The organism is Pontibacter arcticus (assembly GCF_003284895.1).
GTDB lineage: Bacteria > Bacteroidota > Bacteroidia > Cytophagales > Hymenobacteraceae > Pontibacter > Pontibacter arcticus.
Window position 1 is genome coordinate 1 of the sequence record NZ_QMDV01000001.1, and the last position, 115343, is coordinate 115343.

General features: G+C 44.6%; 96 protein-coding genes, 2 tRNA genes and 1 rRNA gene (1 of these 99 running past the window's edge). 41 read left to right on the plus strand and 58 right to left on the minus strand.

The features are described 5' to 3' along the window. The 5 genes from DP923_RS00005 to DP923_RS00030 form a co-directional block, all read right to left on the minus strand. Positions 1-600, minus strand: a 16S ribosomal RNA gene (locus tag DP923_RS00005); the annotation flags it as partial. 915 nt (positions 601-1515) lie between these two features. Beyond that, entirely contained in the window at positions 1516-2802 is a 1287-nt protein-coding gene (locus DP923_RS00015) for an adenylosuccinate synthase (RefSeq protein ID WP_112303514.1), read from the minus strand. A gap of 7 nt (positions 2803-2809) precedes the next feature. Beyond that, on the minus strand, positions 2810-3160 hold the full coding sequence (locus DP923_RS00020) for an STAS domain-containing protein (RefSeq protein ID WP_112303515.1): 351 nt from the start codon (positions 3158-3160) through the stop codon (positions 2810-2812). Continuing rightward, positions 3132-3629, minus strand: a complete 498-nt coding sequence (locus DP923_RS00025) for a Fur family transcriptional regulator (protein ID WP_112303516.1) — start codon at positions 3627-3629, stop codon at positions 3132-3134. The genes DP923_RS00020 and DP923_RS00025 overlap by 29 nt, the downstream gene beginning before the upstream one ends. Before the next feature lie 74 nt (positions 3630-3703). Beyond that, on the minus strand, positions 3704-5893 hold the full coding sequence (locus tag DP923_RS00030) for a RelA/SpoT family protein (protein WP_112303517.1): 2190 nt from the start codon (positions 5891-5893) through the stop codon (positions 3704-3706). Positions 5894-6199: 306 nt separating this feature from the next. Here DP923_RS00030 and DP923_RS00035 point away from each other — a divergent pair. The 4 genes from DP923_RS00035 to clpX all read left to right on the plus strand — a co-directional run bounded on the left by DP923_RS00035 (position 6200) and on the right by clpX (position 10036). Then, positions 6200-6281 (plus strand) — tRNA-Leu (locus DP923_RS00035). 73 nt (positions 6282-6354) lie between these two features. Further along, the gene (gene tig, locus DP923_RS00040) at positions 6355-7677 is read left to right on the plus strand and encodes a trigger factor (RefSeq protein ID WP_112303518.1); all 1323 of its coding nucleotides are present in this window, start codon (positions 6355-6357) and stop codon (positions 7675-7677) included. Positions 7678-7764: 87 nt separating this feature from the next. Next, on the plus strand, positions 7765-8463 hold the full coding sequence (locus DP923_RS00045; RefSeq protein WP_112303519.1) for a ClpP family protease: 699 nt from the start codon (positions 7765-7767) through the stop codon (positions 8461-8463). A 349-nt stretch (positions 8464-8812) separates the two neighbouring features. Then, positions 8813-10036, plus strand: coding sequence for an ATP-dependent Clp protease ATP-binding subunit ClpX (gene clpX / locus DP923_RS00050; protein ID WP_112303520.1), 1224 nt, complete (start codon positions 8813-8815; stop codon positions 10034-10036). Between the two features lie 110 nt (positions 10037-10146). Here clpX and lpxB read toward each other — a convergent pair whose 3' ends face one another. From lpxB to DP923_RS00070, 4 genes are all read right to left on the minus strand, one after another. Next, entirely contained in the window at positions 10147-11262 is a 1116-nt protein-coding gene (gene lpxB, locus DP923_RS00055; RefSeq protein ID WP_112304733.1) for a lipid-A-disaccharide synthase, read from the minus strand. 69 nt (positions 11263-11331) lie between these two features. Next, the gene (locus DP923_RS00060; RefSeq protein WP_112303521.1) at positions 11332-11748 is read right to left on the minus strand and encodes a 6-pyruvoyl trahydropterin synthase family protein; all 417 of its coding nucleotides are present in this window, start codon (positions 11746-11748) and stop codon (positions 11332-11334) included. Beyond that, positions 11749-12756 (minus strand): FecCD family ABC transporter permease, encoded by a 1008-nt coding sequence (locus tag DP923_RS00065; RefSeq protein ID WP_112303522.1) that lies wholly within the window; start codon positions 12754-12756, stop codon positions 11749-11751. After that, the gene (locus tag DP923_RS00070) at positions 12753-13667 is read right to left on the minus strand and encodes an ABC transporter substrate-binding protein (protein WP_239020884.1); all 915 of its coding nucleotides are present in this window, start codon (positions 13665-13667) and stop codon (positions 12753-12755) included. Before DP923_RS00070 ends, DP923_RS00065 begins: the two co-directional genes overlap by 4 nt. An 89-nt stretch (positions 13668-13756) precedes the next feature. Here DP923_RS00070 and rfaD point away from each other — a divergent pair, with 89 nt between their 5' ends. Next, the gene (rfaD, locus tag DP923_RS00075) at positions 13757-14725 is read left to right on the plus strand and encodes an ADP-glyceromanno-heptose 6-epimerase (protein WP_112303523.1); all 969 of its coding nucleotides are present in this window, start codon (positions 13757-13759) and stop codon (positions 14723-14725) included. 101 nt (positions 14726-14826) lie between these two features. On the opposite strand, the gene DP923_RS00080 is transcribed toward rfaD, so the two are convergent. From DP923_RS00080 to DP923_RS00180, 21 genes are all read right to left on the minus strand, one after another. Then, positions 14827-15456 (minus strand): TlpA family protein disulfide reductase, encoded by a 630-nt coding sequence (locus DP923_RS00080; protein WP_112303524.1) that lies wholly within the window; start codon positions 15454-15456, stop codon positions 14827-14829. An 82-nt stretch (positions 15457-15538) separates the two neighbouring features. Beyond that, positions 15539-16156 (minus strand): hypothetical protein, encoded by a 618-nt coding sequence (locus DP923_RS00085; protein WP_112303525.1) that lies wholly within the window; start codon positions 16154-16156, stop codon positions 15539-15541. A gap of 424 nt (positions 16157-16580) precedes the next feature. Next, positions 16581-20075, minus strand: a complete 3495-nt coding sequence (locus DP923_RS00090; RefSeq protein ID WP_112303526.1) for a hypothetical protein — start codon at positions 20073-20075, stop codon at positions 16581-16583. Continuing rightward, positions 20072-23776, minus strand: a complete 3705-nt coding sequence (locus DP923_RS00095; protein ID WP_239020885.1) for a sensor histidine kinase — start codon at positions 23774-23776, stop codon at positions 20072-20074. The genes DP923_RS00090 and DP923_RS00095 overlap by 4 nt, the downstream gene beginning before the upstream one ends. A gap of 65 nt (positions 23777-23841) precedes the next feature. Beyond that, positions 23842-24228 (minus strand): DUF983 domain-containing protein, encoded by a 387-nt coding sequence (locus tag DP923_RS00100; protein WP_239020886.1) that lies wholly within the window; start codon positions 24226-24228, stop codon positions 23842-23844. Then, a complete protein-coding gene (locus tag DP923_RS00105; protein ID WP_112303528.1) occupies positions 24225-24482 on the minus strand; it encodes a hypothetical protein in 258 nt (85 codons plus the stop codon). The genes DP923_RS00100 and DP923_RS00105 overlap by 4 nt, the downstream gene beginning before the upstream one ends. Before the next feature lie 31 nt (positions 24483-24513). Then, positions 24514-25071, minus strand: coding sequence for a DUF420 domain-containing protein (locus DP923_RS00110; protein WP_112303529.1), 558 nt, complete (start codon positions 25069-25071; stop codon positions 24514-24516). Beyond that, positions 25049-25714: an SCO family protein gene (locus DP923_RS00115; RefSeq protein ID WP_112303530.1), complete on the minus strand. Its 666-nt coding sequence runs from the start codon at positions 25712-25714 to the stop codon at positions 25049-25051. The genes DP923_RS00110 and DP923_RS00115 overlap by 23 nt, the downstream gene beginning before the upstream one ends. A gap of 11 nt (positions 25715-25725) precedes the next feature. Next, positions 25726-26073 carry a cytochrome C oxidase subunit IV family protein gene (locus tag DP923_RS00120; RefSeq protein WP_112303531.1) on the minus strand — a complete coding sequence of 116 codons (348 nt, stop codon included), beginning with the start codon at positions 26071-26073 and terminating at the stop codon, positions 25726-25728. A 71-nt stretch (positions 26074-26144) separates the two neighbouring features. Then, positions 26145-26891 (minus strand): cytochrome c oxidase subunit 3, encoded by a 747-nt coding sequence (locus DP923_RS00125; protein WP_112303532.1) that lies wholly within the window; start codon positions 26889-26891, stop codon positions 26145-26147. Positions 26892-26917: 26 nt separating this feature from the next. Next, positions 26918-27499: a cytochrome c oxidase subunit 3 gene (locus DP923_RS00130; protein WP_112303533.1), complete on the minus strand. Its 582-nt coding sequence runs from the start codon at positions 27497-27499 to the stop codon at positions 26918-26920. A gap of 6 nt (positions 27500-27505) precedes the next feature. Next, entirely contained in the window at positions 27506-28360 is an 855-nt protein-coding gene (gene cyoE, locus DP923_RS00135; RefSeq protein WP_239020887.1) for a heme o synthase, read from the minus strand. A gap of 43 nt (positions 28361-28403) precedes the next feature. Further along, on the minus strand, positions 28404-29474 hold the full coding sequence (locus DP923_RS00140; protein WP_112303535.1) for a COX15/CtaA family protein: 1071 nt from the start codon (positions 29472-29474) through the stop codon (positions 28404-28406). A gap of 6 nt (positions 29475-29480) precedes the next feature. Beyond that, positions 29481-31301, minus strand: coding sequence for a cytochrome c oxidase subunit I (locus DP923_RS00145; protein WP_112303536.1), 1821 nt, complete (start codon positions 31299-31301; stop codon positions 29481-29483). An 18-nt stretch (positions 31302-31319) separates the two neighbouring features. After that, the gene (locus tag DP923_RS00150; RefSeq protein WP_112303537.1) at positions 31320-32390 is read right to left on the minus strand and encodes a cytochrome c oxidase subunit II; all 1071 of its coding nucleotides are present in this window, start codon (positions 32388-32390) and stop codon (positions 31320-31322) included. Positions 32391-32414: 24 nt separating this feature from the next. After that, positions 32415-33683 carry a quinol:cytochrome C oxidoreductase gene (locus DP923_RS00155; protein WP_112303538.1) on the minus strand — a complete coding sequence of 423 codons (1269 nt, stop codon included), beginning with the start codon at positions 33681-33683 and terminating at the stop codon, positions 32415-32417. A gap of 25 nt (positions 33684-33708) precedes the next feature. Next, on the minus strand, positions 33709-34386 hold the full coding sequence (locus DP923_RS00160) for a c-type cytochrome (protein WP_112303540.1): 678 nt from the start codon (positions 34384-34386) through the stop codon (positions 33709-33711). Next, positions 34386-34910, minus strand: a complete 525-nt coding sequence (locus DP923_RS00165; protein WP_112303542.1) for a DUF3341 domain-containing protein — start codon at positions 34908-34910, stop codon at positions 34386-34388. Before DP923_RS00165 ends, DP923_RS00160 begins: the two co-directional genes overlap by 1 nt. Further along, the gene (gene nrfD / locus DP923_RS00170) at positions 34903-36330 is read right to left on the minus strand and encodes an NrfD/PsrC family molybdoenzyme membrane anchor subunit (protein ID WP_112303544.1); all 1428 of its coding nucleotides are present in this window, start codon (positions 36328-36330) and stop codon (positions 34903-34905) included. Before nrfD ends, DP923_RS00165 begins: the two co-directional genes overlap by 8 nt. Positions 36331-36349: 19 nt before the next feature. After that, positions 36350-39349, minus strand: coding sequence for a TAT-variant-translocated molybdopterin oxidoreductase (locus DP923_RS00175; RefSeq protein WP_112303546.1), 3000 nt, complete (start codon positions 39347-39349; stop codon positions 36350-36352). A 42-nt stretch (positions 39350-39391) separates the two neighbouring features. Further along, entirely contained in the window at positions 39392-40630 is a 1239-nt protein-coding gene (locus DP923_RS00180; RefSeq protein WP_239020888.1) for a c-type cytochrome, read from the minus strand. 600 nt (positions 40631-41230) lie between these two features. Here DP923_RS00180 and rpsF point away from each other — a divergent pair. The 5 genes from rpsF (at position 41231) to DP923_RS00205 (ending at position 46896) form a co-directional block, all read left to right on the plus strand. After that, entirely contained in the window at positions 41231-41596 is a 366-nt protein-coding gene (gene rpsF, locus DP923_RS00185) for a 30S ribosomal protein S6 (protein ID WP_112303550.1), read from the plus strand. Continuing rightward, a complete protein-coding gene (gene rpsR / locus DP923_RS00190; RefSeq protein ID WP_112303551.1) occupies positions 41596-41847 on the plus strand; it encodes a 30S ribosomal protein S18 in 252 nt (83 codons plus the stop codon). Before rpsF ends, rpsR begins: the two co-directional genes overlap by 1 nt. A gap of 15 nt (positions 41848-41862) precedes the next feature. Next, positions 41863-42306: a 50S ribosomal protein L9 gene (gene rplI / locus DP923_RS00195; protein ID WP_112303553.1), complete on the plus strand. Its 444-nt coding sequence runs from the start codon at positions 41863-41865 to the stop codon at positions 42304-42306. A 168-nt stretch (positions 42307-42474) separates the two neighbouring features. Beyond that, on the plus strand, positions 42475-43452 hold the full coding sequence (locus DP923_RS00200) for a GSCFA domain-containing protein (protein ID WP_112303555.1): 978 nt from the start codon (positions 42475-42477) through the stop codon (positions 43450-43452). A gap of 168 nt (positions 43453-43620) precedes the next feature. After that, a complete protein-coding gene (locus DP923_RS00205) occupies positions 43621-46896 on the plus strand; it encodes an amidohydrolase family protein (protein ID WP_112304736.1) in 3276 nt (1091 codons plus the stop codon). Positions 46897-46959: 63 nt separating this feature from the next. Here DP923_RS00205 and DP923_RS00210 read toward each other — a convergent pair whose 3' ends face one another. Continuing rightward, positions 46960-48147, minus strand: coding sequence for a serine hydrolase domain-containing protein (locus DP923_RS00210; protein WP_112303557.1), 1188 nt, complete (start codon positions 48145-48147; stop codon positions 46960-46962). A 177-nt stretch (positions 48148-48324) separates the two neighbouring features. Continuing rightward, on the minus strand, positions 48325-49134 hold the full coding sequence (locus DP923_RS00215) for a tellurite resistance TerB family protein (RefSeq protein ID WP_112303559.1): 810 nt from the start codon (positions 49132-49134) through the stop codon (positions 48325-48327). 179 nt (positions 49135-49313) lie between these two features. Between DP923_RS00215 and DP923_RS00220 the strand changes: the two genes are divergently transcribed. Beyond that, the gene (locus tag DP923_RS00220; protein WP_112303561.1) at positions 49314-51203 is read left to right on the plus strand and encodes a CocE/NonD family hydrolase; all 1890 of its coding nucleotides are present in this window, start codon (positions 49314-49316) and stop codon (positions 51201-51203) included. Between the two features lie 87 nt (positions 51204-51290). Here DP923_RS00220 and DP923_RS00225 read toward each other — a convergent pair whose 3' ends face one another. Further along, positions 51291-52844 carry a T9SS type A sorting domain-containing protein gene (locus DP923_RS00225; protein ID WP_165838120.1) on the minus strand — a complete coding sequence of 518 codons (1554 nt, stop codon included), beginning with the start codon at positions 52842-52844 and terminating at the stop codon, positions 51291-51293. Positions 52845-53469: 625 nt separating this feature from the next. Here DP923_RS00225 and DP923_RS00230 point away from each other — a divergent pair. The 5 genes from DP923_RS00230 to DP923_RS00250 all read left to right on the plus strand — a co-directional run bounded on the left by DP923_RS00230 (position 53470) and on the right by DP923_RS00250 (position 66113). After that, the gene (locus DP923_RS00230; protein WP_112304737.1) at positions 53470-56058 is read left to right on the plus strand and encodes a M14 metallopeptidase family protein; all 2589 of its coding nucleotides are present in this window, start codon (positions 53470-53472) and stop codon (positions 56056-56058) included. A 511-nt stretch (positions 56059-56569) separates the two neighbouring features. After that, a complete protein-coding gene (locus DP923_RS00235) occupies positions 56570-63082 on the plus strand; it encodes an Ig-like domain-containing protein (protein ID WP_112303564.1) in 6513 nt (2170 codons plus the stop codon). A 17-nt stretch (positions 63083-63099) separates the two neighbouring features. Then, positions 63100-64104, plus strand: a complete 1005-nt coding sequence (locus DP923_RS00240; protein ID WP_112303565.1) for a PorP/SprF family type IX secretion system membrane protein — start codon at positions 63100-63102, stop codon at positions 64102-64104. 164 nt (positions 64105-64268) lie between these two features. Next, complete coding sequence (locus tag DP923_RS00245; RefSeq protein ID WP_112303567.1) at positions 64269-64808, plus strand: hypothetical protein; 540 nt, start codon at positions 64269-64271, stop codon at positions 64806-64808. A 93-nt stretch (positions 64809-64901) separates the two neighbouring features. Continuing rightward, positions 64902-66113: an S-adenosylmethionine:tRNA ribosyltransferase-isomerase gene (locus tag DP923_RS00250; protein ID WP_112303568.1), complete on the plus strand. Its 1212-nt coding sequence runs from the start codon at positions 64902-64904 to the stop codon at positions 66111-66113. An 88-nt stretch (positions 66114-66201) separates the two neighbouring features. On the opposite strand, the gene DP923_RS00255 is transcribed toward DP923_RS00250, so the two are convergent. Then, complete coding sequence (locus DP923_RS00255; RefSeq protein WP_112303570.1) at positions 66202-67608, minus strand: M20/M25/M40 family metallo-hydrolase; 1407 nt, start codon at positions 67606-67608, stop codon at positions 66202-66204. 124 nt (positions 67609-67732) lie between these two features. Then, on the minus strand, positions 67733-68632 hold the full coding sequence (gene xerD / locus DP923_RS00260; RefSeq protein WP_112303572.1) for a site-specific tyrosine recombinase XerD: 900 nt from the start codon (positions 68630-68632) through the stop codon (positions 67733-67735). A gap of 329 nt (positions 68633-68961) precedes the next feature. Here xerD and aroQ point away from each other — a divergent pair, with 329 nt between their 5' ends. The 5 genes from aroQ to DP923_RS00285 all read left to right on the plus strand — a co-directional run bounded on the left by aroQ (position 68962) and on the right by DP923_RS00285 (position 72817). Beyond that, positions 68962-69417 (plus strand): type II 3-dehydroquinate dehydratase, encoded by a 456-nt coding sequence (gene aroQ / locus DP923_RS00265; protein WP_112304738.1) that lies wholly within the window; start codon positions 68962-68964, stop codon positions 69415-69417. Between the two features lie 74 nt (positions 69418-69491). Further along, positions 69492-70553 (plus strand): aminotransferase class V-fold PLP-dependent enzyme, encoded by a 1062-nt coding sequence (locus DP923_RS00270; protein WP_112303573.1) that lies wholly within the window; start codon positions 69492-69494, stop codon positions 70551-70553. Between the two features lie 238 nt (positions 70554-70791). Continuing rightward, positions 70792-71352 carry a MarC family protein gene (locus tag DP923_RS00275; RefSeq protein WP_112304739.1) on the plus strand — a complete coding sequence of 187 codons (561 nt, stop codon included), beginning with the start codon at positions 70792-70794 and terminating at the stop codon, positions 71350-71352. Positions 71353-71442: 90 nt separating this feature from the next. Continuing rightward, positions 71443-71907, plus strand: coding sequence for a ribonuclease HI (gene rnhA, locus DP923_RS00280; protein ID WP_112303575.1), 465 nt, complete (start codon positions 71443-71445; stop codon positions 71905-71907). A gap of 196 nt (positions 71908-72103) precedes the next feature. Then, the gene (locus tag DP923_RS00285) at positions 72104-72817 is read left to right on the plus strand and encodes a tRNA1(Val) (adenine(37)-N6)-methyltransferase (RefSeq protein WP_112303576.1); all 714 of its coding nucleotides are present in this window, start codon (positions 72104-72106) and stop codon (positions 72815-72817) included. A gap of 54 nt (positions 72818-72871) precedes the next feature. Here the strand turns inward: DP923_RS00285 and DP923_RS00290 are convergent, their stop codons facing one another. Further along, the gene (locus DP923_RS00290) at positions 72872-74206 is read right to left on the minus strand and encodes a saccharopine dehydrogenase family protein (protein ID WP_112303577.1); all 1335 of its coding nucleotides are present in this window, start codon (positions 74204-74206) and stop codon (positions 72872-72874) included. Positions 74207-74335: 129 nt separating this feature from the next. Between DP923_RS00290 and cdd the strand changes: the two genes are divergently transcribed. Together cdd and DP923_RS00300 are read left to right on the plus strand one after the other, a co-directional pair. After that, complete coding sequence (cdd, locus tag DP923_RS00295; protein WP_112303578.1) at positions 74336-74821, plus strand: cytidine deaminase; 486 nt, start codon at positions 74336-74338, stop codon at positions 74819-74821. A gap of 4 nt (positions 74822-74825) precedes the next feature. After that, the gene (locus DP923_RS00300; protein ID WP_112303579.1) at positions 74826-75470 is read left to right on the plus strand and encodes an alpha/beta hydrolase; all 645 of its coding nucleotides are present in this window, start codon (positions 74826-74828) and stop codon (positions 75468-75470) included. A gap of 12 nt (positions 75471-75482) precedes the next feature. On the opposite strand, the gene DP923_RS00305 is transcribed toward DP923_RS00300, so the two are convergent. Further along, positions 75483-75887, minus strand: a complete 405-nt coding sequence (locus DP923_RS00305) for a VOC family protein (RefSeq protein WP_112303580.1) — start codon at positions 75885-75887, stop codon at positions 75483-75485. 78 nt (positions 75888-75965) lie between these two features. Between DP923_RS00305 and DP923_RS00310 the strand changes: the two genes are divergently transcribed. Further along, on the plus strand, positions 75966-76835 hold the full coding sequence (locus DP923_RS00310; RefSeq protein ID WP_112303581.1) for an SdiA-regulated/phytase-like domain-containing protein: 870 nt from the start codon (positions 75966-75968) through the stop codon (positions 76833-76835). A gap of 74 nt (positions 76836-76909) precedes the next feature. Here DP923_RS00310 and lgt read toward each other — a convergent pair whose 3' ends face one another. From lgt to DP923_RS00335, 5 genes are all read right to left on the minus strand, one after another. Continuing rightward, the gene (gene lgt / locus DP923_RS00315) at positions 76910-77749 is read right to left on the minus strand and encodes a prolipoprotein diacylglyceryl transferase (protein ID WP_112303582.1); all 840 of its coding nucleotides are present in this window, start codon (positions 77747-77749) and stop codon (positions 76910-76912) included. 181 nt (positions 77750-77930) lie between these two features. Continuing rightward, on the minus strand, positions 77931-79832 hold the full coding sequence (nadE, locus tag DP923_RS00320; RefSeq protein WP_112303583.1) for an NAD(+) synthase: 1902 nt from the start codon (positions 79830-79832) through the stop codon (positions 77931-77933). Between the two features lie 226 nt (positions 79833-80058). Further along, positions 80059-80787 (minus strand): ribonuclease III, encoded by a 729-nt coding sequence (gene rnc, locus DP923_RS00325; RefSeq protein WP_112303584.1) that lies wholly within the window; start codon positions 80785-80787, stop codon positions 80059-80061. 13 nt (positions 80788-80800) lie between these two features. Continuing rightward, a complete protein-coding gene (gene fabF, locus DP923_RS00330) occupies positions 80801-82054 on the minus strand; it encodes a beta-ketoacyl-ACP synthase II (RefSeq protein ID WP_112303585.1) in 1254 nt (417 codons plus the stop codon). A 55-nt stretch (positions 82055-82109) separates the two neighbouring features. Further along, positions 82110-82346 (minus strand): acyl carrier protein, encoded by a 237-nt coding sequence (locus tag DP923_RS00335; protein WP_018477241.1) that lies wholly within the window; start codon positions 82344-82346, stop codon positions 82110-82112. 452 nt (positions 82347-82798) lie between these two features. On the opposite strand from DP923_RS00335, the gene pyk reads away from it, so the two are divergent. Then, positions 82799-84223, plus strand: coding sequence for a pyruvate kinase (pyk, locus tag DP923_RS00340; RefSeq protein ID WP_112303586.1), 1425 nt, complete (start codon positions 82799-82801; stop codon positions 84221-84223). Positions 84224-84394: 171 nt separating this feature from the next. Here the strand turns inward: pyk and rpsT are convergent, their stop codons facing one another. Both rpsT and DP923_RS00350 read right to left on the minus strand, forming a co-directional pair. Beyond that, a complete protein-coding gene (rpsT, locus tag DP923_RS00345) occupies positions 84395-84661 on the minus strand; it encodes a 30S ribosomal protein S20 (RefSeq protein ID WP_112303587.1) in 267 nt (88 codons plus the stop codon). 334 nt (positions 84662-84995) lie between these two features. Next, positions 84996-85403, minus strand: coding sequence for a hypothetical protein (locus tag DP923_RS00350; RefSeq protein ID WP_112303589.1), 408 nt, complete (start codon positions 85401-85403; stop codon positions 84996-84998). A gap of 115 nt (positions 85404-85518) precedes the next feature. Here DP923_RS00350 and DP923_RS00355 point away from each other — a divergent pair, with 115 nt between their 5' ends. Then, positions 85519-86472, plus strand: coding sequence for a YheT family hydrolase (locus DP923_RS00355; RefSeq protein ID WP_112303591.1), 954 nt, complete (start codon positions 85519-85521; stop codon positions 86470-86472). Between the two features lie 6 nt (positions 86473-86478). Here the strand turns inward: DP923_RS00355 and rsmG are convergent, their stop codons facing one another. The 4 genes from rsmG to DP923_RS00375 form a co-directional block, all read right to left on the minus strand. Further along, positions 86479-87117: a 16S rRNA (guanine(527)-N(7))-methyltransferase RsmG gene (rsmG, locus tag DP923_RS00360; RefSeq protein WP_112303593.1), complete on the minus strand. Its 639-nt coding sequence runs from the start codon at positions 87115-87117 to the stop codon at positions 86479-86481. Positions 87118-87167: 50 nt separating this feature from the next. Continuing rightward, positions 87168-87395 (minus strand): hypothetical protein, encoded by a 228-nt coding sequence (locus tag DP923_RS00365; RefSeq protein WP_112303595.1) that lies wholly within the window; start codon positions 87393-87395, stop codon positions 87168-87170. Between the two features lie 151 nt (positions 87396-87546). Further along, positions 87547-88155, minus strand: a complete 609-nt coding sequence (locus tag DP923_RS00370) for an RNA polymerase sigma factor (RefSeq protein WP_112303596.1) — start codon at positions 88153-88155, stop codon at positions 87547-87549. Continuing rightward, positions 88146-89249: a glycosyltransferase gene (locus DP923_RS00375; protein WP_112303598.1), complete on the minus strand. Its 1104-nt coding sequence runs from the start codon at positions 89247-89249 to the stop codon at positions 88146-88148. Before DP923_RS00375 ends, DP923_RS00370 begins: the two co-directional genes overlap by 10 nt. A 384-nt stretch (positions 89250-89633) precedes the next feature. On the opposite strand from DP923_RS00375, the gene tgt reads away from it, so the two are divergent. From tgt to DP923_RS00390, 3 genes are all read left to right on the plus strand, one after another. Continuing rightward, positions 89634-90764, plus strand: coding sequence for a tRNA guanosine(34) transglycosylase Tgt (gene tgt, locus DP923_RS00380; protein WP_112304740.1), 1131 nt, complete (start codon positions 89634-89636; stop codon positions 90762-90764). A 97-nt stretch (positions 90765-90861) separates the two neighbouring features. After that, complete coding sequence (locus tag DP923_RS00385; protein ID WP_112303600.1) at positions 90862-91938, plus strand: LptF/LptG family permease; 1077 nt, start codon at positions 90862-90864, stop codon at positions 91936-91938. Position 91939: 1 nt separating this feature from the next. Then, on the plus strand, positions 91940-92884 hold the full coding sequence (locus tag DP923_RS00390) for a DMT family transporter (protein ID WP_112303601.1): 945 nt from the start codon (positions 91940-91942) through the stop codon (positions 92882-92884). On the opposite strand, the gene ispE is transcribed toward DP923_RS00390, so the two are convergent. Beyond that, positions 92840-93742 carry a 4-(cytidine 5'-diphospho)-2-C-methyl-D-erythritol kinase gene (gene ispE / locus DP923_RS00395; RefSeq protein WP_317047263.1) on the minus strand — a complete coding sequence of 301 codons (903 nt, stop codon included), beginning with the start codon at positions 93740-93742 and terminating at the stop codon, positions 92840-92842. The genes DP923_RS00390 and ispE overlap by 45 nt on opposite strands. A gap of 230 nt (positions 93743-93972) precedes the next feature. Between ispE and DP923_RS00400 the strand changes: the two genes are divergently transcribed. Beyond that, positions 93973-95103 carry a DegT/DnrJ/EryC1/StrS family aminotransferase gene (locus DP923_RS00400; protein WP_112303602.1) on the plus strand — a complete coding sequence of 377 codons (1131 nt, stop codon included), beginning with the start codon at positions 93973-93975 and terminating at the stop codon, positions 95101-95103. A gap of 17 nt (positions 95104-95120) precedes the next feature. On the opposite strand, the gene DP923_RS00405 is transcribed toward DP923_RS00400, so the two are convergent. The 5 genes from DP923_RS00405 to DP923_RS00425 all read right to left on the minus strand — a co-directional run bounded on the left by DP923_RS00405 (position 95121) and on the right by DP923_RS00425 (position 99198). Continuing rightward, the gene (locus tag DP923_RS00405; protein WP_112303603.1) at positions 95121-96251 is read right to left on the minus strand and encodes a trans-sulfuration enzyme family protein; all 1131 of its coding nucleotides are present in this window, start codon (positions 96249-96251) and stop codon (positions 95121-95123) included. Positions 96252-96377: 126 nt separating this feature from the next. Next, complete coding sequence (gene atpC, locus DP923_RS00410) at positions 96378-96623, minus strand: ATP synthase F1 subunit epsilon (protein WP_112303604.1); 246 nt, start codon at positions 96621-96623, stop codon at positions 96378-96380. Between the two features lie 85 nt (positions 96624-96708). Continuing rightward, complete coding sequence (gene atpD, locus DP923_RS00415) at positions 96709-98214, minus strand: F0F1 ATP synthase subunit beta (protein ID WP_112303606.1); 1506 nt, start codon at positions 98212-98214, stop codon at positions 96709-96711. Between the two features lie 202 nt (positions 98215-98416). Next, the gene (locus DP923_RS00420) at positions 98417-98905 is read right to left on the minus strand and encodes a hypothetical protein (RefSeq protein WP_112303608.1); all 489 of its coding nucleotides are present in this window, start codon (positions 98903-98905) and stop codon (positions 98417-98419) included. A 71-nt stretch (positions 98906-98976) separates the two neighbouring features. Further along, positions 98977-99198 (minus strand): hypothetical protein, encoded by a 222-nt coding sequence (locus DP923_RS00425; protein WP_112303610.1) that lies wholly within the window; start codon positions 99196-99198, stop codon positions 98977-98979. A 242-nt stretch (positions 99199-99440) separates the two neighbouring features. On the opposite strand from DP923_RS00425, the gene purL reads away from it, so the two are divergent. The 6 genes from purL to DP923_RS00455 all read left to right on the plus strand — a co-directional run bounded on the left by purL (position 99441) and on the right by DP923_RS00455 (position 105924). Beyond that, complete coding sequence (gene purL, locus DP923_RS00430; protein WP_112303612.1) at positions 99441-101657, plus strand: phosphoribosylformylglycinamidine synthase subunit PurL; 2217 nt, start codon at positions 99441-99443, stop codon at positions 101655-101657. A 107-nt stretch (positions 101658-101764) separates the two neighbouring features. Continuing rightward, positions 101765-101837 (plus strand) — tRNA-Gln (locus tag DP923_RS00435). Between the two features lie 158 nt (positions 101838-101995). Next, entirely contained in the window at positions 101996-102925 is a 930-nt protein-coding gene (locus DP923_RS00440) for a ribose-phosphate pyrophosphokinase (RefSeq protein WP_112303614.1), read from the plus strand. Between the two features lie 340 nt (positions 102926-103265). Beyond that, positions 103266-103850, plus strand: a complete 585-nt coding sequence (locus DP923_RS00445) for a 50S ribosomal protein L25/general stress protein Ctc (RefSeq protein ID WP_112303615.1) — start codon at positions 103266-103268, stop codon at positions 103848-103850. Between the two features lie 228 nt (positions 103851-104078). After that, positions 104079-104642 carry an aminoacyl-tRNA hydrolase gene (gene pth / locus DP923_RS00450; protein WP_112304742.1) on the plus strand — a complete coding sequence of 188 codons (564 nt, stop codon included), beginning with the start codon at positions 104079-104081 and terminating at the stop codon, positions 104640-104642. A gap of 43 nt (positions 104643-104685) precedes the next feature. Then, positions 104686-105924 carry an MFS transporter gene (locus DP923_RS00455; protein WP_112303617.1) on the plus strand — a complete coding sequence of 413 codons (1239 nt, stop codon included), beginning with the start codon at positions 104686-104688 and terminating at the stop codon, positions 105922-105924. 80 nt (positions 105925-106004) lie between these two features. Here the strand turns inward: DP923_RS00455 and metG are convergent, their stop codons facing one another. Then, on the minus strand, positions 106005-108044 hold the full coding sequence (metG, locus tag DP923_RS00460) for a methionine--tRNA ligase (RefSeq protein ID WP_112303619.1): 2040 nt from the start codon (positions 108042-108044) through the stop codon (positions 106005-106007). 140 nt (positions 108045-108184) lie between these two features. Between metG and DP923_RS00465 the strand changes: the two genes are divergently transcribed. Further along, positions 108185-108406: a hypothetical protein gene (locus DP923_RS00465; RefSeq protein ID WP_112303621.1), complete on the plus strand. Its 222-nt coding sequence runs from the start codon at positions 108185-108187 to the stop codon at positions 108404-108406. Between the two features lie 93 nt (positions 108407-108499). Here the strand turns inward: DP923_RS00465 and DP923_RS00470 are convergent, their stop codons facing one another. The 3 genes from DP923_RS00470 to msrB all read right to left on the minus strand — a co-directional run bounded on the left by DP923_RS00470 (position 108500) and on the right by msrB (position 109904). Further along, positions 108500-108844: a hypothetical protein gene (locus DP923_RS00470; RefSeq protein ID WP_112303623.1), complete on the minus strand. Its 345-nt coding sequence runs from the start codon at positions 108842-108844 to the stop codon at positions 108500-108502. Between the two features lie 181 nt (positions 108845-109025). Beyond that, positions 109026-109286, minus strand: a complete 261-nt coding sequence (locus DP923_RS00475) for a hypothetical protein (RefSeq protein WP_239020890.1) — start codon at positions 109284-109286, stop codon at positions 109026-109028. Positions 109287-109355: 69 nt separating this feature from the next. Beyond that, entirely contained in the window at positions 109356-109904 is a 549-nt protein-coding gene (msrB, locus tag DP923_RS00480; RefSeq protein WP_112303625.1) for a peptide-methionine (R)-S-oxide reductase MsrB, read from the minus strand. 202 nt (positions 109905-110106) lie between these two features. On the opposite strand from msrB, the gene typA reads away from it, so the two are divergent. The 4 genes from typA to DP923_RS00500 form a co-directional block, all read left to right on the plus strand. Beyond that, positions 110107-111918 carry a translational GTPase TypA gene (typA, locus tag DP923_RS00485; RefSeq protein WP_112303627.1) on the plus strand — a complete coding sequence of 604 codons (1812 nt, stop codon included), beginning with the start codon at positions 110107-110109 and terminating at the stop codon, positions 111916-111918. 206 nt (positions 111919-112124) lie between these two features. Beyond that, positions 112125-113528 carry a hypothetical protein gene (locus DP923_RS00490; RefSeq protein WP_112303629.1) on the plus strand — a complete coding sequence of 468 codons (1404 nt, stop codon included), beginning with the start codon at positions 112125-112127 and terminating at the stop codon, positions 113526-113528. A gap of 448 nt (positions 113529-113976) precedes the next feature. Continuing rightward, complete coding sequence (locus tag DP923_RS00495) at positions 113977-114645, plus strand: hypothetical protein (RefSeq protein ID WP_112303630.1); 669 nt, start codon at positions 113977-113979, stop codon at positions 114643-114645. Positions 114646-114815: 170 nt separating this feature from the next. Continuing rightward, on the plus strand, positions 114816-115343 hold the 5' portion of the coding sequence (locus tag DP923_RS00500; RefSeq protein ID WP_112303631.1) for a dienelactone hydrolase family protein. It continues 360 nt past the right edge of the window; only the first 528 of its 888 coding nucleotides appear in the window; the start codon lies at positions 114816-114818; its stop codon lies off the right edge, out of view.

Genomic DNA, 115343 nt, shown 5'->3' on the forward strand with positions numbered 1-115343 from the left:
TTTCACCGCTGACTTAACGGGCCGCCTACGCACCCTTTAAACCCAATAAATCCGGACAACGCTTGCACCCTCCGTATTACCGCGGCTGCTGGCACGGAGTTAGCCGGTGCTTATTCATCAGGTACCGTCAGTTACTCTCGCAAGAGCGTTTTCTTCCCTGATAAAAGCAGTTTACAACCCAGAAGGCCTTCATCCTGCACGCGGCATGGCTGGGTCAGTCTCTCGACCATTGCCCAATATTCCCTACTGCTGCCTCCCGTAGGAGTCTGGTCCGTGTCTCAGTACCAGTGTGGGGGACCATCCTCTCAGAACCCCTAGCCATCGTCGCCTTGGTGGGCCGTTACCCCGCCAACTAGCTAATGGCACGCATGCCCATCTTCTATCGCCTCAGCTTTAACCATATCCCGATGCCAGGTCATGGTGTTATGCGGTATTAATCTTCCTTTCGGAAGGCTATCCCCCAATAGAAGGTAGGTTGCATACGCGTTACGCACCCGTGCGCCACTAAACCAAGAACCGAAGCTCTTGATCTCGTTCGACTTGCATGTATTAGGCCTGCCGCTAGCGTTCATCCTGAGCCAGGATCAAACTCTCCATTGTAAAAAAATTTTAAATGTGTCTGTCCGATCCCGGCCTTTTTCCTTTTCTCCGAAGAGAAACTAAGCAGGTGATCTTTTCAAATCAGCCTGCCCGGATTTACCTATTCTTTTTCTTTATTCTATCTTAAGCAATCACTCAAAGAACTTACCTAGAACCTGTTGTTCTAGCCTGTCATCTTTCGATGTTTTTCCGTTAGCACTCTCTGTGCCGTGGAACAAAGGTCGGTAGTTATTTTCTAACTTCCAAACTTTAATTGATTTATTTTTAAACTTTCTTTTTTCGCTTCCGTAGCCCTGTCAGCTACGTTTGCGGAGTGCAAAGGTACAAACTCTTTTCCCTTTTGCAATACCTTTTTAAAAAAGTTTTTTTTCTTTTTTCTCCCGGCCTGCCGCCTGAAGAAGTACTTGTTTCGCTCACTCTCAAGCGGGTTGCAAAGGTAAGCAGAAGTTTCAAACTTACAAGAACTAAAATTAAATTTCTGCTCTTTTTTCTAACCCTGTCAACCGGCCCGAAAACCAATCAGCAACTCTCGCTTAAAGCTTTTCTGCAGCTAAAACCCCTTCCTTATGAAGCGGAGTGCAAAGGTACAACCCTTTTTTAAAGTTGCAACACCTAACCCAAATTTTATTTTACAGCCTGTGTTAGCTTCTAGCCTACTCCCCAGCTCCTGCCGAACCGGGTTGCAAAAGTAAAAAAACTTGCTGAGTATGCAAGGAGCTTAGGAAAGGTTTTTGGGCAGAAATATCTCTCTTTTTACTAACTCCTTAATTTTCAATTAGATTAATTTCAAGGTTACTTCTCCCATACTTTACTCTTATACTTTTAGTCTCCTTTTAAGCTCTATTACTTCATTCTAAAAAGAGAAAGGCCTGGCTATAATAGCCAGGCCTTTCTCTTTTTAGAATTTATACTTTATTAATTAACTGTTATACCTTCTCGCTTTATCGTGCTTTTTCTGTCTGGGCCAACCGATACGATTGTGATCGGAACTTGTAAATGCTCTTCCAGGAAAGATAAGTAATTATTAAATGCTTCCGGAAGGTTTTCCAACTGCTCAATTTTATTCAGCTCTACTTTCCAACCTGGCATCTCTGTATATATTGGTTCTATACTTTCCCCATCCAAAGAATGAGGTAACCTGTCTGTTAGTTCGCCTGAAGCCAGTTTATAATGTGTACAAACCTTGATAGTATCAAAATCAGTCAATACATCTGCTTTCATCATGTTAAGCTGCGTTACGCCATTCAGCATGATAGAGTATTTCAGGGTCGGAAGATCTACCCAGCCGCAACGGCGTGGTCTGCCTGTTGTAGAACCGAACTCTCTTCCAGCCTGCCTGATTGCTTCTCCTTCTTCGTCTAAAAGCTCTGTAGGGAATGGGCCACTGCCTACACGCGTACAATACGCTTTAAAGATACCGTATACTTCTCCTATATGATGTGGCGATACACCTAAACCTGTGCAGGCTCCTGCCACTAGCGTGGTTGATGATGTTACAAATGGGTACGTACCAAAATCAACATCCAGTAAAGATCCTTGGGCACCTTCTGCTAAAATACGCTTGCCATTTTTCAGCGCATCGTTTAACAGATACTCGGTGTCTTCGAGCTTTAGTGTTTTAAGATAGGCTACAGCTTCGAAGAAGTCTTTTTCAATTGCTTCGATCTCGAGCTTCTGGCCATAGAACTCCACCATCTTGCGGTGGCGCGTTACCAGCCTGTCGTACCGGTCTTGGAAATCGTCTGCCAGAATATCGCCTACGCGTAAACCAACGCGGCCTACTTTATCCTGGTAGGTAGGACCAATCCCTTTAAGGGTAGATCCGATCTTGCCGCTGCCTAATGCTTCTTCCGATACTCTATCCAGCACTTTATGCGATGGAAGTATAAGCGATGCTTTTTTTGAGATGAACAGGTTATCGGCTGCATTTACGCCCCGGTCCGTTAACTTCTGCATCTCTGTTTTGAACACAATAGGATCCAGCACAACGCCGTTGCCAATCACATTCTGGATATGCGGGTGAAAGATACCGGAAGGAATCTGATGTAATACGTGCTTGGTTCCTTCGAACTCAAGTGTATGCCCTGCATTCGGACCACCCTGGAATCGGGCAACAATGTCATAGGTTGGAGCCAGTACGTCAACGATCTTACCTTTTCCTTCGTCGCCCCACTGGAGACCTAATAGTATATCAACTGCCATTTATACTTTAAAAATTTGATTCTTTAAGAAATTGCGCTGCGAAGTTATCGTTTTCTGCGATAGTAAAGATAGCATTTAGCTTTGTTACGATTAAAAGTTTCCGAATATGATCGGAAGGCTTGATCAAAACCAACTCTCCGCCCCTATTCCTGAACTTGGTAAGTAACGATACTAAAACGCCCATTCCGCTGCTATCCATAAACTTTACATCCGACAGATCGACAGCACAAAGCAGCACGGGCTCATTAATAAGCATGTCTACTTCTTCCATCATCTTCTGGGTTTCGGGGCCAGCTACAAGTTTGCCATGCAGCCGGATATAAAAAATATTATCCTTGGGCTCTATCTGAAACTTCATGCTGCTCTATTGTAGCTTTTTTGGCGCGGCAATCGCCGCAGATACCATATAAATTAAGGGAGTGGTGCAAGATATGAAAATTCAACAGCTCGCCTACCATCGTTTGGATATTGTGGATGCGCGGGTCGCAGAACTCAACTACCTTGTGGCACTCGGTACAAATAACGTGGTCGTGCTGCCTGAAACCATACGATTTCTCGTACTGCGCCAGGTTACGGCCAAACTGGTGCTTGCTTACCAGGTCGTTTTCTACGAGCAGGTCTAAGGTATTATATACTGTAGCCCGGCTCACCTGGTAATTTTTGTTTTTCATACTTATATAGAGTGATTCCACATCAAAGTGCCCGTCGCGGGAATAGATCTCCTCCAATATAGCGTAACGCTCCGGTGTTTTACGAAGCCCTTTGCTTTCTAAGTATGCGGTAAATATTTTTTTAACTTCTTCGAATCTTACTGGGTTTATTGCCATCTTTTATACTTCTAATAATTAGGCGAGGATACTCTGCCTCATTAAAGTTTTACCTCTATACTCTTAACAAGCATTTAGTCAAAACGTTCTACTGTTAACACACCATTTACCCGGGCCAGCCTTTGGATCATACTTTCGAGGTGGGCTGTATCATTCACAAACACCATTATATTCCCTTCAAACATCCCATCGTTCGAGTCTATGGTAATAGAACGCATGTTTACCTTTAAGCTTGTTGATATGATCTTGGTAATATCATTTACAATACCCATTCTGTCGGAACCTTTGATGCGGATACCTGCCAGAAAAGCCAACTCTTTCTGATCTGTCCATTTAGCCTTGATGATGCGGTTACCAAAGTTAGACATCAGCTCTATAGCATGCTTGCAATTGGTACGGTGTATCTCTATATCTTCGTCGCCGGTTTCGAAACCGAACACATCATCTCCCGGAATCGGGTTGCAGCAAGTCGATATCTTATAGTTCATGTTAGAAGTATGTTCCCCGATCAGGAGCATATCCGAATTTATACCTCTGCGCTTCTGTACTTCCTTGTCAAACGATTTTGGCTCCAGCATCGAGTGGGCTTTATCTGCCACAGAAGTAAAAATCACTTCTTTTATATTCTTAATATCGATAACACCGGATGCTATTTTAAAGTACAGGTCCTGCAGCGTGGGTACATTGAAGAAAGCCATCAGCTTATTAATGTTCACCTGGGTTTCGGCCATCTTAATTTGGGCCATGCGGCGCTCCAGCATTTCGCGGCCAAGCTCTGAAGTATGCTTACGCTCTTCGCGCAGCGCATCTTTTATCCTGGACCGGGCTTTGGAAGTCACTACATATTGCAGCCATTCTTCGTTTGGCTTTTGCTTATGCGATGTTAGTATCTCTACCTGGTCGCCGTTTTTAAGCTGATAACTAAGCGGCACCAGTTTCTGGTTTACTTTAGCGCCCAGGCATTGCATCCCGATCTGGGTATGAATCTCGAAAGCAAAATCCAGCGCAGTGGCTTTGTCTGGAAGTATGATCAGTTCGCCTTTTGGCGTAAATACGAACACTTCTTCTACAAACAGGTTCTTCCGGAACTCATCCATAAACTCCAGTGCGTTGGCCGTGTTGTTTTCCAGCATATCGCGCACTTTGTTTATCCATTGCTCCAAACCGGATTCTGAGGTTGTGCTGCCACTTTTATACTTCCAGTGTGCTGCGTAGCCCCGCTCCCCTATCTCATCCATGCGCTTGGTCCGGATCTGCACTTCTACCCACTGCCCAGATTTGCTCATGACTGTTGTGTGCAGCGATTCGTATCCGTTGGCTTTTGGCGTGTTCACCCAGTCGCGGAGGCGGTCAGGGTTTGGCTGGTAAAAGTCTGTTATAATAGAGTATACTTGCCAGCAAGCTGCTTTCTCATTCTCTACGGGTACATCCAGTATAATCCGGATGGCAAACAGATCATATACCTCATCAAAGGTAATGTTTTGCTTTTTCATCTTCTTCAGGATAGAATAGATGGACTTTGGCCGGCCTTTGATGGTAAATTTAAAGCCATGCCTGGTCAGTTCATCTTCTATCGGAGAAGTAAAGTCTTTGATAAACTTGGTACGGGCAATGCGCGTCTGCCTGATCTTATTGGAAATATCCTTGTACGTTTCGGTATCGGTATACTTTAAGTATAGATCTTCGAGTTCTGATTTGATCGCATACAAACCCAAACGGTGTGCAAGCGGCGCATACAGGTACATGGTTTCCGAAGCAATCTTAAGCTGCTTGTGGCGCGGCATCCCGTCCAGGGTACGCATGTTGTGCAGGCGGTCGGCCAGTTTTATAAGTATAACGCGCACATCATCCGAAAGCGTCAGCAGCATTTTGCGGAAGTTTTCGGCTTGTTGTGAGGTGCCGTAATCAAATACACCGGATATTTTTGTCAGACCCTCAATGATACGGGCCACACTTGTACCGAACTCACGCTCGATATCAGCCGTCTCCATTTCGGTATCTTCCACCACATCGTGCAGCAGAGCAGCTACAATAGAAGTGGTGCCTAAACCAATTTCCTCTACCGCAATCTGGGCAACCGCCAGCGGGTGAAGTATGTAAGGCTCCCCTGATTTACGACGCATGTCTTTGTGCGCCTCTAAAGATGTGTTAAAAGCTTTCTTAATTATTTTGGCATCGTTATCCTTCAGGAAAGGTTTGGCGTGCCTCAGAAGTCTTCGGTAATGTCTTAAGATCTCTTTGCGTTCTGCTTCCGGATCAATCATAGTACTAATAAGCGAATAAAGAAGTAGGCTATCTGCCTGTACAACATAAAAAAGACAGGCCAGCCAGTGGTTATACTTATAAGGAAAGCTGTTAGGTTATAAGTTTCAAATATAAGAGTTATTCACAAGCAAGCAACAGTCGTGTAGGGCTAAAACAAACAAGCTTTGACTCTCAATAAGTTAGCGCAATATTTATACTTTTATACTTGGGCAACGAAAAATAATTAACTTTTTTTTGCGAAAACTATTGCAATTCAGATTCGCGTTCTTAAATTTGCACCATCATAAAAAACCAGCACACATTATGCGGATGTGGCGAAATTGGTAGACGCACTAGACTTAGGATCTAGCGCTGCGAGGCATGGGGGTTCGAGTCCCTCCATCCGCACACAAACAGAACCCTCAACAGCCATGTTGGGGGTTTGTTTTTACAAGATGTTTCAACATAAATTTTTGCAGCCTTGAATATTACATTAAACCAAACCGACAGCACCAACGCGCAACTAAAGGTAGTATTAGAAGAATCTGATTACGCCTCTAAAGTTGACCAGCAGGTAAAAGAATATAGCAAGAAAGCCCAGATCAAAGGTTTCAGACCGGGCAAAGTGCCTGCCGGACTGGTAAAAAAGATGTATGGCAAAAGCATTCTGGTAGAGCAGATCAACAAAGTGCTTCAGGAAGAAATCTCCAAGTATATCCGTGAAAACGATGTAAAACTTTTAGGTGAGCCGCTTCCAGATCCAAACCAGTCTGACATTGATTGGGACAACCAGAAGGAATTCGAATTTAACTACCAGGTTGGCCTGTTACCGGAAATCAACCTTCCGTTAGATAAAAGCGTAGAGGGTTACACCGTAGAGCTTGACCAAACAACAATGGACGAGGCTTACGAAAACCTGAAGCGCCAGTTCGGCAAAACCACTAACCCGGAAGCTTCTGAAGCAGGCGACTTTATTGCTGGTGAACTGAAGCAGGTAGAAGGCGATTTCGTTTCTAAAACGCTTATCCCAACTACACGCATCGTGGATGGCCAGGATAAATTTACAGGTGTTAAAGAAGGTGATGTAATCCGCTTTGATCTTCGTAAAACATTTGGTGATGATAACGCTGCCCTTGCCCACGTAACCGGCCTGAGCAAAGATGTTGTTGCTGACCTGAATGGTGAATTCGAATTTACAGTAGATAAGATCAGCCGCACAGAAGCTGCAGAGTTAAACCAGGAGCTGTTTGATAAGCTTTTCGGTAAAGACGAAGTAACCACTGAAGAAGACTTTAATACCAAGATCCGTGAAACGATTGAGGAAAACTATAACAAAGAAGCTGACAACCTGCTAAACCGTAATATTATTGATACGTTAGTGGATAATGTTGATGTAGAAATCCCTGCTGAGTTCTTCAAGCGCTGGTTGCTTGTAACAAACGAAGGCAAATTGACTTCTGAGCAGATCGATGAGAACTTCGACCGTTATGTAAAAGAGCTGAAGTGGTCTATGATCAAGAATAAGGTTGTTGAGCAGCACGACCTGAAAGTAAGCAACGACGAAGTAATGGAAGCTACTATGGACAAGATGCTTGCTCAGTTTAACATGCCGGAAGTTCCTGAAGAACTGAAAGAAAGTATGAAAAACTATGCGCAGCAGCACCTGCAGCAGGATAACGGCCGTAACTACATTAACGAGTACGAGCAACTGTTAACCGAAAAAGTACTTGCTAAACTTAAAGAGGAGATGACTGTTGTAGATAAGAAAATAACAGCAGAGGACTTTAGAAATATGGCGTTTTAATAAAACGTTCTAAAACTTTATTACTAAAAAAGTCCTTTTTTAAAAGGACTTTTTTATTTTTGATAAAATCGTAAACCTAAACAAACTATGTTTAACAAAGACGAGTTCCGCAAATTTGCCGTGAAAGGCCAGGGCATGAGTGGCCTGGGCGTAGACCAATATATGAACCATGTAGAAGGCCGCTTGATGCATACTGTAGAAAGTATGACACGTTCCGTAATTGAGGAGCGCCCTACAAACTTCCGTGAGATCGATGTATTCTCCCGCCTGATTATGGACAGGATCATTTTCCTGGGCACACAGGTAGATGATTTTATTGCCAATATCATTACAGCGCAGCTGCTTTTCCTAGAGTCTGCTGATGCTAAAAAAGATATCCTGCTTTATATCAACAGCCCGGGTGGTTCTGTTTATGCCGGCTTAGGTATTTATGATACCATGCAGTATGTAAACCCGGATGTAGCAACGATCTGTACAGGCCTTGCAGCATCTATGGGTGCGGTATTGCTGGCAGGTGGCGCTAAAAACAAACGCTCTGCCCTACCCCACGCGCGTATCATGATTCACCAGCCAATGGGCGGCGCCCAGGGCCAGGCTTCTGATATTGAGATCACAGCACGTGAGATCCTGAAGCTGAAAAAAGAACTGTACGAAATCTTAGCAGACCATTCTGGCAAAAGCTATCAGGAAGTATATGATAACTCTGACCGCGATTACTGGATGAAAGCTGATGAAGCGAAAGAGTATGGTTTGATTGATGAAGTTTTGGTTCGTAAGAAAGCATAACACCATTTCAAAAATTGTATTAACTTTAAAACCCGCCTTTTACCAGAGGGCGGGTTTTTTATGCTGATAAGGTAAACGACGCCTCTTTCAGAATAGCATTTTACCCCTAAAGTGAAATCCTACGAATAATTTTTCCACAGTAATTCGCAGGAACAACTAAATTATAAATAACTGTATAACAGTTATTTATACAAAAATTAAAAAATTCAGATTCTGAAATCTTTAGTTAAGTTTTACTGCTTATGCAACATTTGTGTTAAAAATTTTGTGTACGTATAAGATTACAATTTAGTACCTTTGTTTTGTGTCTTTTCAAAAAAGCACTTTAACCTTTGGATCAACGTTAGCCATGGCTGAAATAACCTGCTCATTTTGCGGTAAAAATAAAAAAGATGTATCGGTGATGATTTCCGGTATAAATGCACATATCTGCGACCGCTGCATCGGACAGGCACAACAAATACTGAACGAGGAAAATAAGATTCGTGCTAACACGCGTACGCCTAAGTTCAACCTGATGAAACCGAAGCAGATGAAGGACTACCTTGATCAGTTTGTGGTTGGCCAGGATGAAGCGAAGAAAGTGATGTCGGTAGCTGTTTATAACCATTACAAGCGCTTAATGCAGCCTGCTGATGCAGAAGATGTCGTAATCGAGAAATCAAACATCATTATGGTAGGCGAAACAGGTACAGGCAAAACCTACCTGGCCCGCATGATGGCTGGTATCCTGCAGGTACCTTTCTGTATTGCGGATGCAACTGTATTAACAGAGGCCGGCTATGTAGGCGAAGACGTAGAAAGTATACTTACCCGCTTGTTGCAGGCTGCCGATTACAATGTAGAGTCAGCGGAGCGTGGCATTGTATACATTGATGAGATTGACAAAATTGCCCGCAAAAGCGATAACCCGTCTATTACACGCGATGTAAGCGGCGAAGGTGTACAGCAGGCGCTCCTTAAATTGCTGGAAGGTACGGTCGTAAATGTACCACCACAAGGCGGACGTAAGCATCCGGAACAGAAAATGATCACTGTTAATACGGAAAACATACTGTTTATCTGCGGTGGCGCTTTCGTTGGTATCGACAGACTGATCAAAACTCGTTTAAATACACGCCCTATCGGTTTCTCCAAATCAAAACTGGATGAAGCTGAAGAAGGCGAAAACTTCCTGAAGTACATGACGGCACAGGATCTGAAAGGCTTCGGTCTGATTCCTGAACTGATCGGGCGTTTACCAGTAGTTACGCACCTGAACCCACTCGACCACGAAACGCTCCGCCGCATCTTAACTGAGCCAAAAAACTCTATCCTGAAACAGTACAAGCGCCTGTTCGAGATGGAAGATATAACGCTGGATTTTGAAGACGAAGCGCTGACCTATATTGTGGAGCGTGCAGCAGAGTATAAACTAGGAGCACGTGGTTTACGCTCTATCTGCGAAGGCATTATGACGGATGCGATGTTTGAGCTTCCATCAGAAGAAGGCTCGAAGCACCTGACTATTACCGGCGACTACGCCCGCGAAAAATTTGACAAATCTCCGTTAAAGCAGCTGCGTGTTGCTTAACACAACTTATAAGTAAAAGAAAAGGCCCGGTAATTAATCACCGGGCCTTTTCTTTTAACTCACATTTTTAAATAGCTGCAAAGTATGATACAGCTTTATACTTTGTCCAGCTATTTTTCCTGTAAGTAGTTTACCATTAGTTCGGCTGCGCGCTCGGCTGTACGAAACTCACCAATCTTTTCGCGTACCAGTTTATAGCCATCTTTCTGTTTTTTCATGGCCACTTTATCGAATAGTATCTGCTTTAGTTCGGCAACTATTCGTTTGGCAGTAAAATCATCCTGGATCAGTTCTGTTACGACCGGTTTATCCGCAATCAGGTTAACCAAAGAAATATAAGGCACCTTTATTACCATCTTCCCAATAAAGTATGAAACAGGGCTGGTTTTGTAGCAAACTACCTGCGGCACATCAAACAAAGCCGTTTCTAAAGTAGCCGTGCCAGATGTAACAAGCGCTGCTGTTGCATGCGAAAGCAGATCATACGTTTGGTCGTAGATGATCTTGATGTTCTTATCCTTGTTATACTGCTCGTAATATTCCGGTGTAAAATTAGAAACCCCGGCCACTACAAACTGATAATCCCGGAAAGAAGGCAGCACACTCAGCATCACATCCAGCATGTTTTCAATTTCCTGGCTGCGGCTGCCGGGTAAAAGGGCAATAATAGGTTTGTTGTTGTAAAGCTTGTTTTTTGTTCTGAAATCGGGGTTAGCAACGTGGTCGGTTACAGAATCGTTTACCGGGTTGCCTACATAATCTACTTTATAATCAAACCGCTGATAGAAATCTTCCTCAAACGGCATAATCACGAACATGCGGTCAACGAGCTTCTTAATAGTATTGGCACGCCCCTGGTTCCAGGCCCATACTTTAGGAGAGATGTAGTAGAAAACTTTGATGCCGAGCTTTTTGGCGAACCTGGCAATACGCAGGTTAAAGCCCGCATAATCAACCAGAATCACTACATCAGGTTGGTATTGCTTTATATCAGCCTTACACTCTTTCAGGAAACCCAGTATTTTACGGAGATTACTGAAAACTTCGGCAAAACCCATAAACGCCATTTCCTGGTAATGATGCACCAGCTCCATACCGGCTTCCTGCATCATCTCGCCACCCCAACCGCGTATCTGCGCATCCGAGTCTTTCAGGCGAAGCTGCTTTATAAGATTGGACGCATGCAGATCTCCGGACCTCTCTCCTGCTATAATATAATACTTCATGCTTTTTTGGTTGTGTGCAGCTATCCGCAACAGATAATACGGAAAGAACTTATACTTGCGCTACTCCTATTATTCGCCGAAGTATTCTACGTAGTTGCGCGGAGTTTCATAAAGTTTAAGGCTGTGCAGTTTCGCTTTGGAAATTGCCTCTATCTGCGGGGCAAGTATTTTCCAGAACTCGATCACAAGGTTTTCGGTGCTCGCCAGTTTATCTTCCATAAAAGGCACATCCAGGTTCAGGTTTTTATGGTCTACCTTTTCGATGATGTGGGTACGGATAAGGGTACTTAGCTTTTTGAGGTCGATAACGAAGCCGGTATCCGGGTCGGGTTTGCCTTTCACGGTAACAACAAGTTCGTAGTTGTGCCCATGCCAGTTTGCATTTGCACATGGCCCGAAGATTTCCTGGTTCTTAGACAGCGACCAGTTTGGGTTGTGCAGCTTGTGGGCCGCGTTAAAGTGCTCTAACCTGCTTACGTAAATCATTTAATCTTTAAAATTGTAGCTTTTTCTTACCAGCAAATATACGAAGAAAGGAACACCAAAAAACGAAGTAATGATTCCAATTGGTAAACCTGCCGGCGGATAAATTAACCGGGACAGCAGATCGCAGAGAAGCATAAAAAAACCACCAATAAATGCACAGAAAAGTAGGTTCCAGCGGCCAGTAGACCCCATCAGCTCACGCGTTACATGCGGAATGATAAGACCTACAAAACCAATAGAACCCGAAGAAGCGACAGCAAAACCAGTGACCAGTGATACAGTTAAAAGTATAACCCAGCGTGTTCGGGCTACTTTTACACCCAAGGCCTGCGCGCGGTCGGCACCCAATAAAAGGATGTTGAGTTGTTTCTGATAGAACACAAAAAAGAGCAACGCCATACTTACAGCCACCGCCGGGTAAGGCAGCATATCCCAACTGGCACGCTCAAAACTCCCCATCGACCAGAAAATTACCGATTTCAATTTCCCTTCTGAATCGGATAAAAATGTGAGTAAGCCTAAAATGGCAGTAGTTAAAGAGCTAAGCGCAATACCGGCCAGTATTAACTGTGATGGAATAAGCTGGCGTTTGCGGTAACCAAGCGCAACGGCGGCCAATGTTACTATAAAAGCACCGAACAGCGCAAAAACCGGTGGCATGTAGATTCCGGCTATCACCATGTCCACAAATCCAAAAAAGACGATAACCGCACCAAGTGATGCGCCCGAGGCAGTACCCAGCAAGTATGGATCGGCGAGGCCATTGTTTACCATTGCCTGCATCAGGTACCCGGCAAAGGCTAGCGAGGCTCCTACTACTAACGCCAGCAGCAAACGCGGCAACCTTAAATGCATGATAGCAAAGTGCGTTGTATCGTTTGAATTGTAATTAAAAAGGGCTTCGCTAACTACTTTAAAATCAGACTCAAAAGAACCCACCTGTAAACCAAGCAGCATCACAACCAAAATTAAAAGTATGGCTCCGGCAAAGTATAAAGCCTGCCTCATGGGTACAGAAACTTTTCCAGTTCCAAGAGAGATTCTACTACTCGAGGACCGGGACGCTCCATCAGGTTGCCGGTTGGGTCGTACATGCGCTTTGTGCGGTACGCTTTAATTTTGCGCAGTTCCGGGTACATTGTAAAAAACTCTTTCTCCAACTCTTCAGGTGTGCCTCCAATGAATATATCGGGGTCTAGCTGAAGTATACTTTCTCTTGTAAGTGCGGGATAAGGCTGATCATATACTTGCTTTACAACGTTTTGGGATCCTAAAATCTTAAGTTTATCTGTAAAAATGGTATTCTGACCGTACACGTAAATCGGGTCTTTCCAAGTGATCGCTAATACAGTTTGCAATTTGGTAGTGCCTGCATGCCTTTCTTTAATCTTAGTTACTTGTTGGCGCAGAGAATCTGTAAGGTATTTTGCCTGCTGGCTTCTGTTCATAATCTTGCCTATATCTTCCAGACCACGGAACACATCTTCTACAGAACCATACTTCTGATAGTAAACAGGTATACCTAGTTCTTCTAACCTGACAGCCACTTCTAAAGGTGTGATGCCCTCGGTCGTAAAAACAAGGTCCGGCTTTAACCGAAGTATAGCTTCATAATCTACAGGGTAATTATTAACGACAGGCTTGCTGAGTACAGTTGCAGGGTAATCGCAGTTCGGGGTTCTGCCTACTATAGAAGCTGTATCGCAAACAGCATAAAGCATTTCCGTCATCGATGTAGCCAATGGCAGCACACGTTCGGGTTTTCGCTTCAGAGTAAGAGTGCGGCCGAGGTCATCTTTTAATATGATGATACCCTTTTCAGTAGACTTCTCATTCGGGTTACAGCTAAAAAGAGCAAGTAACAGGCAAAGCGGCAACAAAGCCCTTCTTATAAAGTATAAGTTATTCTTCTGTTCCAAAGTATAAGTATGGCCCGCTATTGAAAACGTGGCTCCGTTTATTTTTGTAAATTTACAGCAATTTACGTTACAGGCTTTAAAACTGAACTATGATCGTAGTAACTGGTGCCGCCGGTTTTATTTCGAGCTGCCTTGTGAGCAGACTAAACCAGGCTAATTTTAATGATATTGTAGTGGTAGATAATTTTTCTGTCGCTAAAAAAGAAAATAACCTGAAGGGAAAAAAGGTAAAAGAGTTTGTAGACCGCGATACTTTTTTTGAGTGGCTGGATAAAAACTACGAAGAAGTTGAATTCATATTTCACCTGGGTGCCCGCACCGATACCACTGAGTTTAACAAAGACGTATTCGACCTGCTGAACCTGAATTACTCTAAAAAAGTATGGAATGCCTGCTGCGAGTACCAGATACCGTTGGTGTATGCTTCCTCTGCCGCTACGTATGGCTCCGGCACGCTGGGCTACAACGACGACGAAAGTATAATTCCGCTACTGAAACCGCTTAACCCGTACGGCGATTCAAAAAATGATTTCGATATCTGGGCACTGGAGCAGACTGCAAAACCATTTTTCTGGGCTGGCCTGAAATTCTTTAACGTGTATGGCCCTAACGAGTACCACAAAGGCAAAATGGCTTCTGTAATTTTTCATGCCTATAACCAGATCAAAGAAAAAGGCAGCATGAAACTATTCCGCTCGCACCATCCTGATTTTGCAGATGGCGAGCAGATGCGCGACTTTGTGTATGTGAAAGATGTAGTAGATGTATGTATGTTCCTGATGCAGCACCGCAAAAACTCCGGTATCTATAACTTAGGCTCCGGCAAGGCACGCACGTTTATGGCGCTGGCACTAAATACATTTGAGGCCATGGGCGTAGAACCGAACATCGAGTTTATGGATACCCCTGAAAACCTGCGCGATAACTACCAGTATTTTACAGAAGCCAACATGAACAAGCTCCGTTCTATCGGGTACGACAAACCTTTTTATACTTTAGAGGAAGGCGTGAAGGATTATGTACAGAATTATCTGATGCCGGCAGAGTATATTAATTAATCGAAGGTTTAAATCAAAAGCTGTAAAAGCATAACCAATATGCTTTTACAGCTTTTGATTTGGTTTCCTAATGGTTTAAATTATGATTTGTTTTACCTTCATCATAAGGAATTGCTTTCTGATTTAGGAGTAGAAAGTATATTGTTGATATAACTGACTACATGATCATCGTCCCATTTAGCAGCTCCTACATGTTTATAAACTATTTTGCCGTTATACAAAATTAATGTAGTTGGTAACGCCAGTTCATCAAAAACCTCCCTATCAGATACCAAAGTATAAAATGGAAGCTGCTGAGTAGTTTTATCCAAATCGAATTTGTTACGTTCAAAAAAAGTGGATAACTTCTTTTGTGTCTCATTTGAAACGATATAAAACTTAACTCTTCCATTTTCCTTCAACTTATTTTTAAGCCTTGTAATACTGGGAAGTTCTGCAATACAAGGAATACACCATGTAGCCCAAAGATTTACAAATAATACTTCCCCCCTTCTACTACTAAATTGTAAAGTATCAGACTGAGGATATTTAAGCATTATTTGAGAATTTAAAAAAATATCTAACTTCTCGTTTTCTTTAGATAATGGTGGAGGTTTTAACGAAACTTCTAGCTCTTTTTTAAATGCTTTAGGTTTAAAATAAAACATGTTACCGATATAGAAACATGCCCAGCATATAAGAATAAAAATAATACCCGAAGCAAAGCCTTTTATAAAGTTTTTAGAGCCCATTTAATATGATTTAATAATCCAAGACTTAAAAAATTCTTAATTTTTACTGATTTAAGTATTATAACTCTAAATGTAACCAAATTTAATTAGCTGGTTCAACTCGTTCTAAATCACAATTAACCCTATCATATATACAGCTGTATCTATCATGGTCATACCATTCGCTCGCAACCCAAAGGCATCCTGCAGCAAGAATAGGGGCTGCACTGGTAGCTGCACAACCAGCAACAGCTACAACGTAAACCTTTTCAGACCTAGATAAACAAGCAGAATATTCAGAATAACAACTCAATATCTTAGTACTATTAGAATCATTTTTAGCATCTATAAGAATTTGCACGATTTGTTCATCATTTAAATGACTTAATAATGGATATTTATTAAGCATATTAATATAAGAACTTTTTAACCCTGTAATTATACTTATATATTCATCATTGTTACTGAAACCCATTTCTTTTATTAATGCACTATAATTTTTAGATGCACTGAATTTTTTAAGGTTTTCAAAATGTTTTTTCTTTTCCTCTTTTGTTAATGAATTTAGTCGTTTATTAGTTTTAATAACTAACTTATTTGACATCAACTCAAACATTGCAAAATCTTTATCAGACGATAAGTTAGTTGGAATAGAATCTACTTCTTTAGTATTATCGATTAATGGTGATATTACATCTTTTTCACTATTGCATCTTGACATTACAAGTATACATAGTATACAAAACAAATAGGGTTTAAAAATTCTTACCATTATATATTGTCCTAAATTTTACATAGCAAATATCATATGCTTTTATTACTAAAAAAATGAAAGTTTGCCCTCAAAAGTAACATTCAAAATCAGTGATAAAACGCCTATAGTCCTCTTAACAAAACACCTCCATCATTTATATACAAGCATTTGAATTAAAAAATATATAGCAAAAAGCAGACAAAAAGCAACATTTCCACCTTCGCCACGGATGAAAATATTTTAATAAAAATTTGCAATTAGTATAACATAACAACGTAAAGGATATTTAGTCCTGACCTCATGTAATATTTTTTCCCGCTTTAAAAGTAGCAAGGGGATGACAGGCTGGGTGAAATTGCGAAAATTGGTTTTATCGGTATAAGTGCCTCATCTAAAACAACACCGACACCTGCGTCCGCCCGGTATGCACCGCTCCTACCCCGTTTGCTTTGCGACCATCGTAATTAACCGAAATATTCAGGCCATTACTCAGGCGTTGTTGCAGGTTAAGTGTCCAGGTCATGTTGTTGCCGGGGCGCAGGGCGTTTAGTATTTCATAACCCACATAAGAGTTCATATCGCCGTCGTAAGCAATGTTCACATACTTTAGTTGCCCGGCAAGTGTGCGTTTATTTACCTGGCTCAGCTTTGTTTCGAGGCCAAGCTCATGGAAAATGCCTTTTTGGTTAGCTTCTGCGGTTGATAAAAGATCCTGGCGGCGGGCAAACTGGTAGGTACCCGTGAAGCGCAATTTGGCATTTGGTTGGTAAGCCAGTTCTGGTAGCAGTTCTTTCGATTCTATTTTGAAGTTTTTAGATTCCAGAAAATCAGAGCGGTTCTCGCGCAGGTTCAGGTTTATACTTAGTTTGGTACTCAGCACTTCGTTCAGGTTCAGGCGACCCAGCAACGTATGGCTGCCTACATTGCGGGTTTCGGTGCCGTTAGCCAGCAACGATTTTTGCTGATTCTGCTGCAAGGTATACTCCAGGCCATACTTCGGGTTGCTACGGTTAAAGTATAACGTGTTGCGCAACGATTTGGAAAGTGAGATCAGCGCCTCGTCTTCGTAGTTCTGGCTAAACGGGTTAAAGCGGTTGCGCAGGTTATCGTCGGTAGTCTTTTTATCGATGCTGATAAACGTGAGCGTAGAAAAATGTGAAACAGCGCCTTTTATTCCTTTCTGAGAATACCAACTGCGTGGTGCATTGCTGGTGAGGCGATACGTAAAACGGTTTGTATAAGCATTTACATACTCATCTGTCGGCAGAAAAATCTTAATATAACGCCGTTGGTCTACAGTCTGAGCCTCAAGGTAATCGTTCAGGTTATTCAGGTCGCCGCCATCGCGGAGGTAATGGGTACCCTGCCCCGGCAAAGTTTCCCTGAAAATGAAAATCTTCTTCAGCTCACGGCCTGTTCCAACAGCATAATTCATCTCAGACCGGAAACTTCCATCCAAGAAACCGGCATTCCAATCTACCCGCGATTGTACGGTTTCTTCATTCTTGTTTTCCGGCAACGCAAGATTGCGGTAGGTAGCCTGCACCGCTAACGTATTATCTTCGCCTAGCCGGGTTTGCATGGTGGCATTGTAGGTTTGGCCGACTTCGCGCTGGCCCAATGTGCCTACTGTGGTAGGTCGGTAATCGGTGCGGTAACTATAATCCAGCCTGAAACGGGTGCGGGCAGAATCGCTGCTTTCCACAAAAACCTGGTGCTCCTCAAAATACATCGCAGAGCCTATCACCGAATCAGAATTTACGGCTGTGATCTTATTTTTATCAAACCTGTACACATAACCCGGCGAAAAATACCTGAGTTTATACTTTGCTCCCACATCGCCCCGGTACCATTCTGAGGTTCGTTCGCCGGGTTGTTCGCTGTTGAGCATAAAAAAATTATTCCGAAGCTCTAATCTGCCTACAGTTTTAAAAACATCCAGGTAATGTTGCGTGCCATCCACTTGCTCGTCGCGGTAACGGCGGCTGATGCGGTAGTTGTACAGGTTAGCTGCATCTTTGGCGGCTCCTAGCGAAAAATTAAAAATATGGTCTTCTGCTTTCTCATCTAAGTTTGGTAAGCTCCAGTCGCGGTCGAATTCGATGGGGCGATACCGGTCTATGGGCTCAAAATACTGATCGGTGTACTCGTAATTCAGCGTGCTGTTGAGTTTATACTTTCCTAAAATCGGCAATTCTTGGTTTTGAACAACGTAGCCTGCACGTATCCCTTTTCCATTATCGTCCTGCGCATCAAGGTCAGAAAAACGGTTGAGATCGAATTGGGAAGCAGCACCTTCCAGAAAGAAATTTATACCTTTCCGGACTTCATAATTTCCGCCTACAGTAATCAGTTGCTTTTTTCGGGGTGTCGGGATGATACGGACTGGTGCATAATTGCCCTGCGGTACACCATTTACCGGCGCCACCCAACGGTACACGCGACCATTCACGGCATTACTAGCCACTACATAATTGCCACGATTCAGGCCTACTTCCGAAAAACGCACATTATAATAAGCTAAACCCGGATCAGTGGAGTACACAAAAATGGATTCGCGCAGCTGGTTATTGTTAAAAAGGGTATCTCGCCTTGCATACAATACCTGAGATGGATCAAAAGCTACGCTATCAGCACCCGGAATCAGGGCCTGGTCCAGGTTATCGCCTATTTCTGCCAGCAACTGCTTTTCTTCGTCGCGCAGGTCCAGGTTCAGGAGGTTATTCGGGTTATCTGATTCGTTGTAGTAATTAGCGTAAACGTTTAGCTTGTTCAGCTGCTGGTAATGGCTCAGGTGATAAATGCCACGGCTGTAATTCTGATCAGAATATTCAAAATCAACCCGAAGCCTGGAATTTCGCGTGATAACATGGCGGGTCGTAAACGTAATTTCAGCCTGGTTATAATCGATCACATAATCATAGTCGTAGCCGCGCACGAGCAACCTGCCATCCAGGAAAACACGTTCGGAGTTGGCTAGTACAATAATAAAGCGTTCATTATTTGGTCCACGCAACCGGTAAGGCCCCAAAACACCTTCCTGAGGCTCAAGCACCTGAGAGGCAAACTTACCTTTGGAAATAGAAGCCGCTACTGCCGTTACGCCACGATTTTCAGGAGAAGTACCCAATATAGTCTCGAAGGCAGCGCCCTGTACATTTTTATAAAACTTCATAAAGTATGAAGGCTTGCTCTGCAACACCACATCGCCAGCCGATAATTGCCAGCGCTTGTGTTTCAGGGTAATGTATACTTTATCAAATTCATCGAGCTGTTGCGTGTTACCTTCCGGCTGAAAAGGGATGTTCTGATCTGTGATGGCGGCGGTTATACTTATATCATCGGTCAGTTTGCCATCCAACTGTAAATTCAGGGCCGAGTTTACGAATACATTCTGGGTATTGCCAAAAGAAATTCCCCGTGAGATAGAACCCGTTTTATTAAGGCCCGGCGTTTTAAAAATTTCTTCGCGCGTACCCACATCTTCCTGGTAAAACTTATCATTGAAAGCGCTCAGTTCCAGTTTGGCTACATCTCTTTTAAAAGCTGGCTTAGCTAAATTTAAAGGCAGCACCCGGAAACACACCAACACAGAATCGGGCAATGAAGCCAAGTTGCCCAGTGTATCAAGTGCTACAGAATCCGGTGCAGGCAGCGAGGTAAACCGAAATTCGTTTCGGCTTGCGTTGTAGGTATACTTAAAAGCTTCTTTTTTGGGATGCGTTATGGTGATTGATTCCGGAGACACGGTCATGGAATCCAGCAGGACAGCATCGGAGGTGGCTCGTAGCCAAAGGCAGCGTCGGTTATTTATACTTTGTTGCGCCAGTAGCGGCAAACTCAGCACAAAAAATAACACGATGAAGTATAACTTCCGCCATCTCATACATTTGCTAACGGTAACGAAATGTAAAAAGTCGTACCGGTATCGTCCCGCGTTTCGAACCAGATGCGTCCGCCCGTATTTTCTATTCCTTTTTTAGCAACAGCCAGCCCAATACCAGAGCCCGTATACTTCGTACTGAAATTCGGAATAAACACTTTGTCCCGGATATCCTCGGGTATACCACTTCCGTTATCCGTAATAGAGATGAGTGCGGTATTGTCTTCTTTTAACTGAAGGGCAACTTTAACCTGAGCCTTACGGGAAGACGGCACCGCCTGTATCGCATTTAGAATTAAGTTATTAAAGGTTCGCACCATCAGACTTTCGTCACCCATTACCATCACCAACTCTTTCGGAATCTGGGTCGTAACCATAGCAGTAGCCGGATCGTTGTGTAGATCGGCTGCTTTCTGAAGTGCTGCTGCCACATCCATTTGTTCTACTTTCGGTTCAGGCATCGATGTAAAACTAGAAAATGACGTAGCAATGTCATTCAGAATATTGATTTGTGTAATCAGCGTATGGGCTATTTTTTCGATCAGTTGTTCGGTATTGGGTTTTCGCTCAGCAATGGCTTTCTGCAAATATTGCAGCGATAATTTCATGGGCGTAAGCGGGTTTTTGATTTCGTGGGCTACCTGCCTTGCCATTTCGCGCCAGGCTGCTTCTTTCTCCTGCATCGCCAGTTCCACTTTATTTTTTTCGAGCGTCAGCAGCATCCGGTTATACTCATTTACCAGCATGCCAATTTCATCGGCGCCCTCGTAAGCCAGCATCTGGTTTTTACCAGTCAGGGAAGTACGTTTCAGTTTATCGGCCAGTAAACGCAGGGGCACTGTAAGTATACGCGACGCAAAAAAGGTAAGCAGCATAAACAAAATGAACATCACCGTAAAAATATTCATGGTCGTCGTGATGAGCTCGATCAGTTTCATATCCAGCTGCTTTTCCGAATCGAAGAATGGAATCCCTACAAAACCAGCCAATTCCCGGTTGCCTTCCTCGCTTCGGAGTGGCAAGTATAAGGTGTTAAACGAAAGGTTACCAGCATGTTCCTGCTGCGATACGCGCATGGCCTGGCGCTCCGAAATAGCAGCAAAAGCTTTCGGGTTTACCATTTTAGAGATAAGGCCCGTTTCGAAAATAATTGGCTGACTTGTAACCAGTAACCTGCCGTTGCGCCCATATAAGTTAATGTCTGTTTCGGAGATAGCAGCTATTTCTGAAACTTCACGTTGCAGCCTTCTTCTTGTGTTAATGTCCCGCTCGGAAAGTACCCGGCTCAGGTTTTCCTGAATTGCCTCGCCGCGTTGCTCGTACCGCATCATCAGATCTTTTTTGTAAGATGCCGTTACCAGTCCGGCTGTTGTTATACTTACAAGCAGTAGTGGTAATAAAATTCCAAAGTTGAGGAAGATCTGAATTTTAGTACCAAAATTAGGCTTAAACTCTCTGAATTTATGGCGATTCAAAAGCAAGTATAAAAAACTGATTATCAAAAGGCCAGCAATAAACATCAGGAACAGAAACGAAAAATTAGAAAGAACCTCGCGGCCGCCATACTTTTCCGTAGTGACCACAAGGGTTTGCCCGTTTTCGCCGGCTATACCCAAATGGTGATAATTACCAATGTTTGCACCTTGCCTGTAAAACTCTGCCTGCTGTGGCAGCCTGCGGTTAAAATTGGTGGCATAATCATACTCGCCTTCGCTGTACTGAAGCCGGCCCTCTTTATAAATGGCATAGCTCAGCATATCCATCCGGAAAAGGCTATTATTTTCCTGTTGCACCAACAATTCTGGCACGACGCTGTTGGGTAAAAGTTTCTTAAGCGTTAGTTGCAACACAATAGTCCCTTTTGCCCAGGGCCCGACCGGTACATTAATTATTTTCAGGTAAACGCGGGAGTTAAGCCTGTTCGGGTCTTTTACCAGAAACAGATTCTGACGCTCCGTCCGGTTTTGAGGTGTATCATACTTTCTGAGGAGCTCCTCCAGGGTAGCGGCTGTGGTATCTGCGCTTTCCAGGTTAATACCTTTGCTATCAAATAAAAGGACGTTGGTTTCATACTTATCAAAATAATCACGGAGGTACTGGCGCGTAATTTTTTGTTTTATAAAGTATGAGTCCACATAAGGGCCCATCATCTTGATCTGGATCAGCCCGTCCGAAGCAATCTTATCTGCTACTTCATCGAGCCAGTATTCTCCGAGCACATCATTATCTTTCTGCAAATTGAAAGCAAACTCCTGCTTGTATACTTTTAAGTCGCTTTGGTAATGGCTGTAAATCGCAATTGCACCTGTCATGGCGCTTACCATTAGCAGCAGAAAAACGAAAAGATATGTGCGATACGGGAAATTGATCGTGTTACGGTATTGCGCAGTCAGGATGACCAGCGCCCAGAAAAGAATGCCGATGACAACCAAAGCAACAAGCTGAGGCTGTACCAGGCTGCTCAGTAACATAAAAAGTATAGCCAGCACAGCCAACATTTTAAACGGCAACAGCTTATGTTCGCGGTGGAGCAATACTGAGGCAACTACAGCCAATATATAGGTTAACATGCAGAGTGCTAATGTATGCACCAGCATGATACCATAAATCACAACTTTATACTTTGTAAACTCAAGCGATTGGTTGATATCCAGCACAAGCGGTGAGTTGTGATAAACACCGTAATAAAACTGGAAAAGCATAGCCAGCAACACATAAAATGCCGCCATACAACCTGCCAAAACCCACCTGCTTTGCGTTTTATCTAGTTTATCGAGTTGAGTAACTACTTTGTTTTTCAGAAATAAGTATAAACCGGAACCGGCAATGGTAGCCAGCAAGAGCATGTTAAGGCCTAGGTCACCAATGGAAGGTGACCAAAGCGAGGCAGCATACAAACGCGAATCGAACAACTCGAACTCAGAAAGGGAAAACGGCAGGTTTAATACTAGTAACAATACACGCAACAGCACCAGGCTACCCAGCAAATAAATTATTCCGTGGCTATACTTGCCTTTTCGGATAAAATGTCTGGCTAGCGTAAATGCGAAAAGTATAAATAACACGATGCCAGCCGCAAGTAAAATAACCTGTAAACTGGTAGAAGCATTTTTATTTTTACCAGCTCTGAAGTCCAGCGAAAACAGGTAGGAATTATCCGGTGCATATACTTTAGGAAAAGGAGAATGATAATCGGTCCAGAGTTGCACCTGTTCATCCTTTAAAATATCTTCTTCGAGTTGCTCAGCCAGATTTTTATTCTGAATCCGCTGATCGAGTTGCAGCGGCACATACACGAAAATTGAATAAACCGGTGTATGGCGGGGCACTACTATAAAAAGCCCGTATTGATTTTGAGCAACTGTTGGCTGGCTAAGTTCAGTAGGGAAATCGAGCTCAGGAACCAAGATATGATTAGACCAGAACACCAGCTGCCCATCGCGGTAAATAAAAACAGGGTATTTTGATTTCTCCAGTAATTTGGAAAACGAAATGAACTGCTGATTGAGGTGAATGTTAAGTTTATCTGCTTCGTAATAGGCCTGATGAATACTGGTAGTTACCCGTTCGTTTATTCTTTCTACCCGTGTTTCGGAAGTGGCAGCAAGATTAGCAGAGGAAATATTGAAATAAAGTGCCGCTGTGGCCAAAAAGCACAGGATAGAGAGGAGAAGGAGGGCAAAAGGCGTTAGCTTTCGATTCAAAAGGGCTAGGTTTAGTATCGGTTGAAAGCAAATTACAAGCCAAAGCTATCATTTATAGTTTGGTTTCAGAGCTTGTTATACTTTGAATCATACTGTACACCCGCAAAAAAATAAAGCATCAGGATACGGGCATAACGAAATAAGAACGTAGTTGTAAGCAATACAATAGCTGATACCGTTACTACATAAACCCAAACCGGCGGGTCGTTGGCCAGGTAATATAATAGTATACCAACCAGAAAAACCACCCCCACCGAGAATCCATAACTGATGTACATGGCTCCCCAGAAAAAACCTACCTCAATCTCATAATACAAACCACAAACCGGGCAGGTTTTATGCATATGATCGAATTTGCTAATGTTAAGCGGCGAGTTGGTAAAAACCTCCCCTCTACGGCAACGCGGACATTTACAAGCTACAATAGCACCTACCAGAGACTTTCTACTCACGCCTTTTTACGGCTATACTTATACCATAAAAATCCGAATGTACCGATCAAAATGTATGGGATGGTCATCAGGTAAAGTATACCTGTGTTTAAACCAGACCCTACCTCAGATTCAGGCTCTTTACTACCTGTGCCCACATTAGACTCTACTGTAGCCCGGCACATGGCGCACTGGCTGTATACTTCCGTTGTAGTAAATGAAAGGATGATAGCTACTACAACCGTGAACAGAAACTTATGAATAAACTTTTTCATCTTAACTAAAGGCTTTTTTATACTTACGCGATCAGGCGTAATATGGCGAAATAAGCAAATAGACTAATACTCCGGTTACAGCAACATACAACCAAATTGGGAAGGTCCAGCGGGAAATACGTCTGTGTTTTGCTAATTGGTTGGTAATACCAAAGTATACCGACAACAGCACCAAAGGCACAATAACAACAGCAAGTATGATATGTGTGATCAGTATGAAATAGTAAATATACTTTAACAGACCGTCGCCGCCGTATATAGTGCGCACTCCAAAGAAATGATAGATAACATAAGACACCAGGAAGACAGACGATAATCCAAAAGCTGTCAGCATGGCTGCGCGGTGTGCTTTTGTGTTATTCTTTTTAATTTGATAGTACCCTATTACCAGAGCAATAGAAGTCAGGAAATTTAAAAAGGCATAAAACGGCGGTAAAAAAGAAACATCCACCTTACTCTCGCCGCTTTTGGGCATCAAAAACAAAACAGCAACTACTACTGGGATTGCAACAGAAAGTACGGCAATAATGGTTAAAAACTGCCTGTCATTCTTATTGGTCAATTCGTTATTTACTTTTACTGTATCCATCTAATAAAACATTTATTTCAAGTTTAAGGCGGTCTGTTTCCTTTGCATCAGTTCCCTGATAAATTCCTCTTACACGCTTGTCCTTATCAACTAAAAAGAATTTTTCGCTGTGGATGATTTCACCGGTGGTAAGCTTATTAATGGAAGTATAAAATCCTTCCGTAGCTACGTTGTTAATTTCTTCTGCTGTACCTGTTAAAAAAAACCATCTTTTTGCATCTGCTCCATACTTGTCAGCAAAAGCTTTCAATACAGGAACTGAATCGTTAGCCGGGTCTACCGTAAAACTCACAAATTTTACACCTGGCACATCCGCAAATGCTTCGTGCAGACGTACAAGTTGGGACGTAGTTTTCAGGCAAATATCCGGACAGGAAGTATACATGAAACTCGCCACATACACGCCATCAGTCAAATCGTTTTGAGAAAGGTTCTGGTTTGTTTGTGTAATTAGATTAAAGTCAGGAACCTGTCGGAAAATTGTATCACCCTCAGCAGTTGTTTTGATTTTACCATCCTGCGTGGTAACGGGGAAGTATGTTCTCAGTCCGAAGTGATGCTCACCGAACGTGCTGATAAATATAAAAACGAAAACAGGCACTAATAATAGGGATCCTAATATTAGTGCCTTGAATTTACTCATAAGTATAAAACTTACTTAAAATAATTTGTAATAGAATCGAAGTAGTAACTGCCTTCAGAAAGTAAAGCAACCATTAACCATACTACCAATGCCATTGGAATAATAATGCTCCAGATAAGCGTTTTAGACTCATGCTTTAAGTGCATAAACTCAGCTACAATGTAGAACGCTTTAAAAATAGTAAGGATAATGAAGATCGCGTTACGTGCTGTACCGGCATCCATTGTGAAAGCAAAAAGGAACTCGACAGCGGTAAGTGCTACCAGAATAAAGAAAGTTTTCCAGATTGCTTTGGTTTGTGGCTTCGGAATATCTACTGCGTTATCGAAGTCGTGCGAATGATTTGTATGCATTGCCATATTTATACGATATCTTATGTTAAAACTGTACTTCTGCTTTCAGCATAATGCACTTATTGTTTTATGAGTTATTAGATCAGGTAGAAGAATGTAAATACGAATACCCACACAAGGTCTACAAAGTGCCAGTATAAACCAACTTTCTCTACCATTTCATAATGCCCACGCTTGTGGTATACACCATTTACGGTATTAATGAATACCATGATCAACAATACCACACCAGAAGTTACGTGCGTACCGTGGAAACCGGTGATAAAGAAGAACAGGTCTGCAAATAAAGCCGGCCCATATTGGTTAATAGTGAGGTTGGCCCCAAATACTTTAGAACCATCCGCTAAGGTCATACCTTCATCTGTACCTGTTATAAAGTGAGCCCACTCCCATGCCTGGCAACCTAAGAAGATCGATCCGAATAGGATCGTCCACAATAACCATTTCTGAACATCTTTTTTATCCATACGATGGCCTGCTTCAACAGCTAACACCATTGTTACAGAGCTCAGGATGAGGATCATTGTCATCAGGGCCACGAATGCAAGCGGAAGATCTACACCATGAAACCCAGGAAAAGCGTTAAAAACTTTTTCAGGTATTGGCCACCATTCTGTAGAAAATACGAAATCTTCTGGCTTACCAGCATAAGGCAAATGGCTGTGGCGAGATAAACCGTAAACAATCAGAAGCGCACCAAATGTAAAAGCATCAGAAAGCAGGAAGAACCACATCATGAGCTTTCCGTAGCTCGCTTTTAATGGCTCGTTACCACCATCCCATGTACCTGTGTTAGGCGTCTCCAGCGTAGTTGTAGTAGACATAGTTTATGTATTGAATAAAAACGTGTTTAGTGATTAACCAATAAGAAGAAATACAAATATAGCCAAAGTCCTCCTAAAAAGTGCCAGTATATCGTGCAAAGCTGTATTTGCAGCATCTTTTTAGAGTGAACTTTAAACTTCAGGCTTGCCAGTAATACCAAAAATACAAAGATCACCCCTGTAACTANGAAACCATGCACTCCTGTTAATACATATAAGAACGAACCTGCTGGGTTGGCACTTGCCCCACCGAAAAATATATTGTTTTCAACTAGAGAGCCCCAGGCATTGATCTGGCCAACCAGGAAAGCAACCCCTAACGCCCCAGTAATCAGCAGCATTACTTTTAACTGCTGCAGGTTATTCTTTTTAGCAGCATGGTGCGCCCACTGCATTGTAATACTACTTATTACAATTAAAATAGTGTTTACGATAAGAATACTTGGGAGGTCGAATTCAAGCCAGTTCCCTTCTTCCCTTCTCACAATATAGGCACTTGTAAAAGCGCCAAACATCATCACGATGCTTATTATTATCAACCCAAGCGAAAACTTTAAAGGATGCGCTCTACCGGCTGACTCATTAGAATGAATTTTATTGTCAACCATATCAGTTTAAATTTTATCTAATACAAAAGCTATCTGCACAATAGGCAGATACAAAAATGACCCGAACATAATATTCATGGCAGCTTTTTTAGAGCAGGTACTCATCAAGTAGAATGTCTGAGCCAGAAACAAAACACCGCAAACAACAGCGATCATTGCTGAGGTTACACCTGTCATACCAAATTGTAATGGCAACAAGCTTAACGGAATCAGCAGCAACGTGTAAATCATGATCTGGATGGCAGTCTTCAGGTTCTTACCACCTTCAAAAGGCAGCATCTTAAAGCCTGCACGTTTATAATCTTCATCAGAAACCCATGCAATTGCCCAGAAATGAGGAAACTGCCATATAAACTGTATCCCGAATAAGATCCAGGCCTCAACGCCTAAAAACCCTGTAGCTGCAGCCCAACCGATAAGTGGTGGTAACCCTCCTGGTATAGCTCCTACAAATACACAGATCGGGCTAATACGTTTCAATGGCGTATAGACGAAACCGTACAATAGTAAGGACAGCAGCGATAAGCCTGCAGCCAGCCAGTTAAAAGCAACTGCAAGTATAACTAAACCAGTTACACCTAATAATATGCAATAAACAATGGCCTCTGTTACTGTAATTTGCCCGGTTGGCAAAGGTCGTTTAGCAGTGCGTTTCATGTGTTTATCATGTTCGCGCTCAATAACCTGGTTAATAATGTTGGCCGAACCTGTTACTAGCAAGGCTCCTAATAATACTAGCACTACTTCTAAAACTGTGTAATCTGGCCGACCAAGTATAAAACCGATTGCACTGGAAAAAGCAACAACTATGCTTAATCTGAATTTTAGTAATTTAAAGTACGCTGCTGCTTTATTTGCCATAGTGGAAAGTGGTAGCAACTGATTTGATTTCTGAATAATCATATTAAGAAACAGCTACTGCCTTTTTTACAGCCTCGCTTGAAGCGTAATGGTAAACAATTAATATTTGAAATTGAACACCAAACAAGAGTGTTCCAATTGTCAGGTGGAGTGGTTGTAACATAGGAGGAATAGCAAAATATGCCATTATTACTCCTATTGCTATTTCCGCTCCTAAACAAGCTAACATAAATGTCGTCAGCTTAGAAAGCGTCTTATTTTTTAACTTATAGATCAGTCTGGCTAGATAAAGATTAATAGCTAGCACAACTATCGAAAACGATCTGTGTACATAAAAGCTGCTACCTAATTGATCGATCCATTCGGCTCTACTATCCCCTCCCATTGTAAAGGCGATAATATCAATTTCTTCGCGAACCTGTGTGCCAATCAGAATCTGAGCAAAAGTTATGATTGCAACCAGCCAAAGTATAAAGTTCAGCTTAGAATTAAATTGCAAAGAACTAATGAAGTCATCCTTCTGTGATCGGGCTACAACATATTGTAAAATCGCAACCAAAACCAAGGCTAATGCCATATGTATGGTAATTACAATTGGTAACAGGTTTGTTGAAACAACTACAGAACCGATCCAGGCTTGTAAGACTACAAGAATCAAACTTGAGAAAGCCAGGTAAAAAACTGTTTTATCTTTCTTTAAATAGGGAAATGAAAAAACAACAGTCAGCAGAATTAAGATGCCGATTACTGCTCCCGTTAATCTGTTTAGATACTCAATCCAGGTTTTGGTTGCGTTAAATTCGGTCTCAATGTATTGGTTAGGATGCGAAAACAACGTAGTTGCAACCTCATTAAAACCTAAATTATCCAGATACCCGGCCAGCTTCTGATTTTTCTCGATTCTCTGCTGCTTATAAAGCTCCAGGTAATCGGTTGGTAATTGGCTAACATCAGTTGGAGGAACCCAACTGCCAAAGCACTTAGGCCAGTCTGGGCAACCCATACCTGATCCTGTACTTCGCACGATCCCTCCAACTAATATTAAAAAGTAAACAGCTATTACTGTAATTACTCCAATATATTTAAATCTTTTAAAGAGAAAAGACTTAGCCATTCAGTATTATTCTAAATCTCTTTCGTAAGGCAAGTTTGAAGACTTCGTCTCAGAGAAAGGTACTGTCTGAGGGATATAGTCTACTTCTGCACCTGGCTTACTATAATCATAAGGCCATCTATATACTGCAGGAATCTCTCCTGGCCAGTTACCGTGTCCTGGTAAAACTGGTGTAGTCCACTCTAGCGTATTGGAATGCCAAGGGTTTTCTGTTGCTCTTCTGCCGCGGAAAATGCTGTAGATAAAGTTGAACAGGAAGATAAACTGTGAACCAAAACCTATAATAGCCGCAATACTGATAAACGTGTTCAGGTCAGTAAACATGTTGAAAGCTTCGAAGCCTGTCCAGTTGTAATATCTTCTTGGGAAACCAGCTATACCAATATAGTGCATTGGCATGAACACCAGGTAAACGGCAATGAAAGTTAACCAGAAGTGTACAGCACCCAGTTTCTCGTCCATCAAACGCCCAAACATCTTAGGGAACCAATGGTAAACACCGCAGAACATACCAAAGAAAGCAGCAGCACCCATTACAAGGTGAAAGTGAGCTACTACAAAGTATGTATCGTGTAACTGGATATCCAGAGCTGAGTTACCAAGTATGATACCTGTTAAACCACCAGAGATAAACAGAGATACGAAACCTATGGCATAAAGCATAGCCGTTGTAAAGCGAATGTTTCCTCTCCATAAGGTGGCAAGCCAGTTAAATACTTTTACTGCTGAAGGAACTGCAATAATTAAAGTTAGGAACATGAATACCGAACCTAAGAATGGGTTCATACCTGTTACGAACATGTGGTGAGCCCATACTACGAAAGACAGAACCGATATACCTAACATGGAACCGATCATTGCTCTGTAACCGAAGATAGGCTTTCTAGAGTTTGTAGTAATTACTTCTGAAACTATACCAAATGTTGGAAGAATTACGATGTATACCTCCGGGTGACCTAAGAACCAGAATAAGTGCTGGAACAAAATCGGGCTACCACCTGTATTTGCCAATGCTTCTCCGGCAATATAGATATCAGATAAGTAAAAGCTTGTGCCAAAACTTCTATCAAAAATTAACAGCAATGCTGCAGAGAAAAGAACCGGGAATGATAATAAACCTAAGATAGCAGTTAATGTAAATGCCCAGATTGTTAAAGGCAGTTTTGTCATTGACATACCTTTTGTTCTCAGGTTAATTACTGTAGTGATATAGTTAACACCACCTAATAACTGAGAAACAATAAACAAGGCCATACTTACTAACCAAAGCGTCATACCCATGCCAGAGCCTGAGATTGCCTGTGGAAGTGCACTTAATGGAGGGTAGATTGTCCATCCGCCACCAGCAGGACCGGTTTCGATGAACAGGGAGATAAACATGACAATACTGGCAACAAAGAAAATCCAGTAAGATAACATGTTCATAAAACCTGATGCCATATCGCGTGCACCAATCTGTAACGGAATCAGGAAGTTAGAGAAAGTACCGCTAAGACCTGCTGTCAATACAAAGAATACCATAATGGTACCGTGCATCGTAACCATTGCCAGGTAAAACTCCGGATCTATTTTACCATTCTCAACCCAACCTCCTAAGATTGGTTCTAAAAATGTAAATGTAGCTTCCGGCCAACCTAACTGAAGACGGAAAAGAACTGATAAGAAACCACCAATGATAGCCCAGAAAATACCGGTAAATAAGAACTGCTTTGCAATTACTTTGTGGTCCTGGCTAAAAATGTATTTCTCAAAAAAGTTCTGATCATGATGATGGTCATCATGTGCATGATGTACATCGTGATTAATCGAGATATCTGTACTAGACATATAAATTTAATTTAAATGCTATAACTCAGTTTTAACTTCTTGTGCAGGCACTTCTGCCTTTTTTGCACTTACTAACTCTTTCTGAGGTTCAGCTGTAAAGTTAGCCATTACACCTGGGTTTTGCTCAATAAAAGGCTTTTGTTCTGATAACCATTTATCGTAATCCTCTTGTTCATCAACAATCACGATAAATCGCATAGCGAAGTGTCCACGACCACAGATCTCTGTACAAGCTAATTCGTATTTGAAATCCGGATTGCCTGTTTCATTCTGCATTTCAGCAGTAGTTTTAGTTGGAACAAACCAGAACTTTGTCGGCATGCCTGGTACAGCATCCATTTTTAAACGGAAGTGCGGCATGAAAACACTGTGAATTACGTCGCGAGATCTGATTTTAAGCAATACTGGCTTTCCTTTTGGCACGTGAATTTCACGTGGCATGAAGTCGTCCTGGGCATTTTTATCACTAAAATCAACACCAAACTCATTTGTAGCATCTATCAAAGTATGTTTTGCTACTCCTAATTTTCCATCAGGACCCGGATAGCGAACCATCCAGTTAAATTGCTTACCCATTACTTCCACCACTACTGCATCTTCTGGAGCAGCACTTGTAATGTTTGTCCAAGTTTTCCAGCCAGCAAAAACCAAAATGGCCATTACAACTGCCGGAATCATTGTCCAGATTACTTCAAGCTTATTATTATGCGGATAGTAATAAGCTCTTTTATCATCTTTATGCTGGTACTTGTAAGAATAGATAAATAATAATATCTGTGTAATTACAAATACAATCCCGATGATAATCATGGTTGTCCAGAATAAGCTGTCAGTCCACTCGCCGTGTACTGAAGCCAGTGGCTGGTTCATTTCATCCCAAGATTCAATAAACGACCAGGCAAATGCTGCACCACCTACGAATAGGAAAAGAAGCATCATGGTACCGTTTATACGATTACTTGTTTTTGTAGTACCTGCTGCCTGCTTCGTTGATCCTCTGAAAATAGAGGCGAGCGTGCCAATCCTGAACAGGAGGAACAGGATAACAAATAATAATATAATAGATAATCCTATGGCGAACGTAATCATTATTTAATGTTTTTAGTATGATCTCTAAACATGATGGTGAATACTCTCTTCTAAGAACGGATGGTTAACAGGCACAAGAGAAGATTTTGTCAATCCCTTTGTAAAAGCTAACAGGAACACGCCTAAGAATGTTAACGTAGTACCAATTTCAATGAAGCCTATGCCAGCGCCTGTACGCAATGTACCTGGCATCATCATAAGGTAAAAGTCTAACCAGTGGCCGATCAGGATTGCAATGGTCACTAACTTTAACATAATCATTTGTCTTTTTGCATCTCTTGTCATCAGCACAAGGAAAGGGAAAGCAAAGTTAATGATCAGGTTAGTGAAGAATATCCATTTGTAATGGCCATTGTTACCTCCTAAACGATCCAGGTAGTAGATCGCTTCTTCCGGTATGTTAGCATACCAGTAAAGCATGAACTGGGAGAACCAGATATATGTCCAGAAGATAGAGAACGCAAATACAAACTTACCTAAGTCGTGTATGTGGTTTGCATTTACCATTTTCAGGTAGCCATTCTCTTTCAGGATGATTACAGTAAGGGTCATGGCAGCTAAACCAGCTATGAACCAGCTTGCAAACACATACCAGCCAAACATAGTTGAGAACCAGTGTGTATCAATTGAAAGTACCCAGTCCCATGCTGAAGTAGATGATGTGATACCAAAAACTACCAGGAACATAGCTGAAATACGAATGCTTTTATGATAGTAGGTAGTACCACCATTCAGGTCTTCGCCTTCCATTTGCTTTCTTAACCAATAGAAGAAACCAATCCATAAAGCAAAGTATAGCACCATTCTGATCAGGAAGAAAGGTGTATTCAAATAGCCTGATTTACCATTAATGATCGGGTCAAAACGTGGATCGTTCACATCATACAGGTATTCGTGTGTCCAATGGAAAATGTCATGCGATCCGAATAAAAAGATCAAAACCATTAGAATACCACCAATTGGAAGGAAATAGCCTAACGCCATTGGTATACGCTTGATCAGAACAGACCATCCCGCATAAGCTACATACTGTACCGCTACAAAGAATAAACCTATCAGCGAAATACCAGTAAAGTATACGTTATTCAGCCAAAGGTTCATGAAAAGGCGCTTCGTCCATGAAACAGCTTCATGGCCACCTGCTGCAGCACCATGTCCTTCTGCGTGGTGTTCGGCACCTCCACCCGCAGCCATCGTTATTATTCCTGCTATAAGTAAAATAACACCTACAGCTATCATCAGGAAAAACTTGTTATTCGTTTTTCTGGAAATGATGAGTCTTTCTTCTGTCATTATCCTTTATTAATATGCCTTAGACTTATTTAGTTGGAGACGGAGTAACTGTGTTATCCGTAGGAGTTCCTGTAACAGGTGCTTCAGTACCGGTTTCTGATGCAGTAGTGTCAGCTGGTGCTGCGCCTACCTCTGTTATACCTTTCTGAAGTTGTTGTACATACATTACAATCTTCCAACGCTCTTCCGGATTTACTTGTGAGCCGTGTGGCATCATGCGGCCTCTTCCATTCGTAATAACGTGGTAAATATGTCCGCCAGGAAGCTCGGCTACACGACCAGCTGTATAAGATGGTACACCTTTATACTTCTGACCTACAAGACCCTGGCCGTCACCAGCCTCGCCGTGGCAAGGTGAGCAAAAGCGTGCGTAAAGCACTTTACCTTCGGAAAGATGAGCCTGTGTTGCTTCCAGTGGGTTCTTTAATTCTGTACCCGCAGCTTCTGCATTGTCAGCAGAAAGGTACATGTTATACCCCATTTTACCACGCGCTACTGACCCTTTAGCTGGCTGGCGCATGTTAAGCCCACCTGGGTTATACTCGTTATTCTTTACCTGAGAATATGGATCAAGCGGAACCGAATGATACATGTCTGGGGCATACTCTAAACCTGGATCCTGCTCGTTACTACATGCTACAAACGCAGCAGAAACGAAAAGTATGGCAGAGGCTTTTAAACCAAATTTTGTAAATTTTTCCATTATTTTACTACCTCCTTCTCATTTACCTCAATCGCGCCATTGGTACGAAGCAGGTTATTAAGTGCATTCATATCTGTAACTCCATCCTTTACTTCTATTGCCATCACAAACTTATCATCTGTAGATCGTTTGTCAAAAACATTAACCTTAAAGGAAGGCTTCAATTTAGATACTATAAAGAAAGTAATCACCATGCTGAAAGCAGCAAATAATACCGTTAACTCAAATGTAACCGGTATAAATGCTGGCAAAGCAATGTGTGGTTTACCACCTATGATCATTGGCCAGTCAAAACCCAGCATCCAGATCTGCATCCATAATGCGAAGCTCATACCTGTTAAACCTCCGAAGAATGCTACAATCGGTAGTCTTGAGCGTTTGATCCCTAAAACATCATCAATCCCGTGTACTGGGTATGGCGAGAACACGTCATAAATTTTCGTGCCGGCAGCCCGTACGTTTTCGATGGCATGCAGCAGCACATCTTCGTCATCGTAGATACCTAAAACAAACTTTTTATTCATTGTTGTGCTGTGTATTAGTGTTCAAACCCTTATCTGTACTGTGCATTGTATCGGCATGTGTGTGCCTAACAGCTGAAGAAGACTTCAGAATAGATTTTACCTCAGCCATGTTAACTACCGGGAAGAATTTGCAGAACAACAGGAATAAAGTAAAGAATAAACCGATTGTACCAACATATACTCCGATATCAATCCATGATGGAGAGAACATTACCCATGAAGATGGCAGATAATCTCTATGAAGTGATGTAACGATAATTACAAATCGCTCGAACCACATACCAATGTTTACAAATATTGATATGATGAAAGTAGCAGTTAAGCTTCTGCGAATGCTTCGGAACCAGAAAAGCTGTGGCGTAATTACGTTACACGTCATCATTGCCCAATATGCCCACCAGTAAGGTCCAGTTGCACGGTTAATGAAAGCGTACTGCTCATAAGCTACTCCTGAGTACCAGGCAATAAAGAACTCTGTTGTGTAAGCTACACCTACAATAGAACCCGTCAGGATAATTACCTTGTTCATCGATTCTACGTGCTCAAGTGTAATATAATCTTCCAGTTTAAAGGTCTTGCGTGTGATGATCATCAATGTTAATACCATCGCAAAACCCGAGAAGATCGCACCAGCCACAAAATATGGAGGGAAGATAGTCGTGTGCCAGCCTGGGATAACTGAAGTTGCAAAGTCCATGGATACGATCGTGTGAACCGAAAGTACAAGTGGTGTTGCTACACCTGCCAGGATCAAGGATACAGTTTCATAACGGGACCATGCTTTAGCTGAACCCGTCCAACCCATCGATAAAGCCGAATAAGCTCTTCTCGCGATTGGTCCGGTTGCTCTGTCGCGGATGGTAGCAAAGTCAGGAATAAGACCGATATACCAGAATACAAGCGAAACCGAGAAGTATGTCGAGATCGCGAATACGTCCCAGAGTAGTGGGGAGTTAAAGTTTACCCACAATGAGCCGAATGTATTTGGCAATGGAAGCACCCAGTAAGCTAACCACGGACGCCCCATGTGTAATACAGGGAACATCGCGGCGCAGATTACAGCGAAAATTGTCATCGCTTCTGCTGCGCGGTTAATGGAAGTTCTCCATTTCTGACGGAAAAGGAGAAGGATAGCTGAGATAAGTGTACCGGCGTGACCAATACCTACCCACCATACGAAGTTGGTGATATCCCATGCCCAACCTACAGTTTTATTCAGGCCCCACTCACCAATACCATACCATAAGGTGCGGTAAACTGAGTAAATAAAGATAGCCAAACCTACCAGCGCTACAGCGAAAGCCGCCATCCAACGTACGTTGGGCTTGGCTTCCACTTGTCTGCACACGTCTTCTGTGATGTCGTGGTATGTTTTCCCCCCCGTTACAAGAGGCTCTCTTATCGGAGATACATGCTGCATAATGCTTACGAAATTTAAATTAAGCTAAGTTTCTAATTTTAGTCAGATAGGTTACGTTCGGCTGTACGTTAAGCTCTTCCAATACGTGGAAAGCACGCTCACCCTGCTCACGAACCAGAATCTTCGAAATTTTGCTTTCCGGATCTAACATGTCTCCAAACACAATTGCATCTGTAGGGCATGATTGAGCACAGGCAGTTACGATTTCACCATCTTTCGGTCTTCTGTTCTCACGTTTAGCATCCAGTTTACCTAACTGTACACGCTGCACGCAGAATGAACATTTTTCCATGACACCACGACCACGAACAGTAACATCCGGGTTAAGCACCATCTTGCCCAGATCGTTATTCATATAGAAGTCAAACTTCTCGTTGTTTGCATAAGCAAACCAGTTAAAGCGACGTACTTTATATGGACAGTTGTTTGCGCAATAACGTGTACCAACGCAACGGTTATAAGCCATCTGGTTGATGCCTTCTGAGCTGTGCATAGTAGCTGCAACCGGGCAAACAGTCTCGCAAGGTGCATGATTACAGTGCTGGCAAAGCATCGGCTGGAAAATAACAGAAGGGTTGTCTTCAGGACGCTCAAATTCAGCAAGTCCTCCTTCAGGGTTTTCCTGTGAGCTATAGTATCTGTCAATACGTAACCAGTGCATTTCGCGGCGGTTGATTACTTCTGCTTTACCTACTATAGGAATATTGTTCTCAACATTACAGCTTATGGTACAGGCACCACAACCAATACAAGAGTTCAGGTCGATAACCATACCCCAGTGGTGGTTCTTATATTCGTAATCATCCCAAAGTGAGATAGTAGACGGCTTAGCCGGACCATCATGGGTAGCTAAACGGATATACTCCGTTACCTCTTTTGGATTCTCTTTATACTTGGCAAGTGTGTTCTCCTGCACTACCAGACGGTCCATGATCGTATGGTGGGTCTGCATCTGAGCAATTTCAGAAACTGCTTCTGTTCTTTCGATGCGAACCGGCCCACTAAATAAGATAGTTGAACCAGATACAGTTGCGATCGGGAAAGCATTTGCACCAAGACCTTTTGCTACTGGCATAGATTCCAGATCACGTCCGTAGCCCATTGCAATAGAAACTGTTCCGCGCGCCTGACCTGGCTGGATTAGCGCTGGCAATTCAAGTACTTTACCACCAGCTGTTGTTACTTTCAACACATCGCCCTGCGTAATTTTCATTTCCTCTGCCATTGAACGTGACATAGCAACATAATTACCCCAGGTAGCTTTTGTGATTGGGTCAGCCATTTCCTGTAGCAGCGGGTTGTTAGCCTCCTGCCCAGTTCCTATCTGGATTTTCTCATATACTACAGCTTCAATACCTTGTGTAGCTGCTTTGCCTGAAAGTGTACTTGCAGCCGCTGCCGGTGTCTGAGAATTTGTGGTGGTAGATAATGCTAACAGGCTCACTCCGTTTTCCAGCACACCGTCATGTACAGCTTTTTCCCATGCTTTGTTGAAATCGCCTGAGATAGCTTTACTCCAGTTGTTGCGGATATAATCGTAGTAAGTTGTTTTATTTCCGTTCCAGGCAAGAAGACTTTCCTGCATCTGGCGCGTCATGAAGATCGGGTTGATAACCGGCTGTGATAAGCTCAGGAAGCCACGCTTCGGCTCGTAGTCGTTCCATGACTCCAGGTAATTGTTATCAGGAGTTACATAATCAACTAAAGCAGCTGTCTCATCTACTCTTTCAGCAAATGATACTTTTAGTTTTACCTTCTTCAGACCTGCTACTACTTTATCAGCAAGCGGGTGGTCGTAAGCCGGGTTTGCGTTATAGAAGAATACAGCACCAACAGTACCGGCATTCATTTCATTTATAAGGCGGATCATCTGACCGTCATTACCTTGCTTCACAAAGTATGGCGCATCCGTGATCGTGGTGCCTACAGCACCTAAAGCCTGGTTAATAGCAGTTACAAGCGTTTGCACAGCTGGGTCGTTTGAACCTGAAACAACAAGAGCTTTGCCATTATTTGCTTTCAGATCTCGTACTGCATTTGCAAACGCAGTTTTATCGAAGTTAGCCGGTACATTACCGCCATTGCCAGTAATACCATTGTAAAGTGCCAGCACTACTGCTGCTTCTTCTGATGGTTTAATAGGCACACGCACATCCGCGTTAGCACCTGTTAAGGAAAGACGAGTCTCGAATTGATAATGACGAGACATCTCTTTTTTATCAGCAGATACTTTTCTATTCTGGATATACTGCTTTGCAAAAGGTGTTGGAGCAACCCAAGACCCTATGAAGTCTGCATTGATCCCTACGATAATGTTGGCCTTGCTGAAATCGTAACCAGGAATAACACCAGCGTTTGCACTTGTCAGTGCTGATGCGGAGTTCGCATCGTATGTTACGTGCTCAAAGTTGCTGAAGCGCGCACCAAACTCATTAATCAGCTGCTTGGTAGAAGGGCTGATAACAGTTGAAGAAACGATGGCAACTTTGCCGCTTACATTTCTTAAAGCAGACATGATCTCGCTGTCAACTTTATTCCAGTCAGCTTTCACTCCTTTGATCAGCGGATGACGCAGTCTGTTATTATCGTATAGGTTAAGCACAGAGGCTTGTGCCCGTGGGCTTGTTCCCATTGGTGTTATAGAAGACGAAGGGTTTGGCTCGATCTTGATCGGACGCCCTTCACGTGTCTTAATTAACACGCTGTTGTAATCACCATTGGAGAAATAAGTAGAAGCATACCAGTTTGCAACACCTGGCTCAACATCTACTGGTTTATTTAAGTAAGGAATAGCTTTTCTTACCGGTGCTTCGCAAGAAGCAAGCGATACAGCCGCCATACTAAAGCCTAACAGCTTCAGGAAATCTCTACGCGGAGTTTTTCCTGATCCAATAGACCCCTCCCCACTTGTTTCATTTATCGGCAGGAATTCTGGAAACTCATTATGAGCATGCTTAGCGAATTCAGGAGTGTTTTCTAACTCCTCTAATCCTTTCCAGTATTTAATTCTGTCTTGCATATTATATCTAAAGAAAACGCGAATGCTTAATGGATGATATGATTAATAATGGCACTTAGAGCACTCAGTACCACCATTAGAAGATACTGTAAAGGCACCTTTAGACGCTTCGTCGTGCATTTTCACCAGATTGTCATAATACTTGTTACCCTCAGTATTAAGAGGAGTCTCACGGTGGCAATCAATACACCAGCCCATTGTAAGCGGCGAATATTGATACACTACATCCATCTCCTGGATTGGCCCGTGGCAGGTCTGGCACTCAACACCACCAACTTGTGTGTGCTGCGAGTGATTAAAGTAAGACAGGTCAGGCAGGTTGTGAATACGCACCCATTGGATAGGCTCGTTACGTTCAATAGCTTTGTATATCTTCTGAATTTCAGGTGATTCCTTTTTTATCTGGCTGTGGCAGTTCATACAGATGTTTGCCGAAGGAATGCTGGCACTCTTGCTTTCGTATACAGTAGTGTGGCAGTAGTTACAGTCGATCTGATGCTCGCCAGCATGCAGTTTATGAGAGAACGCAATTGGCTGCTGCGGCTTGTAACCCTGCTGTATACCTATACCCATTACTTTATCCAGTGTAAGATCCAGCAACACAACCACAAAGATCAGGACAACTAATGTGCGAACTGCCTTTGATTTATAGATCTTAGAGAAGTCAAAACGCTGGTTTACAACTTCGTTATCAATCTCGTCAAGCTGACGGTTTTTGTTCAGGTAATTCTTAAGGAGAGAAGAGATCAGTAATAAGGTTATTACCAATACAATAAGTACCACGATAAGCACTACCAGGATAATATCCAGGTAACCACCTACGGCACCAATTGCATCTGTACCAACGTTTTCGCCTGGTGTTGCTCCATCTACACCTGCAACAGTTGTAGGAACCGCTGCTGCCACATTTGCCTGTGAGCCAATGTAAGCTAGAATAGATTTCACTTCATCATCCGAGAAAGCAAAAGAAGGCATTGCCTGCTTGTTATACTCCTCATAGATGGCTACTGCTTCCGGATCACCAGCTGAAATCAAAGCCTGTGAATTTTTGATCCAGCTGATAAGCCATGCCTCTTTTCTTTTCTTCTCTATCCCTTGCAAACCAGGACCAACGATCACATCGCTTCCGGCAGAGTGGCAAACCGCACAGTTATTTTTAAATAATGATGCACCGGCATCTAATACGGCTGGATCAGCTGATCCGGCCTCTGCACCCTGGGTAGAACCTGGCTCTACTCCCTTTGTTGCAACTTCTGCCTGCTCGCTAGCTCCTTGGGCCAAGGCGCCAAAAGAGATTACTAACGCAAACAAGAAGGCAAAGAATACTTTGGATTTAGTTTTAAGTATACAGCTAATCATAGCCAAGATCACTTGTGTTTAGTATATGGTGAAATTACTTTATGGGCACAAATCTACTATGCGATTTCCATTAATCAAACATAAGAAGTTTATTTTTGCCTATCAGGGCAATATGCATATATAATATAACTTAAACAGTCAGAAATCCGCATTATTTCGTATATAAGACCGTTTTTATTTAGAATTATTTTAAATAGGCAATTTACAATAGAAGTTTTATGTCCTAAATTTAATTATACTATACCCTACTTAATACATATCCTACTATTATCTTATTAGAAGGTTGGATTCCGGCGTGTTTTCCTTAAAATGCCATGCTATTATAAATTCTGTCATACTTTCAGTAAGGCTTATTTCTAGTCAGATGAGCTTATGTTATACAGGGAACCTGACTCCTTATTAAGTGCTGTCTTTCAGTATTTTCATTTATAGCTGTATGTTAAGTGAATCGCCTTGCTTTTCATAAAATAAGCTGCTATATTTGCACCCTTAAATAATAACATAAAATCTTATTCGAACCGAATGGAATTGAGAAATTACGAAACGGTCTTCATCCTGACGCCTCTGTTGAACGATGCGCAGATGCAAGAAACGGTCGAGAAGTTCAGACAGGTGCTTAAGGAAAATGGCGCCGACATTATTCACGAAGAGAACTGGGGCTTACGCAAACTTGCTTATCCGATCCAGAAAAAATCAACTGGTTTTTATCTTCTTGTTGAGTTTAAAGCTACAACTAATGTTGTAGACATTTTAGAGCTGGCTTTCCGACGCGATGAAAAAGTTGTACGCTTCTTAACTACTGCCCTTGATAAGCACGCTGTGACTTATAACGAGCGTAGAAGAAACGGCGAATTTAAACAAGCTAAAAAAGAGGAGGTTAAAGCATAATGAGCTTAGTTAACGAAAGAGTCCACAAGCAGGACAACCGCGCTAAATACTGCCGCTTCAAGAAAAGCGGTATCAAGTATATCGATTACAAGGATGGAAACTTCCTTTTGAAATTTGTAAACGAGCAAGGCAAAATTCTTCCAAGAAGATTAACCGGTACAAGCCTGAAATTCCAGCGCAAAGTATCACAGGCCGTTGCCAGAGCAAGACACCTTGCTATTTTACCTTACGTAGCTGATTCTTTAAAATAAGGGAGGATTAACCAGATGGAGATTATACTAAAGGATGATATCAAAGGCTTAGGCTATAAAAATGATATCGTAGCAGTAAAACCAGGTTATGGCCGTAACTACCTTATCCCACAAGGATTAGCTGTTATCGCTGATAAAACCAACAAAAAAATTGTAGCTGAGAACGTACGTCAGGCTGCACACAAAGCTGAGAAAATCAAAACAGACGCACAGGAGCTGGCTAACAGCATCGGTGATGTGGTAGTTGAAATTCCTGCTAAAGTGGGCGAGACCGGCAAAATTTTCGGTTCTGTTACTACACTACAACTTTCTGAAGCCCTTAAGGCGAAAGGCTTTGATGTAGATCGTAAGCGTATCTCTTTCGACCAGGATGTGAAAACAGCCGGTGAGTATACAGCTTCTATCAACCTGCACAAAGAAGTGAAGCACCAGGTAAGATTTAATGTAGTTGCTCAATAAGCAATTTCATACTTACATACTTAAAAGTCCTGCCCCAAAAAGGCAGGACTTTTTTATTTTAGAGAGATTGTAGGGCTTTCAAAGTATGAAAGCTGCTGTACAAAGTATAAATTCGAGTACAGGAAAAGTCTTACGTCTTTTGTCTAACTATCTATTGTCATATCCATTATGTTCCGGACCGAAGTACAGGTAAAACCAACCAACCTTCATCTTACGCACCAGCACAAAGCATTAACCATTGGGTCATGCTTTGCCGAAGTGATCGGACGGAAGTTGTTACAGCACAAAGCTGATGTACTGGTAAACCCCTTCGGTACTATCTTCAACCCTATTTCTCTTTGCTTGTTATTGAAAGCTGCAGCCACGCAGGTTTATACTTTCGACGAGCATTTGGTGGAGCACAACGGCATCTGGTACGCTTACGATTTTCATTCGTCCCTCTCCTCTCCAAGCAAAACGCAGTTATTGGGCCAGATACACGAGCGATTGGATCAAACCCGCCAACAACTGGAGAAAGCTGAAATTGTAATTATAACACTTGGTACCGCTGTCGCTTATAAGTTAAAGGATACAGGTAAAGTGGTGGCCAACTGCCACAAACTACCGGCAAAGCAGTTTGATCGGTTTATACTTTCTACCTCAGAAATTGAAGTTGCCTTTCAGGAGTTGTTACCGATTTTGCAAAGTATAAATCCAAAGCTAAAAGTTATACTTACGGTCAGCCCGGTGCGGCATGTAAAAGAAACCCTGGAAACGAACAGCGTGAGCAAAGCGATCCTGTGCGTCGTTTGCCATCAGCTAACGCAGCAATATGCTAACATTTTATACTTCCCGGCTTACGAAATTATGCTGGATGATTTGCGCGATTACCGCTTTTACAAACAGGATATGCTCCACCCCACCGAAGTAGCAGAGGATTATATCTGGGAGAAGTTTTTAAACGCTTATTACAGTTCTGATTTCAGGGAGTTTACTTTAGAATGGAGCAAAATACAACGTGCCCTGCAGCATCGCTCCTTCCATCCGCAGTCAGAAGCACACCAGTCTTTTCTCAAAAATACCTTACAACAACTGGAAACTGTTGGTACAAAGTATAAACTGGACCTTTCTGCTGAGAAACAACTTATACTTAACCAGCTTGCCTGATTCCATATTTTTTTTCTATTCAATGCCTTTATACTTTATACAAAGGCCGCCTGCTATACTTAGTTTGCGGCCTTTGTGCTATTATCTAAGCGCTTAAATGTTTAGATTTGAGAATCAAACGAATCTAATCCAATTAAATTCCCCATGAACAAACGTACCTATCTGAGTATGTTCCTGGCGGCGGCACTGGCCTTCCCTTCCGGTTCCGCATTAGCCCAGGACAAAAAAGAAGACACCAAGTGGAAAGTAGAACAAGCCCGCGGCCCACAAAAAGAAATTACCGTTACCACCAACGAAGGCACCTGGATGAGCGTGGACGTAAGCCCCGACGGAAAGGAAATTGTTTTCGATATGCTTGGTGATATTTACAGCATGCCGATGGCCGGCGGTAAAGCCAAACTTTTAAGAAGCGGCCGCGCCTACGAAGTACAACCCCGTTTCAGCCCGGATGGCAAGTATATTTCCTTTACTTCGGATGCTGGTGGCGGCGACAATATCTGGATTATGAAGCGCGATGGCTCCGATGCAAAACAGGTAACAACTGAAAACTTCAGGCTGGTAAACAACGCCTCCTGGACACCGGATGGCGAGTACCTGGTTGTGCGTAAACACTTTACTGCTTCGCGCTCGCTTGGTGCCGGCGAAATGTGGATGTACCACAAAACCGGCGGAACCGGCATACAGCTAACGAAGCGCAAAAACGACCAGCAGGATGCTGGCGAGCCCATTGTATCGCCGGATGGCAAGTATGTTTATTTCTCTGAAGATATGAGCGGTGGTTCTACCTTCGAGTATAACAAAGACCCGAACGGCCAGATTTATGTGATCCGGAGAGTGAACCGCAACACAGGCGAGATTGAGAATGTAGTAACAGGAAACGGTGGCTCGGCTCGTCCGGTTATTTCCAGGGATGGCAAACATCTGGCTTTTGTACGCCGCGTACGTACCAAATCAGTCCTTTTTATCCACGACCTCAAAACAGGCGAGCAATGGCCGATCTACGATAAACTAAGCCACGACCAGCAGGAAGCCTGGGCCATTTTCGGCGTATATCCCTACTTTTCCTGGACGCCGGATAACAAAAATATCGTTTTCTGGGCGAATGGAAAAATCAACAAGATAGAGGTTGCAACTCAGAAAGTAACTAATATCCCTTTCGAGGCTACGGCAACGCATCATATTGCCGGAGCTGTGCGCCACGACCATAGCAAGAATGGCGGCATTTCGCCGAAGCAGTTCGAGGCAAAAGCAATTCGCCACGCTGTTACATCACCGGATGGTAAACTGTTAGTTTTTAACGCGGCGGGCTACATCTACAAAAAAGAATTGCCAAACGGAAAACCGGAGCGTATCACTAAATCGAAGGATTTCGAGTTCTATCCTGCTTTTTCGCCAGACGGAAAACAGCTCGTATACTCGACCTGGAATGATGATAACCGAGGTGCTTTAATGATGCTCGACATCAGAAAGAGCAACCCGAAACCGCAGAAGATAACAACTGAAAAGGGTTTTTATACAGAACCGAAGTTCTCCCCGAACGGCAAGCACATTGTGTATACCAAAGAAGGCGGTAACAACCACATGGGCTATGCGCACGGCACGGAACGCGGCATTTACTACATGCCGGTTAAAGGCGGAAACCCAACTTTTATACAGAAAGGCGGTTCTGCTCCCTTGTTCAATGCTACCTCAGACCGCATTTTCTTTACAGGATATGCCGGCGAGAAATCTGCTTTTAAAAGCGTAGACCTGAACGGGAAAGACGAACGCACCCATTATACTTCTACTTACACCGACCAGTTCTACCCTAGCCCGGATAACAAATGGATTGCGTTTGTAGAGCTGTTCAACGGCTATGTAGCACCGTTCAGCGCAAATGGCGCAGGTCTTGATCTGAGCGCTAACACCAAAGCTGTACCAGTGGCCCGTTTCACAAAAGATGCCGGTACAAACATTCATTGGTCCGGAGACAGCAAGAAAGTGAACTGGGTTTTAGGCGATGAATACTTCTCGAACGACCTGAAAAACCGTTTCAGCTTTGTAGAAGGCGCCCCTGAAAAACTACCTGCTATTGACTCTACAGGCACCAAAATAGGTCTTGTTCTGAACACTGATATTCCGGAAGGGAAAGTTGCTTTTACAAACGCGCGCATCATTACCATGAAAGGCGATGAAGTGATTGAAGGCGGAACAATTGTAATAGATGGTAACCGCATTGTAGCTGTCGGTAAAAACCTGACAATCCCCAAAGATGCCAAAGTAATTGATGCTGCCGGCAAAACCATCATGCCGGGTATTGTGGATGTACACGCACATATGGGTACGTTCCGGAATGGCATGAGCCCGCAAAAGCAGTGGGCATATTATACCAACCTTGCCTACGGCGTTACTACCACCCACGACCCTTCTTCTACTACTGAGATGGTGTTCAGCCAATCGGAAGCCGTTAAATCCGGTGCCATGATCGGGCCGCGTATTTACTCTACGGGTACCATACTTTATGGAGCTGATGGTAACTTTAAAGCTGAAATTAATAGCCTGGATGATGCCCGTTCGCACTTACGCCGCATCAAAGCTGCCGGTGGTTTCTCGGTAAAAAGCTATAACCAGCCACGCCGCGAGCAACGCCAGCAGGTTATACAAGCTGCACGCGAACTGGATATGACCGTGGTGCCGGAAGGTGGTTCTACGTTCTTCCATAACATGACCATGATCCTGGACGGCCACAGCGGTATCGAGCACAATATTCCGGTTGCACCACTTTACAAGGATGTGCTGGAAGTATGGAAAGCTTCTGAAACCGGCTATACCCCAACCCTGATCGTAAATTACGGTTCTCCGAACGGGGAGTATTACTGGTACCAGAAAACCAAGGTATGGGAAAAAGACAGGCTCCTGAAGTTTACGCCGCGTTCTGTAGTAGATGGCCGCTCGCGCTACGTTACGCAAGTACCGGATGAGGAGTATGAAAACGGCTACTTCGAAGTATCGAAAGCGGCGAAAGCCCTAACTGATAAGGGTGTAAAAGTAAACCTGGGCGCACACGGACAGTTGCAAGGCTTAGGCGCGCACTGGGAACTCTGGATGCTGCAGCAAGGCGGCATGACCAACCACGAAGCACTCCGCGCTGCTACCTTAAATGGTGCCGAGTACCTGGGCATGGGCAAAGAAATTGGCTCTCTGGAGACCGGTAAACTAGCAGATTTGATCGTGCTGGATAAAAACCCACTTGAAAATATCCAGAACTCTGAGCATGTGAAGTATACCATGATCAATGGCCGCTTGTATGATGCCGCTACCTTAGCTGAAACCGGCAACTATAACAAACAACCGGCTAAGTTCTGGTGGGAAAACAGCCGCAGCGCTACCGCTTTTGATTGGCACGAGGGTACCAATACCCGCCACGAGGGCATTGCCGGCGACCACTGTACCTGCCGCCATTAAGATTTAAAGTATAAAAAAGGCTGCCCCATTCGGAGCAGCCTTTTTTATACTTTATACTTTGATTTACTCTTTCACTGCTGCTAAAACCTGCTTGAATAATTCATTCTGGTTGCCATTGTGCCAACGCCATACAATTACGATATCGTGCTCCGGATCAACCCAAACCGTGTTTTGTCCGGCGCCAAGGGCAGCGTAACTCGTTGTGGGCGCATCTGGCCAAGCTTCGCCTGATGTGTTCAGCCACCATAGGTACCCATAATCCAGGCCTACAGGGCCACGCTTACCGGTTGCTTCTTTCACCCAACTCTCTGATATAAGTTGTTTGTTGCCCCAGCGGCCATTGCGCAGAAACAAGTAGCCAAACCGCGCTTCGTCGCGGGCACTAATCCAGAGGCCGCCGCCCCAGCGCGTTCCGCCGCTTACCGATGGCATTCGCTTGCCATTAATTTCTACATATGAGTTCTGGTAAGGTACCCACTTCCAGGTATCAGAAGCATTAATCGGGTCCATGATCTCGTCTTCGAATACTTCAGGTAGTGGTTTTTCCCAGAGGCGCAACAAAGACAAAGCAAAGCGGTTAATGCGCGTATCGTTATACTCGTAAAAAGAGCCTGGCTCCTGTAATTCCCGTGGTTTGCGCTCCCCTTTCCCGAATGCTTCAGTGCCTACAAAATCGTGCTTTTTGCCCCACATCTCGCCTTCCCATTCGCTGGTCTGGCGCGCGTGGTGTTCCCAGGTTACTTTGCGGTTTTGCTCCGAATCATAGCCCCCGTCTTTAATATAATTCGCAACCGGGTCGTTTATACTTCTGATTTTGCCTTTATCCAGCGTCAGTACAAGTATGGTTGATAATACGCTTTTAGCTACACTATAAGTAGGATCCACAGCTTCGGTATCGCCCCACTCCGCTACAATGTAGCCGTTCTTAAGTATGATGCCGTTGGTATTTGCCCTTGTGGCAGGTAGTGGCCCCAAAGGTTGCCCGAAAATCTCAGCTTGTGTAGAAAAGTCTTTTTTAATTTGCTCCGTTTCCTGTGTTTTAGCCCAGGCTACGGCTTGCTCCAGTAAGGCAGGATCCATCCCAACTTCTTCGGGTTTTTTCCGCTCCCAGGCATCTCCTTTTTCAGGATAGTAATGCTTTACAGGTTGCGTTTGAGAAGTAGCAGTGGTTGCTGTTGCAGGCTGAGATTGCTGCTGGCAGGAGATTAAGCTAAGCGCCAGAGAAAAGGCAAGAAATGTATTCTTCAGCATTACTTTATTTCTTTAATGAGCATCTAATCTACAAAAAAGCTACTGATAGCTTTCCTATACTTTATAACCGATTTTAGCCGTTCATAAGCTAATATTAACCTAAAGGTATTATCCCGGCGCAAGAATTATACTTATAAACAGGAGCAAGTAAATATGTTACCTGCTCCTGTTTAAAGGTTACCAACCAGAGCCGCGTCGTTTTCCGCCGCCAAGTATACCACCCAACAAACCCCCAAGTCCGCCGGAGCCCATACTGCCGTAACCACGCCGGCCGTTCAAACCACCTAAAACAGAAATGATAGAGCCAAGTCCGCCACCGCGACCCATGCCACCCATCATTCCTCCACCCATCATACCGCCGCCCATGGCGCCTCCGAGTAAACCGCCAAGCAGGCCGCCGCCCATACCGCCCATCATACCACGGCGTCTGCCTCCTATCATTTTGGCAATTACGATGGGTGCCAATACGCCCAGAATACCCTGTACCATTTGCGGCGAAATACCTGCATTCTTAAACATATCGCCAAAGCCGTTCTTGCTCATAAACGATTGTGAAGTAGGATCTTCGCCTCGCTGCTGCGCTTCTTCGGCTTTGTTAACATAGTTCTCCAGAATGCTGTATTGTTTCTGGTCCACTTGCAGGTAGTCGGCCATTTGCTGTATGTGCTTTTGCTCATCGGGTGTATACTGGCCGTCGGCTTTTGCAAAACTGATAATATCAGTGATAAAGGAAAACCGCAGCGGGCTGTTTTTGAGTACATCGAGGCACTTCTGCAGATCAATAACAGTCGGGTTTTTAGCGATATGCGTTACTTCCTGCTGCACATTGGCCGGTAATTCGGCTGCTTCGCCCATTAACTGTAAAAACTGTATTTCATCTTCAGAAGCATTGCCATCGGCTGAGGCCATAGAAGCTAGTGCGCCAAAGTAGGCGCCTTTTTCTGCGGTAGAATAATCTTTAAGTAAGGTAGTTTGTTCCGTATCCATTAGTGTAAAATTTTAGTTGCTACAGGTTAAACGTCAGGCAGGTGTACAGGTTAGTTTTATACTTCAATCAGGAGATTTAGCCCGGGTTGCTGAATCAAAACAGCCAACCGTATTTTAAATACAGATAGAATGCTTAATTTCAGGACTTTCATACTTAAAACTCTCTACCCTTACACTCTATGAGATACATAAAACCATACCTGTATACGCTTGCTTTGCTGCTGGCAGGTTACCTGAGCCTGAGCCAAAGTATAGCTCAGAAAGTAAACGCCGATTCGCTTTACATCCGGGAGCATTACCAGAAACAGGAAATCCGGTTGCCGATGCGTGATGGTAAAAAGCTGTTTACAGTCATTTATTCGCCAAAAGATAACTCCAAAAAATACCCGATCCTGATGAACCGTACGCCCTATTCGGTAGCGCCTTACGGAGCAGATTACAAAACAAGCCTCGGCCCGAGCCCTACCATGATGCGCGACGGTTATATCTTTGTTTACCAGGATGTGCGCGGTACCTATATGTCGGAGGGTGAGTTTGTGAACATGACGCCACACCTGGCCACTAAAAAAGGCAAAACCGCTGTAGACGAAAGCACCGATACCTATGATACGATTGATGGCCTGCTAAAGAAACTCGATAACGACAACGGGCGCGTAGGCCAGTGGGGAATTTCTTATCCGGGTTTTTACGCAGCGGCCGGCCTGATGAGCAACCACCCTGCCCTGAAAGCCGTTTCGCCGCAGGCACCTATTGCAGACTGGTTCTGGGACGATTTTCATCATAACGGCGCTTTGTTTTTGCCACACGCGTTCAATTTCCTGTCGAGTTTTGGTTTGTACCGCCCCGAGCCTACCACTAACCGCAACCCCAGCTTTAACCACGGCACACCCGATGGCTACGAGTTCTTTTTAAGAATGGGCCCACTCAAGAATGCCAACGACAAGTACCTTAAAAACAAAGTATCGTTCTGGAACGACATCGTGGAACACCCCAACTACGATCAGTTCTGGCAGAGCCGCAATTTACTGCCGCATCTTAAAAACCTGAAAGGTATGGCCGTGATGGTAGTAGGTGGTTGGTACGATGCCGAAAACCTGTATGGCCCGCTTAAGATTTACCGTAACATTGAGAAGAACAACCCAAAGCTTACCAACATGATCGTGATGGGCCCGTGGATACACGGCGGCTGGTCGCGCACCGATGGTTCTTCGCTTGGGAATGTATACTTTGGCCAGAAAAACTCGCCGTATTATCAGCAGGAAGTAGAATCGAGGTTCTTTACGCATTACCTGAAATCGGATGCTAAAACCCCGGTTAAGCTACCGGAAGCGGTTATGTTTGAAGGCGGAAACAACAAATGGCGCGAGTTTGAAGTATGGCCACCAAAGCAGGTACAGGAGAAAACCTTATACTTCCATGCAAACGGAAAGCTAAGTTTTGATGCCCCAAAAGCCGGAGAAGCCGAAGCCAGTGAATATAGCAGCGACCCTGCCAAACCAGTACCTTTTACCGAAGCAGTTGCTACCGGTATGACCCGCGAATACATGACCGATGACCAGCGTTTTGCCAGCCGCCGCCCCGACGTGCTTACGTTCCAGACGGATGTTCTGACCGAAGACCTGACGCTTGCCGGCGAAATTCTGGCGCAATTAAAAGTAGCCACTACCGGCTCTGATGCAGACTGGGTTGTAAAACTGATCGATGTGTATCCTGATTCTGCCAAAGCCAACCCGCACCAACCAAATAAACCGATGGGCGGTTACCAGCAAATGGTTCGTTCCGAAATTATGCGCGGCCGTTTCCGTAACAGTTTCGAGAAGCCGGAGCCGTTTACTCCAAACCAGGTGACGCCTGTAAACCTGGAACTGCTGGATGTGCTTTATACTTTCAAGAAAGGCCATAGAGTGATGGTGCAGATTCAAAGTTCGTGGTTCCCGCTGGCAGACCGCAACCCTCAGAAATATGTCGAGAACATCTACAAAGCCAACGAAAGTGATTTTATGAAAGCGACCCACAAAGTATACCACTCTGCTAAGCAGCCTACCAGCCTAAAAGTAAAAGTGCTGTAGCAGGTTGTAGCAGTATAAATCCATACTTGTATTAAACAAAAAGAGCCCGGCAGTAAAACTCCCGGGCTCTTTCGTTATAGGTGTATATTAGCGTTTTATCAATTTAAAGCTCTTTTGTTCACTGGCCAACGTCGTATTTACAAAGTATAAACCTGCCGGTAAAGCTGTCTCGGTTTCGATCTTATAAAGCCCACTGCCCTGCACCACAGGTATTTCCTTTTGCAGAACAATACGGCCCATTCCATCCGAAACAGTTACCTGCATTTTGGAGGCTGCATTTGCCTGTACTTCCAGCGAGATCTCTTTCTCAAATGGGTTGGGGAATACAGAAAGATTGGTAGCCACCTCATCAAAAGATACATCCTTCGGCCCGAAATAAGCTGTAGTACCGTCTGTATCGATTTGTTTTAAGCGGTAATAGCGTGTGCCATACTTGCCGTTCTCTGTATCAATAAAAGTATACTCCTGCTTTATATAAGAATTTCCGTTTTTAGTTGCTACATAAGCCAGTTTCCTGAAGTCGGTACCTGTTTCTGAAACCTGTACTTCGAACCCGGCATTGTCTTTCTCCATAGCGGTCGCCCATTTCAGAAGAACGTTTTTCTTCTGCTTGCTTGCCTGCAGGTAAATGATTTCTACGGGGAACGGAAAAGCATTTAGGGTAGAAAGTTCTAGAAATTCTGGGGTATCTGCCATGCACGAACTCCCGCTTGGGGTTACTTCACATTTTACAGCTTTTACATCATTCGGTAACGAATTATAAGTGAGTCGGTTGGTTGTTTCTGATACGGGAATCCACTTTATTCCATCTAATGAAGTATACCATGCAAAAGTTGCCCCTTCGTTAATATTAGATACAGCTGTAAAAATGATAGGATCTCCAGCAACTAAAGCTGGCTTATTTATGTACATGTTGCCCAATTCATCCAACTTTGCATCCGGAGATAATGCTACAACATCTAATGTAGCAAGCGTTTCGCTGCACGCCATTGCTGATCTTCTTGCTAAAACAGAGTATGTTCCTGCTGGTGCATAACCTACAAGTAACGCTTCACCAGTGCCTTGTACTACAGCACTTTCTATACCGGCAGCATTTCTAAAACTGTATACAGCATTTGTTTCGCTATCCTCAATCCAAATAGGCGCGCCTGACAGAGCTGGGCAATAAGGTAAAACATCACCAGCACCAATTACATTTTGAATAGCAGGTTTTTCAAAGACAACTTTTGTAAAAGTAAAAACTGTGCTATTACAGAAATTATTATTGCTATTATAATAATAAGATAACGTTACTTTGACAACTGATCCATTATTAACCGGTATTGCCTTAGAAAAGGATACATTGTCTTTAGTTATTCGCTCAGTACTAATGTTATCACCATCTAAATTCCATGTCAAGTAAACATTGGTAAAGTCTTTTATTTGACCCCAAGGTATTGAACCTCTAAAAATTACTTCAGCTCCACAACCCTGATAACTTGGCGCTTCTCCAGTAATAGAAACCTCTACGCACCCACCACCGCCTTTTTGCGCAAAAGCAGACTCACCGTAAAAGCTGCAGATAACTACGAATAGCAGAAGCAAAGTTTTTCTAAAATAAGCAACATTGATCTGCGAAAACAGGGTAAAAGTTCTTTCCATATAAAGTATGATAGAGGGTATAAAGTATGTTTTGTATAACAAAAAGTTGTGATACTGATATTCTAAGCTAAACCGAAGAAAATAAAGGCAGCAATAAACCATCTTGCCCAAATAGAGCAATAGTTTATGAGGTGATACTGATTTTAACTTGTAATTAACTAAGTAAATCTAGAGTAGTGGCTTTCTTATTAGAAGTGATTCAAATTTGCTTTTTGTTTTATTGATGGCTGTATGAATCAAGCTAAATCCTTATAAGTTATATTTAATAAGTATATTATACTGTAAATATATGTATTAAATAATTACTATGTAAAATTTTTACTATTAAAAATTGATTTAAAGCTAAAATTTTAATTTTAGTAAAATTTGCAACTTATTAAAACTGGCAAAAGAAAGGATAAAGTACTATTGATATGGCAATTTTGCACCATACTTACATATTTTTATTCTATTACATGATTTTCAAAATTATCTGTAGCAGTTTGTAAAGATTAATTTGGAGCAAGTACATTACTTATAATATATTCTGGTGCAGTTTTACTTTATACTTGCAAAAGCTTCTTCAAAAACACATCTTGCCATTACATCTCAAAGTATGGGGTGCTTTTTTAATCAGTTAATCTACATGATGAAATTACGTGCGCTTACCTTAGCTGTTATGCTGTGTTTATGCCACTTTGCAATGGCCCAGAAAACAGACCTTTCGTATTACCTTCCTCAAAATGTAACTTACAACCCGAACATCCCAAAGCCACAGGACCTGCTGGGCTACCAGGTAGGGGAATGGCACGTAAGCCACGATCAGCTGGCTACTTATATGCAGCGCATGGCTGAATTATCAGACAGGATCAGTATAGAAGAGTATGGCCGTACGCACGAGAACCGCCCGCTTTACCTGCTTACCATTACTACACCCGAAAACCACAAAAACATTGCAAGTATAAAAGAGCAGCACCGCCAGTTAACGGCCCCTGCTGCTTCTGATAAGCTAGACATAAAAAACATGCCAGGCGTAGTATGGATGGGTTATAGTGTACACGGAAACGAACCAAGCGGAAGTAATGCCGCTCTTCTGGCCGTTTACCACCTGGCTGCCGCACAAGGCCCGGAAATTGAAAAGCTCCTGCAGGAAACGATCATCCTGGTAGATCCTTCCATTAACCCGGATGGCCTGAACCGTTTCGCGAGTTGGGTTAATACCCACCGAGGCAGCAATTTAGTAACAGACCCGAACAGCGCCGAGTTTAACGAAGTATGGCCACGCGGCCGCACCAACCATTACTGGTTCGACCTGAACCGCGACTGGCTCCCGTTGCAGCACCCGGAATCAAGGGGCAGGCTGGCAAAGTTCCACGAGTGGAAACCGAACGTACTCACCGACCACCACGAAATGGGTACCAACGCTACCTTCTTTTTTCAGCCGGGCATCCCGAGCCGTAACCACCCGCTGACACCAGCCAATAACTTTAAACTGACTCAGAAAATCGGGGGTTACCATGCTAAAGCCCTGGATAAGATCGGGTCGCTTTATTATACAGAAGAAAGTTATGACGATTTTTACTACGGCAAAGGCTCTACGTATCCGGATGTGAACGGTGCTGTAGGTATACTTTTTGAGCAGGCAAGCTCACGCGGACACGCCCAGGAAAGCAGCAACGGCGTTCTTACCTTCCCGTTCACCATACGCAACCAGTTTACGACCACACTTTCTACCTTAGAAGCGGCACAGGCCATGCGCGAAGAACTGCTGGCCCACCAGCGCGATTTTTACAAGCAGGCGATCAAGGAAGCTAAAAGCGCACCGGTAAAAGCTTATGTTTTTGGCTCCGAAAAAGACCACGCCCGTGCTTACCACCTGGCCGAGATCATCCAGCAACATCAGATCGAAATCTACCGTCCGAAAGCTTCTTTCAAGTATGATAATGTAGACTATACACCTGAGAATGCTTACATCGTGCCTACCAACCAGCCGCAGTACAAACTGATCGAGGCCATGTTCGAGAAACGCACTACTTTCCAGGACAGCCTTTTTTATGATATCTCTGCCTGGACGCTCCCACTTGCCTTCGACTTAGAGTATGCCGCATTGCCATCCAGAAGCTTTAAAGACAACCAGCTCGGAGAAAAAGTAACGGCTCCTGAAATGCCCAAAGGCGAACTGACCGGCGGGAACAGCAACTATGCTTATGCTTTCCAGTGGCACGCCTATTATGCACCACGCGTACTGAACACCCTGTTTGAAAAAGGCATAGCAGTAAAAGTGGCTACAGATAAATTCACGACGGAAGATGGTAAAACGTATGATTATGGTACCATTCTAATTCCGGTAGCAGGACAGAACGTTTCGCCGGAGCAGCTGCGCACTATCCTGCAAGAAGCAGCTCAGAACAACAGCCTGCAGATCACGGCACTTGCTACAGGCTTTAACCCGAAAGGTATAAAGCTGGGTAGCCCGATGATGCGCACGCTGGAGCAACCTAAAATGCTGTTGCTGATGGGTGACGGAGTTAACAGCAACGATGCCGGCGAAGCATGGCACCTGCTCGATAACCGCTTCGGCATGAAACCAACACTGGTTACCACCGACCGCTTTAACCGCACAGACCTGAGCAAGTATAACGTGATCATTTTCTCGGATGGATCGTACAATAGTATATCCAGAGATAAACTGAAAGCATGGGTACAGCAGGGCGGCACGGTTATAGGGATGGGCGATGCAGTAAAATGGCTGGCAGATAGCGGCATCAGCAACACTATTTTCAGGAAGACTGAAGAAGTTAAAACGCAGAAACGCCAACCTTATGCCGATATGGAAAACACAGCTGGCGCACAGGGCATTGGCGGTGCTATCTTCGAAACTACCCTGGACCTTACGCACCCATTAGCTTACGGCTATACCGATGCCAGTTTACCAATTTTCAGAAGCAATACGCTGTTTATGGAGCCGTCTAAAAGCCCTTATGCCAACCCGCTTATGTATACTCCCAAACCCCTGATGGCAGGCTACAGCTCTAAACAAAACTTAAAACTGGCTCAGAATTCGGCAGCTATAGAAGTTTCAGCAATAGGTGCTGGCAAAGTAATCTCCATGCCTGATAATCCGAACTTCAGAGCATTCTGGTACGGCACTAACAAGCTATTCCTGAACAGTATCTTCTTCGGGCAAATCATCAGCGGAAGTTCCGCCCGCGCCGACGAAGATGCACACAACTAAAGCTTTTCCATACTTTATACTTTAATAAAAAGCCCGGGCCAAATAGCCCGGGCTTTTTCTGTTTTATACTTTGATCTACAGCACCACTTTTACTTCCCCTAAAAGGTTACAATAAAATCAACATTTCCTGTAAAATACAATACCAACAAAATAATTTATATACTAATAAAGCTTATTTAAGTCCTATATTAATTAATTTTATACAATTACTGCATAACATTAAACTAAAAGCAATATAATCTGTGTTGTGCGATTTAAATTGTAAAATATTAACGATTAGAGCAGTTAGCACAATCTAAATAAACAAATTGTAGTTTCGTTTTTAATTATGTTGTAATATTATGGATTCATTATCACCAAATTTTACAAATTAGTTAAAACAGGATAAATTAATTTTGTCCATATGCTAAAAACAGCAATTTGGTAGTTAAGTACAATTTTAAAACACTGATTCTGCTTCTGAACAAGGCAGGTTAATAATAAAACTAGATTATTCGCAACATACGGGCTTATGAACATACTATTACCGCTGCTTTACAGTCTGCTTCTTATAACTCCTGAAAAAACAACGCTGCCCAAAGCGCAAAAGGCTATCGAAACAACTGCACCAACGCAGATCTGGAATCCAGAATTAGCCAAAATAGTATACCAGCCAACTGGTATAACGCAGCAAATTACGGCAACAGCAGTAGCAACTACCTCTTCCAGCGCTGACTGCAAAGCAAATGCGACCTTAACAGATATTACTTCGGGTTCCCCTTTCATGAACTGTTCTTCGATAGGTTCTACCTTTAGCTTAACCGTTAAAAACAGTTCTACTACAACAGCAACCAATACAGGTTATCGTATTGATTGGGGAGATGGCAGCCCGATAGAAACGTTTGCGAATCATTTTACTACAACAAACCATGTGTATACAACACGAGGTACGTTTAATCTTAAATTTTCTGCTTTCGACGTAAGTGGCTGCGAAACTACTTCGACTTACCAGGTATTCAATATCAGTAACCCAGGTTTTACAGTAGGTAACCCAGGCAGTACTACAGCCTGTCTTACTCCGGAATCTCCCAGCGTCACGTTCAATTTCCCGATATACGATATTGAGGGCAACCCAAACTCTACCATTTATACTTTTACCATTGATGATGGTCGGCCAGCTGTTACGTATACACATACACAACTTATCGCTACACGAGACCCGCTCACGAAAGAGATAAAGATCCCGATTACGTTCACCAAAAGCTCGTGCCAGAATCCTAGTCAGTCTTTCACGCTGGGAAGTTCTGCTGTTTATACGTGTGGCGGAGCTGCCAGAAGAACAGGTGGTACGATTCAGGGCATCATCATCAACAAAAGCACAAACGCAGATTTCACAATTGGCGGTGGCCCGCTTTACTGTGCAGGCGGCGATATTACAATGGGCGATGCTACCCAAAACCCTGAGCTTTGCCCGATCAGCTTTAACTGGTCCATATTAGATGGTGTGCAGGACACAGACTGGAGATTCGTAACTGGCGGCCCTACCTCCTCCCAAGTTAAGATCAAATTTATTAAAGCAGGCAAGTACAGAGTACGACTGAAGACATTTACAGATGGTTGTGGCTCTGACGAAGTAATTAAAGAAGTTACCATTGTAGAAGCTGCAAAAGCAGATTTTATACTTGACCCAACAGAATCCAGTGGTTGTAAAAACCTGCTTGTTACACCGGAAAATACATCTACAGGGTATCAGATAACCTATAACTGGACCTTAAGAAAAGGCAGCGCAAATGCAGTGGCAGGCACTGATTATGTGCTGAAAAACAGTACGAAGCTTACAGACAAGGAGCCTCAGTTCGAGTTCTTAAGAGAAGGTACTTATACCTTAGCTCTACAGGCTAAAAATGGTTGTAGCAGTACTTCTACTTCAAAACCTATACTTGTAAAAGGCTTGCCAAGTGTCACACTTAGCCAGGCAGTAGCATCCAATTGTGGCCCTTTCACTATAGATTATACAGGGCAGCACACTGCTAACTGGAATGCAGGCACTACCAAAAAATATAACTGGACAGTTAATAATGGCGCTACATTTACTGGCGGAACTTCGGCAACTGTAGCTAACCCTAAGATTAGTTTTCCGGCTGAAGGCGAATATACAGTAACCTTAACAATTGAAAATGAATGTGGGGTTTCCAATACAGCCACACAAAAAGTAACTGTAAATGATTTCCCGGCAGCACCGCAGGTAATAGGCCAGACGCTTTGTATCAACGATGTGGCTATGCTATCAGTGGTTTCACCAATTCCCAACTATACTTATCGCTGGTATGGCAGTGCATCAGGAGGAAACCCATTGTATACGGGTACTACTTTCCCTACTCCTCCCCTGCAAGGAAACACTACGTATTATGCAGAGGCAGTAAGCGATAAAGGTTGCGCCAGCCAGACTCGTACGGCAGTGGAAGTAAAAGCACTTTCAGCTGTAACCGGCAACGATATTAAAGCACACCAGACCATTTGCGAAGGCGAAACGCCAGCAGAGATTGAAGGAGGTACCCCATCCGGTGGCGGTGGCGCACCTTATACGTTCCTGTGGGAAATCAGCACCAACGGCACAGACTTTACGGCTGCACCTTTAGATGCAAACGGCAGTAATGACCAGAAAAACTATACCCCGACGGGCAGCTTTACGAAAGACACTTGGTTCCAAAGAAAAGTATTTAACACACCTTGCCAGACTGTGATCAGTAATGCTGTTAAAATAACAGTAGTACCAACGCCGAAACAGCCTGTTGTTACGAATCCAGGCATTTGCTTCGGCCAGAGCACAACACTTACAGTAGAGAATGCAGAAGCCAATGTTACCTATTATTGGTTTGATGCACCAGCAGGCGGTAACCTGATATTTACAGGCGAGGTCTTTAAGACTGATCCGCTAGAAGCAGCTGAAACCTATTACGTAGTAGCTGTCTCTAAAATTAAGGCCAGCTGTTTCCTGGCTACCAGAACAGAAGTAAAAGTAAACGTAACACCACCATTGGTAGGTGGTACTAACCTGACTACTTCTACACAAAGTGTTTGCTACGGAACTGCGCCAGCAGATGCTATTACAGGAAATGCGCCAACCGGTGGAAATGGAAGCTATACGTATAAGTGGTTTGCCAGCACACAGGATGCCTTTACAGGTTTTAATGAAATAATCGGCGCTACAGCTAAAGACTACAAGCCAGGCAACCTGACAAAGAGAACCTGGTATAAGCGCATCGCTTATTCCGGAGATTGCTCTATAGAGTCTGGTGTGGTGGATATAAACGTAGAAGCTTTACCGCTTGCACCAAGTATAACCGGAACAACCACGGTCTGCTACGGCAGCACAACTACCCTGACAGCCATTGCACCGGGCGGTACGTACCGTTGGTATGATAAGGATGATAAGCTTGTTTCTTCGGATAATGTCTTTACAACTACTGCACTTGAAGCTACCACAACTTATACTGTAGAAGCCATCAGCGCAACTGGTTGCACAGGTCCGCGCACCACCGTAACCGTAACCGTTACTCCACCTATCCAAAATAACAAAATTACCGGCGACCAGACCGTATGTAAGGGCAGTTCTGTATCAAGCTTGGGCGGTACTTTACCAAAAGGAGGCGGCGAGGCTAAACCACGCTTCTTATGGGAATACAGAACAGAAAACGGATCTTTTGAAGCTGCGCCTGGCGATAACAGCAAGCAGACTTATTTGCCGACAGGTACTTTCACGGAAGATACCTGGTTCCGCAGAACTGTTTTCTCTGATCCTTGCCAGCAGCATTTCAGCAATGAGATAAAGATCACAGTAATACCTTTGCCACAAGCACCTGTAGTAGCAGATGCCAGCGCTTGTTACGGTACAACAGTAACGCTTACTGTAAATGCGCCGGTAGAAGGTATAAAATATAAATGGTATGAAGATGCAACAGGCAACTCATTGCTGCAAATCGACAATACATACAAGACTCCTATACTGAAAGCTGATGTTACCTATTATGTAGAAGCTGTTTCCGATAACGGATCGGAATGTACCAGCACCAGCCGCACACCGGTAAAAGTTACGGTTACACCAGCCCTTAACGGAGGCGATGTCATCAGTACACCGAAGCCAATTGTTTGTGCCGGCGACACACCAGGTATGATAGATGGCGACGAGCCATCCGGAGGCAACGGAAACTATACTTACCAGTGGTACGCTACAACTAAGACTAATCCGGCTCCGGAAGATTTTGAGAAGATAACAGGCGCTACAAACAAAGCTTATACGCCGGTTTCGCTTACAGAAACAACGCGTTTCAAGCGTGTGGTTTATTCTGAAAGCTGTTCAAAAGAATCGATTGTGATACGCGTGGTGGCAGAACCGCTGCCAGCTGCACCTACCATTACCGGTAACCTGAACATCTGCAGCGGAAGCACCACCTTCCTTTCGGCCACAGCACCTGGCGGCACCTACCGCTGGTACGATGCGACCGGAACCCTAATCAGAACAGCTTCTAACTTCACTACACCGGTACTTGATGCTACTACTACTTACCAGGTAGAAACAGAAAGCGCAACCGGATGTGTTGGGCCTAGAACTACTGTGACGGTTAAAGTAACACCGGTGATCACTAACACGATCACTCCGGAGAAAACAGCCATTTGTGCAGGCGATGATGCCGGTACGATTGGGGGCACTATCTCAGGCGGAACCGGAACGTTTGATCTTATTTACTGGGAGCAAAGTATAAACGGCGAACCTTACAGGCGTATCACGGCAGCTGACGGACAAGCATCTTACAGCCCAGGGAACCTGACGAACACGACTACTTTCAGAAGAACGGTAAAGTCCGATGATTGTGTGAACCGCTCAAATGAGGTAACTATCCTGATCGCTAATTCTATTGCAGGCAACACCATTACAGGTGCTAAAACAGTTTGCGAAGGCAGCAACCCAGGTACACTAAGCGGCAATGGTGAGGATGGCTTTGAATATCAGTGGTTCTCTAAAACAGCCGGCCAGACTGAGTTCACGGAAGTGGAAGGCACTGAGGGACAGAAGAAGGACTTAACGCCAGGCGCTATCACCGAGACAACACTTTTCAGACGCATAATCAAGTCGGGCAACTGCAGCAGCATTTCCAACACCATCCAGGTTACCGTGCAGCCAAAGATTGCAAATAACAGCATTCTTGCTACAGGCCAGGAAATCATCTGCTACAATACGGCACCTGCTATGTTCGAAGGATCAAAAGCGGTGAACGGCACCGGTTATGTATGGCAGTGGGCACAGGCAAGTAACCCGAATGTATGGAGCGCTGCTCCGGGTGTAAATAATACTGAAAGCTATACTTTGAAGCAAAACTTAACACAAGGTTACTTATTCCGCCGCGTGGTATTAGCTGATAAATGTGAGCAGAGCATCAGTAACATCATTACAATTTCGGTAGCGCAGGCTATTGTTAACAGGATCACGACGGCTACAACTACTTACTGTGTAGGCACTGTGCCTGCGCCGTTCAGAAGCAGCCAGCCATTAGTGGCAACCGGCAATATCCGCTGGGAGCGCAGCCTGAATGGTGGCCCTGAGCAAGTGGTGGCCCGTACAGAAGATTATACGCCAACCGAAGCCTTAGGGGCCGGAACATGGACCTTCAGAAGAATAGTGAACAGCGGTTGTGCTGATGTGGTAAGTAATCTGATCACGATACAGATCAACCCGGCCATTACAGGCAACAGCATCAGAAAACCAGACCCGGCCTGCGTGAATGCTACAATTACGCTGGAGCCAAACGATGGCCTTAAAGGTGGTAACAGCACGTATACTTACCAATGGCAGCAAAGCTTTGATGGCGTAACTTTCACGAACATCAACAAAGCAACCAACACATATGCCAACGATCCATACTTGGTTGTTCCGGTAAACAAGCATACCTGGTTCAGAAGAGTGGTCACGTCCGGTGGATGTTCGGATATATCCGCAGCAGTGGAATTACTTCAGCCTATCAAGTATAACCGCATCCTGACAGCTGATCAAGTGCTTTGTAGTAACACAACCGTGGGTGAGATCAGAGGTACAATGCCATCTGACGGCAACGGGAAGTATGAGTATATATGGGAAGCAAGTACACAAGGCCCGAACATCGGCTTTAAAGCAGCAGATGGCAATAATACCGGCCAACATTACACACCAGCCCAGCCATTAAAGGAAACAACCTGGTTCAGACGCATTGTGAAGTCTGCTCCTTGCCAGCAACTGATGAGCGAAAATGTACTAAAGGTAGAGATCAGGCCGGTTCCTCCGGTTCCGGTAGCTGCCGATGTTACGATTTGCCGTGGCTCGATAGCTACACTTACAGCAACTGCAGCGGCTGGCACCACCATACTCTGGTACGAGCAGGCAACAGGCGGAACGCAGGTTGGTGTTGGCCCAAGTGTAAAGACCCGCGCTTTAACTGCTGATAAGATTTACTACGTGGAAGCAAAAGATCAGTTTAACTGTAGCAGTTCGGAGCGCCGCGAGGTAAAAATAACAGTGGTAACGCCGGTGGCAAATGCAGGCGAAGATGTTAATGTGGAGCAGGGCAAGGCGGTTACGCTTTCGGCAAGTGGCGGTGTAAAGTATAGCTGGTCTCCGGCTGCAGGGCTGTCTGATGCTACGCTGGCAAACCCGTTGGCAATGCCAAAGCAGACAACTACTTACACGGTTACGATTACAACGGCTGAAGGCTGTACGGCTACCGATCAGGTGGTAGTAACAGTCCTTCCAAAAGTAGATCCGGCCAATGTGATAACCCTCAATAACGACAATGTGAACGATAAGTTTATCATCAAGAACATCGAGAGCTATCCGAACTGCCGTGTCGAGATCTTTACCCGTTGGGGCGAAAAGGTATTTGAATCTGTTGGCTACAAAGATGCCTGGGATGGCACCAAGAACGGCAAACCATTGCCAATGGCCGCTTACTATTATGTGATCTACCTTAATGATGGGGAAGCACCAATATCCGGAAGTGTAACAATTCTTAAATAACAGCTCAAGAAGAAGATATGAAAAGACTTTTAGTTGGAGCGCTGCTATACATAATTGCCCTGGGAACTGTTACGGCACAGCAGCGGCCGCAGTATACCCAATATGTTCAGAATAATTACCTCACAAACCCTGCAGTTAGTGGTATAGAGCCTTATGCTGACCTGCGCGTAGGTTACAGAACGCAATGGGTTGGCCTGGAAGGTGCACCTACAAGTTTTTACGCTTCGTTGCAGGGGCCAATTGGCAGCGGCGGCCAGTCTCCCAAAGAAACCAAGTCTGCACGCAATGGCTTTTCCAAAAGGAGCAGTTACAAGAAACCTGTACCCCACCACGGGGTTGGGTTTATAGCACAGCAGGACAAAGCCGGCCTGCTTAAGACTACTTCTGTTAACGCGAGTTATGCCTACCATCAGCCACTAACAAAATACATTGCCTTAGCCAGTGGCATCTCAGCGGGCATCACGCAGTTTGGTGTAAATATGCAGGCAGCCGACGCACACGAGGCCGGAGATGATTACCTTGACAAAACGATCCAGAACATGACAAAGACAGACCTGACAGTTGGGTTCTGGTTGTACAGCCCTGATTTTTACATAGGTGTTTCGGGTGCTCAGCTACTGCGCAATAGCAAAGATTTTGACGAGAGAAGCACCTCCAAACAACCGCACCTGCGCCAGCAACCCCATTTTTACGGCACTGCCGGTCTGCGCATCACCATGAACCGTGATTTTGCCTTTATACCTTCAGTAATGGTAAAAGCAACCGAATCAGCCACGCCAGCCATAGATGTGAACGGACGTGTATTGTATGCGCAACGCATCTGGGGTGGTGTATCATATAGACACAATGATGCCATGGCAGCAATGGCAGGCGCTAATATCAGCCACCTGATCGATGTGGGCTACTCCTACGATTTCTCAACTTCAGGATTAAACGCAGTGAACGCCGGTAGCCACGAAGTGGTGATAGGTTTTAAACTGAACAACCGACGCAAAGTGATCTGCCCTACCTGGATGTGGTAGTATAAAATTACGAGTTTAACAGAAGCCAGCCCTGCACTCAGCCGGGCTGGCTTCTTTGTTTCAGGGCTTTATACTTCACCCTAAACCACAACCCAAGAACGTAGTATAAGAACGTATAAACTGCTACATTTGCCCCTTCATTTGCTTTAGAAAATTGTTATAATATGAGCGCGAGAAGTTTTGAATTACTGCTGGAAACCGCTTTTGATGAAGAAACGCCCCAGTTATTTGAAGGCGGGCCATCGGCGGCCTATGCTAACCTGGAGCAGGCCTTTAAAGCTGCCCGCCTGAAAACCGGCGCATCGGCAAACGAGCTGAACTTCCGCTTTGAAATGGTTCGGCTGGGTGCAGCCATTGCTTTTGTGAAAGCATTTACGCGCCTGGCAGATAACGAGAAAACAAAAGAAGTACTTGATGTGCTGTCAGAAGCCGTAAAAGCAAAAAGCACCCAGGAAATCGATAAGATTATTCAGAAAAAGATCGGGAGTTTCGATCACCTGTATCATGAGATTTTCGTGAACGAGCAGCGCGAACATATCCTGGCCTTATTTGAAAATACCCTGGATGCTTCCTCCAAAGAAGAGCTTGATGCCCTGATACAGGAAGGAGCCGAATTGCTACAGGAAGTAGACTGGGATGCAACCGGCTCGAACGACGATGATGACGAGCAGATCGACGAAGACCTCCTGAAAAGCCTTTTGTAGTACGCGCCTCAATTATCCTTTCAATTTATACTTTGAACGGTAACTGGTTGCAGTTACAGCCCCGGTTGCCTTTTTTAATACTTTCCGCTAGTTATGACTGATCCTAAAAAGCTGGCCATAAAAGACTTTGTGTACGACCTTCCGGATGAGCGCATCGCAAAATTTCCGTTAGATGAGCGCGATGCCTCCAAATTTTTGCATTACAAAAAAGGTGTTATTTCAGACCAGGCGTTCACGGATTTGCCTGCCTTGCTTCCAGCGGAAACCTTACTTGTTTTTAATGACACCAAGGTAGTGCAGGCGCGCCTTTTGTTTCAGAAAGAAACCGGTGGTTTGGTTGAAATATTTTGTCTGGAACCCGTGGCACCACACCGCGAAGTACAGCTGGCCATGCAGCAAACACAAAGCTGCACGTGGAAGTGCTTAGTTGGCAATAACAAGCGCTGGAAAGCCGGACCTGTAACGTTATACTTTGAAGGAGGCGTTTTAACAGCCGAACGGGAAGCACAACAGGAAGGCCATTTCCTGATACGTTTTACCTGGAAACCCGCAGACCTTACTTTTGCCGAAGTGCTGGAACGTTGTGGTAAACTCCCGCTTCCTCCGTACTTAAACCGCGAACTAACCGAATCAGATCATACCCGTTACCAAACCATTTATGCCAACCAACAGGGTGCCGTAGCTGCCCCAACCGCCGGCTTGCATTTTACGGAACGGGTAATGGAACAACTCACACAACAAAGTATAGATACAGCTTACCTTACGTTGCATGTGGGTGCCGGCACGTTTAAGCCTGTAAAAGCAGATGTGATGGAGGCCCACGAAATGCACGCTGAGCAGCTATACATCACCAAACCACTTTTGCAGCGCCTGGCTCAGCAACAAGGTCAACCAGTTATACCGGTTGGCACCACCAGCATGCGTTCCCTAGAAAGTATCTACTGGCTGGGGGCTAAGGTGCTCCAAAACCCTGAAATCGCTCCCGCAGAACTTCACGTAACGCAATGGCAGGCTTATGAAAGTATAAACCAACCTGACGCTGCAGAAGCTTTGCAAGCATTGCTGCACTACATGGAAAAACAGGGCACAGATTTCCTGCACGCTTCCACGCAGATCATCATCGCGCCCGGCTATACTTTCAGAATATGCCGGGGGCTGATAACTAACTTCCATCAACCGGAAAGTACCTTACTGCTATTGGTTTCTGCACTGATCGGGGAAAACTGGCGAACCGTTTATAACCATGCGCTGGCCAATAATTACCGCTTCCTGAGTTACGGCGATAGCTCGCTACTGCTGCCTTAATAGTCTGAGTGTATAAAGTATAAAAGCCTGTCTCATTTAGTTGAAACAGGCTTTTATACTTTATAATAACTTTATACTTTGAAATCGCTTATAAACCGTGTTCTGAGATCAGGTATACCAGCGCTGCCATCGATGCGGAACCTAATTGCATTTCGCGGCGGTTTACGGTTTCAAACGTATCGATTTCGGTGTGGTGATAGTCGAAGTAACGCTGCGAATCCGGAATCAGGCCGATCAGCGCAATGTTGTTCTGGCCTTTAAGCGGGCCAATGTCTGCACCGCCACCGCCTGCCAACAGATCGTGCAGGCCATAGGGCGCTAACAGGGGCTTCCAGGAAGTAAACTTGGCTAGCTGCGCTTTGTCACCGTCCATCCCGAAACCGCGTGGAGTAAATCCACCGCTATCAGATTCCAGTGCTGCGACGTGCTTCTCTCCTTTCGCCTTGGCTTCTTCGGCATACTTACGTCCGCCACGCAAACCATTTTCTTCGTTCATGTACATAACCGCACGGATCGTACGCTTCGGTTTTATACCCAATTCTTTAAACAGACGCAACACTTCAATTGACTGCACACAACCGGTGCCATCATCGTGCGCACCTTCGCCTACATCCCACGAATCCAAATGGCCGCCAACTACAATAATCTCATCCGGTTTCTCGCTTCCTTTAATCTCCCCGATCACATTATAAGACAGCACATCCGGGCGGGTTTCGCAGGTCATGCGCATAAAGAACTTCAGGTTCTCATCATCTTTCAGCAGGGCACTTAACTTTTCAGCATCTTTTGTACTGATCGCTGCTGCCGGAATTTTAGCTACACCTTCTTCGTAGCGGGTGTTGCCGGTGTGGGCTACATCCTGCATATCGTTCGTCATGGAACGCACCAACACACCTACGGCACCAAGTTTGGCTGCAGCCACAGGGCCGCCGCCACGCTGGTCTACGGCACCACCGTATGCTGCACCGGTTCGTACATGCGTATTATCAAACGGGCGATTAAAGAAAACGATCTTGCCTTTTACTTTGCGCTTGCCCAGTTTTTCGAGCTCTTCAAAATTCTTTACTTCTATTACTTCAGCGCTCAAACCCTGTGTACCTGTACCCACCGAACTGCCCAGAGCAAGGATATTCACATCCGCAGAACCAATTAGTTTTGAGTTGTTGATACGACCAATTTCTTTGTCACCACGCACCCAATAAGGCACCATTACCTCTTGCGTATACACGCGGTCCAGGCCCATTTTATCCATTACCTGCTTGCTCCACTCCACTGCGGCAGCGGCTTGCGGCGAACCGCTCAGGCGTGCTCCGATGTTTTTGGTGAGGTAACGCAGGTTTTCGTAGCTCTCCTGGCTGGTAAGGGCGTTATCGAACAACTTCTTAATCATAACCGAATCCGAGGAAGCAGAATTTTGCTGCGCGAACGCCGGCAAAGCTGCCACAGAAACAGCCGCAGCAAGTATAAAGCGGCATAATGTTTTCTTAGTTTGCATTTGTGTGAGGGTGATTTGTTTTAAAGTAGTTTGCTTAGTAACCGATAAGTTAAGAATTTTAGAGAAGTATACCGAAGTTAAAACACACATACTGTTAAACCGCCTCTCTAAAGTATAATCTTCTTTAACTTCTCGGATGAAAATCTTTGATCACCTGCTTTAAATAATCCCGGTCCAGGTGCGTGTATATTTCGGTGGTGGTGATGGATTCGTGGCCCAGCATTTCCTGCACGGCACGCAGGTCGGCGCCGCCTTCAATTAAATGCGTGGCAAACGAGTGCCGGAATGTGTGCGGGCTTACCGTTTTCTGGATGCCTGCTTTGGCTGTAAGATCTTTTATAATCGTAAACACCATCACGCGGCTCATTTTAGCGCCCCGCCGGTTCAAAAATAAGATGTCTTCGTTTCCTTTTTTGATGGTGAGGTGGCAGCGTATACTTTCCCGGTAAAGTTTGATATGTTTGAGCGCATCGCGACCGATAGGCACCAGGCGTTCGCGATCTCCTTTCCCGGTCACTTTCAGGAAACCCATGTCTTCGTAGAGGTTGCTCATCTTCAGGTCCAGCATTTCGGATACGCGCAAACCAGAACTATACAGTGTCTCGATCATGGCGCGGTTGCGGGTGCCTTCGGGTGTGGAAAGGTCGATGGCGGCCAGCAATTGCTCTATCTCATGGAAATCCAGTGTATCCGGAAGTTTACGGCTGAGTTTGGGCGCATCAATGGTATCGGTCGGGTCTACGTGCAGCATATCTTCCATGATCATAAATTTGTAGAAAGCCCGGATGCCTGAAAGCGTGCGTGCCTGCGAGTGTGGCGTCATGCCCAGTTCGTTTACCCATTCCAGAAAATCACGAAGTATAACCGGCGTTACCTGCTCCGGCGACAGTTGATGGCCTTTCAGGCTCAGGAAATCGATCAGTTTGCGCACATCGCGTAGATACGCCTCCACCGAATTACCGGCCAACGACTTTTCGAGCCGAAGGTATTGTTCAAATTGCTTTAAAGTTATAGGCCAGTTCATGGGAGTTAGAAAGTTAAAAGTTGGGAAGTTAGAAAGTTAAAGTATGAGTTACAACCACTCCTTTTCTAAAGCAGAGAATCTGCTATCCTTTAGTGAAGTATAAATTTCATAGTTACTGCCTGTTCTTATTTATGAAGAAAAGCCTGAACTATACTTGATAAAGTATAAAACAGTAAGTACAGCTCCCCGCCTTGGCTAAGGAGGGGTTGGGCCCGGTTATACTTCTATCAAAAAAGATAAACTTTCTTTTCGCAAAAATAAAAGCAAAGGTAGTAATCCTTACCTTTACAGTTTTAGTAATTTATCCGGACAATCCCATCGCTGAAACCATGAAAATACTTATCCTGAATGGCCCTAATCTGAACCTGCTTGGCAGAAGGGAAAAGTCGATCTACGGCAGCCGCTCTTTTGAGGATTATTTTGAAGAATTGGAAAAGGATTTTCCGGATATGGAGCTCAGCCATTTTCAGTCGAACACAGAAGGCATTCTGATTGATAAACTGCACGAAGTGGGCTTCAGTTACAAAGGAATTGTGCTGAACGCAGGTGCTTATACCCATACGTCGGTGGCCATGTCGGATGCCATAAAAGCGATTGATACGCCTGTGGTGGAAGTCCATATTTCGAATGTATATGCGCGCGAAGCGTTCCGGCACAAAAGTATGCTGGCTGCTTACTGCACCGGCAGTATTTCCGGTTTTGGCCTGGATAGTTACCGCCTTGCCTTAGAATATTTTATGCGTTTCAAGCCAAAACAAATTGGGTTCGGAACACAAAAAGCGTAACAAGTAGCGTTGATGCTACGTGTGATGTAAGATACTAAATAGCTATAAAACTATATTTTAAGCAGATTTGCTTTATGCTCAATTTCTACCCCGGTCCGTCTAAACTATATCCAGAGGTGCGTACGTACCTCTCTGATGCTTACGATGAAGGTATACTTAGTACGCCGCACCGGGGCGAGCAGTTTGTGCAGCTTTCCAGAACGGTAGTAGGTTTACTTAAACGCAAGCTCAACATTCCGCAGGATTACCACATTTTCTTTGCTTCTTCGGCTACCGAGTGCTGGGAGATCCTGATCCAAAGCCTCACTAAAACCAAAAGCTATCATATTTACAACGGCGCTTTCGGCGAAAAATGGTTTAACTACGCCAAAAAGCTACGCCCCGAGTCGGAAGGCTACCAGTTTGATGTAAACGAAAGTATGCCCCTGGACCAGTTCGACATAAGCGACGATACAGACCTGATCTGCTTTACCCAGAACGAGACATCGAATGGCACGCAGGTTTCGCCAACCACCATTCTTAACCTGCACAACCGCTACCGCGATACCTTAATTGCTGTAGACGCGACTTCCTCTATGGCGGGCCTGAATTTAAAACTGATAAAAGCGGATATCTGGTTTGCTTCGGTGCAGAAGAACTTCGGTTTGCCGGCTGGCCTTGCCGTGCTGGTTTGTTCGCCACGCGCTATTTTCAGGGCAAAGCAGCTGGCCGAGCGCGACCACTACAACAGCCTGGTGCCGATGTACGAAAAAATGCTGAACTACCAGACCATGAATACACCCAATGTGCTTAACATTTACCTGTTACGCCGGATGCTGGAAGAGCGGCCGTTCATCAAAACCATCGAAAGCGAGCTAACCGACCGCGCCCAGGACCTGTATACTTTCTTTGAGCAGTTCCCGGAAATGAAACTGCTGGTCGAAAACGAAGAAGTGCGCTCTAAAACGGTTATTGCCCTGCAGGCCAGCGAACGGTTGGTAGATGATATCAAGAAAAGGGCACTACAGTACAACATCAGGCTGGGGAACGGCTATGGCACATGGGCGCGCAACACGTTCCGGATCGCGAACTTCCCGGCTATACTGGATGAAGAGTACGAAGAACTGAAGCGCTTTTTCCTGCATTATTACGTCTGATTGCAGGAAGCTTAATTTAAAGAAGCATCTATTTTTGTTCTCAAGCACTTTGCTATACTAAAGCAACTTTTGCAGCGGCTTATACTTTATAACCGGGTTATAGAAGTATAATTCCGGAAACGGGTTTTTTGCTATCGCCAGGAAGCACGTTGGAAACAACCATCTTACACAGCCACCAGTTATACTTTTAACTTCCTAACCCTTTAACTTTATACCTTTCTAACTCTATAACATGGCAATGTTTAATTTTAAAGAGATCGCATCTGTTACCCTTATTCTCTTTGCCGTAATTGATATTATTGGCTCTATTCCGATCATCATCGACCTTCGTAAACGGGAAGGGAAAATTGAATCTGAGAAAGCCACCATCGTTTCGGGTATTCTGATGATCGCGTTCCTGTTTCTGGGACAATCTATACTAAAGCTGTTCGGGCTCGATTTCGAGTCGTTTGCCATGGCCGGTGCGATTATTATTTTCCTGATCGGTCTGGAAATGATTCTGGGCAAAGATTTCTTTCATACCGACCCGGACGTGAAAAGTGGCTCCATTGTGCCGCTTGCTTTCCCGCTTATTGTGGGCGCCGGCACCATGACGACCTTGTTATCGTTACGCGCTGCCTATTCGCTGCCAAATGTGCTGGTAGGTATTGTACTTAACCTGATGTTTGTTTACCTGGTACTGAAAGCATCGAGCTGGCTGGAGCAGAAACTGGGCAAAGCAGGTGCCAACATACTTCGTAAAGTGTTTGGTATTATCCTGTTGGCTATCGCCATCAAGCTTTTCAAAACAAACTTATAAATCTGAAGATAGGGAATCTGCAGCTTACTGATTTCCACAAACGATAGTTACCATTCTCAAATTTTTTCATTTACAAATCTCCAAATTATCTTGATCGAATTATTTACAGACGGCGCTTCACGTGGAAACCCGGGGCCTGGCGGTTACGGCGCCATACTTCGCTGGAACCAGCATGTAAAAGAGCTGTCGGCGGGGTTCCGTAAAACAACCAACAACCGTATGGAGCTGCTGGCTGTAATTGTGGGCCTGGAAGCGATTACCAAACCTGGTATTCCGGTTACGGTTTTTTCGGATTCGAAGTATGTGGTGGATGCCGTGGAAAAGCGCTGGGTTTTTGGCTGGCAGAAAAAAGGATTTGCAGGCAAAGCAAATGGCGACCTCTGGGCACGCTTCCTGAAAGTATACGCCACACACAATGTTAAATTTGTCTGGATACGCGGGCACGCCGGCCACCCCGAAAACGAACGTTGCGACGAACTGGCTGTAGCAGCCGCCTTGCAATCTAACCTCCCGCCCGACGAAGGGTTCGAATCCGGAAAGTATAACTCAAAATAATTACGAATTACGAGTTACGAATTAATATAAATTTATACTTTGCGTGGCTGGTGCGAGCTTGCAGCTCGTACTTTTTATACTTTAAATCATGAAGTTTACTTTAGAAACCAACTGGAAAGCATAAACCCTTAATAACGAAATATTTATACTTTCGCACCATTCGTAATTCTTAATTTGTAATTCGTAATTAAAAAAGGTGGCTAATTCATACTTTCAGTTTAAGGAGTTCAGGGTAGAACAGGATAAGTGCGCCATGAAAGTTTGTACCGATTCGTGTGTTTTTGGCGCTTACGTGGAGGTAGCTTCGGCCAAGAATATTCTGGATATTGGTACGGGAACGGGGTTCCTTTCTTTGATGGTGGCGCAGCGCAGCCATGCAGGTATAACTGCCGTAGAAATTAACCCGGAGGCGCAGCAGCAGGCAGCAGAGAATTTTGCAGCAAGCAGTTGGGCAAATCGGCTACAGTTGCACCCGGTAAGCCTGCAGGAATTTGCAAAGTATGATCAGCAAACGTATGATGTTATACTTGCCAATCCACCGTTCTTCCTGAGTTCGCTTAAGTCTGATAACGCCGCCAAGAATACCGCCAAACATACTGGCGACCTGTTTTTTGAAGATATCCTGGCTTTCGCGCAGCAACACCTTACCCCAACCGGAAAGTTATACTTGCTTTTACCTCCTGCAGAAGCCACTCATTTTGCAGCACTTGCTACCAGCCATACTTTATACTTAGCCGACACCCTGGAAGTATACACCCGCATCGGTGGCAAATGCATCCGCCATATTCAAACCTATACTTTTACAGAAGTACCGCCAAAACTGAAGCAGCTGTATATCCGGGAAGCTGACAGTGTCACTTATACTTCTGAGTTCACGGCGCTACTCAAGGATTACTACCTGCATCTATAAAAAAAGCCTCTCCTGCGTTAAACAGAAGAGGCTTTTCAAAGTATAAATGTTGGTTTACTTTTCTTTTTCCACAAACTCGATTCCGAATTGCTTTAGTTCTTCCAGCACCGGTTCGTAAATTTCCGGATAGATCGGGATGACCACGCCGCGGTGTGTTATGTTGCCTTGCAGCAAACGCTTGGCAAGTATACCCACTGGCAAGCCTACCGTTTTCGCCATGGCGGTGTGCACTTCATCATCGCCTAAATACACCAGCGTAGAAGTTATTTCGTGTTGTTTGCCTGCAAGTTCATAGCCAAAAAGGTGCTGCATCACGATCATGTCTTTATCGCCGGGGGCAAGCGTCCATTTTTCTTTTAAAATCTTTTCCAGAATCTGGGCAGGCGTTGCACCGGCAAGATTAACTGGCGTTTCTTCAAAAAAGCCCAGCCATGCAATTTTTTCCACAGCTTCATCGTCTGGTGCAAGGCCGGTATACTTGCTCAGGCGCTCCGACATGGGCTGCCCGGCATAAGTGGCAGGTGGCATAAACGCTTCGAGGTAAGTACGGTACGTCATCTGCTCCGACCCTTCCAGTACGTAGGTATCATCGGTTAAACCAAGCTGCACAAACACATTCCAGGCTTTGCAGTAACCTCGCCGGCGCAACGTACCACGCAGCATGGTAGGGATGTCGTGCAGGCCGTACGGCTCACGGTAACTCAGCGAATCGCGGTTGGCATAGCCGTCAAAATGACCCAAGCCATCTACATACAACTCATCGGTTCGCTCAAAAACCTTGTGGTAAGGGATGTATTTATACTCTCCGTTTTTGATATACTTGGCTGTGCCCTGCCCGGCTAAGACTACATTGCGCGGGTTCCAGGTAAATTTATAGTTCCAGGGGTTATTATCTGATTCGGGTGCGACCAGGCCGCCGGCGTATGATTTAAAAGAAAGAAGCTTGCCGCCTTTCTCTTTGATTTTCTGAATAACGTGCAATGCAGACATGTGATCGATGCCCGGATCGAGACCGGATTCCATCATAAACGTCAGGTTTTTGCTTTGGGCTTCCTTGTGCAGATCCAGGAAAGCGGGTGTTACATAACTGGCCGTAATCAGGTGTTTTTCCTGAACCAAACATTCGTGCGCTACTTCAATGTGGAAACTGGCCGGCAACAGCGAAATCACCAGATCGGCTTTTGCAATTTCTGAAGCACGTTGCGCAGCGTTATGGACATCAAAAACCAGCGTATCCGCGAAAACTAATGCGCTGGTAAGTGGTTGTAAATGTTCCACAGAAATATCGCCAATGGTAACATGCCAGTTTTCGGCAGGAGCGTTATCGAGCAGGTATTTTATGAGGGAAGAAGCCGAACGGCCGGCTCCCAGTAACAGTATTTTTTTCATAGTTGGTAGCAAGATGGAGCCTTAAATTAGGCATAACAGTTAGCAAGGCAAATCATACATGCGGTTTTTTCGGATTATCCTGCTAAATTTATACCCCTTTCTTACTTTTTTTGACAGACAGACCATAAAATGGCGCATAAATTAGATATTACACTTCACATCGAAGTGCTGGAATCAGTAGAAGAACTAAATGCGCAGGAAAGCCAGGCGATGCAACTGGCACAGGAGGCAGCCAATGATGCCTATGCTCCTTACTCGAACTACCTGGTTGGGGCTGCTTTGCTGCTGGAAGACGGCACATTTTTTAAAGGCAATAACCAGGAAAATGCCGCTTACCCGTCGGGTTTGTGTGCCGAGCGCACCGCTTTGTTTGGCATGAGTGCGAACCATCCTAACAAAATAATTAAGATGCTCGCCGTAACAGTTCGCCGCCGAAATGAAACGGAACATTTGCCTGCTTTGCCGTGTGGTGCCTGCCGCCAGGTGATGGCAGAGTATGAAAGTAAGCAGAACGAAAATATAATGGTACTGCTGCAAGGCCCCAATGGTACATTTTACCGTTGCCAGTCTGTCAGAGATTTGTTGCCCCTTTGCTTCTCCGGAAAAGACCTTTAACGCGATGCAGGAAAATAAGCTAACCGTTCCGCGCACAGCCCGCTATTATACCTTGGGCACGCCTTCTGCAGAAATTAAAAACCTGTGGATTGTTTGCCACGGTTACGGCCAGCTGGCGAAATACTTTTTGCGCCACTTTAGTGTACTGGATAAGGGCGATACCGTTATTGTAGCACCGGAAGCATTGTCGCGGTTTTACCTGGATGGATTTTCGGGGCGTGTAGGGGCTACCTGGATGACGAAAGAAGACCGGCTGGCTGAAATTGAAGACCAGGCCGCTTACCTGAATTTACTCTTGACAGAAATGTTAGCCCAGTTGCCTGCCGATGTCAAGATCACAATACTTGGTTTTTCGCAGGGAGGCGCTACGGTTTGCCGTTGGCTGGCTTCCGGCAATGTGCCGTGCCACCAATTTATACTTTGGGCCGCCGCTTTTCCCGAAGACCTGGATTTTGAAAAAGATAAAAATGTGTTCGAGCACCTGCCGGTGAGTGTCGTGTATGGCACCCAGGATCAGTTTATATCGGAAGACTCGCTGCAACGAAAGTATGATTTGCTCACGAAACTGGGCATCACCCCTACTATTTATACATTTGAAGGCAGCCATACTTTAGACCCTGAAATTCTTAGAAAGCTGCAGCTTAGTTAGGCGATTTATACTTTATTTTTCGCTGCTCCGCTCCCACATGCCCTGCATCACCACTTCCAGCAAATGGTTGTCCGGGTCGCGGAAATAGAAAGATAAAAAGCCGCCGCCCCAATCATACTCCTGCTCTATCGGGATGTGCTGTGCTTCAATTTCCTGTTTCAGAGATTCATACTTTTCTTGTGCTACCTCAAAAGCAAGGTGTAGCTGCCCTGCGCCAAAGTGTCGTGGCAACTTTTGCGATTGCCCGGAAATTTCCGAAATAAAACACAGCAGCACCGACTCGCCTGCCCGGAAGAAAATATGCCGCCCCGGCACTTCCCCGATCACCTCAAAGTTAAGTTTGCCGTTGTAAAATGCTTTGGTAGCAGCCAGATCTTGCACATAGAGACAGGTTTCCTTTATCTTTTTTATATCCATCAGTTTTTACCACTTCTTTTGTTGAACACATGCACTGCGGTTTCGTTATAGAGATTTACGCTAATCTTAACCAAACACATGAAACTGTTCCTTAAAATACTAATACCGCTTGCACTTGTTCTGGGGCTTATCTTTTATCTTACCAGTAATTCTTCTACGGCAAATGGCGAGTCTGTCTCCCAAGAAACCGAAACAGTTGCAGGCTCGCTACAAACAATTGCAGCGCTTCCATCACAGGTTAAAGAAAGTTCTGGCATTATAACACTGGCCGGTAAAGATGCTTTCCTGACACATAACGATGCCGGTAACCAGCCTTACCTGTACGAACTAAACCAAAGTGGCTCCCTTACCAACACCATTAAGCTGGATGTAACCAATAAAGACTGGGAAGACCTGACGCAGGACAAAGACGGCAACCTTTACATTGCAGACACCGGCAACAACGACAATAAACGCCGCGACCTGACGATTTACAAAGTACACCCGGGTAAGCCCACCGAAATCGAAACGATCAAACTGACCTACGAAGACCAGACCAAATTTCCGCCCGCAAAAAAAGAGCGTAACTTTGATTGTGAAGCTATTTTCTGGCACAACGGCACCATTTACCTGATCTCGAAGGACCGTGGCCGCAAACAGACGGCAAAAGTATACACCGTGCCCGCTAAAGCCGGCACGCATACGGCAAAACTGATCGGAGAAGCAAAAACAAACAGCGCTGTAACAGGTGCAGCCATCAGCCCGGATGCAGAAACCATTGCGTTGGTGAGCGAAGGGAAGGTTCATTTATTCGCTAACGTAGCTGACCCGGCTACCTTCTTTTCGGGTAAAATGGAAGAGATAAGCCTGCAGGGCGCCGGGCAAACCGAAGCTGTTGCTTTTGAAGATAACAACACCATGGTCATTACAAGCGAAGGCGGCAACCTCTACAAGTATAAACTCAACTAGATTATACTTTGGTAAGTATAAAACAGCAGCGGCTCCTTAAAATAAGGAGCCGCTGCTGTTTTATATGATATCTTTTAAACTGATGCCGATGTACCGGTTCGTCCGCCGGGAGCTGCCGGTTTTGGGTTTCGCCATACAAAGAAGAGTACAATCAGGCCGGCAATTATAAGCGGTATGCTCAGGAACTGGCCCATGTTCAGGACAAGTTCGTTTTCAAAATCTTCCTGGTTTTCTTTCAGGAACTCGATTAAGAAGCGTGATGTAAACAGCACCGTCACGAAAATGCCGAACAATAAACCACGTGGCAAGGCAGCTTTATACTTTGCCCACAGCCAGTAAAGCAACACAAACAGCCCGAATACGGTAATAGCTTCGTACAACTGCGTAGGGTGGCGCGGCACCTGCGAAAACTCAGAACTGCGTACAAAAATAAAGCCCCACGGCAGGTCAGTCGGATGCCCGAATATCTCGGAGTTCATCAGGTTACCCAAACGGATCAGTGCGCCACCAAGCGCCACTACAATCACAATCCGATCCAGCACCCACATGTAATCGAATTTATACTTGCGGCTGAACAGCCATAATGCCAGCAAAATACCAATGGTTGCACCGTGGCTGGCCAAACCGCCTTCCCATATTTTCAGAATCTCGATGGGGTTGCTCAGGTAATAATCAGGGGCATAAAATAACGTGTGGCCAAGTCGTGCTCCTACTACCGTACCAATGATCATGTACATGGTAATAATATCCACATCGCCTTCAGAGCGGCCTTCAGCTACATAAATTTTGGAAAGGATGCGCTGCCCGATCACGAAGCCGAGTGCAAATAGCAACCCATACCAACGAACGGATATTGGTCCAATACTGAAAATTTCCGGATCTACGTTCCAGGTGATGTAGGTTAACATGTTCATGAGGTAAAATCTTGTGCTGCCAAAGTTACAATAAATAGGCTATGTAAAAAATGCAGACTGAATGGAGGTGTTGCAGGAAAGTATAAACTCCAGGTTATACTTTAGAGCAGTTGTTCTGTGCGCCGCAAGTATAGCCTGGAGTATAAAGTATAAAGTATAAAATCAGTAAAGAATGTACAGGTTAAAAACCGTCATTTTCTGACGTATTGATTTTTGAAAGTTCTTCTTTAAAACCACCGTTCAGGATCGGGAAACGAAGCCAGCTGCGGGGGTCTACGTTATAATCATCTAAGTGGAAAGAAGGCGCAAACCGCTCACGCTTCCACTGATTCCGGGCCCATAAGGTATAAAATTTGGTTACCCAGCTTTGTACCATCTCAGGCTCAGCCAGATTTTGCTCCAGCAACTTCTGGTATACTTCCTGCGGCGAGAAGCGATTGTAAAAAGCGAGACGCTCGATCTGGTTTAAAACCTCGTATGGCATCAGGTCTTTTTCATCGGTCTGTTCTTCTTTGCCCGGGCGAAGCTCTGCGCTTGGCTGTAAGTTGTTTACATACTGCAAACCGGTATAGCCTAACTCCTGCTGCATCCAGATCAGGAACTGGCGGATAAAAGCTTTATCGATGCCAGCAATCGGGGAAATACTGCCAGCCGTATCACCATCCATGGTCGTATAACCAACGGATGCCTCGCTGCGGTTGGAGGTGGCCAGCAATAAGGCTTGGTTAATGTTAGCCAGCATCCAGATACCAGGTGCGCGTACCCGTGCCTGGATGTTCTGCAAGGTTACGTCGTCTTTGTCCCAGGTTAGCGGCCGGTCAAGTACCTGCTCAATAGTAGCAGTATAGCCTTTCACTTCTTCGTCTATCGTCCAGTTATAAAACACAGCTCCTATAGAAGCAGCCAGCTCTTTGGCCGAAGTAAAAGTATTGTCAGATGAGTTTACAGTGCCCTGGTAAGCGCATGTCAGCAGGCGGTTTACCAGTTCGGGTACAGCCTGCTCTTCGGTTAGCGTATCAAAAAAGGCCGCATCTTTCAGCGAGAACATTTTGGCTTTGGCTACAAAACCAAGCACACCCAAACTTTTAATGCCACGCTTTACCATCTCTGCCACAGCCACCGCGCACAACGATGAATCGGCACCACCGCTCAGCGACAGCACAAATCCACGACTATTGCTTTTGCGCATGTAATCAAAAAGGCCCAGGCTTAACGCTGCAATCAGTTCTTTGTTTTCGTCGATTGGCGGTAGGTATTCGATTGCTTCGGTTAGTTGTGGCGTTTCAGAAAAACAAACTTCTGCAAACTCCAGGTCTACATCCTTAAAGCAAAGCAGCTCGTTTCGCTTGATCAGTTTACCATGCTGGGCAATCAGAACTTCGCCATCGTAAATTACACGCCCGGATTCGTTCCCAAGCAAATTGGCGTACACATAGGCGCATTCATACTTTTTAGAGGCTTCCACTACCAACTTGTGGCGCACATCGGTTTTACTCAGCGCAAAATGGCTGGCACTTGGGTTCAGTATGAGCTGCACACCTTTGCCCATGTGGCGTTCTGCCGGGCGGTTTGGTCGCCAGGCATCTTCACAAATTTCAAATGCATACTTTACGCCCTGCTCTTCATACACAATATCCCCGATGCGGTAGCTTTGGCCCAGCATCTCGAACTGCTGCTCTACGTTGGCAGGCCAGGCAGCGAACCAGCGTGGCTCGTAATGCAGGCCATCGCTAGCTAAAAACTGCTTGGCCGTAAAGCCTACAATTTCTTTGTTTTTGATAACGCAGGCCGTATTATACACCAATCCATTCAGAAAGACAGGCAGGCCCACACAAACCGTTATGCCTTCGCACCACTCTTTTATCAGGAGCAGTTTCTCGAAGGCAACTTCGGAAAGCCAGGGGCTCAGGAACATATCTTCGCAGCCATAGCCGGTGATACAAAGTTCGGGTAGCAACAGTATTTCTACTTTATGCAGTTTAGCTTCTGTGATGGCCTCTTTGATGTTAAATAAATTAGCATCCCAATCCATGGGAGTCTGGTTGAGGGCAGCGCCTGCCAAGATCAGTCGGGTGTCGTTCATGGGGTAGTTTAACGCAAGTAACCAGAAGCAAGTTAAGCGATGTACTTTAATTTTGAAGTATAGCTGCTATAATTCGTGGCCATACTTTCAGAACGCATTCCCAACTACCTGTGTGCAGGAGTTTTAAAGTATAAAAATGCCTGAGAAGTATAAATAATGAAATGCGGAAAATCAGCGAAATTTTATACTTTGAGGAACAAGTATAAGTAAAGTTAAACGCTGAGATTTAGCTGATCTTAAGGAATTGAAGGCCTTTTTCGGCGGCTGCCTGGTCTGCTTTTTTCTTGGACAGGCCCTGCCCTACCGCGATGGGTTCGTTATCGATGTATACTTCGCAGGTAAATTCGGTGGTGTTACCCTGTTGCTTGCGCTGCACAATCTCGAAACGGATGTCTTTGTTCTGGCTCTGTGCCCACTCGATCAGCTTGCTTTTAAAGTTAGCCGTGGTGGTAACCAGCGAATGTACATCTACGTGCGTTTTCAGTATCTTTTTAAGTATGAACTGATGGGTCACGTTGTACCCTTTATCCAGATAAACGGCGCCAACCAACGCTTCGAGGGCATTGCCGTTTACAGATTTGTGGCGGTTGCCCTGGCTTGTCGTGTCAATTTTGACAAGCAGGTTCAGGCCCAGTTTTAGTGCAATGTTGTTTAAAGATTCACGGTTTACGATACGGGAGCGTATCTCGGTCATGAAACCTTCGTCTTCGTACGGGTATTTTTTGAACAGGTACTCTGCTACAACGGCACCAAGTATGGCATCGCCCAGAAATTCGAGTCGTTCGTTAGTTTCGTGTTTAGCCGCTGAAGTTTGCCGTGCAAAAGACGTATGCGTAAGCGCAAGTTTATACAGGCGGATGTTATCGGGTGTTGTTCCGATAATGCTGCCAACTGCGCGTACAAGGTCCCTGTCTTTGTTAAAGAATCTATGAAAGACTCGCCTGACAGGCTTCATTGGTCCAATCACATTAGTCGTTCATTTGGCGAAACAGAACAGAAGTATTATGGCCACCAAACCCGAATGTATTACTCAGCGCTACTTTTACTTCACGTTGCTGTGCCTTGTTAAAGGTAAAGTTCAGGCGTGGGTCAAAGCTTTCGTCGTCTGTAATATGGTTGATGGTTGGCGGAACTACGTTGTGCTGGATAGCCAGAATAGAAGCAATAGACTCTATCGCACCGGCAGCACCTAGTAAGTGGCCTGTCATGGATTTTGTAGAGCTGATGTTGAGGTTGTAGGCATGATCGCCAAAAACCTGCTGAATCGCTTTTACTTCGCTTACATCGCCGAGCGGCGTAGAAGTACCGTGTACGTTAATGTAATCTACTTCTTCCGGTTTGATGTTGGCATCGCGCAGTACATTTTTCATTACATTAAGCGCACCTAAACCTTCCGGGTGAGGAGCTGTAATGTGATACGCATCTGCAGACATACCGCCACCGATTACTTCGGCATAGATTTTAGCACCACGGGCTTTTGCGTGTTCGTATTCTTCCAGGATAAGTGCGCCGGCACCTTCTCCGAGTACAAAACCATCGCGGTTTGCATCAAAAGGGCGGGAAGCAGTTTCAGGAGAATCGTTGCGCTCCGAAAGGGCTTTCAGGGCATTAAAGCCACCAATACCAGCTTCCGTTACAGCAGCTTCGGAACCACCTGTTACTATTACATCGGCCATACCCAAGCGGATATAGTTGTAAGAGTCGATGATGGCGTTTGTAGCCGAGGCACAAGCTGAAACGGTTACAAAGTTAGGCCCACGGAAACCATACTTGATGGAAATATGACCGGCACTGATATCAGCGATCATTTTAGGAATAAAGAACGGGTTGAAGCGCGGCGTGCCGTCTCCATTGGCAAAATTCACACATTCCTCCTGGAACGTACGCAAGCCACCGATACCAGATCCCCAGATAACGCCCACACGGTCCGGGTCAATGTTACTTTCGATCAGTTTTGCATCCTGTACGGCTTCATCAGCCACTACCATTGCAAACTGAGAGAAAAGGTCCATTTTGCGGGCCTCTTTCCGATCGAAGTATTTTTCAGGATCATATCCTTTTACTTCGCAGGCAAACTGCGTCTTAAACTTACTCGCATCAAAGCGTGTAATAGGCGCGGCACCACTCACACCATTAGATAGTCCGTCCCAGTATTCTGAAACAGTGTTTCCAAGTGGTGTGAGTGCACCTAACCCAGTAACTACAACTCTCTTAAGCTCCATAAGCTGTTACCAGAGGATAGATAGTAGAAAATGTAAATACTAATTTGATAATGTACTATTTCGCGTGCTCTTCCAGGTAGCTAACAGCCTGGCCTACAGTAGCGATGTTTTCAGCCTGATCGTCTGGAATAGAAACGTTGAATTCTTTTTCGAATTCCATGATAAGCTCAACAGTATCTAATGAATCAGCGCCAAGGTCGTTAGTGAAGCTCGCCTCCGGTGTAACCTCTGACTCCTCAACACCAAGTTTATCGATGATGATAGCTTTTACTTTTTCTGCGATTTCTGACATTTTTCTTATAGTTTATTAAAACACTGTGCAAAGAAATAGAATTAGGCAGACAATATCAAAAAAAATTAATCTAATCGTGTTCTGCCTAATGTTTGATCGCTGCCCCAGTGCCTCGTTATGAAATGATACTTAGCCATGTAACACCTTCGTGGCGCTCCATTTTGTGCTGCATTACCTTACGGTTACCAATAGCTACGGGTTATAAGCCTGCATGCCAGTTGCATTATTCATACTTTATACTTCTATTGCATCCTAAAGCCGCAGCAGCGCAAGTACAGGCTGATTTTCAAGTAACCATTTACCATCATTGGCAGTTAATTTCTGCTTAAAAATGTATACTTCTACCCTGTAACAGGCTTGTTGAGTAAGCGCTTTATCTGATAATCTGTATCTGAAAACCATTAAACTGCGTTCATTTACTTTGTACCTGAACCAGCATGATCCGAACTAGCATGATAACTTTTAACAAAACCAAAGTACTGGCAACTGTAGGCCCGGCCTCAAACACATACGATAAGCTGTTTGCGCTTGTAAAAGAAGGAGTGGATGCTTTCCGTCTTAATTTTTCGCATGGCGAACATGCCGAGCACCTGAAAGTAATCGAGCACGTGCGCGAGATAAACCGCCAGCACCAGACCAATATCTGTTTGGTGCAAGACCTGCAGGGCCCTAAAATACGGGTAGGCGAGGTGGAGAACGGTGGCGTTGAAATAAAAGAAGGCGAAACTATCAGGTTGGTTTGCGATGGCTCTCTCAGCACGCCAGGCAGGCTATCGACAGGCTATACAGAACTTGCAAAAGATGTAAATGTAGGTGATGCCATCCTGATAGACGATGGTAAACTGGAAGTTACCGTTACCCACACCGATAAGGACTGTGAAATTACGGCCGTTGTAAAGTATGGCGGTATGGTAAAACCACGCAAAGGTATCAACTTGCCCGATACCAAAGTATCAGCCCCTTCCCTTACCGAAAAAGACCTGCATGATTTGCATTTTGGTCTTGATAACGATGTGGAGTGGGTGGCGCTTTCTTTTGTGCGCAGTGTAGATGACATCAGGGAAATAAAGCGCATCATAGCTTCGCGCGGAAAAGATACCCGTGTGATTGCTAAGATAGAGAAGCCGGAAGCCATAAAAAACATTGATGAGATTATACATGCGGCCGATGCGCTGATGGTAGCACGCGGCGACCTGGGTGTGGAAGTTGGGATGGAAAAAGTACCGATGATCCAGAAGATGCTGGTAGAGAAAAGCAACTACGCTTCCAAGCCCGTTATCATCGCTACCCAGATGATGGAAAGTATGATCGTGAACCCCCGCCCTACCCGCGCCGAAACCAACGATATAGCCAACGCTGTGATTGATGGGGCTGATACGCTGATGCTGAGCGCCGAAACTGCCGTAGGCGCCTACCCTATCGAAACCATCCGAAGCATGCACATGACCATACAAACGGTAGAGATGCAGGCAGACATCTTCAACAAAAACTTTATACTTAACCCACACGCCGATACTTTCTACAACGACAGCCTGGTAGCAAACGCCTGTAACCTGGCCCGCGACACCAACGCCCGTGCGATCATCGGTATGACCAAATCCGGCTACACAGCTTTGCAACTGGCCAAGCACCGCCCAAAATCAGATATTTTTATTTTTACAGAGAAACCCAGCCTGCTTAATACCCTCAACCTGGTGTGGGGCATCCGTGGGTTCTACTATGATAAGTTTGAATCAACTGATACCACGATCAACGATATCAAACATATTTTACTGGAGCTGAATTACCTGGATAAAGGCGATGTGTTTATCAATACGGCCAGTATGCCGATTAAAGAACAGAAGCGTACGAACATGATCAAGCTAAGCATAGCCTAAGTATACTTCATTAAATAAAAAAGCCGCTGCATCATTTAAATGCAGCGGCTTTTTTATTTGATGAAAGTATAGCGAAATCTAAAAGTATATCCTTCGGATTTATACTTGCTACAAGCACAAAAAGCCTTACACGAATGTGCAAGGCTTTTTGCAAAATATCTTTGGCAGAAATTAAGCTGCTACCGGTGCTAAACCGTTCACAAACTTAGCAAGCTTCGACTTGTTGTGAGCTGCTTTGTTTTTGTGAATAATGTTTTTCTTAGCCAGACGGTCGATCATAGAAGATACTGTCTTGAACAGCTGTTGCGCCTCGGCCTGGTCAGTTGTGCCTTGCAGCCTTTTTATGAAAGTACGAGTAGTTTTCGCCTGATATCTGTTACGAAGACGTTTAGCGTTATTCGCTCTGATTCTCTTTAATGCCGACTTATGGTTAGCCATGTGATTCTATAATAATTAAATTTCTTTGTTCCTGAATGAGTTTGCAAAGGTATACCCTTTACTATTAATTTCCAAAGCGATACTACAACAAAATTGCTGCTTCAGAAATAATTTGTGCAAATATAACACTTTCTTCCAAGCCATCATACTACAACTTTACTATGTTTTGTGGCAGCAGGCTATACTATAACACTTATTGGGCGGGTTAGTTCACGTAAAGAGTTTATACACAGGCGTACACAAAAAAAGCCACTGCTAAAAGTATAGCAGCGGCTTTTCGTTTTAAATCAAGTATAAATGAGCGGTTTTAATTAAACCGCTACAAGCAAACTTTCTAGTCTCTAAAGCGTGCCTGTACTTTATCTTCAGTTTTTTTGTAGCGATCTTTTACCTTCTGCCATCTGCTTTTTGTTTCATCGTCCCAGTCAGCACTTTTGGCTTCCATTTCAGCTTCGCGCTTCTTATAATCAGCTTTCATCTGCTCCCACTCTTCTTCTGTAGCGGTTTCAGCTCTGGTCTCATTCTCATCCGTCCAGATAGCCATTTCGTTGTTTTCCTGGTTTAGCTCGTCACCTGCTTCATTCATTTCGGCCTGGGCTTCGTCAGTGGCTGCACCTATTTCGGTTTGCGCTTCGTTTACTTCTGCATTAGTTTCGTTCTGAGATTCCTGGGTGCAGGCAAACATAAACGCGCCTACTGCAAATGCTACTCCTATCGATTTGATTGTTGATGAAATTTCCATAGTATATATATTGTTGATGTAAGACCTAATACGCGTATAACTAAATATTGATATATAAAATCCGCATATTAAGGTAAATTTGAAATACTATCTCATTTAAGTTAAATTTTAAACCATGCCCCTCTTACCCTCTGCCTACAGAGCCCCTTTCTATCTTTTTAACGGACATCTGCAAACCATTGTACCCAGCTTGTTCAGGCAGGTGACTGGCATTACGTATACCCGCGAACGCCTATCAACACCAGACAACGACTTCCTGGATCTGGATTGGTCCAGAGTGGGCGCTGATGCGCTGCTTATACTTTCGCATGGCCTGGAAGGCGACACAATGCGCCCATATATGCAGGGTATGGTAAAGGCTTTTAATGAGCGGAGCATTGATGCACTGGCCTGGAATTACCGGAGTTGCAGCGGCGAACCAAACAAGCTGCTCCGCTCCTACCATTTAGGCGCTTCCGACGATCTGGGAATTGTAATTCAGCATGCGCTGGCAACCAACGCTTACAAGAAAGTATACCTGACAGGCTTTAGCGCCGGCGGTAATATCACCCTTAAATATTTAGGCGAAGCTCCGGATCAGGTGCCGGCAGAAGTACAGCGTGCAGCTGTTTTTTCAGTGCCGATCGATCTGAAAAGCTCTGCAAAACGAATCTCTAAAGTATACACACGCCGTTTCCTGAAAAGCCTGGGCAAAAAACTGGAGCAGAAAAAAGCGCTTTACCCCGATGACCTCGACCTGAAGGCGTATAACGTATTGTGGTCTTTTCCGGAGTTTGATAACCGCTATACCGCGCCGCTGCATGGTTTTAAAGATGCCGATGATTATTATGCACGCTCCAGCTCCAAACAGTTTATAGCAAGTATAAAAGTGCCTACGCTACTGGTTAACGCCCTGAACGACCCTTTTTTAACGCCAGATTGCTACCCGGTGCAGGAAGCTGAAAACAGCAGCACTTTTTACCTCGAAACCCCGGCTACCGGCGGCCACGTAGGTTTTGCATCCACAGCGGGCAATGGCCTGTTTTATTCCGAAGAAAGAGCGCTTCAGTTTTTACTGGATGAAGTATAAACTACTTTATTTAAGCGGCACGTAAATCACTTTCTTCGTTTCGAAAAATTCTTCTTCGAAGTATAAGCTTAGGTCAAAAGATTTGGTCACTAAACCCGATTCGGCAATTTCTTCTGCCAAATCGCCGCCTTTCAGGTAATACAAGCCCTCTATCGGCGAACCGGTTTTCTTGAAACTGTTCATCACCCATGGCCAGAAATTAGCGAGGCGCGTCACAGCGCGGCTTACCACAAAATCATACTTGTCGCGTACCTGCTCGGCCCGGATGTGCGAGGCCGTTACGTTATGTAAATGCAGTTCGCGCGCTATTTCCTGCACCACATGTATCTTTTTGCCGATAGAATCCACCAGATGAAATTTAACTTCCGGAAACATAATGGCAAGCGGCAAGCCCGGCAAACCACCACCTGTGCCCACATCCATCACCGAGGTATGATCCGGAAACTGAACCACTTTGGCAATGCCCAGCGAGTGCAGGATGTGATGTACCCCCAACTGATCCATATCCTTGCGGGATACCACATTTATTTTCTGGTTCCATTCTTCGAACAGCGCACCGAGTTGCTCATACTTTTGTAACTGGTCTTCGGTGAGCGCAGGAAAGTAACCTGAAAGCAGCGTGCGGATGGTAGTGGAGTGTGGCATTTTTTGAATTATGAATTATGAATTAGTAATTAAGAATTACGAATGCTTTTTTAGTTGATCATGAAGTATAAAACGGCTGCTATTATTCCGACAAAAGCGACAACGGCCAGTGCCATAAATGCATCAAAAAGCAGCGACAGGCCTGCGTTGCGGTAACGGCCTTCGTACTTCGTGGCCAGCTCCTGCTCAATTTTATCCTGCTTACGCAAACGCACCTGCAAGTATAATTTACCTGCACTCGAAAGTATAAAATCTGTAAAGGAACCGGACGTAGCCATAGTTTACTGTAAAGCCTGCTATTATTTTAATGTAGCTGAGCTGCAAAAGTATGAAATACTAAGGAAACAGGCATAAAAGTATAAAGCCCCGGCTGCACAAAGGCAACAGGGGCTTTAACCGTAATCAATAATTAACCTTAATAAAATATTGCTAGATAAGGTGCTTCTTGTTCTTCACCATGTCATAGAGCAGTTCGCGGGCGCGGTGCAGTTGCGCTTTTACGGTGCCTAGCGGCGCATTCAGTTCTGTAGCGATTTCCTCATAGCTCAGCTCGTTAAAGTAACGCAGTGTAACCAGGCGCTGGTATTTATCCGGAAGCTTGGCCACTACATATTGCATGATTTCGATCTTCTGGTTTTTGATCGCTTCTTCCTGCGGGTTCAGGTTCTTGTCTTTAAAATCGATGGTGATTTCGTCGCCGTTGTCGATCTTAATGGCAGAATCTATACTCATCGTCTTGATCCTGTTTTTACGGATAAAGTCGATGCAGTTGTTGGTAGCGATCCGGAACAGCCAGGTACTGAAAGCATACTCCGGGTTAAATTTGTGCAGGTTTCTGAAAGCTTTCGCAAAAGCTTCTATCGTTAAGTCCTCGGCATCATCGGCATTGCGCACCATCTTTAAAACCACGTGGTAAACGGGCTTTTTGTAGATGCTCATCAGCTCGGCATATGCTTTTTCGTCGTTATCTTCTACTGCCGCCTGTATGAGTTTGAAGTCATGCTTTGCCTTTGCAGAGAATTGTTTGTTTACTTCCATCTGAATTTTTTATACATTAATACAGATACCCCAAGAATCAGGTAATTGAAAAAATATGCCGCATCAAGCACAGGCAACAAAGGCCAGCGTACTTTATCATTCAGCCGCCGGGCGCACCGAACGTAAGCAGGAATAACTGCCAGGTAACGCACCCCAATAAGCGCTCCCAAGATAGCTAAATGAGCGCTCATAACAAGAATAACGCCTGAAAGTATGTAAAAAAGTATATTTGCTGATACAAAGGCACCTATCCTTCTTCTGTCTTTTCGGCTGTAACGATGCCCCACAGACATGTGTCTTCTCTTCTGCGTTATCCATTCCCGAAACGTCTTTTTAGGAATGCTGGATGTCTGCGCCTCTTTGTCTAGTACGATGCTTATTTTACTGTTGCTGGCAGCGTCGCGTACAAAAAGATCATCGTCGCCGCCTAGTATTCTGATATGCGATGCAAACCCCTTGTTCTTAAAGAAACATGATTTGGTGTAAGATAAATTCCTCCCGACACCCATGTAGGCCTCTGCCTTGTTTGCATGAGACAGATACTGTATTCCGGTCAGCAAGGTTTCATAACGCACCAACTCATTTAAAAATCCTTTGAATTGTACATAAGGAGAATAACCCAATACTACTTCTGCGCCGTTTGCGTAGCCTTTCTGCATATTTTCGATCCAATTCTGACTGAATGGCCGGCAGTCTGCATCGGTAAAAAGCAGGTGTTCATATTTAGCTGCTCTTATACCCAGCGCCAACGCATACTTCTTCGAGTTAAGGTATTCCGGCGTCTTCTTTACCGTGATAACCCGGAAGTTCTGGAATTGTTTTTCGAGCTCGTAGAGGTAAAATTCTGTATCGTCGTCTGAGCGGTCGTTTATCACGATAACCTCAAATTCAGGGTAGTTCTGGTCTAAAAGTAACGGCAGCAGCTCAAATAAATTATCCTGCTCGTTATGGGCAGCCACAATTACCGACACCGGCAACTGCACCTTGCTTTCCGGATCTTTATAAGAAGCAAGCGGCAGAAAATAAAAAAACACAAAGTATAGCTGTACCAGCACACAAAGCCCGAGCAGGCTTAGAAGTATAATTGTAATCAAGTTCCCTGATTGCTTAAATGTTCAGTGACCGGATTGTTTAACACTTTTGCAGTTACATGCTCTTCCGTGTTTATACTTCCGAGGATGTTGCACCGAGAATCTATACTTTGACAAGCAGCGCCGGTACCTGAAGGCGGCCTGTACAAAGCAAAAATCGATTCAGTGGTTTAGCCATTAAACAATTCAGCCATCCAAATTTAATCATTAAATACCCATTTGCGAAGCCTCTTCTTATTTTATACTTGTGTATAGTTTGTGGGCACGGACTTTGTATCTTTGCGGGTTAATAAAATTTTCAGAACTAAAGCAGCATAAGGCTTTTAGCCTTTTCGGTTTACAGGTTTGGCAGTGGCCTTATTTTTGAAACCGGTTTCATATACAACCATGCAATTTACGCTCACAGCAAAAGATACCCAGTCCAAGGCGCGCGCCGGAGTAGTGCAGACAGCCCACGGCGCCATCGAAACGCCTATTTTTATGCCCGTTGGTACAGCAGGCACTGTTAAAGCCGTGCACCAGCGCGAACTGAAAGAAGACGTTAAAGCAGAGATCATACTGGGCAATACCTACCATTTATACTTGCGCCCCGGCCTCGGCGTGCTGGAAAGTGCCGGTGGCCTGCATAAATTTAACGGCTGGGACCGCCCTATACTGACTGATAGCGGCGGCTACCAGGTTTTCTCGCTGGCAGGCACACGCAAGATCAAAGAAGAAGGTGTAAAATTTAAGTCTCATATTGATGGCTCTACCCTGAACTTTACCCCGGAAAATGTGATGGACACGCAGCGTACCATCGGCGCCGATATTATCATGGCTTTTGATGAATGCACGCCATATCCCTGCGACCATACGTATGCCAAATACTCGATGGAGCGCACGCACCGCTGGCTGCAACGCTGCGTAGACCGCTTCGATAGCACCGAGCCAAAGTATGGCTTCGACCAGACGCTTTTCCCGATTGTTCAGGGCAGCACTTACAAAGATCTGCGCATCCAGTCCGCTGAAACTATTGCCGGCTTTGGGCGCGAAGGCAACGCCATTGGTGGTTTATCGGTAGGCGAACCGGCTGAAATGATGTACGAGATGACCGAACTGGTTTGCGACATACTTCCGGCAGATAAACCGCGTTACCTGATGGGCGTAGGAACACCCGCTAACATCCTCGAAAACATTGCATTGGGCGTGGATATGTTTGATTGCGTACTGCCAACCCGGAACGCGCGTAACGGCATGCTGTTTACCACACAGGGCATCATCAACATAAAAAACCAGCGCTGGGCCGACGACCATACGCCGATAGATGCAGAACTGGGAGGCTACGCCAGCACGTTTTACAGCAAAGCTTACCTGCGCCACCTTATCCATAGCAAAGAGTACCTGGGTGGCCAGATCGCAAGTATACACAACCTTACTTTTTACCTGTGGTTGGTTAAGCAGGCACGGCAGCAGATCATTGCAGGAACCTTCCGGGACTGGAAAGATATGATGGTAAAGAAATTGATGACACGACTTTAATAATTACGAATTAAGAATTACGAGTTAACAATGAGACATCTTTTTTACACTGTCCCTGCAATTCGTAATTCGTAACTCGTAATTCGTAATTAAAAAGATGAAGCTTCTCGATAAATATATCCTCAAAAAATTTCTGACCACATTCGTGTTTGTGGTACTGATACTGGTGGCTGTTATTCTGGTGATCGATTTCACGGAGAAGAACGACGACTTCATCAAACATAACATTGCCGTCAGCGAGATTATTTTCGACTATTACTTTAACCTGATTCCTTACTATGTTAATATACTAAGCCCGATCACGGTATTTATAGCCACCGTTTTTGTAACGGCCAAACTGGCTTCGCACACCGAGATTGTGGCCATACTTAGCAGCGGCGTTAGTTTCAGGAGGTTGCTGGTACCTTACCTGATCGGCTCGTCTTTAATTGCAATTGTTATCTTCGGGTTGATTGGCTGGGTAATTCCAAATGCCAATAAAGTGAGTGTTGCTTTCCAGGTGAAGTATGTAAAAGGCCCGTTTGTGTTTGATGGCCGCAATGTTCATATGAAGATTGCACCCAACACATTTGCTTACATGGAAAGCTACAACAACTCGGCGCATGTGGGCTACAGCTTTGCCATCGAAACCATAGAAGGCACCACGCTGAAGAGCAAATTTACATCACCAAGCGTAACCTGGGACCCGAAAAAAGAAAAATGGCACGTAGATAGTTATGTGCTGCGCACGTTTGATGGCGAAAAAGAAACCATAACCAAAGGCGGAGCCCTGGATACCACACTAAACCTACGTCCCAAAGATTTTGAAAGTACCTATAAACTGGAGCAAACGCTTACCTTGAACGAGCTGAACGATTTTATTCAGGAAAAGAAGGACCGCGGAGCCGATGATATAGAAGTATACCTGATCGAGAAGTATGAGCGCTTCAGTTATCCGTTTGCCATTATCATTTTAACCATTATCGGGGTTATTGTGAGTGCCCGTAAAGCGCGTGGCGGTGTAGGTATTCAGATCGCGCTAGGCTTTTTCCTTGCTTTTGTGTTTATCATATTTGTAATTACAAGCCGAAGTCTGGCGCAGGTAGGTGATATTCCGCCGCAGGTTGCCGCCTGGATACCAAGCATCGTTTTTACCGGAATCGGATTTTTGTTGTACCGTTACGTTCCCCGCTAATATGCCCCGTTTTAAAGATTTTGCCGAGCTTCATTTTGTTATTTTCCTGTGGGGATTTACCGCTATACTTGGGAAACTGATCACGATTCCGGCTGTTGAGCTGGTTGCGATACGTACCCTGGTAACAGCCCTGGCACTGGGCGCTATCGTTTACAAAATGAATACGCCGTTCTGGCTAGGCCGCATCAGTGCCGTAAAAATGCTGGGCGTGGGCTTTCTAATCGCCGGTCACTGGATTCTATTTTTTGCTTCGGCGCGGGTTTCTTCTGTTTCTATTTCATTGGTTGGTTTGGCTACCTGCAGCCTCTGGACCGCACTTTTAGAACCGATGGTGTCCAAATCAAAAATAAAACCGCATGAAATATTACTTGCCCTCCTGATCATACTAGGCCTGTACATCATTTTCCAGAACGAGACCGATTTTAATAACATACTTGGTTTGGTAATGGCTATCGGCTCTGCTTTGCTGGCTTCCATCTTTACCATCATCAATGCCAGGCTCGTTAAAGCAATACCATCCACTACCATTACCTGCTACGAGATGTCGGGTGCTTTTTTAGCTACGGTGCTTTTCCTGCCTGTTTATACTTCGTTTTTTGTAGAAAGCGGCCAGCTGAATTTTAATGTCATGCCGATGGATTGGGTATATCTGCTGGTTTTAACGCTTGCCTGCACGGTGTATGCTTATACGGCAGGTGTGCGCCTCATGCAGCGTATTTCCCCTTTCACCATGAACCTGACGGTAAACCTGGAGCCAGTATACGGTATCGTACTGGCCTGGATCATCTTTAACGAAGACGAGCAGGTATCCACTGATTTTTACATCGGGGCCACCGTAATACTGCTCAGCATTTTCAGTTACCCCATTCTGGATTCGTACGACAAACGCCGCAGAAACAAACTACAGCAGGCTGTGGCGGATGAGGTAGTTATCCGGAAAAACTAGGTTTGCAGGAACCTCGCCTTTAAACAAGCCATACACCGTAGAACCCGAACCCGACATAGAAGCATACACAGCCCCTGCAGCATATAGCTTTTCTTTTAGCTGCGCCAACTCCGGATACTTCGGAAAAAGTGCCGTTTCAAAATCGTTGTGCAAGAGATCCTTCCAGGTTATTACATCCTGCTTCAGTATACTTTCAAGGGGTTGCGGAGCGGGTTTTGGTTTGATATTTCCGTAAGCCTCTGCTGTCGTGATATGGATGCCCGGGTAAACCAGCACACACGTATAACCTCTCAGATTCAGGTCTAAAGCAGTAAATACATCTCCTTTTTCAGTGGCGATCACCGCTTTGTTTTCTATAAAAAAGGCGCAGTCGCTGCCCAGCTGGCGGGCGTAATTCTGAAGTATAGCCGTTGATAAATTTAACCCGAACACAGAATTAAGCAGGCGCAACGTAAAAGCTGCATCCGAAGAACCACCACCCAGGCCCGCTCCCATCGGTATCACTTTGTGCAAATGCAATTGTATGGGTGGTAACGCAAAATCCTGTTGCAGCAATTTGTAAGCTTTCAGGCAAAGATTAGTTTCGGGGTTACCGGGTACGGGTAAACCCGTTAAGGTAAACTGCTCTGTTTGAGCCGGTAAAATTTCCAGCGCATCACACCACTGCACCGGATAAAAGCACGACTCCAGATTATGAAAACCATCGCTTCGCTTTTCAGTTACATATAACCCCAGGTTGATTTTTGCATTCGGGAAATCGAGCATGTGCGTGTAAAGTATAAGTGTAGAGTTGCAAGCTATAAAATTAAGAGAAAACAGCAGCTCTGCCACTGTAAAATCAACCTGGCTGAGCAGCAAAGTATACTTCCAATGTAACTGTATCAGATCTCAAATATGTATAGCCTTTTGGTCTGATGAAAGTACGGGAGACAATAGGACACTTACAGCATTCGTTCTGAAAAATCAGGTTACATTTTTCAAATTAAATAAAGGAGATAGTACTAGCTAAACCTTGTATTTGCCCGTAGTAACAAAATCAAAATAAAAGTATACTTTGAGTAAGCGCCTGCTACCAACTTTCGAAACATATGAACTATAAGCCCGGACGTATTTTTCTGTCGGTGCCGCACATGGGTGGCCACGAAAAAAACTATGTATTAAAAGCACTGGAAGATAATTGGGTAGGAACCGCAGGGCCAAACCTGGCCGGTTTTGAACACGACGTTTGCCAGCATACCAACGCCCGGTTTGCGGTAGCTTTAAACTCTGGTACAGCAGCCATTCATCTGGCACTTCAGGTGGCTGGCGTAAAAGCCGGTGATGAAGTAATCTGTTCTACATTTACAAGTATCGCTTCTGCCAACCCCATTTTATACCTGGGTGCCACACCGGTTTTTGTTGACAGCGAGACTGAAACGTGGAACATGCACCCGGAAGCACTTCAGCAGGCGCTTACAGCTCGGGCACAGGCTGGCAAAATGCCAACTTGTATTTTGGTAGTGCATGTGTATGGGATGCCTGCTAAGATGAACGAAATCCTGGCAATTGCAGAAGAGTTTAACATTCCGGTGGTGGAAGATGCAGCTGAAGCACTGGGCTCGCGGTACACCGGGCACCAGGTAGGTACACTTGGCAAGGCAGGTGCTTTTTCGTTTAGTGGAAATAATATTGTATCCACATCAGGAGGCGGCGCCTTGGTTACGGAAGATGAAGCACTTGCAAAAGAAGCATTATCTCTTGCCACCAACGCAACTGGCCTTGCTTCCGAAACCGACCACCATACTATCGGTTTTAATTACCGCATGAGTAATGTGAGTGCCGGCATTGGCCGCGGGCAAATGGAAGTACTGGAACAACGCATCAAGCAACGTCGCGAAATTTATAGTTACTACAAAGAACAGCTCCAAACGATCGAAGGAATCGAGTTTTTGCCAGAGCCTAAAGTATGTTTCTCCAATCGTTGGCTTTCCACTGTTTTGCTTCCGGAACAATTCTCACCTGAAAGTATAAAACACGCTCTGGAAGCTGAAAACATCGAAACCAGCCTGCTCTGGAAACCGCTTCATCAGCAAACATTATTTAAGGATGCGCTATACTTTGGCGATCACCTCAGCAGCCAGCTATACAAGCGCGGCCTTTGTTTGCCAAGCAGCAGCAACCTAACCGAAGAAGAGCAGCAAAAAGTAATTAAAACACTTCAGAAATTACTCATCAGCTAAGGCTGCAAGTATAAATTTTATACTTGCGCCAGTGCTTGTTCCAGGTCAGCCAGTAGTTCCTCTGGTTCTTCGATGCCTACCGATAAACGAATAACGCCCGTTGTAATTCCCATACTTTGCTGTTGTTCCGGTGTGAGGCTACGGTGCGAGGTTCCCATCGGGTAAGAAATAGAGGTACTGACGCCTGCCAGCGAAGGCGCAAACGGAATGTGTTGCAAACCCTGCATAAAACGGTTTACTGCTTCCGTATCATCTTTTATTTTGAAGCTCAGCATACCACCAAACATGCCATTGCCCTGCTGTTTTGCCAGTTCGTGCTGCGGATGCGCGCTTAGGCCCGGGTACCATACTTTCTCCACTTTCGGGTGTTGCTGCAGGTAACTGGCTATTTCCAAGGCGTTGCTGCTATGCTGTTTCATGCGCAGGCGCAATGTTTTTAAACCACGCACTGCCAGCCAGCCTTCGAACGGGCTAAGGTTCAGGCCCAATACCATCATCACTTTTTGTACCCGTTGCAGGTCTTCTGATTGCTTACAGATTACAACTCCTGCTGTTACATCGCTGTGCCCGGAAATATACTTTGTGATACTATGGATAACCATATCCGCACCTAAAGCAAGTGGTTTGGTAAGTACCGGCGTTGCAAACGTGTTATCAATAACCAGTTTTATATTATGCGCTCTCGTTTCTTTGGCTAGCTTTTCGATATCCAGAACAAGTAAAAGCGGATTGCTCATGGTTTCGGCCAGCAGCAAACGGGTGGTCGGTTTTACATAGCTGCTTAGCGTATACGTATCAGCGGTTGGCACATAGGTAACTTCGATGCCCAACCGTGTCAGTTCCTGCGATAAAAGCGTAGATGAGCCGCCGTATATTTCTTCTGCACATAAAATATGGTCGCCGGCTTTGCAAATGCTCAACACAGCCGCCAGAATACCAGACATACCAGACGAGGTAACCACAGCACCTGCACCACCTTCCAGCTTATTTATTTCCTGAGCCAGCTCCTCGGTATTCGGGTTACCATAGCGCGTATACATATAGCTTTTTCCGGGCTCACTAAAGTATAACTCTAGCGCATTCAGGTCCTCGAAGGTAAAAACGGAAGTCTGGTAAATAGGAGTGGTTTTAGGTGTTATCTGTGGCATATCTGAAGTATAAATCCAAAGGTAAGTTAAGCAGTAATTGGTGATTTAGTGCTAGTGATGTAAACAAAAAAATCCCTTCTGCTTTGGGAAACAGAAGGGATTTATACTTTATACTTTGGCAAAGATCTATTCGATCACAGACTCAGCCAGTACAATAATTTTGTTATTCAGGACTTCAACCACACCACCATCAACGGTAAAAAACTCCTGGCCTTTGTTGGTTGTAATGCGGATGCTGCCTCTTTCCATGGTGCTGATAAGGGGCGCGTGCGAGTTCAGAACTTCAAATGAGCCATTTGCTCCCGGAAACTGAGCTGCTTCTACCTCACCGGCAAAAACCTTTTTATCTGGTGTGATTATCTCTAAATACATTTATATGAGTCTTGAGTTACGAGTTCTGAGTTCTGAGTATCCCCGAAAATGCGAGACTCAGAACTCAGAACTCAGAACTGGTTTACTACTTTGCTTCAGCCATCATTTTCTCACCTTTGGCAACGGCATCTTCGATAGAACCTACCAAGTTAAATGCTGACTCCGGAAGGTGGTCATACAGACCATCCATGATCTGGTTGAAGCCTTTGATTGTTTCTTTGATATCAACCAATACACCTGCAAGACCAGTGAACTGCTCTGCTACGTGGAATGGCTGCGACAGGAAACGCTGCACACGGCGCGCTCTGTGTACTACTAATTTATCTTCATCAGAAAGTTCGTCCATACCAAGGATGGCGATGATATCCTGAAGTTCTTTGTAACGCTGCAGAATCTCCTTAACGCGCTGTGCTGTGTTGTAGTGCTCGTCGCCCAAAACGTCAGCAGACAGGATGCGTGAAGTAGAGTCCAGAGGATCCACCGCAGGGTAGATACCTAGCTCTGCAATTTTACGAGAAAGTACGGTTGTTGCATCCAAGTGAGCGAAAGTCGTCGCTGGAGCAGGGTCAGTCAAGTCATCCGCAGGTACATAAACGGCCTGAACAGATGTAATGGAACCACGCTTAGTAGACGTGATACGCTCCTGCATGGCACCCATTTCAGTTGCCAGCGTTGGCTGGTAACCTACTGCAGATGGCATACGGCCAAGAAGGGCTGATACTTCAGAACCTGCCTGCGTGAAGCGGAAGATGTTATCGATAAAGAAAAGGATATCGCGACCAGCACCAGTACCATCGCCATCACGGAAGTTTTCAGCAACCGTAAGACCGGCAAGCGCCACACGTGCACGTGCCCCAGGAGGCTCGTTCATCTGACCGAACACAAGCGTTGCCTGAGATTTCTCAAGTTCAGCCATGTCTACTTTTGTCAGGTCCCATCCACCGGCTTCCATCGAGTGCTTAAACTCTTCGCCGTAACGGATGATATCAGATTCTAAGAATTCACGAAGTAAGTCGTTTCCTTCACGGGTACGCTCTCCTACACCGGCAAACACCGACAGACCAGAATAGGCCTTTGCAATGTTGTTTACCAGCTCCATGATCAATACGGTTTTACCTACACCGGCACCACCGAACAAACCAATTTTACCACCCTTTACATAAGGCGCTAAAAGATCGATTACTTTGATACCTGTATATAAGATCTCAGATGAGGTTGCAAGTTCTTCGAAAAGAGGCGCAGCACGGTGAATTGGCAGACGCGTAGAAGAAACAGGCTGTGCGATACCATCAATAGCTTCGCCGATCACGTTGAACAGACGGCCATTAATAGAATTACCGGTTGGCATCGTGATAGGGCCACCCAGGTCATTTACTTGCGCGCCACGGGTTAGACCTTCGGTTGAGTCCATCGCAATGGTACGTACCCGATCTTCGCCCAGGTGCTGCTGTACTTCCAGTACAATGCGCTGACCGTTTTCTTTAATTACCTCAAGCGCATCGAGCAGGTTTGGTAATTTCGCGTTTTCACCCGCAAAGCTAACGTCCACAACCGGACCGATAACCTGGGTAATTCTGCCAATATTTGCCATTAGACTTTTTATATTAACTATTGTAACGGAGTTATTTCAGGGTGCAAAACTAATGTATAAATCTCTTATATCCATACTTCAGATTAAAAACTTTTAACCCGGTGCCCAATCTCCTAAACTTAACAAAAAACGGCCGTAGCAGCAAAGAACTTTTTATCTTAAGCTGCTACGGCCGTTTTTATACTTGGATCTATACTTACTACTATAATTCTATGCGTAATACCCACTGACCGGGGTCAGTAACTACAAAACGTACCTGGCGTTCATAAACTGAGTTATTCATCAGGTTTTGAGCCCTGAAACGTACATAACCATCAAAAGGCAGTTCCATATTTTCAAATCCTATGTAATTACTCAGATTTACCACTGTGCCATTAGAACCTACCATTTGCAGATCATTGGGGTTATTAATAACTCTTCCTGCCTGCTTTATTACAACTTCTACCTTGTTAGGAGATATATCGCTTCGCTTTACCATACTTGTGCGGAGCACTTCACTACTCATCACCACACGGGTTCTTTTTTTGGTCTCTTTCTTCTCTTTAGTTTTCTTACTTGCTTTTTGCGTACCTGCTGTAGTCGAGTCCTGTGCAGTTGCAGCTGGGTTGGCAGGGTAAGTCTGTGCTGCTACGGTTTGGATGCCAGCTACACCAGTCAATACAATAATGGCGAAAGTATAAAGTGTTTTCATAAAACAGTTTTAAGATTAGATATCAAATATATAACATAAAGCTGATACAACACCTACTTTCTTTATACTTGTTATAAATGTTTGAGCATCTCTATTTGCTCGTCGTTCAGCAGGATGTATCTGTTATTGAAAGGATTAGCATAAAAACGTTCGGCTATCATATATTCTCCTGTGGGCAACCGGTGGATGTTGTAGCTAAACAGGCTGTTGGAACGCTCGATCACAACTTCTGACTGATTAAGGTTAAGGGTACGGCCACAGGTTGTTGTTACCATTTCAGGATGTAAGATCATAAATCAAAAATAGGGAATATATAAAGGGTATGATATCTTACGGATAAGCTTCTATTAAGTGACAGCAGTACTTCCAAAATAGCCGTATTTTATTTTTTTAAGTATGATTTATACATTGCTGCTCTGCCTATGGACAGTTTAAAGTGGTATAACAGCCTTCTGCTCTAAAAACTTAAGTTCTGCTGTTGTCTTAAAGTATAAGTTCCTACTTTTGCCAATCCGTTTATAAAAGCCAGACAAACGTGGAAAAACAACTCACTACAGTAGAAACAGCGCAGAAGCTTGGTCTTCTGGAAGAAGAATTCGAAAAGATTAAACAGATACTGGGCCGCACGCCAAACTTTACAGAGTTAAGTATCTTTTCTGTGATGTGGTCGGAGCACTGCTCTTACAAAAACTCGATTGTCTGGTTAAAAACACTGCCAAAAGACTCGCCCCGCATGCTGGCCAAAGCCGGTGAAGAAAACGCTGGCTTAGTAGATATCGGCGACGGTTATGCCTGCAGCTTTAAAATAGAATCTCATAACCACCCATCAGCCATAGAGCCATACCAGGGCGCTGCAACCGGCGTTGGTGGTATAAACCGCGATATTTTTACGATGGGTGCCCGCCCGATTGCGCAGCTTAACTCGTTGCGTTTCGGCAACCCGCATTCCGAAAAAACGAAAGGCTTGCTGCGTGGTGTGGTAAAAGGCATCAGCCATTACGGTAATGCCTTTGGTATACCAACTGTAGGTGGTGAGTTATTCTTTGATGAGTGCTACAACATTAACCCGCTGGTAAATGCTTTCTCGGCTGGTATCGTTAAAGTAGGCGAAACGGCTTCTGCTACATCTTACGGTGTTGGCAACCCGGTATTTATTGTTGGTTCTGCCACTGGTAAGGATGGTATACACGGTGCTGCTTTTGCTTCTAAGGATATCACCGAAGATTCTGCCAAAGACCTTCCATCTGTACAGGTAGGCGATCCGTTCCAGGAAAAACTATTGATGGAAGCTACGCTGGAGATTATCCAGTCGGGTCACGTAATAGGCATGCAGGATATGGGCGCTGCCGGTATTACCTGCTCTACTTCCGAAATGAGCGCCAAAGGCGAACACGGCATGGATATCTGGCTGGATAAAGTACCTACACGCCAAAAGGACATGGTTCCGTTCGAAATCCTGCTATCCGAAAGCCAGGAGCGCATGTTGATCGTGATGAAGAAAGGTTACGAGCAAACGATTAAAGACATCTGCGATAAGTGGGACCTGTACTGCGAAGAAATTGGCGTAGTAACAGAAGGCGGAAGACTACGCTACTTTATGAACGGCGAACTCGCTGCCGATGTACCTGCCGATGACTTGGTTTTAGGTGGAGGAGCCCCGGTTTACCACAGAGAGTATAAGGAGCCTGCTTACTTCCAGGAAGCCAAGAAATTTAACATAGACCAGGTACAGGAGCCGGAAGACCTGCAAGCCGTTGCCGATTTCCTGACCACACATCCGAACATTGCCTCTAAACGCTGGGTATACCGCCAATACGATTCGATGGTAGGCACAGCCACAACTACAACCAACGCACCTGCCGATGCAGCTGTTGTAAAAGTAAAAGGCACCGATAAATCAATTGTGATTACAGTGGATTGCAACAGCCGCTACGTATATGCCGACCCGGAACAGGGAACTGCCATAGCCGTTGCCGAAGCTGCCCGTAATATTGTATGCACAGGCGGAGAGCCGATTGCTATTACCAACTGCCTGAACTTTGGCAACCCATACGTACCGGAAGTATACTGGCATTTTGTTGGTGCTATTAAAGGGATGGGCAAAGCTTGTAACGCTTTTGGCACACCGGTAACAGGCGGTAACGTGAGCTTCTACAACCAATCATCAGACGAAGGCCCGGTTTTCCCGACGCCTACCATTGGTATGCTGGGCTTACTGGAGAACAAAGAAAACCAGATGACACTTGCCTTCCAGAAGGCTGGCGATGCAATTTACCTGATCGGTGACTCGCAGAACGACATTGCTTCTTCTGAATACCTGTACTCGTACCACAATGTAAAACTTTCGCCGGCGCCATACTTTGATATGGACCAGGAGTTGAAAGTACAGGCGGCAGTGAAAGAAATCATCGAACAAAAACTGATCAGATCGGCACACGATGTGGCAGATGGCGGTTTATACATCGCTTTACTGGAGGCTGCCATGCCAAACGAACTGGGTTTTGATATCGAAACAGATAAAAATTTCAGAAAAGATGCATTTTTATTTGGGGAAAGCCAGAGCCGCGTAGTTGTTTCCGTTTCGGCTGAACAACAGGCTGCTTTCGAAAAGGCATTACAAAATAAAGGTGTGAATTTCACCAAATTAGGTACCGTAACAAGCCACGATTGCCACATAGATGGTGCGCTGTTTGGTGGCATTACAGTGGCCAAAAAACACTACGATACCGCGCTGGAGCAGATTTTAGACTAAATTTTTTAAGATTTTTTTCGGCAAATGTTTGCAGTTTAAAATCGTCTCTCTATCTTTGCATCACTGAACGACGAAGGGGCTTCCACTCTGAAGTCTAGTAGGTAACTTGTCCGATGGTGTAACTGGCAACACGTCTGATTTTGGTTCAGAAGAGTCCAGGTTCGAAACCTGGTCGGACAACTTTAAAAGGATAACATACGCTCTGTGTGTTATCCTTTTTTTGTTTTAAGCCTATCTGTAAGTAATTTAAAACCAGAAAACTCTCATACTTTCTAAAGGATTTTTGATAGCTTTGCCTCTAGTTAAACTAAACAAAAAATTCAGCACAAAGGCCCCCTATGCCACAGGTTAAAATTTTTTCTGGTTCTGCATCCCAATATTTAGCTGAGAAAATAGCTGCCGCTTACGGCACTACACTCGGCGACTTAAGTATTTCCCGTTTCAGCGATGGTGAGATTGGCGTACACTTTAACGAGTCTGTTCGTGGTGCCGAGGTGTTTATCGTTTCTTCTACTTTTCCGCCGGCTGATAACCTGATGGAGCTTATGCTGCTGGTAGATGCTGCCAAGCGTGCATCCGCCCACAAAGTGATCGTGGTAATGCCGTATTACGGATATGCCCGCCAGGACAGAAAAGACAAGCCACGTGTTTCGATCGGAGCTAAAGTGTTAGCCAATGCCATACAATCTTGTGGCGCCGACCGCCTGATGACCTGCGATCTGCATGCCGGTCAGATTCAGGGCTTTTTCGATATTCCCGTAGATCATCTGGACGGATCTGCCATATTTGTGCCTTACCTGCGCAGCCTGAACCTGGGCAGTAACCTGATCTTCGCTTCTCCGGATGTGGGAGGTGTGGTAAGAACAAGAGCTTTCGCCAAAAATTTTGGTGCCGAAATGGTGGTTTGCGATAAGCACCGTGTACGCGCCAACGAAATCGCTTCGATGCAGGTAATCGGTGATGTAGAAGGCATGGATGTTGTTTTGGTTGATGACATGGTGGATACAGCCGGAACCATTACCAAAGCAGCGGAACTTCTAAAGCAAAAAGGAGCCAGATCGGTTCGAGCCATTGCCACACACCCTGTACTTTCAGGCCCGGCCTATGAGCGTATTCAGAACTCCGTGCTGGAAGAATTGGTGGTATCAGATACTATTCCATTAAAACAGCCAAGCGATAAGATCAAAGTACTTTCTTTCTCTGATCTTTTTGCCAGAGCCATTAACAGCGTGGTAACCCACGAATCCATCAGCTCGCTGTTTATATAATACTGATTTATTTAATTGCTTAAAGGTTAAATTGTTGTTCTGCGGGATAACAATTTAACCTTTATTTTTTTGCTATACTTTGCTGAAGCTGAACAATTTCTAGTAAGCTGTGTAGTATCAGCAAAGTATTTTTTTGTTGCCCTTGCTGCGTGTTTTCACCAGCAAGCACTACAGGGTAATGTATAGTTGTCGGTGAAAACACCAACAACGGCAGAACCTTTCGTTTTTACTTATACTTTACTGATATTCTTCAACCTCAATAAAAAACAAGCAACAATTTAACAATCCACAATTAAATCCGTACCTTCGCGGCTTCATTTATATTTTAAAATTCATTTTTATGAAAACATTAGAGATTATAGGGTTTAAAAGAGCAAATCTCGGTAAAGCACAGACAAAAGAACTTCGCAATGAGTCTTTTGTACCAGGTGTATTGTACGGCGGTGCTGAGCAAGTTCACTTCTATGCACCAGCTATCCTTTTCAGAGACTTAGTTTATTCTCCGGAAGTATACGAAATCGACCTGAACATTGAAGGCACGCACTACAGAGCCATCATGCAGGATATCCAATTCCATCCGGTAAACGAAATGTTACTGCACGTTGACTTCCTGGAGCTTCAGGATGACAAAGTTGTTAAGATGGATATTCCAGTGAAATTTGTTGGTGTATCTCCTGGTGTATTACTAGGTGGTAAACTGGTTACAAAACTTCGCAAGATCAGAATCAAGGCGCTTCCGGCTAACCTGCCAGATGCAATTGAAGTTGATATTTCTGAACTTGAACTGGGCAAATCAATCAAAGTTAGCAAGATCGTTCCACAGAACTACGAGATCTTATCTAACCCACTTGCTCCGGTAGCAACTGTTACTGTTCCACGTGCCCTTAAGAGCGCACAGGTAGAGGAAGCACGCGGTAAGAAATAAGCTTCGCTTGGTATTACCAAATCAAATCCTGTTCTGCCGCTGTGCAGGACAGGATTTTTTGTTTCCGGTAAAAGGTTGAATGTCTTAATTGTTAAAAAGTTAAATTGCCACCATAGTGTTATTCTATTTAAATCAACAATTCAACTATTGAACAATTCAGCAGTTAAAGCAATAAAACAGTGGTTGGGCTTTAAGCAGTCCTCTCCTGCCACACCCGAAGATACAAGTATGAAATACCTGATTGTGGGCCTCGGCAATATCGGGCCCGAATATGCGGAAACACGCCATAACATCGGCTTTATGGTGCTGGATTACCTCGCTAAAAAACACGATGCTAAATTTGAGCTGGGCCGCCACGCATTTACAACCGAAATTAAGCACAAAGGCCGCACGTACGTACTGGTAAAACCTACCACCTACATGAACCTGAGCGGCAAAGCAGTGGGCCATTACCTGAGCAGCCTGAAACTGGAGCCCGATAGCCTCCTTGTAATTACAGATGATATTGCCTTGCCCTTTGGTAAGATCCGGATCCGGATGAAGGGCAGTGCCGGGGGGCATAACGGGTTAAAACACATCGAACAGACGCTGGGGCATAACAACTACCCGCGTTTGCGTTTTGGTGTAGGCGATAGCTTCCATGCAGGCAAGCAAGTGGATTATGTGCTAGGTAAATTCAGCGACGATGAGCAGATCGATTTACAGACGCTGATAGAGAAATCTGCGGATGCCTCGCTTGCATTTGGCACCATTGGCCTGGAGCGCACCATGAACCAGTTTAATACCAAATAAACACCACCTTCTTTATACTTTAAGGAACCTCTCCTGCCCTTCCATGAAAAAGCTATTCCTGCTTTACCGCAACGCCTTTGGCGGCCTCTCCAAACCTGCCTGGATGATGTCGCTGGTGATGCTGATAAACAGGAGTGGCGCTATGGTAACGCCTTTTTTAAGTTTGTACCTGACGGATATGCTGGGTTACTCGCTGAAAGATGCCGGTATTATCCTGAGTATTTATGGCCTTGGGTCGGTATGCGGTTCTTTTCTGGGCGGCTGGCTAACCGATAAACTGGGGCATTTTTGGGTGCAGTTTGTAAGCTTGGTGCTGGGCGGCAGTTTATACTTTATGTTGCTGAACCTGCGCCAGTTCGAGTACCTGGCTGCCGGTGTGTTTATACTTAGTCTGGTAAATGATATGCTGCGCCCGGCCAACTCGGCCTCCATCGCTTATTACGCCAAACCCGAAAACGTAACACGCGCTTTTTCCCTGAACAGGATGGCCATTAACCTGGGCTTTTCTGTGGGCCCGGCGTTAGGTGGCTTGCTGGCAGCTATCTCCTATAAATGGCTTTTTATTGCAGATGGCCTTACGTGCGTGGCGGCTGGTCTTTTCTTCTTTTTATACTTTAGAAACCAGCGCGGCTTTGCTCCCAAAACGGCCAGAGCTGCCAGTATAAAAACTGTTGCGGCTTCCTCGCCTTATAAGGATGTCTATTTCCTGATGTTTGTAGGGTTGTGCAGTTGCTTTGCGATCATCTTTTTCCAGTTGTTTGTTACGCTCCCCCTTTATTACCGTCAGGAATACGCGCTGCCTGAAAGTAATATCGGCCTGCTGATGGCTTTTAACGGCTTAATTGTTTTCTCGATGGAGATGATGATCGTTTACCTGCTCGGCGATAAAGCAAACAAATCGGTTTTAATAAGTATCGGTTTGCTTGTACTGGGTGCTTCGTTTATACTTTTAAATTTGTTTGAGCACGTCAGTATTTTGTATGTGGCGATGCTGCTGCTGAGTATATCTGAAATTCTGGCGATGCCTTTTATGGCAACTCTAACTGTAGAACGCTCCAACGAATTTAACCGCGGTAGTTATATGGGCTTGTATACCATTGCATTTTCGGCTGCGCATGTGCTGGCTCCTTTGCTGGGCACTTCCATTATTGCGGCTTACGGCTTTCCGGTACTGTGGTGGATAACTGGTATTGTCTCTTTTCTGACGGCTGTCGGACTTTACTGGGTAGTGACCAAAATAGAACAGCAACGCCACGACAAACTAGCACTGGCTAAAGTATAAATCTCCTATAAAAGTATAAACCCGCAGACTAACTAAATAGCCTGCGGGTTTATACTTTTATAGGAGATTTATACTGAGATTTAAGACACTTTCCCGCCGTTCATGATTTCCTTGTTCGGCTGCACAAAGGCTAACGAACCATCTGCATTTTCGGCCATCAGAATCATGCCCTGGCTGGTGATACCTTTAATATCGCGTGGGGCCAAATTTACCAATATACTTACCTGTTGCCCAATGATAGCCTCCGGTGCGAAAAATTCAGCAATACCACTTACTACGGTGCGCTGGTCGATGCCGGTGTCAATTTTAAGCTTGAGCAATTTTTTGGTTTTCGCTACTTTTTCTGCTTCCAGGATGGTACCGATGCGAATATCCAGCTTTGTGAAATCATCAAAGGTAATGTCTTCTTTGGCTGGTTCTGCAACGGCATTGGCTACCTGGTTGGCAACTTTGGTATCGAGTAGTTTCTGTACCTGCGCTTCCACGGCGGCATCTTCTACTTTCTCGAACATCAACTCTGGCTTTCCTATTACGTGGCCTGTTTTTAATAAATCTGTAGCACCGGCTTCGGCCCATGTTCCCAAAGCCATGTTCAGCATACTGCGTAGTTTTGTAGCAGAATCCGGCAGGAACGGCTCCATTAATATGTTCAAGCTGGCTGAGATCTGTAACGCAATGTTCATGATCGTTTTTACACGTTCCTCATCCGTTTTGATCAGTTTCCAGGGCTCAGTATCGGCTAAGTATTTGTTGCCTAAACGTGCCAGGTTCATCAGTTCGCTCAGTGCCTCCCGGAAACGGTAACGCTCGATCAGTTCGCCAATAATAGCCGGATATTTTTCTAACTGGGTTAATACTTCCTGGTCGTAATCGGTGAGCGGGCCACGGGCCGGAACAGCGCCTTCGTAATACTTCTGCGTGAGCACCACGGCTCGGTTAATGAAGTTACCAAGTATAGCCAGCAGCTCGTTGTTGTTGCGTGCCTGGTAATCTTTCCAGGTGAAGTCGTTGTCCTTTGTTTCGGGAGCGTTGGCGGCCAGCACGTAACGCAGCACATCGCCTTTGCCTTTAAAGTCTTCGAGGTATTCGTGCAGCCACACCGCCCAGTTACGCGAGGTAGAAATTTTATCGCCTTCCAGGTTCAAAAACTCGTTGGCAGGCACGTTATCCGGCAGAATATAATCGCCGTGCGCCTTCAGCATACTCGGGAAAATGATGCAATGGAACACGATGTTGTCCTTGCCAATAAAATGTACGAGCTTGGATTCTTTGTCTTTCCAGTATAATTCCCAATCCGGTGTAAGTGCTTTGGTAGCAGAAATGTAACCGATGGGTGCATCAAACCAAACATACAGTACTTTGCCTTCTGCGCCTTTTACCGGCACGGGCACGCCCCAATCCAGGTCGCGGGTTACGGCGCGTGGCTGCAAGCCCTGGTCTATCCAGCTTTTGCACTGGCCGTACACGTTCGGTTTCCAGTCCTGCTTATGGCCTTCCACGATCCACTCACGCAGCCAGGCTTCATACTCGTTAAGCGGCAGGTACCAGTGTTTGGTTTCGCGCATAACGGGTGCTGCCCCGCTTAGGGTACTTTTCGGGTTGATGAGGTCTGTTGCGTTTAGCGTGGTGCCGCAGCTTTCGCACTGGTCGCCGTAGGCGTTCTCGTTTCCGCACTTCGGGCAGGTGCCGGTTATGTAGCGATCTGCCAGAAACTGCTGGGCTTTCTCATCAAAATACTGCTGCGTGGTCTGCTCTACAAACTTGCCTTCGTTAAACAGTTTCAGGAAGAAATCAGACGCTGTTTCGTGGTGTATTTCAGAAGAAGTACGGTCATAGATATCAAAGGAAATATTGAAATCAGCGAACGAATCTTTGATTAACGTATGGTATTTATCTACGGCTTGCTGCGGGGTAATGCCTTCTTTTTTTGCTCTGATCGTGATCGGTACGCCATGCTCATCGGAGCCGCAAATAAACTTGACATCTCTTTTCTGGGAGCGCAGGTAGCGCACGTAAATATCAGCGGGCAAGTATACGCCGGCCAGGTGGCCAATGTGTACGGGGCCATTAGCGTATGGTAAAGCGGCTGTTACGGTATATCGTTTCGGGTTCGGTGTCATGGTTGGTCATAAAAAAACAAATATACGAATAGTGCGCGTAATGCACCTGCACCGCTTTACCCAAGTATAAAATACGTGATACTGTCTACTTCGGTGCGGCGGCTGCGTACATGCAGTATCACCCAATCTTTTAAATCATCATGGCAAATAAAGATACCTCTAAAGTAAAAAAAGGCGACGGCGACACGCTGGGCGAAAAAAATATTGAAAACAGAATAACGAAGAACCCGGCCCCTAAAGAAGATACCCGCGAATCGGAGACGACACCGCCCGCCAACGAAATTTATGTAAACCTGGAACCCGACGACCTGGACCTGAGCGATGAAGACATTACGGAAGTAGGCGACAACGACGAAAAATAACCGTTTTTTATACTTTAACAGCTTGCTCAAAGTATGATTTCTGTTTGCTCAATTAAAAAAGCCCTTGCTATTTAAAGTATAGCCAGGGCTTTTTTAATTATCAATGGGCCTGACACGGGTTGGAATAGGCCGGTTTACGTTATGTATAGCCGAATCTACGGGTGCGTTGGGCACGCGCTGCGGCCGTAAATCTGGTGGTGTAGTAGCCGGGTTGTTTGAGCCGGCATCTTCGATGTTGCGCTTGCGGTTAATTTCGCTTGCCTGCTCGTTCATACTTTGGCGCAGGGGTGCGGTAGTGGTGGTATTATTCTGGTAGCGTACTCTCCTGTTTTGGTCTGCTTCGCCTTCTACTACAGCCTCCTGCCCCGTCGACAGCGAGGTACACGCCGAAACCGTTAAAAACAGAAACCCGATACTATATACTGTTAGATTTTTCATCGCTTATACTTTGTTATTTCCATCTTCCTGAGGGTTATACTTTATACGCAGCTTTGTATAAATACAAGTATGGGATTTGCTTTCAGGATGGCGGTTTATACTTGCGTTTAACTCAAAATCCATAAAAAAAGCAGGAAACGGTTATGGTTTCCTGCTTTTATACCTGGTTTATACTTTCGGATTAATTTCCGTACAGACGTTGGCCGCCAACTTGTGTCAGCATCAGGCCGTCCGGAGCCGGATTTACGACGCCTGTTTTAACTAAATGCTGTTCAGCTTGGGTTTGTACGTCTTTATACTTCGGATATTTTTCCTGCAGGTAAGGGTATAGTTCCTGGTAAGTAAGCACCTGGCCTTCCTGCACATCCATTTTCTTGAAAGCATCTATGATGCACTGCGATAAGTTTTCGATATTTTCAGCTTCAGAATGTATTTCCTGCATCGTTCTAAGTTTTAAGTGTAGGATAAAAGATACGCAAGCCTCGGTTTAATAGTTAAAGCAGGTTTATACTTAGTTGGCAGCTTTAAAGCTGAGTGCTGCCGAGTTCAGGCAATAGCGCAGCCCGGTAGGCTTGGGGCCATCATCAAACACGTGACCGATGTGGGAGTCGCAACGCGGGCAAACCACTTCGGTGCGCAGCATCCCCATCGACCTGTCGGTTACTTCTTTCACATTCTTTTTAGAAACTGGTTTCCAGAAGCTTGGCCAGCCCGTACCCGACTCAAATTTGGTTTCTGAGCTGAACATGGGGTTGCCGCATGCGGCGCAGTTGTAGATTCCTTTTTCGTGGTTATCGTTGTATTTGTTCACAAATGGCTTCTCGGTTCCCTTCTTCCGGAGTACATAAAAGGCTTCCGGCGAAAGTATTTTTTTCCATTCGGCCTCGGTTTTTTTCACCTTCCCGGTTGGTGCCTGGCTGCTTAGTTGTTTTGTTTCCTGGTCTGAAAGTGGTGCCGTTCCGGTAGCGGCCGTTGTTTTTTCTGCGGACTTACTTTGCTGGCCACATGCCTGCAGGCTTACTACAAGGCACAAACTGAAGATTAAATAGGCTGTTTTCATACTTTATACTACGTTAAAAAGTGGCTCTCCGGATTGGGATGCACTTGTACTTATACTTCATCTTAACCAAAAACCAGACCTGATGTTCAGACATAAACAGGCATGTTGGCGAACTTAAAAAGAACATAACCTGTTTATTTCGAGCAGGCTACTAAAAATGTGCATTTTTTTTAGTATTTTTGCACCTCGAAAAACCAATTCAATGCAGAACATTCGAAATATCGCGATTATCGCACACGTAGACCACGGCAAGACAACGCTTGTGGATAAGATCATTCATGCTTCAAAGCTTTTCGCCGAGCACCAGCACTTTGACGACCTTATACTGGACAACAATGACCTGGAACGCGAACGCGGGATCACGATTGTTTCCAAAAACGTATCAGTTCGTTACAAAGGCGTTAAAATCAACGTGATCGACACCCCTGGTCACGCCGACTTTGGTGGTGAGGTAGAGCGTGTACTTAAGATGGCCGATGGTGTACTACTTTTAGTAGATGCTTTTGAAGGTGCCATGCCTCAGACACGTTTCGTATTAGGTAAAGCGATCCAGCTTGGCCTGAAACCAATTGTAGTTGTAAACAAAGTAGATAAAGAAAACTGCCGTCCGGACGAAGTACACGAACAAGTATTCGACCTGATGTTTAACCTGGAAGCTTCCGAAGACCAGTTAGACTTTACCACGCTTTATGGTTCGTCTAAGCAAGGTTGGATGAGCACAGATTGGAACCATCCAACTGATAACATTACGCCTTTACTGGATGCTATCATTGATGTGATTCCTCCTGCTCCTTACCGCGAAGGTACGCCGCAGATGCAGATCACATCCCTAGATTATTCTTCTTTCGTAGGTCGTATCGCTATCGGTCGTGTGCACCGTGGTACGCTTAAAGAAGGTATGCCGATCAGCTTGTGCAAAGCAGATGGTTCTATCAAAAAAGGTAAGATCAAAGAACTTCAGATTTTTGAAGGCCTTGGCAGAAAATCGGTAACCGAAGTATCAGCCGGCGAGATCTGTGCTATTACAGGTATTGAAGGTTTCGACATTGGTGATACCATCGCGGATGCAGAAAACCCGGAGCCACTGGCACGTATCTCTATCGATGAGCCAACTATGAACATGCTGTTCACGATCAACAACTCTCCTTTCTTCGGTAAAGAGGGTAAGTTCGTAACATCGCGCCACCTGCGTGATCGTTTGTTCAAAGAAACAGAGAAAAACCTGGCCCTGCGCGTTCAGGAAACCGACCGTGAAGATACTTTCTTAGTGTTCGGTCGTGGTATTCTGCACTTGTCTGTACTGATCGAAACCATGCGCCGCGAAGGCTATGAGTTACAGGTTGGCCAGCCACAGGTAATTTTCAAGGAAATTGACGGCACACGCCATGAGCCAATTGAGCACCTGGTAGTAGACGTTCCGGAAGAAACAGCTGGTAAAGTAATTGAGCTGGTATCGATGCGTAAAGGTGAACTGACGATTATGGAGCCTAAAGGAGACCTGCAGCACCTGGAGTTTAACATACCTGCGCGTGGCCTGATCGGTTTGCGTAACAACGTACTGACTGCTACAGCTGGTGAGGCGATCATGAACCACAGATTCCAGAGCTACGAGCCTTATAAAGGCGCTATTCCAGGCCGTAACAACGGTTCTATCATTTCTATGGAAACTGGCCCTGGTACAGCTTACTCAATTGATAAATTACAGGACAGAGGTGTATTCTTTGTTGATCCGGGTGTAGATGTATACATGGGTCAGGTAATAGGAGAGCACAACCGCCAGAACGATATCACGGTAAACATCCAGAAAGGTAAGAAGCTGACAAACATGCGTGCTTCCGGTTCTGATGATAACGCGAAGATCGCTCCTGCGAAGAACTTCTCGCTGGAAGAAGCCATGGAATACATCCAGAAGGATGAGTACCTGGAAGTAACGCCAAAGAGCCTGCGTATGCGTAAGATCTACTTAGAGGAGAACGAGCGTAACCGCATGGGCAAGAAAGAAGAAGTAGCTTAAGCTAACCACTTATAAAGTATAAAAGTCCCCATCTGGCAACTGCCGGGTGGGGACTTTTTTTGTGTTAGCAAAACCTATCTCCTACCAATGTGCCTTCTCTATGACCAAGCGCTGAGGGAGAGTTTGAGCGCCCGGGGATTTGTAACTCTTGCTTATAATAATATATTTATATTTGTAATTATAAGAATCTAAAATACTTCTGCTCTATGGTACTTTTTTACCGCCTTCTGTTTCTTGTAACGTTCATTGGTCATTCAGCCTTTGCCCAATCTACTTTCACAAAACGTCATACATTAGACCTATCTAAACAGACGCTTCCTGACCTGCCCAAATCATTTTACATCGATAAAGTGATTGACAGCCGTTTAGTAAAACAAAGTGTGGGAGAAGTGCAGTTGGGTATCCTTAACAGCAAAGCAAGCGCTGTTTTCAATACGCCACTGGAGCAGGAGCTTCAACAGTTCATCTCGTTTCATCATCCAAAACAGGAAAACCAAAAGCCAGTTATACTTCGCATAAACAAACTTTGGATATCTGAAAACACCACTCTAAACTCTGAAACAGGCAGTACTGAATTACTAGTTGATTTCATATACCAGCAGGATAGTATATTTTATAAAGTATATTCTGCCTCTAATATTACCACTTATCAGGGACTGGATGTAACCAAAAAGCATGAGCAGAAAATAGCACAGGCATTAATGGAATGTATGAGCAAATTTGCTGTCCAGGATTTTGAAAAACTCCTGGCTTCAGCCGAGGTTCTTGCGCCGGAGCAGGTTAATGCTACCTATTCTAAAGAAACTGTTGTGCAGAACTACCCGATACTGCAGGCCACAAATTTTACAAAAGGCATATACCAGACGTTGGATGAGTTCAGAAATAATGCTCCGAGCTTTACTACCGGGTATGAATTAAAAGAGCAAGTAAGCGGCCGCCTGATGCCGGTAGCTACCACGGAAGATGGCAAGAAAAAGAACATTAAGGCTGCCTGGGGTTTTACCGATGGCAACAACTTATTTATCAATTACGGCGGTGTGTATTATCCATTGTCATTTGCCGATAACCAGCTTACCTTTATTGGCCCGCCAACACCTGCGCAGGGTACAGGCGCTATAATAGCAGGCGGGGTAATGGGAGGCATGATTGGTGGCGCTATTGCAGGTGGCCTTGTTGCTGCAACAGCAAAGCCAGCCGAGTACTCCTTAGATTTAGTTACCGGAGCTATACTACAGGGTGGCAAACCTGTAGGTATGAATACCAATGACGCCATGCTTATACTTTACCGCGGAGCAAAAGGCGAAAAAGAACAAGCTGTGCATATTCTATTGAACGGGCAGGAACATGTCATACTTCCTAATACATTCCTGGAAATGAAATTAAGCACTACAGATGGCGGTACCTCTATCTGCCCTGACACCGAAAAAGACAAATGCCTCAATTTTATGCCTGTTCCCGGAAAAACCTACTACATTTCCTCTAGCCTCGCTGCAAAATCGGTAACTGATCTGCCCGAACTTAAAGTGGAGGATGAGGCTACAGGAGCTTACGATTTAAGAGGGATAAAATTCACGCAGGAAAAAGCTAATAAGAAAGCTAGTAAGAAGTAATATATTGCCACATTGATTTGAAAGTCCCCATCTGGCACCTGCCGGGTGGGGACTTATTTTGTTAACTAACACGTGTTATCTGGTTATGAACGGTTATATCCGGATTCATACGCTTACTGTTTTACTTTTTGAGTTGCCGTTCTGGCCATTTTAAGGTCTTTTTAGCAGCTACGCGAAACAATTAAGTTGGAGTACGGAATATAGTCTTACTGTTTCGAAGCAATTCTATTAAAATTTAATCGTCCTTAAAATATAGTTTTACTCTGCTCCAAAGGTTTTCTGCATAAAAAAAGTATATATTAGTAGTATGCCATTTGATAGGGAAAGTAGAATCTTTATAACTATCTCCAGTAAAAACTCATGAAATTTTAATTTTGAACTACGGGCATAGCGCTAATAACCATATGTTTGCGCTTTTCCAGTAGTTGTGGTAAATAGAAAACAAATTATGCTTAAGTATATCACGGCATTTTTCTTATTTGTGCTTATTGCTTCTTGTGGGAGAAGTAATGAGGAGAGAAATAATACCAGTGAAAGTCTTAAGAACAGCTCTACAATTCCCAAAGAAGAACTTCATGATTTAATAAACAGCTTTTTGATAGAGGAGAATAATAAAGGTCTTATTGTTCTTCAAACAAGCGAAGTGAGGAAATTGGAGAACCGATTAATCACCCAAAATGGAGACACAGTTATTGATGATACTCTCCCTGCCCCAATTTGGGAATTCAGGTTTAACCGTAGAGTTTTCAATAACATCGTTGAAAAAGGACTTCTGGATTCCACGGAGGCATACTATATTTTCGAAAGTATGAAACCAAACTTCACAATAGTGTTGGATTCATCCCGGCTTTACAGAAAAGCAATCTCGGAGGATAAGTTGAATTCATTTTTCTCGTCAGGCAATGACATAGAAGGGTTTAGAAAGCTTGAGGTAGCAACAGGTGCCACAACTTTTATTATACTTTCAACTCCATTATTAAATAAGACCAACACAAAAGCATTTATAGCTGCAAACAGCTATGAACTTGGCCAGCATATTAATAGGACTCATTATATGCTGGAAAAGAAAAATGGAAATTGGCAGGTTGTTTTCAAAGATTTTAACATTTTTTTTTAAAAACTACTTACCACAATAACACCTAAACGTCAGTCTCGGCCGACGGCCTAGCACATTGTTTACACGAGTCCGTTAGCACTTATAAATTACGTATGTAAACCGCATCAATCAATATATCTAAAGAATGTAAATAGCTATATCATAACAAGCAAAGTATAAACTAGGCAAACATGGACGAAATCAAAAAAGAAGACATCAAGCAGGAAGTGTTTGATCTGTATGATGATTATGCGCACAACCGGCTTAACAGACGCGATTTTGTGCAAAAGTTATCGATCTATGCGGTGGGAGGCCTTACTGTAGGCTCTCTTATGAGTTTCCTGATGCCCGATTACCAGGGTGCAGTGCAAACTAAGCCAAACGATAAACGCTTAAAATCTGAATACATCCATTACCAGTCTGAGAAAGGTGGCGGTAAAATAAAAGCGTTGCTATCCATACCTGCCGGTAATAAGAAACCATTAGGGGGCATTATCGTGGTACACGAAAACAGAGGCCTGAACCCACACATTGAAGATGTTGCCAGAAGAGCCGCCCTAGCCGGTTTTGTGTCGCTTGCGCCAGATGCTTTAACGCCGCTGGGTGGCTACCCGGGCACTGATGATGAGGGCCGCGCCATGCAAAGCAAACGCGACAGGAACGAGATGCTCGAAGACTTTATAGCCGCCTACCACTACCTGAAAAACCACAAAAGCTGC

Excerpts from the sequence above, each read along its gene's own strand:
- rfaD (WP_112303523.1), top strand. The coding sequence starts at position 13,757 with ATGATCGTAGTAACTGGTGCCGCCGGTTTTATTTCGAGCTGCCTTGTG.
- fabF (WP_112303585.1), bottom strand. The coding sequence starts at position 82,054 with ATGGAGCTTAAGAGAGTTGTAGTTACTGGGTTAGGTGCACTCACACCA.
- rpsR (WP_112303551.1), top strand. The coding sequence starts at position 41,596 with ATGAGCTTAGTTAACGAAAGAGTCCACAAGCAGGACAACCGCGCTAAA.
- DP923_RS00255 (WP_112303570.1), bottom strand. The coding sequence starts at position 67,608 with ATGCAAACTAAGAAAACATTATGCCGCTTTATACTTGCTGCGGCTGTT.
- msrB (WP_112303625.1), bottom strand. The coding sequence starts at position 109,904 with ATGAAAACAGCCTATTTAATCTTCAGTTTGTGCCTTGTAGTAAGCCTG.
- DP923_RS00405 (WP_112303603.1), bottom strand. The coding sequence starts at position 96,251 with ATGCCACAGATAACACCTAAAACCACTCCTATTTACCAGACTTCCGTT.
- DP923_RS00165 (WP_112303542.1), bottom strand. The coding sequence starts at position 34,910 with ATGAATAAAAAGTTTGTTTTAGGTATCTACGATGACGAAGATGTGCTG.
- DP923_RS00290 (WP_112303577.1), bottom strand. The coding sequence starts at position 74,206 with ATGAAAAAAATACTGTTACTGGGAGCCGGCCGTTCGGCTTCTTCCCTC.
- DP923_RS00350 (WP_112303589.1), bottom strand. The coding sequence starts at position 85,403 with ATGGAAATTTCATCAACAATCAAATCGATAGGAGTAGCATTTGCAGTA.
- DP923_RS00420 (WP_112303608.1), bottom strand. The coding sequence starts at position 98,905 with ATGAAAACACTTTATACTTTCGCCATTATTGTATTGACTGGTGTAGCT.
- DP923_RS00205 (WP_112304736.1), top strand. The coding sequence starts at position 43,621 with ATGTTCCTGGCGGCGGCACTGGCCTTCCCTTCCGGTTCCGCATTAGCC.
- DP923_RS00440 (WP_112303614.1), top strand. The coding sequence starts at position 101,996 with ATGCCACAGGTTAAAATTTTTTCTGGTTCTGCATCCCAATATTTAGCT.
- DP923_RS00490 (WP_112303629.1), top strand. The coding sequence starts at position 112,125 with ATGGTACTTTTTTACCGCCTTCTGTTTCTTGTAACGTTCATTGGTCAT.
- DP923_RS00245 (WP_112303567.1), top strand. The coding sequence starts at position 64,269 with ATGAGCGCGAGAAGTTTTGAATTACTGCTGGAAACCGCTTTTGATGAA.
- DP923_RS00275 (WP_112304739.1), top strand. The coding sequence starts at position 70,792 with ATGTTTAATTTTAAAGAGATCGCATCTGTTACCCTTATTCTCTTTGCC.
- DP923_RS00425 (WP_112303610.1), bottom strand. The coding sequence starts at position 99,198 with ATGATCTTACATCCTGAAATGGTAACAACAACCTGTGGCCGTACCCTT.
- pyk (WP_112303586.1), top strand. The coding sequence starts at position 82,799 with ATGATAACTTTTAACAAAACCAAAGTACTGGCAACTGTAGGCCCGGCC.
- DP923_RS00390 (WP_112303601.1), top strand. The coding sequence starts at position 91,940 with ATGCCCCGTTTTAAAGATTTTGCCGAGCTTCATTTTGTTATTTTCCTG.
- DP923_RS00470 (WP_112303623.1), bottom strand. The coding sequence starts at position 108,844 with ATGAAAAATCTAACAGTATATAGTATCGGGTTTCTGTTTTTAACGGTT.
- DP923_RS00120 (WP_112303531.1), bottom strand. The coding sequence starts at position 26,073 with ATGGCAATGCATACAAATCATTCGCACGACTTCGATAACGCAGTAGAT.
- DP923_RS00080 (WP_112303524.1), bottom strand. The coding sequence starts at position 15,456 with ATGGGCTCTAAAAACTTTATAAAAGGCTTTGCTTCGGGTATTATTTTT.
- DP923_RS00025 (WP_112303516.1), bottom strand. The coding sequence starts at position 3,629 with ATGGCAATAAACCCAGTAAGATTCGAAGAAGTTAAAAAAATATTTACC.
- DP923_RS00475 (WP_239020890.1), bottom strand. The coding sequence starts at position 109,286 with ATGCAGGAAATACATTCTGAAGCTGAAAATATCGAAAACTTATCGCAG.
- DP923_RS00045 (WP_112303519.1), top strand. The coding sequence starts at position 7,765 with ATGTTTAACAAAGACGAGTTCCGCAAATTTGCCGTGAAAGGCCAGGGC.
- DP923_RS00230 (WP_112304737.1), top strand. The coding sequence starts at position 53,470 with ATGATGAAATTACGTGCGCTTACCTTAGCTGTTATGCTGTGTTTATGC.
- nrfD (WP_112303544.1), bottom strand. The coding sequence starts at position 36,330 with ATGCAGCATGTATCTCCGATAAGAGAGCCTCTTGTAACGGGGGGGAAA.
- DP923_RS00455 (WP_112303617.1), top strand. The coding sequence starts at position 104,686 with ATGAAAAAGCTATTCCTGCTTTACCGCAACGCCTTTGGCGGCCTCTCC.
- DP923_RS00015 (WP_112303514.1), bottom strand. The coding sequence starts at position 2,802 with ATGGCAGTTGATATACTATTAGGTCTCCAGTGGGGCGACGAAGGAAAA.
- DP923_RS00300 (WP_112303579.1), top strand. The coding sequence starts at position 74,826 with ATGCAGGAAAATAAGCTAACCGTTCCGCGCACAGCCCGCTATTATACC.
- DP923_RS00115 (WP_112303530.1), bottom strand. The coding sequence starts at position 25,714 with ATGAGTAAATTCAAGGCACTAATATTAGGATCCCTATTATTAGTGCCT.
- DP923_RS00085 (WP_112303525.1), bottom strand. The coding sequence starts at position 16,156 with ATGTCAAGATGCAATAGTGAAAAAGATGTAATATCACCATTAATCGAT.
- DP923_RS00400 (WP_112303602.1), top strand. The coding sequence starts at position 93,973 with ATGAACTATAAGCCCGGACGTATTTTTCTGTCGGTGCCGCACATGGGT.
- DP923_RS00150 (WP_112303537.1), bottom strand. The coding sequence starts at position 32,390 with ATGATTACGTTCGCCATAGGATTATCTATTATATTATTATTTGTTATC.
- DP923_RS00065 (WP_112303522.1), bottom strand. The coding sequence starts at position 12,756 with ATGAGGCAGGCTTTATACTTTGCCGGAGCCATACTTTTAATTTTGGTT.
- DP923_RS00160 (WP_112303540.1), bottom strand. The coding sequence starts at position 34,386 with ATGGAAAAATTTACAAAATTTGGTTTAAAAGCCTCTGCCATACTTTTC.
- rpsF (WP_112303550.1), top strand. The coding sequence starts at position 41,231 with ATGGAATTGAGAAATTACGAAACGGTCTTCATCCTGACGCCTCTGTTG.
- rsmG (WP_112303593.1), bottom strand. The coding sequence starts at position 87,117 with ATGCCACACTCCACTACCATCCGCACGCTGCTTTCAGGTTACTTTCCT.
- cyoE (WP_239020887.1), bottom strand. The coding sequence starts at position 28,360 with ATGGCAAATAAAGCAGCAGCGTACTTTAAATTACTAAAATTCAGATTA.
- DP923_RS00495 (WP_112303630.1), top strand. The coding sequence starts at position 113,977 with ATGCTTAAGTATATCACGGCATTTTTCTTATTTGTGCTTATTGCTTCT.
- xerD (WP_112303572.1), bottom strand. The coding sequence starts at position 68,632 with ATGAACTGGCCTATAACTTTAAAGCAATTTGAACAATACCTTCGGCTC.
- DP923_RS00140 (WP_112303535.1), bottom strand. The coding sequence starts at position 29,474 with ATGGCTAAGTCTTTTCTCTTTAAAAGATTTAAATATATTGGAGTAATT.
- DP923_RS00090 (WP_112303526.1), bottom strand. The coding sequence starts at position 20,075 with ATGAGATGGCGGAAGTTATACTTCATCGTGTTATTTTTTGTGCTGAGT.
- rnc (WP_112303584.1), bottom strand. The coding sequence starts at position 80,787 with ATGAAGCCTGTCAGGCGAGTCTTTCATAGATTCTTTAACAAAGACAGG.
- DP923_RS00240 (WP_112303565.1), top strand. The coding sequence starts at position 63,100 with ATGAAAAGACTTTTAGTTGGAGCGCTGCTATACATAATTGCCCTGGGA.
- lpxB (WP_112304733.1), bottom strand. The coding sequence starts at position 11,262 with ATGAAGTATTATATTATAGCAGGAGAGAGGTCCGGAGATCTGCATGCG.
- DP923_RS00305 (WP_112303580.1), bottom strand. The coding sequence starts at position 75,887 with ATGGATATAAAAAAGATAAAGGAAACCTGTCTCTATGTGCAAGATCTG.
- clpX (WP_112303520.1), top strand. The coding sequence starts at position 8,813 with ATGGCTGAAATAACCTGCTCATTTTGCGGTAAAAATAAAAAAGATGTA.
- tgt (WP_112304740.1), top strand. The coding sequence starts at position 89,634 with ATGCAATTTACGCTCACAGCAAAAGATACCCAGTCCAAGGCGCGCGCC.
- DP923_RS00220 (WP_112303561.1), top strand. The coding sequence starts at position 49,314 with ATGAGATACATAAAACCATACCTGTATACGCTTGCTTTGCTGCTGGCA.
- DP923_RS00175 (WP_112303546.1), bottom strand. The coding sequence starts at position 39,349 with ATGCAAGACAGAATTAAATACTGGAAAGGATTAGAGGAGTTAGAAAAC.
- DP923_RS00200 (WP_112303555.1), top strand. The coding sequence starts at position 42,475 with ATGTTCCGGACCGAAGTACAGGTAAAACCAACCAACCTTCATCTTACG.
- nadE (WP_112303583.1), bottom strand. The coding sequence starts at position 79,832 with ATGAACGACACCCGACTGATCTTGGCAGGCGCTGCCCTCAACCAGACT.
- DP923_RS00215 (WP_112303559.1), bottom strand. The coding sequence starts at position 49,134 with ATGGATACGGAACAAACTACCTTACTTAAAGATTATTCTACCGCAGAA.
- cdd (WP_112303578.1), top strand. The coding sequence starts at position 74,336 with ATGGCGCATAAATTAGATATTACACTTCACATCGAAGTGCTGGAATCA.
- DP923_RS00365 (WP_112303595.1), bottom strand. The coding sequence starts at position 87,395 with ATGGCTACGTCCGGTTCCTTTACAGATTTTATACTTTCGAGTGCAGGT.
- DP923_RS00335 (WP_018477241.1), bottom strand. The coding sequence starts at position 82,346 with ATGTCAGAAATCGCAGAAAAAGTAAAAGCTATCATCATCGATAAACTT.
- atpD (WP_112303606.1), bottom strand. The coding sequence starts at position 98,214 with ATGGCAAATATTGGCAGAATTACCCAGGTTATCGGTCCGGTTGTGGAC.
- rplI (WP_112303553.1), top strand. The coding sequence starts at position 41,863 with ATGGAGATTATACTAAAGGATGATATCAAAGGCTTAGGCTATAAAAAT.
- DP923_RS00370 (WP_112303596.1), bottom strand. The coding sequence starts at position 88,155 with ATGGAAGTAAACAAACAATTCTCTGCAAAGGCAAAGCATGACTTCAAA.
- metG (WP_112303619.1), bottom strand. The coding sequence starts at position 108,044 with ATGACACCGAACCCGAAACGATATACCGTAACAGCCGCTTTACCATAC.
- DP923_RS00155 (WP_112303538.1), bottom strand. The coding sequence starts at position 33,683 with ATGACAGAAGAAAGACTCATCATTTCCAGAAAAACGAATAACAAGTTT.
- DP923_RS00310 (WP_112303581.1), top strand. The coding sequence starts at position 75,966 with ATGAAACTGTTCCTTAAAATACTAATACCGCTTGCACTTGTTCTGGGG.
- DP923_RS00445 (WP_112303615.1), top strand. The coding sequence starts at position 103,266 with ATGAAAACATTAGAGATTATAGGGTTTAAAAGAGCAAATCTCGGTAAA.
- DP923_RS00110 (WP_112303529.1), bottom strand. The coding sequence starts at position 25,071 with ATGGATACAGTAAAAGTAAATAACGAATTGACCAATAAGAATGACAGG.
- DP923_RS00020 (WP_112303515.1), bottom strand. The coding sequence starts at position 3,160 with ATGAAGTTTCAGATAGAGCCCAAGGATAATATTTTTTATATCCGGCTG.
- DP923_RS00145 (WP_112303536.1), bottom strand. The coding sequence starts at position 31,301 with ATGTCTAGTACAGATATCTCGATTAATCACGATGTACATCATGCACAT.
- DP923_RS00250 (WP_112303568.1), top strand. The coding sequence starts at position 64,902 with ATGACTGATCCTAAAAAGCTGGCCATAAAAGACTTTGTGTACGACCTT.
- DP923_RS00270 (WP_112303573.1), top strand. The coding sequence starts at position 69,492 with ATGCTCAATTTCTACCCCGGTCCGTCTAAACTATATCCAGAGGTGCGT.
- DP923_RS00225 (WP_165838120.1), bottom strand. The coding sequence starts at position 52,844 with ATGGAAAGAACTTTTACCCTGTTTTCGCAGATCAATGTTGCTTATTTT.
- atpC (WP_112303604.1), bottom strand. The coding sequence starts at position 96,623 with ATGTATTTAGAGATAATCACACCAGATAAAAAGGTTTTTGCCGGTGAG.
- pth (WP_112304742.1), top strand. The coding sequence starts at position 104,079 with ATGAAATACCTGATTGTGGGCCTCGGCAATATCGGGCCCGAATATGCG.
- DP923_RS00235 (WP_112303564.1), top strand. The coding sequence starts at position 56,570 with ATGAACATACTATTACCGCTGCTTTACAGTCTGCTTCTTATAACTCCT.
- lgt (WP_112303582.1), bottom strand. The coding sequence starts at position 77,749 with ATGAACATGTTAACCTACATCACCTGGAACGTAGATCCGGAAATTTTC.
- DP923_RS00030 (WP_112303517.1), bottom strand. The coding sequence starts at position 5,893 with ATGATTGATCCGGAAGCAGAACGCAAAGAGATCTTAAGACATTACCGA.
- rpsT (WP_112303587.1), bottom strand. The coding sequence starts at position 84,661 with ATGGCTAACCATAAGTCGGCATTAAAGAGAATCAGAGCGAATAACGCT.
- DP923_RS00465 (WP_112303621.1), top strand. The coding sequence starts at position 108,185 with ATGGCAAATAAAGATACCTCTAAAGTAAAAAAAGGCGACGGCGACACG.
- DP923_RS00060 (WP_112303521.1), bottom strand. The coding sequence starts at position 11,748 with ATGATTTACGTAAGCAGGTTAGAGCACTTTAACGCGGCCCACAAGCTG.
- DP923_RS00105 (WP_112303528.1), bottom strand. The coding sequence starts at position 24,482 with ATGAAAAAGTTTATTCATAAGTTTCTGTTCACGGTTGTAGTAGCTATC.
- DP923_RS00355 (WP_112303591.1), top strand. The coding sequence starts at position 85,519 with ATGCCCCTCTTACCCTCTGCCTACAGAGCCCCTTTCTATCTTTTTAAC.
- DP923_RS00210 (WP_112303557.1), bottom strand. The coding sequence starts at position 48,147 with ATGCTGAAGAATACATTTCTTGCCTTTTCTCTGGCGCTTAGCTTAATC.
- DP923_RS00125 (WP_112303532.1), bottom strand. The coding sequence starts at position 26,891 with ATGTCTACTACAACTACGCTGGAGACGCCTAACACAGGTACATGGGAT.
- DP923_RS00385 (WP_112303600.1), top strand. The coding sequence starts at position 90,862 with ATGAAGCTTCTCGATAAATATATCCTCAAAAAATTTCTGACCACATTC.
- typA (WP_112303627.1), top strand. The coding sequence starts at position 110,107 with ATGCAGAACATTCGAAATATCGCGATTATCGCACACGTAGACCACGGC.
- aroQ (WP_112304738.1), top strand. The coding sequence starts at position 68,962 with ATGAAAATACTTATCCTGAATGGCCCTAATCTGAACCTGCTTGGCAGA.